General features: G+C 60.7%; 81 protein-coding genes and 3 pseudogenes (1 of these 84 running past the window's edge). 48 read left to right on the top strand and 36 right to left on the bottom strand.

The window, feature by feature from the left end:
• A protein-coding gene (locus tag BFL40_RS28190) for a monovalent cation:proton antiporter-2 (CPA2) family protein (protein ID WP_071487010.1) crosses the window boundary here: on the bottom strand, positions 1-1,704 show its 5' portion. Its footprint begins 105 nt before the window's first position; the window shows 1,704 of its 1,809 coding nt (coding positions 1-1,704); the start codon lies at positions 1,702-1,704; the stop codon falls past the left edge of the window.
• Positions 1,705-2,008: 304 nt separating this feature from the next.
• Here BFL40_RS28190 and BFL40_RS28185 point away from each other — a divergent pair, with 304 nt between their 5' ends.
• Complete coding sequence (locus tag BFL40_RS28185) at positions 2,009-12,520, top strand: autotransporter-associated beta strand repeat-containing protein (protein WP_071487236.1); 10,512 nt, start codon at positions 2,009-2,011, stop codon at positions 12,518-12,520.
• A 294-nt stretch (positions 12,521-12,814) separates the two neighbouring features.
• A complete protein-coding gene (locus BFL40_RS28180) occupies positions 12,815-13,711 on the top strand; it encodes a LysR family transcriptional regulator (protein WP_235864681.1) in 897 nt (298 codons plus the stop codon).
• Here BFL40_RS28180 and BFL40_RS28175 read toward each other — a convergent pair.
• Together BFL40_RS28175 and BFL40_RS28170 are read right to left on the bottom strand one after the other, a co-directional pair.
• A complete protein-coding gene (locus BFL40_RS28175) occupies positions 13,701-14,102 on the bottom strand; it encodes a RidA family protein (RefSeq protein ID WP_071487009.1) in 402 nt (133 codons plus the stop codon). The genes BFL40_RS28180 and BFL40_RS28175 overlap by 11 nt on opposite strands.
• Positions 14,103-14,187: 85 nt before the next feature.
• The gene (locus tag BFL40_RS28170; protein ID WP_071487008.1) at positions 14,188-15,057 is read right to left on the bottom strand and encodes an EamA family transporter; all 870 of its coding nucleotides are present in this window, start codon (positions 15,055-15,057) and stop codon (positions 14,188-14,190) included.
• A gap of 103 nt (positions 15,058-15,160) precedes the next feature.
• Between BFL40_RS28170 and BFL40_RS28165 the strand changes: the two genes are divergently transcribed.
• The 3 genes from BFL40_RS28165 (at position 15,161) to BFL40_RS28155 (ending at position 18,945) form a co-directional block, all read left to right on the top strand.
• Positions 15,161-15,943, top strand: a complete 783-nt coding sequence (locus BFL40_RS28165; RefSeq protein ID WP_071487007.1) for an AraC family transcriptional regulator — start codon at positions 15,161-15,163, stop codon at positions 15,941-15,943.
• 87 nt (positions 15,944-16,030) lie between these two features.
• On the top strand, positions 16,031-17,584 hold the full coding sequence (locus BFL40_RS28160) for a DUF726 domain-containing protein (RefSeq protein ID WP_071487006.1): 1,554 nt from the start codon (positions 16,031-16,033) through the stop codon (positions 17,582-17,584).
• 41 nt (positions 17,585-17,625) lie between these two features.
• Complete coding sequence (locus tag BFL40_RS28155) at positions 17,626-18,945, top strand: Nramp family divalent metal transporter (protein WP_071487005.1); 1,320 nt, start codon at positions 17,626-17,628, stop codon at positions 18,943-18,945.
• 27 nt (positions 18,946-18,972) lie between these two features.
• Here BFL40_RS28155 and BFL40_RS28150 read toward each other — a convergent pair whose 3' ends face one another.
• Both BFL40_RS28150 and BFL40_RS28145 read right to left on the bottom strand, forming a co-directional pair.
• Positions 18,973-19,350: a type II toxin-antitoxin system VapC family toxin gene (locus BFL40_RS28150; protein ID WP_071487004.1), complete on the bottom strand. Its 378-nt coding sequence runs from the start codon at positions 19,348-19,350 to the stop codon at positions 18,973-18,975.
• Positions 19,347-19,706 (bottom strand): type II toxin-antitoxin system Phd/YefM family antitoxin, encoded by a 360-nt coding sequence (locus tag BFL40_RS28145; RefSeq protein ID WP_074851544.1) that lies wholly within the window; start codon positions 19,704-19,706, stop codon positions 19,347-19,349. The genes BFL40_RS28150 and BFL40_RS28145 overlap by 4 nt, the downstream gene beginning before the upstream one ends.
• Before the next feature lie 239 nt (positions 19,707-19,945).
• Here BFL40_RS28145 and BFL40_RS28140 point away from each other — a divergent pair, with 239 nt between their 5' ends.
• The 3 genes from BFL40_RS28140 (at position 19,946) to BFL40_RS28135 (ending at position 21,963) form a co-directional block, all read left to right on the top strand.
• Complete coding sequence (locus tag BFL40_RS28140; protein WP_071487003.1) at positions 19,946-20,710, top strand: AraC family transcriptional regulator; 765 nt, start codon at positions 19,946-19,948, stop codon at positions 20,708-20,710.
• Positions 20,711-20,799: 89 nt separating this feature from the next.
• Positions 20,800-20,973 (top strand): DUF1427 family protein, encoded by a 174-nt coding sequence (locus BFL40_RS33395; protein ID WP_074851542.1) that lies wholly within the window; start codon positions 20,800-20,802, stop codon positions 20,971-20,973.
• Positions 20,974-21,003: 30 nt separating this feature from the next.
• Positions 21,004-21,963, top strand: a complete 960-nt coding sequence (locus BFL40_RS28135) for a quinone oxidoreductase family protein (protein ID WP_071487002.1) — start codon at positions 21,004-21,006, stop codon at positions 21,961-21,963.
• Between the two features lie 26 nt (positions 21,964-21,989).
• Here BFL40_RS28135 and BFL40_RS28130 read toward each other — a convergent pair whose 3' ends face one another.
• Together BFL40_RS28130 and BFL40_RS28125 are read right to left on the bottom strand one after the other, a co-directional pair.
• The gene (locus BFL40_RS28130) at positions 21,990-23,015 is read right to left on the bottom strand and encodes a purine-nucleoside phosphorylase (protein ID WP_071487001.1); all 1,026 of its coding nucleotides are present in this window, start codon (positions 23,013-23,015) and stop codon (positions 21,990-21,992) included.
• A gap of 14 nt (positions 23,016-23,029) precedes the next feature.
• Positions 23,030-23,992, bottom strand: a complete 963-nt coding sequence (locus BFL40_RS28125; protein WP_071487000.1) for a nucleoside-specific channel-forming protein Tsx — start codon at positions 23,990-23,992, stop codon at positions 23,030-23,032.
• 214 nt (positions 23,993-24,206) lie between these two features.
• Between BFL40_RS28125 and BFL40_RS28120 the strand changes: the two genes are divergently transcribed.
• Complete coding sequence (locus BFL40_RS28120; protein WP_071486999.1) at positions 24,207-25,022, top strand: aminoglycoside phosphotransferase family protein; 816 nt, start codon at positions 24,207-24,209, stop codon at positions 25,020-25,022.
• On the opposite strand, the gene BFL40_RS28115 is transcribed toward BFL40_RS28120, so the two are convergent.
• A complete protein-coding gene (locus BFL40_RS28115; RefSeq protein WP_071486998.1) occupies positions 25,004-25,951 on the bottom strand; it encodes an AraC family transcriptional regulator in 948 nt (315 codons plus the stop codon). The genes BFL40_RS28120 and BFL40_RS28115 overlap by 19 nt on opposite strands.
• A gap of 276 nt (positions 25,952-26,227) precedes the next feature.
• On the opposite strand from BFL40_RS28115, the gene BFL40_RS28110 reads away from it, so the two are divergent.
• Together BFL40_RS28110 and BFL40_RS28105 are read left to right on the top strand one after the other, a co-directional pair.
• Positions 26,228-27,493, top strand: coding sequence for an ABC transporter substrate-binding protein (locus tag BFL40_RS28110; RefSeq protein ID WP_408003970.1), 1,266 nt, complete (start codon positions 26,228-26,230; stop codon positions 27,491-27,493).
• A gap of 12 nt (positions 27,494-27,505) precedes the next feature.
• Positions 27,506-28,279 (top strand): L-iditol 2-dehydrogenase, encoded by a 774-nt coding sequence (locus tag BFL40_RS28105; protein WP_071486996.1) that lies wholly within the window; start codon positions 27,506-27,508, stop codon positions 28,277-28,279.
• Positions 28,280-28,353: 74 nt separating this feature from the next.
• Here the strand turns inward: BFL40_RS28105 and BFL40_RS28100 are convergent, their stop codons facing one another.
• A complete protein-coding gene (locus tag BFL40_RS28100) occupies positions 28,354-29,046 on the bottom strand; it encodes an NUDIX hydrolase (RefSeq protein ID WP_071486995.1) in 693 nt (230 codons plus the stop codon).
• Positions 29,047-29,192: 146 nt separating this feature from the next.
• Here BFL40_RS28100 and BFL40_RS28095 point away from each other — a divergent pair, with 146 nt between their 5' ends.
• The 3 genes from BFL40_RS28095 to nadE are packed head-to-tail and all read left to right on the top strand — an operon-like array spanning position 29,193 to position 31,883.
• A complete protein-coding gene (locus BFL40_RS28095) occupies positions 29,193-29,840 on the top strand; it encodes an isochorismatase family protein (protein ID WP_071486994.1) in 648 nt (215 codons plus the stop codon).
• A gap of 11 nt (positions 29,841-29,851) precedes the next feature.
• Positions 29,852-31,069, top strand: a complete 1,218-nt coding sequence (gene pncB / locus BFL40_RS28090; RefSeq protein ID WP_071486993.1) for a nicotinate phosphoribosyltransferase — start codon at positions 29,852-29,854, stop codon at positions 31,067-31,069.
• Between the two features lies 1 nt (position 31,070).
• Positions 31,071-31,883 carry an NAD(+) synthase gene (nadE, locus tag BFL40_RS28085; RefSeq protein ID WP_071486992.1) on the top strand — a complete coding sequence of 271 codons (813 nt, stop codon included), beginning with the start codon at positions 31,071-31,073 and terminating at the stop codon, positions 31,881-31,883.
• Between the two features lie 129 nt (positions 31,884-32,012).
• Here nadE and BFL40_RS28080 read toward each other — a convergent pair whose 3' ends face one another.
• Genes BFL40_RS28080 through BFL40_RS28050 form a run of 7 tightly spaced genes read right to left on the bottom strand, consistent with a single transcriptional unit; the run spans position 32,013 to position 38,452 of the window.
• Entirely contained in the window at positions 32,013-33,044 is a 1,032-nt protein-coding gene (locus BFL40_RS28080; protein ID WP_071486991.1) for an ABC transporter substrate-binding protein, read from the bottom strand.
• Between the two features lie 14 nt (positions 33,045-33,058).
• Positions 33,059-34,156, bottom strand: a complete 1,098-nt coding sequence (locus BFL40_RS28075) for an NAD(P)/FAD-dependent oxidoreductase (RefSeq protein WP_071486990.1) — start codon at positions 34,154-34,156, stop codon at positions 33,059-33,061.
• Positions 34,153-35,496, bottom strand: a complete 1,344-nt coding sequence (locus tag BFL40_RS28070; RefSeq protein ID WP_071486989.1) for an FAD/NAD(P)-dependent oxidoreductase — start codon at positions 35,494-35,496, stop codon at positions 34,153-34,155. Before BFL40_RS28070 ends, BFL40_RS28075 begins: the two co-directional genes overlap by 4 nt.
• Positions 35,493-35,783 carry a (2Fe-2S)-binding protein gene (locus tag BFL40_RS28065; protein WP_071486988.1) on the bottom strand — a complete coding sequence of 97 codons (291 nt, stop codon included), beginning with the start codon at positions 35,781-35,783 and terminating at the stop codon, positions 35,493-35,495. The genes BFL40_RS28070 and BFL40_RS28065 overlap by 4 nt, the downstream gene beginning before the upstream one ends.
• Positions 35,783-36,577 carry an ABC transporter permease gene (locus BFL40_RS28060; RefSeq protein WP_071486987.1) on the bottom strand — a complete coding sequence of 265 codons (795 nt, stop codon included), beginning with the start codon at positions 36,575-36,577 and terminating at the stop codon, positions 35,783-35,785. Before BFL40_RS28060 ends, BFL40_RS28065 begins: the two co-directional genes overlap by 1 nt.
• A 4-nt stretch (positions 36,578-36,581) precedes the next feature.
• Positions 36,582-37,427, bottom strand: coding sequence for an ABC transporter permease (locus BFL40_RS28055; RefSeq protein WP_071486986.1), 846 nt, complete (start codon positions 37,425-37,427; stop codon positions 36,582-36,584).
• Entirely contained in the window at positions 37,424-38,452 is a 1,029-nt protein-coding gene (locus tag BFL40_RS28050; RefSeq protein ID WP_071486985.1) for an ABC transporter ATP-binding protein, read from the bottom strand. The genes BFL40_RS28055 and BFL40_RS28050 overlap by 4 nt, the downstream gene beginning before the upstream one ends.
• A gap of 240 nt (positions 38,453-38,692) precedes the next feature.
• On the opposite strand from BFL40_RS28050, the gene BFL40_RS28045 reads away from it, so the two are divergent.
• Complete coding sequence (locus BFL40_RS28045) at positions 38,693-39,538, top strand: IclR family transcriptional regulator (RefSeq protein ID WP_071486984.1); 846 nt, start codon at positions 38,693-38,695, stop codon at positions 39,536-39,538.
• 152 nt (positions 39,539-39,690) lie between these two features.
• Positions 39,691-40,128, top strand: a complete 438-nt coding sequence (locus tag BFL40_RS28040; RefSeq protein WP_071486983.1) for a carboxymuconolactone decarboxylase family protein — start codon at positions 39,691-39,693, stop codon at positions 40,126-40,128.
• Between the two features lie 3 nt (positions 40,129-40,131).
• Here BFL40_RS28040 and BFL40_RS28035 read toward each other — a convergent pair whose 3' ends face one another.
• From BFL40_RS28035 to xylA, 5 genes are all read right to left on the bottom strand, one after another.
• Positions 40,132-42,282, bottom strand: coding sequence for a TonB-dependent siderophore receptor (locus tag BFL40_RS28035; RefSeq protein WP_071486982.1), 2,151 nt, complete (start codon positions 42,280-42,282; stop codon positions 40,132-40,134).
• Between the two features lie 172 nt (positions 42,283-42,454).
• A complete protein-coding gene (locus BFL40_RS28030; RefSeq protein WP_071486981.1) occupies positions 42,455-43,591 on the bottom strand; it encodes a sugar ABC transporter permease in 1,137 nt (378 codons plus the stop codon).
• A complete protein-coding gene (xylG, locus tag BFL40_RS28025) occupies positions 43,592-45,136 on the bottom strand; it encodes a D-xylose ABC transporter ATP-binding protein (protein ID WP_071487233.1) in 1,545 nt (514 codons plus the stop codon).
• Positions 45,137-45,141: 5 nt separating this feature from the next.
• Positions 45,142-46,143, bottom strand: a complete 1,002-nt coding sequence (xylF, locus tag BFL40_RS28020) for a D-xylose ABC transporter substrate-binding protein (protein ID WP_071486980.1) — start codon at positions 46,141-46,143, stop codon at positions 45,142-45,144.
• A 111-nt stretch (positions 46,144-46,254) separates the two neighbouring features.
• Positions 46,255-47,571, bottom strand: coding sequence for a xylose isomerase (gene xylA, locus BFL40_RS28015; RefSeq protein WP_071486979.1), 1,317 nt, complete (start codon positions 47,569-47,571; stop codon positions 46,255-46,257).
• 139 nt (positions 47,572-47,710) lie between these two features.
• Here xylA and BFL40_RS28010 point away from each other — a divergent pair, with 139 nt between their 5' ends.
• Positions 47,711-48,886, top strand: a complete 1,176-nt coding sequence (locus BFL40_RS28010; protein ID WP_071486978.1) for a XylR family transcriptional regulator — start codon at positions 47,711-47,713, stop codon at positions 48,884-48,886.
• Here BFL40_RS28010 and BFL40_RS28005 read toward each other — a convergent pair.
• Both BFL40_RS28005 and BFL40_RS28000 read right to left on the bottom strand, forming a co-directional pair.
• Positions 48,883-50,148 carry a carbohydrate porin gene (locus BFL40_RS28005; RefSeq protein ID WP_071486977.1) on the bottom strand — a complete coding sequence of 422 codons (1,266 nt, stop codon included), beginning with the start codon at positions 50,146-50,148 and terminating at the stop codon, positions 48,883-48,885. The two genes, BFL40_RS28010 and BFL40_RS28005, sit on opposite strands and share 4 nt — an antisense overlap.
• Before the next feature lie 53 nt (positions 50,149-50,201).
• On the bottom strand, positions 50,202-52,610 hold the full coding sequence (locus BFL40_RS28000; RefSeq protein ID WP_071486976.1) for a glucose/quinate/shikimate family membrane-bound PQQ-dependent dehydrogenase: 2,409 nt from the start codon (positions 52,608-52,610) through the stop codon (positions 50,202-50,204).
• Positions 52,611-52,825: 215 nt separating this feature from the next.
• Here BFL40_RS28000 and ltnD point away from each other — a divergent pair, with 215 nt between their 5' ends.
• From ltnD to otnI, 5 genes are all read left to right on the top strand, one after another.
• Positions 52,826-53,800, top strand: a complete 975-nt coding sequence (gene ltnD / locus BFL40_RS27995) for an L-threonate dehydrogenase (protein WP_256254497.1) — start codon at positions 52,826-52,828, stop codon at positions 53,798-53,800.
• A gap of 10 nt (positions 53,801-53,810) precedes the next feature.
• The gene (gene otnK, locus BFL40_RS27990; protein ID WP_071486974.1) at positions 53,811-55,103 is read left to right on the top strand and encodes a 3-oxo-tetronate kinase; all 1,293 of its coding nucleotides are present in this window, start codon (positions 53,811-53,813) and stop codon (positions 55,101-55,103) included.
• Positions 55,100-55,744, top strand: a complete 645-nt coding sequence (gene otnC / locus BFL40_RS27985) for a 3-oxo-tetronate 4-phosphate decarboxylase (protein ID WP_071486973.1) — start codon at positions 55,100-55,102, stop codon at positions 55,742-55,744. The genes otnK and otnC overlap by 4 nt, the downstream gene beginning before the upstream one ends.
• A gap of 97 nt (positions 55,745-55,841) precedes the next feature.
• Complete coding sequence (locus tag BFL40_RS27980) at positions 55,842-57,302, top strand: GntT/GntP/DsdX family permease (protein WP_071486972.1); 1,461 nt, start codon at positions 55,842-55,844, stop codon at positions 57,300-57,302.
• A gap of 15 nt (positions 57,303-57,317) precedes the next feature.
• The gene (gene otnI, locus BFL40_RS27975; protein WP_071486971.1) at positions 57,318-58,100 is read left to right on the top strand and encodes a 2-oxo-tetronate isomerase; all 783 of its coding nucleotides are present in this window, start codon (positions 57,318-57,320) and stop codon (positions 58,098-58,100) included.
• A 942-nt stretch (positions 58,101-59,042) separates the two neighbouring features.
• Here otnI and BFL40_RS27965 read toward each other — a convergent pair.
• The 3 genes and pseudogenes from BFL40_RS27965 to BFL40_RS34675 all read right to left on the bottom strand — a co-directional run.
• Positions 59,043-59,864 (bottom strand): DeoR/GlpR family DNA-binding transcription regulator, encoded by an 822-nt coding sequence (locus BFL40_RS27965; RefSeq protein ID WP_071486969.1) that lies wholly within the window; start codon positions 59,862-59,864, stop codon positions 59,043-59,045.
• Between the two features lie 105 nt (positions 59,865-59,969).
• Positions 59,970-60,506 (bottom strand): annotated as a pseudogene (locus BFL40_RS34680) (methyl-accepting chemotaxis protein); the annotation flags it as partial.
• A gap of 327 nt (positions 60,507-60,833) precedes the next feature.
• Positions 60,834-61,913: pseudogene (locus BFL40_RS34675) on the bottom strand (HAMP domain-containing protein); the annotation flags it as partial.
• Positions 61,914-62,421: 508 nt separating this feature from the next.
• Here BFL40_RS34675 and BFL40_RS27955 point away from each other — a divergent pair.
• From BFL40_RS27955 to BFL40_RS27940, 4 genes are all read left to right on the top strand, one after another.
• Positions 62,422-63,273, top strand: a complete 852-nt coding sequence (locus tag BFL40_RS27955; protein ID WP_174555569.1) for a hypothetical protein — start codon at positions 62,422-62,424, stop codon at positions 63,271-63,273.
• A gap of 2 nt (positions 63,274-63,275) precedes the next feature.
• On the top strand, positions 63,276-64,316 hold the full coding sequence (locus BFL40_RS27950) for a GGDEF domain-containing protein (RefSeq protein ID WP_071486967.1): 1,041 nt from the start codon (positions 63,276-63,278) through the stop codon (positions 64,314-64,316).
• A gap of 22 nt (positions 64,317-64,338) precedes the next feature.
• Positions 64,339-64,527 carry a hypothetical protein gene (locus BFL40_RS27945; RefSeq protein ID WP_071486966.1) on the top strand — a complete coding sequence of 63 codons (189 nt, stop codon included), beginning with the start codon at positions 64,339-64,341 and terminating at the stop codon, positions 64,525-64,527.
• Positions 64,528-64,683: 156 nt separating this feature from the next.
• Complete coding sequence (locus BFL40_RS27940; protein ID WP_071486965.1) at positions 64,684-66,810, top strand: TonB-dependent siderophore receptor; 2,127 nt, start codon at positions 64,684-64,686, stop codon at positions 66,808-66,810.
• Between the two features lie 307 nt (positions 66,811-67,117).
• Here BFL40_RS27940 and BFL40_RS27935 read toward each other — a convergent pair whose 3' ends face one another.
• Positions 67,118-67,840, bottom strand: a complete 723-nt coding sequence (locus BFL40_RS27935) for a FadR/GntR family transcriptional regulator (RefSeq protein WP_071486964.1) — start codon at positions 67,838-67,840, stop codon at positions 67,118-67,120.
• 47 nt (positions 67,841-67,887) lie between these two features.
• A complete protein-coding gene (locus BFL40_RS27930) occupies positions 67,888-69,624 on the bottom strand; it encodes an IlvD/Edd family dehydratase (RefSeq protein ID WP_071486963.1) in 1,737 nt (578 codons plus the stop codon).
• Between the two features lie 192 nt (positions 69,625-69,816).
• Between BFL40_RS27930 and BFL40_RS27925 the strand changes: the two genes are divergently transcribed.
• From BFL40_RS27925 to araH, 7 genes are read left to right on the top strand one after another with little or no spacing between them, the layout of a single operon-like run.
• Positions 69,817-71,139, top strand: a complete 1,323-nt coding sequence (locus BFL40_RS27925; protein WP_071486962.1) for an MFS transporter — start codon at positions 69,817-69,819, stop codon at positions 71,137-71,139.
• Positions 71,140-71,154: 15 nt separating this feature from the next.
• Positions 71,155-72,144, top strand: a complete 990-nt coding sequence (gene araD1, locus BFL40_RS27920; protein ID WP_071486961.1) for an AraD1 family protein — start codon at positions 71,155-71,157, stop codon at positions 72,142-72,144.
• Between the two features lie 10 nt (positions 72,145-72,154).
• A complete protein-coding gene (locus BFL40_RS27915) occupies positions 72,155-73,735 on the top strand; it encodes an aldehyde dehydrogenase (NADP(+)) (protein ID WP_071486960.1) in 1,581 nt (526 codons plus the stop codon).
• Positions 73,736-73,766: 31 nt separating this feature from the next.
• On the top strand, positions 73,767-74,630 hold the full coding sequence (locus BFL40_RS27910; protein ID WP_071486959.1) for an SMP-30/gluconolactonase/LRE family protein: 864 nt from the start codon (positions 73,767-73,769) through the stop codon (positions 74,628-74,630).
• Positions 74,631-74,669: 39 nt separating this feature from the next.
• On the top strand, positions 74,670-75,674 hold the full coding sequence (locus BFL40_RS27905) for a substrate-binding domain-containing protein (protein ID WP_071486958.1): 1,005 nt from the start codon (positions 74,670-74,672) through the stop codon (positions 75,672-75,674).
• Between the two features lie 57 nt (positions 75,675-75,731).
• Complete coding sequence (gene araG / locus BFL40_RS27900; protein ID WP_071486957.1) at positions 75,732-77,258, top strand: L-arabinose ABC transporter ATP-binding protein AraG; 1,527 nt, start codon at positions 75,732-75,734, stop codon at positions 77,256-77,258.
• Positions 77,259-77,267: 9 nt separating this feature from the next.
• A complete protein-coding gene (gene araH, locus BFL40_RS27895) occupies positions 77,268-78,236 on the top strand; it encodes an L-arabinose ABC transporter permease AraH (RefSeq protein ID WP_071486956.1) in 969 nt (322 codons plus the stop codon).
• Between the two features lie 701 nt (positions 78,237-78,937).
• Here the strand turns inward: araH and BFL40_RS27890 are convergent.
• Positions 78,938-80,086 carry an aldose epimerase family protein gene (locus tag BFL40_RS27890; protein WP_071486955.1) on the bottom strand — a complete coding sequence of 383 codons (1,149 nt, stop codon included), beginning with the start codon at positions 80,084-80,086 and terminating at the stop codon, positions 78,938-78,940.
• Positions 80,087-80,223: 137 nt separating this feature from the next.
• Here BFL40_RS27890 and BFL40_RS27885 point away from each other — a divergent pair, with 137 nt between their 5' ends.
• On the top strand, positions 80,224-80,991 hold the full coding sequence (locus BFL40_RS27885) for an SDR family NAD(P)-dependent oxidoreductase (protein ID WP_071486954.1): 768 nt from the start codon (positions 80,224-80,226) through the stop codon (positions 80,989-80,991).
• Between the two features lie 6 nt (positions 80,992-80,997).
• On the opposite strand, the gene BFL40_RS27880 is transcribed toward BFL40_RS27885, so the two are convergent.
• A complete protein-coding gene (locus tag BFL40_RS27880; protein ID WP_071486953.1) occupies positions 80,998-81,600 on the bottom strand; it encodes a glutathione S-transferase family protein in 603 nt (200 codons plus the stop codon).
• Positions 81,601-81,711: 111 nt separating this feature from the next.
• Between BFL40_RS27880 and BFL40_RS27875 the strand changes: the two genes are divergently transcribed.
• Entirely contained in the window at positions 81,712-82,173 is a 462-nt protein-coding gene (locus tag BFL40_RS27875) for a GNAT family N-acetyltransferase (protein WP_071486952.1), read from the top strand.
• Here the strand turns inward: BFL40_RS27875 and mug are convergent.
• A complete protein-coding gene (gene mug, locus BFL40_RS27870) occupies positions 82,163-82,681 on the bottom strand; it encodes a G/U mismatch-specific DNA glycosylase (protein WP_071486951.1) in 519 nt (172 codons plus the stop codon). The two genes, BFL40_RS27875 and mug, sit on opposite strands and share 11 nt — an antisense overlap.
• Positions 82,678-83,544: a LysR substrate-binding domain-containing protein gene (locus BFL40_RS27865; protein WP_071486950.1), complete on the bottom strand. Its 867-nt coding sequence runs from the start codon at positions 83,542-83,544 to the stop codon at positions 82,678-82,680. The genes mug and BFL40_RS27865 overlap by 4 nt, the downstream gene beginning before the upstream one ends.
• A gap of 134 nt (positions 83,545-83,678) precedes the next feature.
• Between BFL40_RS27865 and BFL40_RS27860 the strand changes: the two genes are divergently transcribed.
• The 4 genes from BFL40_RS27860 to BFL40_RS27845 are packed head-to-tail and all read left to right on the top strand — an operon-like array spanning position 83,679 to position 87,823.
• On the top strand, positions 83,679-84,731 hold the full coding sequence (locus BFL40_RS27860; protein ID WP_071486949.1) for an agmatine deiminase family protein: 1,053 nt from the start codon (positions 83,679-83,681) through the stop codon (positions 84,729-84,731).
• A gap of 4 nt (positions 84,732-84,735) precedes the next feature.
• Complete coding sequence (gene aguB, locus BFL40_RS27855; RefSeq protein WP_071486948.1) at positions 84,736-85,629, top strand: N-carbamoylputrescine amidase; 894 nt, start codon at positions 84,736-84,738, stop codon at positions 85,627-85,629.
• A complete protein-coding gene (locus tag BFL40_RS27850) occupies positions 85,626-86,708 on the top strand; it encodes an extracellular solute-binding protein (protein WP_071486947.1) in 1,083 nt (360 codons plus the stop codon). The genes aguB and BFL40_RS27850 overlap by 4 nt, the downstream gene beginning before the upstream one ends.
• A gap of 14 nt (positions 86,709-86,722) precedes the next feature.
• Positions 86,723-87,823: an agmatine deiminase family protein gene (locus BFL40_RS27845; protein ID WP_071486946.1), complete on the top strand. Its 1,101-nt coding sequence runs from the start codon at positions 86,723-86,725 to the stop codon at positions 87,821-87,823.
• Here BFL40_RS27845 and BFL40_RS27840 read toward each other — a convergent pair.
• A complete protein-coding gene (locus tag BFL40_RS27840; RefSeq protein WP_071486945.1) occupies positions 87,820-88,290 on the bottom strand; it encodes a MarR family winged helix-turn-helix transcriptional regulator in 471 nt (156 codons plus the stop codon). The genes BFL40_RS27845 and BFL40_RS27840 overlap by 4 nt on opposite strands.
• A 276-nt stretch (positions 88,291-88,566) precedes the next feature.
• Here BFL40_RS27840 and BFL40_RS27835 point away from each other — a divergent pair, with 276 nt between their 5' ends.
• The 6 genes from BFL40_RS27835 (at position 88,567) to BFL40_RS27810 (ending at position 97,272) form a co-directional block, all read left to right on the top strand.
• The gene (locus BFL40_RS27835) at positions 88,567-91,746 is read left to right on the top strand and encodes an efflux RND transporter permease subunit (RefSeq protein ID WP_071486944.1); all 3,180 of its coding nucleotides are present in this window, start codon (positions 88,567-88,569) and stop codon (positions 91,744-91,746) included.
• A gap of 1 nt (position 91,747) precedes the next feature.
• Positions 91,748-92,917, top strand: coding sequence for an efflux RND transporter periplasmic adaptor subunit (locus BFL40_RS27830; protein ID WP_071486943.1), 1,170 nt, complete (start codon positions 91,748-91,750; stop codon positions 92,915-92,917).
• Positions 92,910-94,355: an efflux transporter outer membrane subunit gene (locus tag BFL40_RS27825; RefSeq protein WP_071486942.1), complete on the top strand. Its 1,446-nt coding sequence runs from the start codon at positions 92,910-92,912 to the stop codon at positions 94,353-94,355. The genes BFL40_RS27830 and BFL40_RS27825 overlap by 8 nt, the downstream gene beginning before the upstream one ends.
• A 4-nt stretch (positions 94,356-94,359) precedes the next feature.
• A complete protein-coding gene (yghU, locus tag BFL40_RS27820; protein ID WP_071486941.1) occupies positions 94,360-95,193 on the top strand; it encodes a glutathione-dependent disulfide-bond oxidoreductase in 834 nt (277 codons plus the stop codon).
• Positions 95,194-95,318: 125 nt separating this feature from the next.
• The gene (locus BFL40_RS27815; protein WP_071486940.1) at positions 95,319-95,891 is read left to right on the top strand and encodes a DUF2239 family protein; all 573 of its coding nucleotides are present in this window, start codon (positions 95,319-95,321) and stop codon (positions 95,889-95,891) included.
• A gap of 25 nt (positions 95,892-95,916) precedes the next feature.
• On the top strand, positions 95,917-97,272 hold the full coding sequence (locus BFL40_RS27810) for an MATE family efflux transporter (RefSeq protein ID WP_071486939.1): 1,356 nt from the start codon (positions 95,917-95,919) through the stop codon (positions 97,270-97,272).
• Positions 97,273-97,281: 9 nt separating this feature from the next.
• Here BFL40_RS27810 and BFL40_RS27805 read toward each other — a convergent pair whose 3' ends face one another.
• The gene (locus BFL40_RS27805; protein ID WP_071486938.1) at positions 97,282-97,854 is read right to left on the bottom strand and encodes a TetR/AcrR family transcriptional regulator; all 573 of its coding nucleotides are present in this window, start codon (positions 97,852-97,854) and stop codon (positions 97,282-97,284) included.
• Between the two features lie 142 nt (positions 97,855-97,996).
• Here BFL40_RS27805 and BFL40_RS27800 point away from each other — a divergent pair, with 142 nt between their 5' ends.
• The gene (locus tag BFL40_RS27800) at positions 97,997-99,169 is read left to right on the top strand and encodes an MFS transporter (RefSeq protein ID WP_071486937.1); all 1,173 of its coding nucleotides are present in this window, start codon (positions 97,997-97,999) and stop codon (positions 99,167-99,169) included.
• Here the strand turns inward: BFL40_RS27800 and BFL40_RS27795 are convergent, their stop codons facing one another.
• Entirely contained in the window at positions 99,170-99,535 is a 366-nt protein-coding gene (locus BFL40_RS27795) for a type II toxin-antitoxin system HicB family antitoxin (protein ID WP_071486936.1), read from the bottom strand.
• Positions 99,532-99,782, bottom strand: a pseudogene (locus BFL40_RS27790) (type II toxin-antitoxin system HicA family toxin). The gene BFL40_RS27795 and the pseudogene BFL40_RS27790 overlap by 4 nt, the downstream one beginning before the upstream one ends.
• 209 nt (positions 99,783-99,991) lie before the next feature.
• On the opposite strand from BFL40_RS27790, the gene BFL40_RS27785 reads away from it, so the two are divergent.
• Both BFL40_RS27785 and BFL40_RS27780 read left to right on the top strand, forming a co-directional pair.
• On the top strand, positions 99,992-112,324 hold the full coding sequence (locus BFL40_RS27785; RefSeq protein ID WP_071486935.1) for a non-ribosomal peptide synthetase: 12,333 nt from the start codon (positions 99,992-99,994) through the stop codon (positions 112,322-112,324).
• A gap of 2 nt (positions 112,325-112,326) precedes the next feature.
• Positions 112,327-115,343: amino acid adenylation domain-containing protein (locus BFL40_RS27780; protein ID WP_143088343.1), on the top strand; the 3,017-nt coding region annotated here is incomplete at its 3' end.

The raw sequence follows: 115,343 nt of genomic DNA, 5'->3' as shown, positions 1-115,343 counted from the left end.
CACCGCATGTTGGGCGGCGAGCAGTTGCAGGTCGTGGTTTTTGAAGCGGCTGATACGCGCGTCGGCCTGGGCCTGGGTCAAGCCGAGACCGACCAGGGTACGGCGGCTCATTTCCAGGCTGGAGTAGAAGGTCTCGCGCACCGGTGACGCGTCCAGGTCCACCAGGCGGTGCACATGCTGGCGGTTACGCGCGCGGGCGATGATCTTCATGTGCGGATAGAGGTTGCGCACCAGTTCGGCGGTCTTGATGTTGATCTCCGGGTCGTCCATGGCGATCACGAAGAATTCCGCCTGATCAACTTTGGCCGCATGCAGGATTTCCGGGCGTTGGGGGTCGCCGTAGAACACCGGCATGCCGCCGAAACTGCGGGTCAGCTCGATGGTTTCCACCGAGGTGTCGAGGGCGATAAACGAGATGTTTTGCGCGCGCAGGATCCGCGCCACGATCTGGCCCATACGGCCCATGCCGGCGATCACTACGCGTGGCGCATCGCTTTCGATGGCACGGTATTCCTCGGGCACTTCCACGGGTTTGACCTTGGGCTTGAACAGCTTTGGGCACACCAACAACAGCAGTGGCGTCACCGCCATGGAAAGGGTAATGGTCAGCACCAGCACATCGTAAAGGTGCGGTTCGAACAAGCCTTGGTCGCGGCCGATCTTGAACACCACAAACGCAAACTCACCGCCCGCCGCCAACACCACGCCCAGGCGCAAGGCGCTTTCGCGATTGAGGTCGCCTACCAGCCGACCTACTGCGTACAGCAGTGGCAGTTTCAAGCCGATCAACAGCAAGGTTAGCCCGATCACCACCAGCGGCGTGCTGAGCAGCAAACTGAGGTTGGCGCCCATGCCCACGCTGATAAAAAACAGCCCCAGCAGCAGGCCCTTGAACGGCTCGATCTGGGATTCCAGCTCGTGGCGGTATTCCGAATCAGCCAGCAGCAACCCGGCGAGGAACGCACCGAGGGCCATGGACACCCCCACCAACTCCATCAGCCAGGCGGTGCCGATCACCACCAACAGCGCGGTGGCGGTGGACACTTCCCGCAGGCCGGTCTTGGCGACGATACGAAACACGGGGCGCAACAGGTAGCGGCCACCGATGATCACCACGGCGATACTGCCGAGAATCTGCAATACGTGTTGCAGGCCTTGAGCTTCGCTGGTCGGGTGATCACTGCCGGCCAACAACGGCACCATGGCGATCAACGGGATCGCCGCGATGTCCTGGAACAGCAGAATCGCAAAGGCCAGGCGCCCATGGGGCTGGTTGAGTTCTTTGCGCTCGGCCAGGCTTTGCAAGCCGAAAGCAGTGGAGGAGAGCGCCAGGCCCAGGCCCAGCACAATGGCGCTGTTCCACGACTGGCCAAACAGCCACAGCGCTACCACGCCCATTACCAAGCCTGTGAGCAACACTTGGGCCAGGCCGACGCCAAACACCGCCTTGCGCATCACCCATAACCGTTTGGGCGACAGCTCCAGGCCGATGATAAACAGCAGCAACACCACGCCCAGCTCAGAGAACTGCGCCACGCTTTGCGGGTTACCAATCAGGCCCAATACCGACGGGCCGATAATCACACCCGCGAACAGATAGCCCAGCACTGCGCCCAGTTGGAGGCGCTTGGCCAAGGGCACGGTCAGCACGGCGGCGAGCAGGAACACCACGGCTGCTTGTAACAGGTTGCCTTCATGGGGCATTACGAACTCCAGGATCTTTAAAGCAAATCGACAGGGCGCCATTAGAGCGCTTTTTTACATTCTGAAACTTGTATTTTTGTCGCGACAGTCAGTGGCTGTTGGCTGTAATCCCATTCTTACGCTGGATTCGCGAAAGTATTAATACCATTTAATTCAATGACTTTTCCGTGGGTCTACTACCGTTCCGACAAACTGGATCAGTTGTCACCACGGTCAGGTATTTCGAATTCGACGCGTGTGAAATCTATGTAGAAGGGCTTCTACGCGGTCATGGATGAAAGGCTTGGACCACAAGGAGTTGGACGTGGATAGAAGACTTGTTACTGCCGTTACACCTCGGTTTTCTCCTCTTTTTCTTGCGGTTCGCCTCGGCGTTGCCGGGATGCTGATCGGCTTGGTAAACCAGCAGGCGATAGCCGACTGTTTGCCGGGTTCCCCGGTCAATGGGGATACGGTGACATGCACCGGTACCGCCTCGCTCTTTCAGGACAATACCTTTGTCAGTGGCGCCGACGCTTTGAAGGTCAACGTTGCCAGTGGCACCCTCATGAGTGCGGTGTTGGGTGGCACGATGATGAGCCTGACGGGTAACAACATCACCCTGAACAATGCCGGCACCATTGACCCGTCATTTCTCGGGCTGGTCACGTTGTTAAGCAACGGTGTCGTGATTGGCAGCGGCGCTTCGGGCGTTGTCAATGTCACCAACGCCGTGACGGGGGTACTCAAGGGGACTTCGGGCCTGCTCTCGCTCAGCCTCGGCAGCCTCAACGGCATGGCACTGAATATCAATAATGGCAGCACCGGTACCACCAATATTGTCAATAACGGCAGCATTGGCTCCTCAGCGTTGCTGGGCTTGAACCTGTTGACGTCATCCGATGCACTGGTGGTGGCGGTGCAAGGCGGCTCTCAGGTCAACATGACCAACGCGGGGACGATTACCGGGCGTATGGCGTTCCAGGCTTCTGCTGGAGGCAACACGTTCACCAACTCCGGCAGCATTGTGGGTGGCCTGTCGATGGGGGCCGCAAGTGCCAACACGTTTACGGCCATCACCGGCTCCAGCGTGGCCAGTGGCGGGGGGCTCGGTATCAGTCTCGGGGGCTTGCTGGGGGTCAATCTTACTTTCGCACCTACCGGCGAGATTGACGGTGGTGCAGGGGGGAGTAACTCTCTGATCTTACAAAATGCTCTGGGTGTCGGTGGTGGCAGCAGCGGCAGCGGCACGGCATCCAGTGCCAATTACGTCAACTTCAACAACTTGGTGATCAACAGTGGTACCTGGGCGCTGCAAGGGCCACTGGTATCCGGTGCTGCAACGCTCAATGGCGGTGTTGCGCAGTTCGATAACGCTCAACCATTTGGTACCGGCGTGCTGACGTCCAATGGAGGGACCCTTCAGGCGACCACCAACGGAGTGACACTCGGTAACCTGATGACCCTGGGCGTTGGGGGCCTGACGGTGAGTGGGACCGCCACCGGGCTGACCCTTTCCAATGTGCTCTCGGGCGTGGGTGGTTTGAACAAGGCGGACGCCGGTCAATTGATTCTCAGCGGCGCCAATACCTTCTCGGGCGGCACCACACTGGCGGGTGGTTCCGTGCAGTTGGGCAATGATTTGGCGCTGGGGAGCGGCACCGTCAGTGTCACCGCTGCGACGACGTTGCAGGCACCTGGCACGGTCAGCCTCGCTAACGCCTTGACCCTGTCCGACACCTTGACCACCGACATCGCCGGTACCTTGAACGTGGGCGGCGTTGTCTCTGGTGCAGGCGCTATCACCAAAGTCGGCGTGGGTAGCCTGAGCCTCAACGGCATCAACACCGGCTATAGCGGCACCACCAGCTTGGGGGCGGGCACCTTGGTGCTGGGCAATAACAATGCCCTGGGTAGCGGTAGTCTGAATGTCACCGCTGCGGCCAATCTTGACGCCAGTGGTGCCTCGGCCCTGAGCAATAACGTGACCCTTGGCGGTGCGCTCACCTTGACCGGTGGCAACCCGTTGACCCTGAGTGGCGTACTGTCGGGTGGCGGTGCGCTGACCAAAAGTGGCGCGGGTCTGTTGACCCTGACGGGCAACAACACTCGTACGGGCGCTACCTTACTCAACGCCGGAGGGCTCGTACTGGGGTCCAACACGGCATTGGGCACAGGTGCCCTTACTACGACGGCGGGCACCTCGCTGGACGCCAATACCGCCGTCACCCTAGGCAACGCCGTCAACCTGGTCGGCGCACTGACCCTCGGTGGTAGCCAGTCACTCAGTCTGAACGGCGTCATTTCCGGTGCAGGCAGCTTGATCAAGAACGGCACGGCCGCGGTGGCACTCAATGGCAACAATGCCTACTCCGGCAATACCAGTCTGAATGCGGGTTCGCTGACACTCGGGAGCAACAGTGCCTTGGGCGTGGGCGGCATATTGAGTACCGCCGACAACACAACTTTGGATGCCAGCACCGCGGTCACCGTCAACAATGGGTTGAGCCTCGGCGGTAACCTGAACATTGGCGGCACCAGCAACCTGACCTTGAACGGTGTGGTCGGTGGTACGGGCGGGCTGACCAAAAACGGTGCGGCGGCGCTGATTCTCAACGGTGCCAACACTTTCCTGGCCGGCACCACGCTGTCGGGCGGCACCTTGAGCGTCGGCAATAACGCAGCACTCGGCAGTGGTGCATTGAGTGTGACCGGGGCCTCGATCCTGGATAACAGCCCTGGAATCAACCTGGCCAATGCCATCAATCTGGGCGCCAACCTGACCTTGGCCGGCACCAACCCGCTGACCCTGAACGGTGTGATCGGCGGTGCGTCGGGCCTGGTCAAAAATGGCACCTCCAACCTGACCCTCAGTGGTGCCAATACCTTTTCAGGAGGTACCACGCTGAGCAACGGCACCCTGACAGTAGGCAATGCGTTGGGGCTTGGCACCGGTGCGCTCACCGTGACTGGCGCGAGTACACTTTCCAGCACCACCGGGCTGGCCCTCAATAACGCAATCACCCTCAACGCTAACCTGAGTGCGGATGGCGCCAACCCGCTGACCCTGAACGGCATCATCAGTGGTGCGAGCGGGCTGATTAAAAACGGCGCGTCGGGCCTCACTCTCAACGGCGCCAATACCTACTCCGGCCCCACCGCACTGAACGTTGGAGGGCTGACGGTCGGTTCCAGCACGGCGCTGGGCACGGGCGCGTTGAATGCGGCGAATGGCACCACATTGGATGCCGGCACCGCCGTGAGCCTGGGCAATAACGTTAACCTGACGGGCGGTCTGACCGTCCTCGGCAGCAACGCCTTGACCTTGAACGGTGTCGTCAGCGGCTCGGGTAGCCTGATCAAAACGGGCACGGCCGACCTGACCCTCAACGGTAGCAATAACTACGCAGGTGGCACGGCGCTTAACGTCGGCAAAATTGTCGTCGATGGAGCTAGCGCTCTGGGCAGTGGTGCACTGACGGCCTCGGCGGGCACTGGGCTGGACGCCAATGCGGCGGCGTCGCTGACCAACCAGATCAACCTCGGTGGGGCGCTTACGGTGGGCGGCACAGCCGACCTGACACTGGGCGGCGCGGTCAGTGGCGTGACAGGTTCACTGATCAAGAACGGTGCGGCCAACCTGATCCTCAATGGCGGCAACACCTTCCTGGGTGGCACCACGCTTAACAACGGGACTCTCACCGTCGGCGCGAATACAGCTCTCGGCAGTGGCGGCCTCACCGTCGGCGGTGCCGCGACGTTGGACAGTAATGCTGATGTCACTCTGGGCAATTCCATCGCGCTCAACGCAGGCTTGACGGTCGGCGGGACCAACAACCTGACCCTGGGCACCGGTGTGATCAGCGGCACCGGCGCATTGGTCAAGAACGGCCTCGCCAACCTGACCCTCAACGGCAACAACACCTTCAGTGGTGGGACCACGCTCAATAACGGTACGTTGACCCTGGGCGGCGCGCAGGCATTGGGCAGTGGTGCCTTGACCGTCGGCGGCGCGGCGACCCTTGATAACAGCTCAGCCTTCACCTTGGGCAACAACATTGCGCTGAATGCCGACCTGACCCTGGCCGGCAACAACAGCTTGACCTTGGCAGGCGTGGTCAGCGGCACCGGTGGCCTGATCAAAGACGGCCAGGGTGACTTGACCTTGAGCGGCAACAACACCTTCAGCGGTGCCGTGGATATTCTTTCCGGCAGCGTGACCACACTGAGCACCGGTGCCTTGGGCAGCACGTCGGGCGCCAATGTCGGAGCCTTGGCTGCACTCAACCTCGGCGCGGATACGAGCCTCGCAGCACTGTCCGGTAATGGCTCGGTACAACTGAACATAGGGTCCACATTGAGCGTCGGCGGCGTCAACGCGAACAGCACCTTTGGCGGTAGCCTCAGTGGTGGTGGCGGTTTGATCAAGGTTGGCACCGGCGTTTTCAACCTCACCGGGCAAAATGGCCTCACCGGCAATACTGCGATCAATGCAGGTACCTTGAATGTCACCGGCTCCCTGGCCAGCAGCGTGGTCAACGTCAACAGCGGTGGTACGTTGACCGGTACCGGCTCACTGCTGGGGAACGTGATGGTCAACAATGGAGGGCACCTGGCGCTGAGCAGCGGCAATACCTTGTCAGCCGGTTCCCTGACGCTGGGTTCGGGTGCCAACCTGGACGTGGCACTGGGTACGCCGTCCACCACCTCGTTGTTCAACGTTGGCGGTAACTTGACCCTCGACGGCAACCTCAATGTGACGGATGCCGGAGGGTTCGGGGTCGGCGTGTATCGTCTGATCAACTACATCGGTACTTTGACTGACTTGGGGCTGAACGTGGCGGGTGTGCCCGTCGGCTACGCCCTCGGCGATCTGGTGGTACAAACCGCCGTCGGTAACCGAGTCAACATCTTGGTCTCGGCGCCCAGTTCCACGATTCGCTTCTGGGATGGTAATCAGACAATCGCTAACGGCGTGGTGGAGGGCGGTACAGGTTCTTGGACCAGCGGCGGCACGAACTGGACCAACGTCAACGGCACCCTTAATCAACCATGGGCCGCTGATTTTGCAGTGTTCCAGGGTTCGGCAGGCACCGTCACCGTGAACGGGCCACAAACCTTTACCGGCATGCAATTCGTCACCGATGGTTATAGCCTGGTCAACGGCACGGCCGGACAACTGACCGCAGTCAACGGCAGCAGCGGCAATGTGGCGTTGCGCGTTGACCCGGGTTCCACCGCGACCATCGGCGTCAATATCGACGGTGCGGGTACCTTGGCCAAACTGGATGCGGGCACCCTGGTACTCGGCGGCGCCAACAGCTACACCGGCGGCACTTTGCTCAATGGCGGGGAACTGGTGGTGGGCAGCAACACCGCGTTGGGTACCGGTCAATTGACCGCCGCCACCGGCACCACGCTGGACAGCAACACGGCAGTGGCGTTGGGCAATAACGTTACCTTGAGCGGCAATCTGACTGTAGCGGGCAGTAATGCACTGGCCCTCAATGGTGTGATTAACGGCGCAGGCGGGCTGATCAAGAACGGCGCCGCCAACCTGACCCTCGGCGGCGGCAACACCTTCCTAGGCCCTGTGGCCTTGAATGCAGGCGGGCTGATTTTAGCAAGCAACTCGGCACTGGGCAGTGGCGCCTTGAACGCGGCGAACGGCACCACACTGGACGCCAGTGCAGCGGTCAATACCACGAATGTGGTCAACCTGGCTGGCACCCTAAGCATCGGTGGCACTGCCGACCTGACACTGGGCGGCGCTGTGAATGGTGCAGGCAGCCTGACCAAAAATGGCGCGGCCAACCTGATCCTCAATGGTGCCAATGGGTACCTCGGCGGCACTACGTTGAACGCCGGTACCCTGACTTTGGGCAATGCGAATGCACTGGGCCTGGGCAATCTGACGGTAGGCGGCGCGTCGACGTTGGACAACAACACTGCGCTGAGTGTCGGCACCAATGTTGTGTTAAACGCCAACTTGGCGATCGCCGGCAGCAATGATCTGGCTTTGGGTGGTGTAATCAGCGGAACGGGTAGCCTGAGCAAAAACGGCGTGGCAGATCTGACCCTGAACGGCGCCAATACCTACAGCGGTGGCACGACGTTAAATGCCGGTACGCTAACCCTCGGTAACGTCACGGCATTGGGTTCGGGCGCTCTGACCGTCGACGGTGCGTCCACGTTGGACAACAGTGCTGTGCTTGTCCTGGCCAACTCTATCAACCTCGATGCCGATCTGGCCGTGGCCGGTAACAACAATCTGACCCTCGCCGGTGTTCTGGCGGGTAATGCGGCATTGATCAAGAACGGCGCGGCGGACCTACTGCTCAGCGCCAACAACACCTTCACCGGGCCACTGAACGTGGTGGGCGGTAGCCTGACCACGGTGGGCAATGGCGCACTGGGCAACACCTCCGGCGTAACTGTCGGCACGGGTGCCAGCCTGAACCTGGGTGGTAACGCCAGCCTCAATAGCTTGGCGGGTAACGGTGTGGTTCAAGTCTCGGGTGGCAGTACGCTGGCAGTGGGTGGCAGCAATCTGAATAACACCTTCGCAGGAGCACTGAACGGTACGGGTAATCTGGATAAGAACGGCACCGGCGTGCTTAACCTGACCGGCACCAATGGCATTAGCGGCGCCACCAGCGTGAATGGTGGCACCTTGAATGTCAGCGGTTCGCTGGCCAGCGGCGCGGTGGCGGTCAACAACGGTGCAACGCTGAGCGGTACCGGTTCTCTGGCAGGCGCGGTGACGGTGGCCGACGGTGGCCATATCGGTTTGACCTCCGGTAGCACGCTGTCGGTGGGCTCGCTGGTGCTGGGCGGCAATTCCAATTTGGATGTGGGCCTTGGCGCACCGGTGGTCGGCGGTGGCAACGCACTTCTGAGCGTGGGCGGTAATCTGACCCTGGACGGCAACCTGAATGTCACTGATCTCGGTGGCTTCGGCACAGGCGTGTACAACATCATCAGCTACACCGGGGCGCTGACCGATAACGGCCTGACCCTCGGCACGCTGCCGGGCAGCGTGGTGCCGGGCGACCTGCAAGTGCAGACGGCCGTCAGCAACAAGGTCAACCTGCTGGTGACAGCGCCCAATACCACCGTACAGTTCTGGGATGGCGGTAACCTGGTTGGTAATGGTGCCATCGAAGGCGGTAACGGCACCTGGGGCACTGGCATCACCAACTGGACCAACGTCGACGGCACGCTTAACCAAGGCTGGAGTAACAGCTTCGCGGTGTTCCAGGGCACAGCGGGTAACGTGACCGTGAATGGCACGCAAAATATCACTGGCATACAGTTCGTCACGGATGGCTACAACCTGGCGTCCGGCACGGCGGGCGTGCTCAACCTGGTGAATGGCGGTACCGGCAACACCGCGATTCGCGTCGACCCGAATGCCACTGCCACCCTGGGCGTAACGCTCAACGGCAACGGCACACTGGCCAAACTCGACACCGGGACCCTGGTGCTCAACGGCACCAATGGCTATACCGGCGGCACCGCGCTCAATGGCGGCACACTGGTGGTCGGCAACAACAGTGCACTGGGTACTGGTGCGCTGACTGCGGCTGACGGCACCACCCTGGACAGCAACGCTGTCGTCACACTCGGCAACGCGGCGGTACTCAATGGTGCACTCGCCATCGGCGGCAGTAATGAGCTGGCGCTTAACGGCGGGATCAGCGGCAGCGGCAGCCTGCTGAAAAAAGGTGCGGCGACACTGACCCTCAACGGCGCCAACACCTATAGCGGCGGCACCGGCCTGAATGCCGGTCAACTGATCCTTGGCAATAACGCCGCACTGGGCACCGGTGCACTCACCGTTGGTGGCGCCGCACAACTGGACGGCAACACCGACCTGCAACTGGCCAACGCCATCAGCTTGGGCGGGCCACTGAACCTGATCGGTAGTCATGATCTGGCGCTCAACGGCATCGTCAGCGGCAATGGCAGCCTGGTGAAAAACGGCAACGGTGCACTGTTGCTGACCGGTGGGAATACCTACACCGGTGGCACCACGCTAAACGGCGGCACCACCACCGGCACCACCACCAGCTTGCAAGGGGCCATCGCCAACAACGCGACCCTGACCTTCGAGCAGGGCGCCGACGGCACCTACACCGGCAACCTCACCGGGGCAGGGGTGTTGAATAAAACCGGTACCGGCGCCTTGCTGCTGACCGGCAACAACACCTTCACCGGTAACACCAACGTCAACGCCGGCAGCCTGCTGGTCAACGGCACCTTGAATAGCGCGGCAGTGCAAGTTGCCAGCGGCGCGACGCTCGGTGGCAGCGGTACCCTCGGTGGTGCGGTGAGCATGGCCGACGGTTCGATTCTCAAGGCGGGGGCGGCGGCGCCTCTGTCGGTGGGATCGCTGGCATTGTCTTCGGGCACTACTCTGGACTTCGCTCTCGGTGCTCCCGGCGCGTCCACCACGGCGGTGAATGTAGCCGGTAACCTGACCCTGGACGGTACCTTGAACGTCACGGATACCGGCGGTTTTGGCATCGGCGTGTACCAACTGTTCCGCTACGGCGGCACCTTGACCGATAACGGCCTGACCCTCGGTTCACTGCCTGTGGGCTTTGGCAACCTGGCCTTGCAGACGTCGTTGGCCAATCAGCTCAACTTGCTGGTGCAAACCACTCCTGGGCAAATTCAGTTCTGGAATGGCGGCACTACTAGCCCGGATGGCACCATCACCGGCGGCAGCGGAACCTGGGGGCCTGGCACCAATTGGACGGACCCGACAGGCACACAAGGCCTGGCGTCGAACAACCAGTTTGCCGTATTCGGCGGGCAGGGCGGCACTGTCACGGTCGTCGGCAACCAGGGCTTCACCGGCCTGCAAATCCTCGACAGTGGCTACACGCTGACGGCGGGCGCAGGCGGCACACTGACGCCAACCGGCACGGCAACGGTGCGTGTCAATTCGGGGGTTACCACAGACGTTTCGGCACCGATCGTAGGGGCGGGGGCAATCAACAAACTTGATGCGGGTACCTTGGTGCTGACCGGCGCCAACACCTACACCGGTGGCACCACAGTCAGCGGCGGTACGCTGGCGGGTAATACCACCAGCCTCAGAGGTTCGATCCTGAACAACGCGCGTCTGCTGTTTGTCCAGGCCAGTAATGGTCAGTTCAACGGAAACTTGGCCGGTACCGGTGCCATCGTCAAACAAGGCGCAGGCGCGTTGTTGTTGACCGGCAACCAATCGTTCAGCGGCACCGTGGCGGTGGATCAAGGCGTGTTGCAAGTGGGTAACGCGGCCAACCCAGGCGCGGTGCTGGGCGGGCAAGTCACTGTTGCCAGCGGTGCAGGCTTGACCGGTAATGGCAGTGTCGGCTCGCTCGTCAACCATGGTGCGGTCACACCTGACAGCGGCAAGCTGACGGTGGCGGGTAACTTCACCAACGCCAGCGATGGCGCCCTGAACCTGGTCATCACACCTTCGGTGACCAGTTCCCTGGCCGTCGGCGGTACGGCGAACCTGGGCGGTACCTTGAATGTTGTCAACCTGGCGCCTTATGCCGGTCCTACCACCTACACGTTGCTGACGGCTGGCGCGGTAAATGGCACGTTCAGCAACACTAACCTGGAGAACCTGGCGTTCCTCACCACGTCACTCAACTACAGCCCCACTCAAGTGGCATTGGCCGTCAGTCGTAATAACGTCAGCTACGCCAGCGTGGCGGCGACCGGCAACCAGCGTGGCGTTGCGGCGGCGTTGGGCAGTGGTGCAGCGGTGGGCGGAGTGGCGTTGCAGAATGCGCTGCTCAACTCCGATGCGGCCGGGGCACGTGCCGCCTTCGACAGCTTGTCGGGTGAAATCCATGCCAGCACCGCCAGCGCGATGCTTGAGGATTCGCGTTACATCCGTGACGCGGTCAACGAGCGCCTGCGCCAACCCGGTTGCTACCGTGAGGACGACCCACGCAATAGCCTGGCGCCGAGTGAAAATCGCCTGAGCAGCGCTGGTTGTCATGGCGAGATGGTCGGCTGGATGCGGGTACTCGGCACCTGGGGGCACATGGGCGGCGACAGCAACACCGCCAAGCTAGACCGCAACCTTGGCGGCTTCCTGCTCGGTACCGACAAGCAAGTGGATGACGCCTGGCGCGTTGGCGCGGCCGCTGGCTACACCCGCAGCGACCTGAATGCCAAGCGCCGCAGCTCCAGCGCCGACGTCGACAGCTACCACCTGATGGCCTACACCGCTTACCAGCAGGAAGCTTTCGCCGCTCGTATGGGTGTGGCGTACAGCTGGCATGACATCGAAAGTAAACGCGACGTAAGCATCGGCAACGAGGGCCAGCGCCTGAAGGCCGACTACAAGGCGCGTAGCGCGCAAGTCTTCGGCGAAGTGGGCTACACGATTGAAACTGGCGGCATGGCCTTGGAACCGTTCGCGGGCCTGGCCTACGTCAACTACGACAGCGACACTTTCAAGGAAAAGGGTGGTTCCGCAGCCCTGCGCGGCGATGCCGATCAGGATGTGACCTTCTCCACCTTGGGCGTGCGCATCGGCCAGACCATCACCCTGGGTAATGGCTCGAAAATCACCCCACGGGGCAGCATCGGCTGGCGTCACGCCTTCGGCGACACCAAGCCCGACGCCGACCTGAGCTTTATCAACGGTGGCGCTTCGTTCAGTACTCAAGGTGTACCGATCGCCAAGGACAGCGCAGTAGTGGAAGCGGGCCTGGATTACCAGATCAGCCAGAACGGCAAGCTGGGCCTGGGCTACTCGGGCCAACTCTCGCGCAATGATAAGGACCACGCGATGACTATCAGTTTCTCCCTCGGTTTCTGATCAAAGCCGAGCACCTTTGAACCGCCCGTAAGGGCGGTTTTTTTTGGGAAATATTTCTTAAAAATATTCGGCAGTGTGTGAACACGCTAATCGTGTTGTTTTTTACCCACGCTGAAGAATGTACAAACAATTTCTTCTGGAGCCTGCCTGGCAATACAACTTAGCCTGCTGAAGGTGTTTTGATTGTTTTTCAGCAGCCCGGCCAAGCACCGGGTTATGGGTTGCTGGCCTTCTATCAGCATCGTGCAACTTCATGGACAATACCGCCCATTCCAAGCCCAATGGACCACCCACGTGAACCAACTCCTCGCCATGCGTGCCTTCGTCCGTGTTGTCGACACCGGTTCATTCAGTCGTGCGTCCGACCAGTTGGCGCTGCCGCGTTCCACCGTCAGCAAGCTGATCACTGACCTGGAAAAACACCTGGGTATCAAGTTGATGCACCGCACCACCCGTGCCTTGGCGCCGACGTCTGAAGGGCTGGAGTATTACAGCCATGCCCGGCGGCTGGTGGCCGAACTGGATGAGGTGGACAGCGCCGTACGCGGGCAAACCCTCAAGCCCGGTGGGCATCTGCGCGTGGATGCACCGGCATCGTTTGCCAATTGCCTGCTGATCCCGGCGTTGGTGGATTTTCATCGCGAGTATCCCGCTATCAGCATCGCCCTGGGCATCAGCGACCGCGCGGTGAATATCGTCGGGGAGGGCGTGGATTGTGTGATTCGTGCCGGCAAGCTGGAGGATATGGCGATGATCGGGCGCAAGGTTGCCGATCTTGAGTACGTGACCTGCGCCGCACCGAGTTACCTGGGCAGCCGGGGGCTGCCGAACTCGCCTGAAGACTTGGAGTACAACCATCTCAAGGCCGGTTACTTCTTTGCCGGGTCTGGCAAGCCGGAGCCGTTGATTTTCGAAAAGGGCGATCAGCGTGTTGTAATCAGTGACTGCGCCTACTCAACCAATGAGGGCAATGGCCTCAAGGAGATGCTGCTCGCAGGCCTTGGCGTGGGGCAGCACTTCAAACCGATCGTGCAGCACTACATCGACACGGGCCAACTGATCCGTGTGTTGCCGGACTGGTCACGCCCGGCGACACCGCTGCACATTCTTTACCCTCCCAATCGCCATCAGAGCGCGCGGCTCAAAGTGTTTATCGAGTGGGTGATCCGCACGTTTGGTGTCACGGAATAATCGCAGTCACACGAATCTCTATGCGCATGGTCGGCAAACCCAGGGCTTCGACCCCGACTTGCGTCCAGATGGGTGCATGGTCAGGCATGTAGCGGCGGTATTGTTTGACCATCGCCTCGTTGACCTCTGGTGGGAACCCGCCGACATGGTAGGAATTGACGTGAATGACATGTTCCCAGCGCGCACCGGCGGTGGCCAGGGTGCGTTCCAGGTTTTGAAAGGCCTGGGCGATTTCCTCGGCGAGATCGACAGGAATCTGGAATTCATCGTCCCAGCCGCCCTGGCCTGAGGTTTCCACGCGATTACCGACTTTGACCGCTTGGGAGTAGTGCAGGTGTTCGCGCATGTAATCGCCATAGCCAGGGGTGACGAAAAACTCGGGCGTGCTCATGGTGTTTCCTCGATTCAGTACAAGACCTGACGGATGCTACTGGGCTGAATGGCTGAACAAAATCTCGGATTTTTGTCATGACTATCTACCTGTGTGCACAGTTGGGCTTGCGGTAAAGCCCCACTGTTAAGCCGAGGAGGATGATCGCAATGAAGATCAGATTGGGGGTGGAAACGTGTTCGCCAAGTATCAGCATCGAACTGGTAATCCCGAACACCGGAATCAACAGGGACAGCGGCGCCACGGTGGACACGGGGTACGCCTTGAGCAGCGAGTTCCAGCCCCAGTAGGCAAAGTGCGTGGCCAGGTAAACCTGAAACACGATCGACAACATGGCGGTCAGGTCGAGGCTGGCGGGCAAACCTTCGAACGCTGCGCTGCCGTGCAGCCACCAGGCCATGAGGAACAGCGGAATCGGCGGGAACAGGCTGGCCCACACCATGAACGAGAAAATTTCCTTCACCCCCGACGTCTTGATGATGACGTTGCCGACGCTCCACGCCAGGGCACTGAATACGATCAACAGGACGCCCAATACCGCATGCTCGCCGTGCTGGGTGGAAATGATCCCGGCCAGGCCGATCAAGGCGAGAAAAGCGCCGACCCACTGCGCGCCGCGGATTTTTTCCTTGAACAACACACAGCCCCAAGCCAGGGTGAAAAACACGCTGAGCTGAATGATCAACGAGGCAATCCCCGGGCTGACGCCGACCCTGATGCCATAGTTGATCACGCCCCACATGCCGAGCCCGAAGATAACGCCATAAGCGGCTACATAGCGGAACTTGACGGTAGGGCGCCTGATGAAAAACACCAGCGGTAAAGCGGCGAGGGCAAAGCGGATGCCGGTCAGCACAAACGGGTCGATCGAGCGCAGGCCCAGTTTTGTAATGGGGAAGTTCAGGCCCCAGACCAGGGTGACCAGTAGGGCGAGGGTGAGGTGTTTCTTCAGCATGGACGTTCCTTTGAGCAGGCAGGCTTGTTCAAAGATGTGAATGCTAGGGCGCACAACAATGGCCCGCTTGCTATCTCAGGTCATGTTTTGACATTATCGGGCCATGATTCCAAACGTTGATTCCAGCGACCCTGAAGCGGTAGTCACGCTACGTGAATATCCGTCCGGCACCGTATTCGAGCGGCATACACACCCGCGTGGCCAGTTCGCCTATGCCTCCACCGGCGCGCTGAAAATGTTTACCGAAATCGGCAATTGGGTGGTCCCGCCGCAACGGGCGATCTGGGTGCCCGGTGGTGTACCCCATGAAATGCACATGCGCGGTGATGTGGTCATGCTCAATACCTATCTCGACCAGGAGGCCGCCCGACGAGCAGGTTTACAGGACCGCTGCCAGGTGTTTGAGGTGTCGCCCCTGCTCAGGCATTTACTTGAAGCGGCGTTGGCTATCGAGCCGTCGGCGGCGTCGGGTGTCAGGCAGCGCTGTGTACTGACGCTGCTGATTGATGAAATTGGCGCCATGCCTGAGTTGCCGCTCAGTGCGCCGTTGCCTGCCGAGCCTCGCTTGGCGCGCGCTTGCCAGCGCTTCCTTGAGGCGCCCACGCAGAAAATTTCCCTCGACGAGATGGCCGATTGGTCGAATATGAGTCGCCGCACCTTTACCCGTCACTTCCATGAAAGCACCGGCATGACGTTCGTGTCTTGGCGCCAGCAGGTCTGTCTGCTGGAGGCCACCGCCCGGCTCAGCCACGGCGCGACCATCACCGATGTGGCGTTCGAGTTGGGTTTCAGCAGTTCCAGTGCCTTCACCTCGGTGTTTCGACGCAACCTGGGAGAGTCCCCTGCGCGCTACCTGGCCAAATCAAAGGCTGCGTCGTTGTTCTGAACACTTCACACGTCGGTCAGGATTCACCTTGCCTGCGGCCACGCTTTGTTACTATCGCCGTCCATCGTCACCAGGAGTCACCGGCCCATGCAACACCAGTGGGATGAAATGCACCGTACCCGCAAGCCCACATTCGTACTGTGCGGCGAGCCCCAGGGTGATGTGCTCAATCTCTATGTTCACGGTTACTCGGCCTTCTTCAATCGCCAGCAACTGGGTAATTTCAAGGAGCAGTTGGCGAGCATCGAAGGCTCGACCAACCTGATGCTGTTCTGGCCGGCAGGGCATTTTCTGGAAAACCTGTTTGCACCGTTCAAGGATGTGATTACCTCGATGCTCGGCGGTGGTGGCCTGGGCGCGGCGACCGTGGGTGTGGGCAAGGCGATTGCCTATTTTCTCGATCATTACAAAAGTGTCGAGGCGCGCGTCGATGAAGTGGCCAAGACCCTGTTGCCCGAACTGGCCAGCTACCTGCACGCCGAGTCGCTGCAGGTGCGGCGCATCAACCTGATCGGTCATTCCCTCGGTGCACGTATTTTGGTCAAGAGTGTGCTGGCCAGCCCCGAGATTGCCTGTGAACTGCCGTTGCATAACTTGTTGCTGATGGGCGGGGCGATTTGCACGTCGTCCCCTTGGGATGAGGTGTCGGCGCCGCTCAAGGGGCGTGTGATCAACTGCCATTCCAGCAAGGACTGGGCACTGGCCATGAAACCGGACACTGAGCGCTGCATCGGCCGTTATGCGATTCCGGTCACGCCCGCCCTCAAGGCCAAGGTGACCAATGTGCACTTGGCCACCTTCGATCATGCCGCCTACTGGCCACAATTGAAGACGGTGGTGCAATACACCGATCTGTTGCAGGAGCGGCGCGGCGTGATCCGAGCGGATCAACGCAGCAGTGAAGTGCGTTTTGCCGAAGAAGACGTGGAACTGTTCCCGGCGCTGGTGCAGGCGCGGCCGGAGGAGTTGAAATTCCTTGCCGAGTTGATGGCGCAAAAGCGCAGTGCGACGATCGATGCCGGCGTGCGCGAACCACTGAAACTGGCCATCGAGTTGCAGCGCATGGGCGGTGACAGCTTTATGAACATCGCCCGCGGCCATGGCGTGAGCTATCGCCAGATCAGCGAGGATGTGGCGCAGCGGCTGGGGATCAAGTTCGATGAACCGCTTGAAACCGTTGCGCTGGCGGACATCGAGGCGCAGGTCGCGGAAAAACTGATTGAACAGTACAAGGAAAAACTCAGCAGTGCCGACCGACAGGCCTTCGACGCCGAGCTCAAGGCCGCCGCGCAAAAAGAGCAAGGGTTGTTCACTCGCTTCGACGTTGGCCGCTCGGCCACCACTGCCCTGAGTGGCACGGCGTTGGCGGGGCTGACCGGGTTTATCCTGCGGCGCGGCGCAGCCACGGCCATTCCGGTGGTGGGTCAAGCGCTGGCGGCGGCAATGTTGCTGGTCACGGGGGTGCGGGCATTTTCCGGCCCTGCCTATTCGATCACCACCTTGGCGGTATTGGTGGTTGGTGTGATTCGCCAGCGTATGGAGCGCGAGGCGCTGAACCAGGAAATGGACCTGGTGGTGCAAGTGGTTGAAGCGTTTGACCTGCCCCGAGACACGGTGATGCGCACGGTTGCGTCCGACTGATAAGCTGCGTGCCTGTCTTGTGTTTTTGCCTGGGATGCCGCGTGAAATTCAGTTTGCCAAAAACCGCTACCGCCCCGTTCTGCCCGCCGGAAGTGGCCGGTTCCGTAGTCGTCGATCCCAAGGCTTCGTTCTTCAAACGGATGTTGATGTTTGCCGGCCCCGGTTTACTGATCTCGATCGGCTACATGGACCCCGGCAACTGGGCAACGGCCATCGAGGCCGGTTCGCGCTACGGCTACAGCCTTTTGTTTGTAGTCCTGCTGGCCAGCCTGGCGGGGATGGCGGTGCAGTGCCTGTGTTCGCGGCTGGGCATCGCCACCGGCAAGGATTTGGCGCAACTGTGCCGTGAGCGCTACAGCAAGCGCTCCTCGCGAACGCAATGGGTGCTGGCCGAAATCTCCATTGTCGCCACCGATCTTGCCGAAGTACTCGGCTGTGCGCTGGCGTTTCACTTGTTGCTCGGCGTGTCACTGACCACCGGTATCGTCATCACCGCGTTCGACACGTTATTGATCCTGGCCTTGCAAAACCGAGGTTTCCGCCGCCTGGAAGCCATCATGTTGGCGCTGGTCGCAACAATCGGCGTTTGCTTCTTTATCGAGCTGGTGCTGATCAAACCTTACTGGCCGGACGTATTCAGTGGTTTCACCCCGTCACTGTCAGCCATCAGCGATGCTGCGCCGTTATACCTGGCCATCGGTATCCTCGGCGCCACGGTGATGCCCCATAACCTCTACCTGCACACCTCGATCGTGCAGACGCGCCTGATCGGCAAAGACCTGGCCAGCCGCCAGGACGCAGTCAAGTTGGCACGTATCGACACCATCGGCTCCCTGACACTTGCGTTGCTGGTTAACGCTGCGATCCTCGTGTTGGCCGCTGCGGCCTTCTACAAGACGGGTCACACTGAAGTGGTCGAGATCCAGGACGCCTACCACCTGCTGGACCCGCTGGTGGGGGGGGCGTTTGCCAGCATTCTGTTCGGTGTCGCCTTGCTGGCCTCCGGGCAGAGTTCGACCTTTACCGGCACCATCGCCGGGCAGGTGATCATGGAGGGTTACCTCAATCTGCGCATTCCGTGCTGGCAGAGACGCCTGATCACCCGTGGACTGGCACTGATCCCAGCGTTTCTAGGGGTATGGCTGATGGGCGACGACGCCATCGGCAAGCTGCTGATCCTCAGCCAGGTGGTACTCAGCCTGCAGTTGCCGTTCGCGCTGTACCCGCTGATCCGTATGACCGACGATAAGCAACTGATGGGGCCGTTCGTCAACCGGCTGCCCACGCGGTTATTGGCGTGGTTCTTGTTCGCGGTGATCAGTGGGGCGAATGCGTGGTTGATAGGACAGTGGTTGTTTTGATTAAAAGACCCGTTGCCAGGGTGCGATCTACACCAGGATCGCCAAGGATGTGTATTGGGCAATCTGTGGGTCGGCCGTTAATAGTTTCATCGGTTCGCTCATGGCTGTCGCAACGATGAGCCGATCGAAAGGATCTTTGTGATGTTGCTCAAGATCCTTTACCGCAATTGCATGTTCCGAAGTGATGGGCAACTCGACGAAGCCGCTTTCCAGGCAGTACTCACGGATTTCATCCAAATCCACATTGAGCTTTCCCAAGCCGACCTTGATTGCCATTTCCCAGAATGTCGCAGCGCTTATGTAAATCTCTGCTGCATTCTCAATCAGTTTTTGAGCTTTTTTGGATAGTTTGGGGTCATCATTCAGGGCCCAAAGCAGGATATGGGTGTCCAGCAACACTCTCATGAATGGCTGCCCTGAAACGCATCGAGTAAATCGTCTGGCAAGGGCGCATCAAAGTCTTCGGGGATGACGAGCTTCCCTTTCATTGCGCCAATTCGCCGGCCTTTGGATTTCCCCACAGGAACAAGCTGCGCCATTGCACGGCCGTGCTTGGCGATAGTGATGATTTTGCCGGCGGCGGCCTCATCAACCAGTTTTGACAGGTTATTTTTCGCTTCACCCAAGGGTACGGTAATCATGTGGTTTTCCCCATATTTTGGCCAAATATAGCCAAAATTCGGTGGGCTTTCAAAGACGGCCCGACCGCTGGTTGAGGCCGCTCGTTTAGAGCGCGATTGTTTGTAGTACACGACATCCATGGCACGTCTCCAAAAAGATTTCATCGGAGTCTGCACGCCGCATACTGTGCCCTGGAATAGTGGCCCGTAAAATCAGAACTGACCTACTTTTCCTACGAGGAATTTTTCCCTCATGTGCCCCGTTCAGGTTCATCGACAACCACCGGCTGCTTGGCGTCTATAGGGTTAGTAAAAATTGCTCGGTTTGTCGGCTGCTGATCTTTACCATGGTGATCTCCCCTTGATTGATGTGGATCTCCATGGCCCTGGCCGCGCCCCCCGACCTCAGTGATCACGCCGTCCCCGTGCAACCTTTGGCGCGCACCTACCCGCGCGGGTTGTATGTTGAACCCCACAGCCATGATTGGGGACAGTTGCTCTACGCCATGAGCGGGGTGATGTGGGTCGAGACGCCGCGTGAAGCCCTGGTCGTGCCGCCCCAGCGTGCCGTGTGGCTGCCACCGGGCGTGGAGCACGGCATTCGCGTGGTCTCGGACCTGCAGATGCGCAATATCTACCTGCGTCCTGCATTGGCGGCGACGCTGGACAGTCAAGTGCAAGTGATTGAAGTCGGCGGGCTGTTGCGCGAACTCATCGTCACATTGGTCGATCAAGGCGACAACGGCGATCCCGCTTATTACGACGCCGTGGTCGGTCTCGCCTTGCTGGAGCTGCAACGGGCGCGCCGCTCGCAGATCCGGATTGCCATGCCGGTGGAGGCTGATCGCCGCTTGATCAACGCCTGCCAGGCGGTCATGGCTGCGCCGTCCCTGGAGATTCCGTTCGAACAACACGCCGAAGCGGCCGGTGCCAGCGTGCGCACGCTGTCGCGCCTATTCCAGAACAATCTGGGCATGGGCTTTGCCGAATGGCGCCGTCAGGTTCAGCTCGCCACGGCGGTGGCGGAGCTGATTCAAGGCCAGTCAGTCAGCGGTATTGCGCGGTCCTTGGGCTATTCACCGAGTAGCTTCAGCGACATGTTCCGTCGCGAGCTGGGTGTGGCTCCATCGCACTACATCGGTTGAGGAATTGGCCGAAATCCTGAAGCACTTGGCCGATGCTTCAGGAATGGGCTCTCTACACTGAGCCCATCAACCCACAAGGCGCTGCCCCTATGAACTACCTGATCTCCCTCGCCATCGGCCTGTTTGTCGGCGTGATCTACGGTGCCTTGGATTTCCGCTCACCCGCGCCCCCCGCCATTGCTTTGGTGGGCCTGATGGGCATGTTGCTCGGCGAACAGCTTTGGCCCATGGGGCGACAGTTGGTCAGCGGTTGGTTGTCCTGATTCTTCTTTTATCTTCGATGGATATTGGCCATGAAAGCACTGCAATTTTCCGCGACCGGCGACCTCAACGCCCTGAGCTTCGTCGACGTCGCCACCCCAGTCCCTGGCGCTGGTGAAGTACTGGTGCAGATCAAGGCGGCAGGCCTGAATCCCAGCGACGTTAAAAACGTGCTGGGCCGCTTTCCTTACACCACGTTGCCGCGTATTCCTGGGCGTGACTTCGCGGGCGTGGTGGTAGAGGGCCCACAGGAACTGGTCGGTCAGGAAGTCTGGGGCACCGGCCGCGACCTCGGTTTTTTTGCCGACGGTTCCCACGCGCAGTACCTCACGGTGTCGGCCAAGGGCGTGGCGCACAAGCCAACCCACTTGAGTTTTGCCCAGGCTGCCAGCCTTGGCGTGCCGTACACCACCGCCTGGGATGCCTTGGAGCGTAGCGGTGTGGGCAAGGGCACGCGGTTGTTGGTGATTGGCGCGAATGGAGCGGTAGGCAGCGCGGCGTTGGCCTTGGCGAAGATTCGCGGTGCACAGGTGTTGGGAGCCGTGCGCAAGGCTGATCAGGTTGACGTGCTACAGGCGCAAGGTTTCGACGCGATAGCCCTGGGTAAACCGGAAGACTTGGGCGCGCAGGTCAATGGCGTATTTAAGGGCGGGGCCGATGTGATCTTTGACACGACGGGCTTTTGGTTGCCCGCTGCCGTGGCGGGCCTGGCACCCTTCGGGCGCATTGCAATCATCGCCGCTCCGGTCGATGGCCACGTACAGCTGCCGGCCTTGGCCTTGTATCGCAAAGGCGGCTCGGTGGTGGGGATTAACTCTTTGCTCTATAACTGCGAACAGTGCGCCGTGATGCTCGAGCAGTTCGGGCGCTTCTTTGACGAAGGGCTGCTGCCACTGCCCACCGGCCTGCGCGAAGTGCCGCTGGCCGATGGGGTGCAGTGTTTTGAGGAAGTGAACCAAGGCAGTGCGGACAAAATCATCTTCCTGCCTTAACACGCGCCCACATTTTTTGATTTTCACTAGGCTTCGGGAACGCCTTTCTCCCACGCCGACCAGTTCTTCAGAATCGCCTGTACCAGCGGATTCCCCGTGCGGTACAGGTTCTCCAGCGCCGGTACAAAACCACCCTGGTCTGCATACTTCAGCAGGTTGTCCACTTCGCTGTAGCCGGGGTACGGCCGGTCGAAGTCGGAGCCTGCGCGCACCACGGCCAGGCGCTGGATGTCCACCAAGCCTTCGCGGCTGGCGCGCAGCAGGGCTTCATAGGTGGAGTTGTCTTCCTGCTGAGTGGTGCAGTATTCGCCTTTGTTATCCGTCAACAGCTTGGTCCAGACTTCGGCACGCTCGCTCAGGCGTGTGCCGGAGAACCAGGTGTTGCCCGCCAGGGTATCGCAGCGGGTGACTTGTGGCGGTTGGTTGGCGGGGGCGGCCGGGTAGTGTTTGCGCCAGGCGCTGGATTCCTTGCTTTCAGTCAGCTCAACCTTCTGCGACAAGGCAAATGCCTTGGCTTGCAGTTTCGGGTTCAACTCAAACACTTCGGTCTTGTAGTCCAACGGTGGTTTTTCGTTGGGGCCCTTGGTGTTGATGCCGATATAACCGGTCGGCCAATCCTTGGGCGCATCCCGCGAGTCCAGTTCCCACTGGGTACCGAATTCCACCAGGTAATGCGCCCAGGCGGCGGTGCCGATGGTGCCGTGTTTAGGGCTGATACCGGCGATCCCGGCGATCAGGAAATAACTCTGGCGCAGGTCGAACTTGGGCGACAAGGCCAAGGCCAGGGTGGAGGCCGCAGCGTTGGTCTGGCCCATGCCGGTCACCAGCAGGCACACGTCCTGGGTGTTGCAGCGAATCACCGGGTACTCGGCGGACAGGCCGGGCACGCGTACTTCCTGCTTGAGTTGCAGGCGATCGATCCAGGTTTGCGCCTCGGGGGCGAACATGGTGATCAGCATCACTTTGGGTTTGATTGGCGTGGCGTCCGCCAGCACCACGTGGGGCAGCAGGGCAAGGCCCACGGCCACTGAGAGTCGGGTAAATGCGTTCATCTAATGCTCCTTGATCAGAATTGGTAGCCCACGCCGGCGTAGTAACCCCAGCCGTCGGAGCGGGCGCGGAAGTTGCCCTCGCCGAAGTTCAACTCACTGCCATCCTCCCAGTTGCCGCCGTTATGAAAGTAACGACCGACCAGGGTGAAACGCAGGTGGGTGAAGGAATACAGCAGCACGTTGGTGGCCACTGTGGAATTGGCGGTGCGTGCCGGGTTGTCCTTGTGCAGACTTGATCCGAAATCGTAGTTGGTGAAGCCGATGTAGGTCAGCGAGGCACCGTTGTCGAAACTGCTGATCGGTACGATGTATTTCATTTGCGCCCGATAGCCATCCCACGAGTATTCATTGCTCGCACCGTAGTTTTCCCACTGGTAGCGCCCATAGAAGTTGGCCGACAGGTTGACCCGCGAGTGGGTGTCGATATCGGTGCCCAAGCCGCTGTACAAGGTGTTGGCGCGATTCGACTTGTTGCTGCCGTGGTCGTAGATCCAGTCAAACGCTACATACCATTCCTTGAACGGGCCGACGGCCAGGCTGCGACCTGCCAGGTAGTCGATGGAAATGCGCGGTTCATGTTCCATGAACACCGGCGAGCCATGGTCCCATGCGCCTTTGTCATTACTGTTACCGATGCCGAGAATCTTTGGCACATCGATATAGCCGTACAACTCGAAGGGGCCCTTGCGGCCGAAGTACTCGTATTCCAGATACACGTCATCAGCCGGCTTGGGGCCGAAGCTGATGTCTTTGCTGCCGATCAGTGTCAGGTCCTGGTTAAACCACTCCGACATGTACACGCCTTTTTTCGCCGGGCTGGCTTCGGTGCTCTTGGTGTCAGGGCTGAGGGTTTCGCCCTGTGCTGAGTCATCGACAGGTTGTTGCTGCGCCAAAATGGGTGCACTGAGTACTCCCGTAACGGCGGCCAGTAGCAAAGAAACACCAAAGGAAGCAGGACGCCTTGAGGTGGAGTGCATTGAAAATCCCTATTCGTACGCGGTTTAAACCCGATTCTGCGGGTGAAGGTGAACTTGGCTGTCAAGTTCGTTACGCAAACGTTTGCATAGGCTGTACCAACTTTGTTCAATTGATTGAAGTATTTGGAAAAATGTCGAATTAACCGACGATTTGGTCAGAAAATGAGCGTGTCATTTGTGGCATTCTTACCGGCCAATACGAGGAGCGCCTCGAATGTTCGATCGCTATTTGCAAGCCTGGAAGCTGAGTGTCGATGGCGACCCTATCGTTACTCCCGGCAGCCACCTGCTGCCCGTGCGTTGGCAAGGCATTCCGGCGATGTTGAAAATTGCCCACACCTCAGAAGAGCAGCTCGGTGGGCGGCTGATGAGCTGGTGGGAGGGTGACGGTGCTGCGCGGGTTTTTGCCCATGACGACACGGCCGTGTTAATGGAGCGGGCGACCGGCTTGGGTTCCTTGATGCGCATGGCGCTCAATGGCCAGGATGATGAAGCCAGCCTTATTGCCTGCGTGACGGTTGCCCGACTGCATGCGCCACGCCTATCCCCTGCGCCGCAAGGGTTGCTCTGCCTGGAAGACTGGTTCCAGTCTTTATGGACGGCTGCCGGGCGCGAGGGCGGTGTGTTGCTCGACTGCGCAGCGATGGCGCGCACATTGCTGGCCGCACAACAGGACATCGTGGTACTGCACGGCGATGTGCATCACGAGAATATTCTCGACTTCGGCCCTCGCGGTTGGCTGGCCATTGATCCCAAGCGAGTGATGGGCGAGCGGGGTTACGACTACGCCAATCTGATCTGTAATCCGGATTTGCCTACCTGTAATGACCCGGTAAGGTTTAATCGCCAAGTCGGCGTCATCGCCCAAGCTGCCGGGCTCTCACGCCCACGCTTGCTGCAATGGGTGTTGGCTCATGCGGGGTTGTCGGCAGCCTGGTTTCTTGAGGATGGAGAGCGCCAGCGTGCAGATGTCGATCTTGAGGTTGCCCGCTTGGCGCAGCAGGCATTAGCTCAATGGGCCGTGTTATAGGGCGATGGCTGATCGGCGATGCGGTTGAACAGGTGCATCGCCGTTTCCCGCCGGTATTCACTCGGTGTCTGGCCCATCTCGATCCGAAAGTGCCGATTGAAGTTGGACAGGTTGGCGTAGCCCACTTCAAAACAGATATCGGCCACCGACATATCGCTTTGCAGCAACAAGCGGCAGGCGCGCTGCACGCGGAATTTGCGCATCAGGTCGATAAACCCGTGGCCGGTGTTGCGCTTGAAGAAGCGCGAGAAGCCCGGTTCGCTCATCTCCAGTTGCTGGGCGATGACCGATAGGCGCAAATCGCCGGTGAGTTCGCGCATCAGGTAGTCGAAGGCCTTGTTGATGCGCTCGGCGCTGCGTGCGTCCAGGGTGGGCGCGTAGCAGGGGCTGGCTAGTGCTCGGACTTGCGGCGGTGGGGCATTCTTCAAGGTGTTGAGCAACTGCAGGAACAGAATCAGTCGTTGCAGGCCGTGGGCGCTGCCGATGTCCTCCATTAAGCGTGCCGCCTGCACGGCCGTGTCGCCGCTGAATTCGAGGCCGCGCCGGGCGTGTTCGAACAACGCCTGCACGTCGCCGAGCTCCGGCAGGGTCTTGCGCAGTGCGAGGAGGGCGGCGCCGTCGAATTGCAGCACCACATCGCGCCCGGTCAGGTATTCGCCCGGGGCCAGCTCGCCGATCCAATCGTGGGGCAGGTCCGGGCCTATCAATGCGACATGCCCGGCACTGAACGCGCCGATATAGTCGCCCGCCACTAACTTGCCGCTGCCTTGGCGGATCAGGTGTATTTCGAACTCAGGGTGGTGATTCCAGCGCGCCAGGTCGTAGGGATAGTCGTGTTCGAACCAGCGAAAGCAGTGGTCCGGTTCGGGCAGGATCACTTCCAGCTCAGCGGGGCGGTGCTCGAACAGCTTGGCGCGGCTGACAGGCATGGCAAGTCTTCTTAGGGTTCTTGGAATAACCCCAAAATACGCGCCTGCACGGTGTGAGCGCTACTCCCGGTTTTACCCGGCACTGATACTTTTTTGATCCGCCGTCCCGGTTAAAAAAGTATCAGCCGGGCATTCGCCATGCGTTTGTGAGGGCCAGGCAGAGCTGCTGTAATCGGCGCTCAACAACAAAAACAACAGGTGGAAACCGCCATGCTCCAGACCTGCAAAGCCAAGATCCCGCACGCGCTGTTCCTGCTGACCGGCCTGGCATTGGCCATGCCCAGCTACGCTGCCGACACCGTGACCATCGCGACGGTCAACAATAGCGACATGATCCGCATGCAGCGCCTGTCCAAGGTGTTTGAGCAGCAGCACCCGGACATCAAGCTCAACTGGGTGGTACTGGAAGAAAACGTGCTGCGCCAACGCCTCACCACCGATATCGCCACCCAGGGCGGGCAGTTCGACGTGCTGACCATCGGCACCTACGAAACCCCGCTATGGGGCGCCAAGCACTGGCTGGAGCCGCTGACTCAACTGCCGGCAGCCTACGACACCGACGATATATTCCCGGCCGTGCGCCAGGGGCTGTCGGTCAACAACACCCTGTATGCGTTGCCGTTCTACGGTGAAAGCACCGTCACCTACTACCGCACCGACTTGTTCAAGCAGGCCGGCTTGAGCATGCCCGCGCATCCGACCTGGACTCAGCTTGGCGAGTTCGCCGCCAAGCTCACCGCCAAGGACAAAGACCAGTACGGCATGTGCCTGCGTGGCAAGGCCGGTTGGGGCGAGAACGTCGCGCTGCTGAGCACCATGGCCAACGCCTTTGGCGCGCGCTGGTTCGACGAACAGTGGAAGCCTGAATTGACCAGCCCTGAGTGGACAGCGGCTGCCAACTTCTACGTCGACACCCTGAAGAAGTACGGCCCACCGGGCGTCTCCAGCAACGGCTTCAACGAAACCCTGGCCCTGTTCAACAGCGGCAAGTGCGCGATCTGGGTCGACGCCAGCGTCGCCGGCTCCTTCACCACTGACAAAAGCCAGAGCAAGGTTGCCGACAGCGTAGGGTTCGCAGCGGCCCCGACTGAAGTCACCGACAAGGGCTCTTCCTGGCTCTATGCCTGGTCCCTGGCGATTCCGGCCACCTCCAAGCACAAGGACGCCGCCAAGGCGTTTATCACCTGGGCGACTTCCAAGGACTACATCCAACTGGTGGCGGATAAAGAAGGCATCACCAACGTACCGCCGGGCACCCGCCAGTCCACCTACAGCGAGGCTTATTTGAAGGCTGCACCGTTTGCCCAAGTGACTCTGGAGATGATGAAACATGCCGACCCCGCGCACCCTTCGGCCAAACCGGTGCCGTACGTGGGCATCCAGTACGTGACCATCCCGGAGTTCCAGGCCATCGGCACCTCCGTCGGCAAACTGTTCTCGGCGGCGCTCACCGGCGGCATGTCGGTTGACCAGGCCTTGCTCCAAGCTCAGTCCACCACCGAGCGTGAGATGAAGCGCGCCGGTTATCCGAAACAACCTTGACGGGACACCCCCATGAAACGATTGGAAGGTAAAAGCGCGCTGATCACCGGATCGGCGCGTGGGATCGGCCGTGCCTTTGCCCAGGCCTATATTGCCGAAGGCGCCACCGTTGCCATCGCCGATATCAACCTGCAACGGGCCCAGGCAACGGCTACCGAGCTGGGCTCACACGCTTACGCAGTAGAGATGGATGTCACCGACCAAGCCTCTATCGACCGCGCGATTGCCGCCGTGGTGGCCCATGCCGGCAAGCTGGATATCCTGATCAACAACGCCGCGTTGTTCGACCTGGCGCCCGTCGTCGACATCACCCGTGACAGCTATGAGCGGCTGTTCTCGATCAACGTCGCCGGTACGCTGTTCACCCTGCAGGCGGCGGCGCGGCAGATGATCAGCCAAGGCCATGGCGGCAAGATCATCAACATGGCCAGCCAGGCCGGGCGCCGTGGCGAGCCGCTGGTGGCGATCTATTGCGCGACCAAGGCGGCGGTGATCAGCCTCACGCAATCGGCGGGGCTGAACCTCATCAAGCAGGGCATCAACGTCAACGCTATCGCACCGGGTGTGGTGGGCGGCGAGCACTGGGACGGAGTGGACGCGCTGTTCGCCAAGCATGAAGGTCTGGCGCCCGGCGAGAAGAAGAGGCGGGTAGGGGCTGAGGTGCCGTTTGGGCGGATGGGCACGGCGGAGGATTTGACCGGGATGGCGATTTTCCTGGCGTCGAAGGAGGCCGACTATGTGGTGGCGCAAACCTACAACGTCGATGGCGGGAACTGGATGAACTGAAGCTCTACGCGGAGCAAAATGTGGGCGGGCTTGCTCGCTCCCACATTTGATCTTCATTGTTCCTGAGGGCGAGGCTATTCCGCAAAACTGCGATCAAAGAAGTAAATATCTCCAGGTTTTAAACTCTGTACCGTCGCCTGTGGCCGTCCACCCTCGCCATTCTTCTTGCGCCCCGTCTCACGCAAATACCCGGCCTCGGTCAGCTTTAACAAGCGCTGACGAATGCTGCTCTTCAACACCGGCCGCGCCAGCACCAGGGAAAAAATCGTGGTGGCTTGCGGCGCGCTGAATTCATCTCCCAAAAACATCAACGGCAAGCTGCTGTACAGCGACTTGGAAAACAACCGCTCCTGCACGGCCGCCACGATCAGGTTGTGATCGAACGGCAGCTTGATGCTGCCATCCGCCACGGCATTCAACGAAAACCAGCCTTGATGCTCAGCCAGCGTCACTTCATCCGCCACGATCGCCAGGTAGTAAGTGGACGACGACCAACAGCGCGGATCACGAAACGCATCACCCACCGTCCCGACTTGTTCACTCCAGGCCAGGTTCAAACCCACCTTGTCACTCGCGCGCAACCGCTCCACCGCATCCTTGAGGCTCAGATCTTGCACACCGCCGTTCACCACCACGCCCGGTAACGCCCAATGCCCGGCAAAAGGCTCGGCGTCACGTTTATTCAACAGCAGCTTTAATTCCCCGGAGGTGCGGCAGTAGAACAGTGCGCACAGGTCGACGGTGTGCAGGTAGGCGCTAAGTGACATGTGAAATCCTTATAAACAATGGCGGGGCACAGTCTAACGGATCGAACAGATATGTCATGTACTGATACAAGGATAGATAAATAGATATTTGTTGCAATGAAAGTACACGACGTGTACTTTTGTTTCCAGGCCACAGGAGAACCACCATGACCCTCTCGAAAACTGCCATTGCTTCATTCGACGTCGACCCCCAGAAGAGCTTCACGCCGCTGTGTCCCGACGAGTTGCCTGTAGCAGGCGGCGATCAGATCGGCGCCGAGCTCAACTATATGGCCAGCCTCGCCGGCCACCGCGTCGGCAGTAAAGACGCCCACACGCCGCAGGCCCCCTGGGTGGTCACGCAACGCAGCGACATGTACCAACCCACCGGCCTGGCTCACGCCGATATCACCTGGGTCGCCCACTGTGTACCGGGCACCGAGGGCTTCACGCTGTTGGACGAGTTGCCCGCGCCGTATGACTACGACTACTTCATCTGGAAAGGCGTCGAACCCGACCTTCACCCTTACGGCGCGTGCTACCACGACCTGCACGACAAGCTGTCCACCGGCGTCATTGAGTATCTGAAAGCGCAAGGCGTGACGCGTGTGATCGTCGGCGGCCTGGCCCTGGACTACTGCGTCAAAACCACTGCGCTGCAACTGCTCAAGTCCGGCCTGGAAGTGGTCCTGCACCTGCCGGCGTGCAGAGGTATTACGCAGGAGGGCGGCGTAAAAGCCGTCAATGAGTTGCTCAAGGCCGGTGCCGTCATCAGCAGCACCCGCGAAGAACTGGCCGCGATGGCCACGCGTTAAGGAGACACACCATGGAAAGTGCCTACGACTACGAGTCCCCGGTGATCCAGGGTTTGCTCGACACCGACTACTACACCTTCACCATGATGCAGGCTGTATTGCACCAGCACCCCAACGTCGATGTGGAATACAACTTCATCGTACGCGCCAAGGAAAAGCTCGGTCACCTGATCCCGCAACTGCGCGACGAGCTGGAAAAACTCGGCGGCCTGCACATGCGTGAAGGTGAGTTGCGCTTTCTGTTCAACCCACGTTTTCGCGAATACCTGACCCCGGATTACGAGCGCTTCCTCGGCCTGTTTCGCTTCAACCTGCGCTATATCCACGTCAGCGAAATCGACAGGCAACTGAACATCCGCGTGGTTGGCCCGATGCTGCACTGCATCATGTTCGAACAGCCGGTCTTGGCGTTGGTCAGCGAGCTGCGCAACCGCGACAAATACCCCGATGTCACGTTGGAAGACGTCACCCGCAAGCTCTACCAGAAGTTCGACTGGCTGGAGAAAAACCTCAGCCGCGACGAACTGGCCGACCTGCGTGTTTCCGATTTCTCTACCCGTCGGCGTCTGTCGTTCAAGGCTCAGCGCGAAGTCGTCGACATCATGCGTCGCGACTTCCCCGGCCAGTTTGTCGGCACCAGCAACGCGCACCTGGCCTATGAGTTCGACCTGCCGCTGATCGGCACCATGGCCCACCAATGGCTGATGGTGCACCAGCAACTGGGGCGTCTGCGCGAGAGCCAGAACGCCGCGCTGGAGAACTGGGTGCGTGAGTATCGCGGTCGCCTCGGCATTGCCTTGACCGACTGCATCAGCACCGACTTTTTCCTCAAGGACTTCGACCTGTACTTCGCCAAACTCTACGACGGGCTGCGCCAGGACTCCGGTGATCCGATCGCCTGGGCCGACAAGGTCTTGGCCCGCTACAAAGAACTGGGTATCGACCCCATGACCAAGGACCTGATGTTCTCCGACGGTCTGAATTTTGAAAAATGCCTGCCGATCCTGCGTCACGTGCGGGGCAAGGCTAAGTTTGGGTTTGGCATGGGCACCAGCCTGGCCTGTGATGTGGAGGGTGTGGAACCGCTGAGCATCGTGATGAAACTGGTGCGGGTACACGGTGAACCGGTGGTGAAGTTTTCCGATGATCCGATCAAGAATGTCTGCGAAGACGCCTCGTTTTTGCAGTATGCGGCGAAGGTATTTAACGTCGGCAGCGTGGGGGTGTGACATGCAAACTCAAGAACGTATCGCCCAGGAACTGAAGATCAATCGGTCGCTGGTCAGGGGCGGTGAACCGCAGGAGATTCAAAGACGCATCGACTTCATCAAGACCACGCTGCGCAACTCAGGCTGCAAGGCTTTGGTACTGGGCATCAGCGGCGGGGTTGACTCCCTAACCGCCGGCCGCCTGTGCCAGTTGGCGGTTGAGCAGATGCGAGCCGAAGACTACGCCGCGCGCTTTATCGCCATGCGCTTGCCCTATAAAGCCCAGGCAGATGAAGGCGATGCCCAGGCTTCCCTGGATTTCATCACCCCGGACCATATCGATACCCTGAATATTGCCGCCAGCGTCGACGGCTTGATGGCCAACCTGTCGACTGACCAAGCCAGCGCCGAGCAGATCGACTTTATCAAAGGCAACGTCAAAGCCCGTTCACGGATGATCGCGCAATATGCCGTGGCCAACCTGCACAACGGCCTGGTCGTCGGTACCGACCACGGCGCCGAAGCGTTGATGGGTTTTTTCACCAAGTTCGGTGACGGCGCCTGCGACCTGGCACCGCTCTCGGGCCTGACCAAAACCCAGGTTCGCCTGCTGGCCACGGCCCTTGGCGCACCAGCGAACCTGGTGCACAAACAGCCCACCGCCGACCTTGAAGAGTTGGCGCCAGGCAAGGCAGATGAGCAAGCTTACGGCTGCTCTTATGCAGAGATCGACGCCTACCTGATGGGCGAGCCGGTGAGTGAGCGGGTGAGGGCGATTGTTGAGGGTGCGTACAGCAAGACAGCGCACAAACGCGCCTTACCGATCACCCCCTGATCGTTCCCACGCTCTGCGTGGGAATGCCTCCCGTGACGCTCCGCGTCACCTATACGCAAGACTTAAAGGCAGGACGCGGAGCGTCCAGAGCTGCATTCCCACGCGGAGCGTGGGAACGATCTTTAAGGGCTAGCGTTCAATCGAGCGACTCCAGCGCGCATTCCACTCCGGCCGCGCCCGGTTCACTTGGTCCCAATCAATCGAAATTGCCGTCTGCAAGTAACCCTGCATCGCCTCCACCCGCGCACGGGTCTTGTCGGTGGTCGGTGTGGTCGGGTTCGAAGGGATTTGATCACCTTCCTCCAAGGCCGGGGCCTGGGCTTGGGCGGTCAGCAGGAACGCCGCGAGTTTCTGCGCGAGTTCCGGTTGGTCATTACGCGCGATCACGCATTCGGCCACGTTCAGCACCACTGCGCCTTCCTTGGGTTGCGCGTATTCCATGGGGATGCCCAGCAGTTTCTGGGTCGTGACCTGGGTCGGCGTCAGGGGGAAGATCGCGGCTTCGTCGGTTTGCACCATCTCGGAGATTTTTGCCGAGCTGGCGATGTATTCCAGCACATTGGGGCCCACGGTTTTTGGCCAGGCCTTGAAGCCCGGCTCCACGTCTGTCTCTGAGCCGCCCTGGATGCGGTTGAACATCAAAAAGCCGTGCAAGCCGAAAGTCGAAGAGGCCAGGGACTGGAACACCACTTTGTCCTTGAAGCGCGGGTCGGCCAGGTCCATCCACGAGGTGGGCGGCGCCCAGCCTTTCTCCTTGAACATCTTGGCGTTGTAGCCCAGGCCGGTCACGCCCAGGGTCACGGCCACGGCTTGATCCTTGATCTTCGCCTTGGCCGGGATCTGGTCCAGGGTCGGGTTCGGCGTGAGCGTGTCGCACAGGCCCATGGAAATCGCGCGGTACATGATGCCGTCATCCAGGAACATCACGTGCATTTGCGGGTTGTCTTTGTTGGCCTGGACCTTGGCGAGAATGTCCGACGAGGTACCGGGCACGATCACCACCTTGACGTTATTCGCCTTCTCGAACGCGGGCAGCACCTTGTCGGCGTACACCCGTTCCATAGTGCCGCCGTTCATGCCCAGGTACAGCGTCGGCGCCGCATGGGCGGTGGACACGAGCAATGCGAGGGACAAGCAGGACAGCGCGATACGTGTGTTCATGGGTGTTTTTCCTCTCAGGCTTGGAAACGACGGATGGAAAACGCTTCGATGGGGTGGCGGCTGGCGCCCAGGCAGACAATCTCTGCCAAGGCTTCACCGACTGCGGGACCGAGCTGGAACCCGGCGCCGGCAAAGCCGAAACCGTGGAGCAGGCCAGGTGTGGTGCTACTGAGGCCGATCACCGGCTCATGATCGGGGAGGTAACCTTCGGTGCCGCTCCAGGTGCGAATCGCCTGGGCACCCTTGAGGAACGGGTAAAGCTCGCCGGCATTGCGCAGGATTTCCAGCACCGCCGCTTGCCCGGGGCGTGCCTGTTGCGGGCCCAGGGCAAAGCCGCGACCGCCGCCGAGGATGCAATTGCCCCTGGCAACCTGACGCGCATAAATTCCACCGCCTTCGACGCCCGTGCTCACGTTCATCACCACCGGCAACGGCTCGGTGACGAGCATCGCCGGGTGTGCTGGAGTGATCGGCACCGGCTCGCCAAACAGTTTCGCGACGGTGCCGGCCCAGGCGCCAGCGCAATTGAGCAGCCACGGTGCTTGGAGGTGCAGGCCATTGGCGCAGTGAATCTGGAAGCGATGGCCGTCGTGCTCAATTCGAACCACTTCCGCCTGCTCGTAGATTGACGCGCCGTGGCGCTGTGCTGCACGGGCGAAGGCGGGTGACACCAGTCGCGGGTTGGCATGCCCATCTTCCGGGCACAACGAGGCGCCTACCGCGATATCGCCCACCCAAGGGAATCGTGCACGCAGCTCGGTGTAATCCAGCAACTGCAAGTTCATGCCAAAGCCACGGGTGTGTTCGGCATACGCCTGCAACGCAGCGAAATCCGCATGACTGCGCGCCAACTTCAAATGCCCGGAGCGCACGTACTCTCCATCGATGCCGATCAACCCCGGCAAGTCAGACCACAGTTCATGGGCGCGTTGTGACAGCGGCAACTGATGCAATGGCCGACCTTGGCGGCGCACGCCGCCATAGTTGACGCCACTGGAGTGCGAGCCACAAAAATCGCGCTCCACCAGCGCGACGCGCCGGCCTTTCTGCGCAAGCATCAACGCCGCCGAAGCGCCGACAATCCCCCCGCCTAGAACGATGACATCGATCATGGCTGCACCTCCACGCCAAACGGCAGCGGTTTTATGGGGGCCTGGCCACGCAAACGGCCGACGTCTTGAATGCCTCGGCCACTGCGCTCAGCGATAATTTCGGCCGCCGCCAGCCCGCACATACGGCCCTGGCAACGGCCCATGCCGACGCGGCAATGGGCCTTGACCCGATTGATTTCCCAGTGGCCTTCATCGACCACCGCGCGCACGTCGCCGACGCTGACTTCTTCGCAGCGGCATACAATCAGCTCGTCGGGCGCCTGCGCAGCCCACTGCTCAGGGAAGGGAAATGCGGTTTCCAGTCCATGGCGAAAACGCTGGATGCCCGCCAATTGCTGCTCCAGAACGGCGGGGCGGCGATGATCAATCGCGATGCCCGAGTCTTCCAGCACCGCCAGTGCCGCGCGCTCACCGGCCATGTGTGCCGCATCGGCGCCCATGATCCCGGCCCCATCACCGGCCAGGTAAACCCCGTTGATGCTGCTGCGCCCGGCGTTGTCGCGTTGCGGCAACCAGGCGCGGTTCAATCCATTCCAGGAAAATTCACAGCCGAGCAAGTCCGCCAGTTGCGTCTCGCTGCGCAGGGCGTGGGCGAAGGCCACCGCGTCACACTCCAGCGTTTGCTCGCCCCAACGGATACCGCTGACCCGCTGCTCACCGTCGATGTGCTTGAGGGTTGCACCCTGATGCACGGGAACCCCATGGGCCGTCAGCCAGGCGCGGTAATACACACCTTTGGCCAAGGTCGCCGGTTGCCCGAGCAGCGCCGGTAATGCGCGGCATTGGGCACTGAACGGTGCGCTGTCGAGCACCGCCACCACCTTGGCGCCCGCCTTGGCGTATTGATAAGCCACCAGGTACAGCAACGGCCCGCTGCCACACAACGCCACCCGTTCACCGATGGCGCAGCCTTGGTACTTCAACGCAATCTGCGCGGCGCCCAGGCTGTAGACACCGGGCAAGGTCCAGCCCGGCACCGGCAAAATTCGATCGGTCGCGCCGGTGGCGACAATGATCTTCGAGTACTCAAGGCTCTCGGCGCGGCCGTTGTTGAGCATATCCAGGCGCCCGTCCTCGGTGTTCCACACCAGGGTTTCGGGTCGGTAGTCGATCAAGGGCGCCAGTTCATCCAGCGTGCGATGCACGGCCTCGGCCTTGCCCGCTTCAAATCCATACAGTTGCTTGGCCGAGCGCTGAAAGTTCGCGGGTTGGCGCCGATAGATCTGCCCGCCGCCGCGCAGGCTCTCATCCACCAGGCACGGTTTGATGCCATGCTCGAGCAGGGTGCGCGCCGCGCTGATTCCCGCCGGGCCTGCGCCCACAATCACCACCGGCTTCATGGTTGGCGCCCCGGATCACGGCTGATCGCCTGGCCTGCTTCCAACAGGGTTGAACAGGCGCGCACGCGGCGCCCATCCTCAAGCCGTACCCAGCAATCCTGGCAGGCGCCCATCAAGCAGAAACCGGCACGACGCTCGGCACTGAAATCGCTGCCGCGCACGTGGTCGGCGCAGGTCAGTATGGCGGTCAACAGGGTGTCGCCGAGCAAGCCGCTGGCCGGTTGGCCGTCCAGGGTGAACGCCAGGGCAGGGCGCTGGGTTTCGGCCAATCGTTTGAACAAGGCCATCAATGTTTCCCCACCAGCACGCGGTCCAGGCCGTAGACCCGATCGAGCAGAATCATGGTCGCCGCCGTCAGCGCAATCACCAGCGCCGAGACCGCCGCCATCATCGGGTCGATGGATTCGGTGGCGTACACGTACATGCGCACCGGCAAGGTTTGCGTGGCCGGCGAGCTGACAAAGATCGACAGCGTCACTTCATCAAAACTGTTGATAAACGCCAGCAACCAGCCACCGGCCACGCCGGGCAAAATCATCGGCAGGGTGATCTGGCGAAACAGCGTAAAGCGGCCGGCACCCAGGGATTCCGCTGCCTGCTCGGCGCTGCGATCAATACCGATGGCTGCGGCCAGCACCAGGCGCAGCACGTACGGCGTGATGATCACTACGTGCGCCAGCATCAGCCAGGTAAAGCTGCCGTTGACGCCCATCAGCGCAAACAACCGCAGCATCGCCACGCCCAGCACCAGGTGCGGGATGATGATCGGCGACAAAAACAACGCGCTGAAAAAATTGCGCCCGGGAAACTGGTAGCGACTGATCGCCAAGGCCGCCGGCACGGCAATCAGCGTCGCCAGGGTCGCAGCGGTAAACGCCAGGATCAGGCTGTTATAGAACGCATGGATGAAGTCGGCACGCTCGAACACCGCACGAAACCAGCGCAGGGAAAAACCCGACGTCGGCAGGCTCAAGGTGTTCTCCGGAGTGAAAGCCACCAGGCACACCACCACCAGCGGCGCCATCATGAACAGCACCACCAGGCCATGGAAGCCGAGGGCCAAAGGACCGTTTCTAGTCATGCGCTTAAACCCCCAGGGACTTTTTGTAGCGGCCTTCGACCATGCGGTTCCAGCTCAGCATGATCAGCAGATTGACCAACAGCAGCACCACCGCGATGGTTGCACCCATGGGCCAGTTGAGTTCCGAGAGGTACTGGTCGTACACCACGGTGGCGACCATTTTCAGGCGCCGCCCGCCGAGCAAGCCGGGGATCGCAAAGGAGCTGGCGGCGAGACCGAACACGATCAGGGTGCCGGACAACACGCCGGGCATCACCTGCGGCAAAACGATTTTGCGCATCACCGTGGCCTGGCTCGCGCCCAGCGACAACGCCGCCTGTTCGGCCGAAGGGTCGAGTTTTTGCAGGGAGGTCCACACCGGAATGATCATGAACGGCAACATCACATGCACCAGCGCGATGATCACCGCGAACGGCGTGTACAGCAGTTTCACCGGGCGCCCGCCGAGGGCCTGGATCACTTGGTTCACCAGCCCATCGGCACCGAGCAGCAGGCTCCAGCCGAAGGCGCGCACCACCACCGAAATCAGCAGCGGCGTCAGGATCAGGATCAGGAAAATCGAGCGCCATGGCGTGCCCATGCGGCTGAGGATGTAGGCCTCCGGCACACCGATCACCACGCACAGCAAGGTCACCAATGCGCTGATCCAGAAGGTGCGCCAGAAAATCTCGTAGAAGTAGGCGTCGCTGAACAGCGACAGGTAGTGGGCGAAGGTCCACTCATCGGCCTTTACGCCGACTTGGTAGTCGAACACGTTGAACGACAACACCAGAGTCATCACCAGCGGCAGGATCAACAAGCCACTGAACAGCACCAGGGCCGGCAGCGACAACAGATAGCCCCGACTCATGCGTGCACCTCATCCGCTGCCAGCACGCGCAGCAGGCTGGCTTGCCATTCCAGGCCTACCGCTGCGCCGCAGCCCAGCGGTGGGCTGCCGTCATTGCTGCGCACCACGGTGATTTCGCCGAGGCTGGTGTGGATGCGGTACAGCCACTGGCTGCCGAAGAAGTAGCGGTCAAGGACCTTGCCTTGCAGTCGCCCCAGACCTGCGTCCACCAGCTGAATTTTTTCCGGGCGCAGGCTCAGGGTCAGCCCGCCGTCGCCGCCTGTATGGCGCACTTGTGGGGTGCCGAGTTCGTCATAGTCGCCGGGCAACAGATTGGCCTTGCCGACGAAGTCCGAAATGAAGCGCGTGCGCGGATGCTCATACAGTTTGTACGGCGCGTCGATCTGGGTTACGCGCCCTGCCTGCATCACCACCACGCGGTCGCTGATTGACAGCGCTTCGGCCTGGTCGTGGGTGACCATCAAGGTGGTGATGCCCACGGCGCACTGGATACGACGGATTTCAAACTGCATCTCTTCGCGCAGATTGGCGTCGAGGTTGGACAGCGGTTCATCGAGCAGCAACACCGGCGGTTCAATCACCAGCGCGCGAGCCAGGGCCACGCGCTGGCGTTGGCCGCCGGACAATTCGCGCGGGTAGCGCTCGGCGTGTGGAGCAAGGCGCACCAGTTCCAAAACGGTTTTGACTTTATTGGCTATCTCGGCGGCCGGCACTTTGCGCATTTTCAGGCCGAAGGCGACGTTGTCGCGCACGCTCATGTGCGGGAACAGCGCGTAGCTCTGGAACACCACGCCCAAGCCACGGCTGGCGGGCTTGGCGTGGGTGATGTCGCGCCCGTCGAGCAGGATCTGCCCGCCACTCACATCGACGAAGCCGGCGATCATTTGCAAGGTGGTGGTCTTGCCGCAGCCGGAGGGGCCGAGCAGGGAAACGAACTCGCCTTTTTCGACTGAAAGGTCGGTAGCGACCACCGCGTCGACGGCGCCGTAGCGTTTGCTCAAGGCGTTGAGTTGGAGAAAAGCCATGTCTGCGGTCCACCTTTTTTGAGTCGCGTCGAAACGCGCTTTTTTGTTTTGGGCAGATGCGAAAGCGTGTTGCGGGTGCGTTGGCGCTCGATCTGGGTCGGCTGCCGTTAGTTGTTCATTTCGCCCCTGTGGACGCAGATTAGGACGAAGACTAGGATGGGTGGAAGATAGAATTTCACTGAACGGACTACTAATTTCAGTTTTATTCATTCAATAGAATTTATGTCGAGATTGAATGTTATGGATTCCACTGAGCGGAATAATTTTCCAAAGGAAGGGCAACTGAAAGAAGTCGGCGCGGGTGGCGTATCTCGTTTGTTCGCGTTGCTGCGAGTGCTTGGCACGGTTTCAGAAGGCGGCGAGCGCGTCACCCAACTTGCGCAACGAGTGGGCCTGTCCCAACCGACTACGCACCGCCTGCTGCGTAGCCTGATGGACGAAGGCATGGTCGAACAGGACGCGCGCAGCAAGCACTATCGCCTGAGCCTGGAGTTCTTCGCGCTGGCGGCGAATGCGGGCAAGACCGGCAACCTGCGCGACCTGGTGCGGCCGAGCATGTTGCGTTTGAGTGCTTCACTGGGGGACTCGCTGTTTCTGTTGGCGCGCAGCGGGTTCGATGCGATCTGCCTGGACCGCAGCGAAGGGCCGTACCCGATTCGCACCTTTACCGGTGATATTGGTGGGCGCGTGGCATTGGGCGTGGGGCAGGGCAGCCTGGCGATATTGGCGTTTTTGCCGGAGGAAGAGCGTGAGACGGTGATTCGCTACAACCTGCCACGGCTCAAGGACTTTCACCTATATGACGAAGTGCTGTTGCGTTCCGAAGTGGAGAACGTACGCACGCTGGGCTATGCCGCGCGCAACACGGGCGTGCTGGAAGGCATGGCCGGGTTGGCGGTTCCGATTCTGAATCGGGATGGGCATGCGGTAGCGGCGTTGAGTGTGGCGACCATCAGTGACCGGCTGGGGCCTACGCGGTTGCCGATGGTGGTGGAGTTGTTGAAGCGCGAGGCGGCGGCTATAGGGCCAAGGATCAATCCATTCGATCCCACTTTGCGCCGCCCCTCGCAAACCTTCGGCGGATAACTGATCTGCGCCGCCCAATCGCCGGTATTTGTCGGTGCGAGGCGGTTTGTGGTGGGACATTGGTCACCTGTTCTTCCCCCAAATTGGATATTCCTCCAGATCACCTCGGTGACTAACCTAGCCACCAATCCACACCGTTCTGGAGTACTACCATGCAAACCCGTACCGATTTCTACACCGCCTCCCCAGACGCTATGAAAGCCATGCTCGCCCTGGAAACCGCCGTCGGCAAGCTGTCGATAGAACTGCCGTTGCTGGAGCTGATCCGTCTGCGCGTCTCACAAATCAACGGCTGCGCCTTCTGCCTCGACATGCACACTGCCGACGCCCGCAAAGGCGGTGAAACCGAGCGCCGCCTCTACACCGTGTCGGCCTGGCGCGAAACGCCGTTCTTCACCCCGCGTGAGCGCGCCGCCCTGGCCTGGGCCGAAAGCCTGACCCTGATCAGCCAGACCCACGCAGGCGATGAAGACTACAATGCGCTTGCCGCCGAATTCAGCGCGCAAGAACAGATCGACTTGAGCGTGGCCATTGCGACCATCAACAGCTGGAACCGCTTGGCCGTTGGTTTTCGCAAGATGCCCAAGTAAGGCTTAGAAATTGACCGATGCACTCAGGCGCGCCGTCAAGGGTGCGCCCTGGAACAGGTAGTCATCGCCCATGTATTCGCCTGCGTCGCGCCAGTATCGCTTGTCGAACAGGTTGTCGACGCTCAGGCGAAACACCGTCTCATAGCCGTCGATCCTGGTGGTGTAACGGCTGCCGACATTGACCACCGCATAATCTCCCACCTCCACATTACCGGTGCGGTTGGCGTACTTCTTGGCGCTGTATTGCACGCCGCCCAGCACGGCCAGGCCATTCACCCACGGCAACGCATAGTCGGCATACACACTGGCGCGCAGCTTGGGTACGTTGATCGCCTGGTGGCCTTCGTATTCAGGTGTACCGCTGCCGGTCACGCGTGCGCGAATCGCCGCCACGCTGGTCGCGATCTGCAGGCGGTCGGTGGCCCAGCCATTGGCGGACAGTTCCAATCCGGTATTTTTCTGCTCGCCTTGTTGCACGTAGGTGAAGTGGCCGGCGCCGTCAGGTTTTGCGTACTGGTAGGCCTGGCGGGTCTGGAAGATGGCAGCGGCGAAACTGATGCGGCGCCAATCGTATTTCACACCGGTTTCGATTTGCCGTGAGGTGGTCGGGGCCAGGGTCTCGCTTGAGTTGGTTGCAAACCACGGCGCTGTACCGCCCAATGACAGGCCCTTGCTGTAGCTGGTGTATAGCGAAACGTTTTCCACTGGTTTGTAGATCAATGAAGCCTGGGGCAGGAACACGTATTGCTGGGTGTGGCGCGTTTCGGTGCCATTCTTGTCGAAGGCTTTTTCATCGAGGCGCACTTCGCGGCCACCGAGGATGGTTTGCCATTGCTCGTTGAAGCGTATGCGGTCGGTGACGAACAGCCCGTACTGGCGACTGTCGAGGTTGCGATGGCTGTCGTTCAGAGGCTTGTCGGTGGGGGCGAAGGTCGGTGCATCTTCGTTGATATTGCCGCTGCCGATGTATTCGTTCACCGCGTCGCGTTTGTCCACAACTCGGCGAAAGGCGCTGGTGCCAAAGGTCAATTCATGGCCCAGCCCTGCGGTGTCGAACAACCCGGTCATTGCCGCCTGCACTTCATCGTCACGGCGGGTGTCGTCGGGGCTGCGGTAGTCGTAAATGTCGTAGTCGCCTTCAGGGCTAAAGGTGTTGGCGTTGCAAGTACCCACGTAGTAACAGCCCCAGGCAAACGAACTGTAATCGTCAATCACCACCTTGCTGCGCGCCGCACTGACGCTGCCTTTCCACTGATCGCTGAACCGGTATTCAAACTTGCCGTTGAGGTTCAACGAGTCAATGCCAACCTGATGGGACCCACTCTGGTACCCCAGCAGCTTTTTCGGCGACGCGTTATGCGGCACTTCGGTACCGCCCAGCAACTGATAGCCAGGCACCGAGCGCTGTTGCTTGTTCTGGTATTCCGCATCCAACTGCAACAGCGCATCCGGGCTGATGTTCCAGTCAAAGGCCAGGGATACAAAATCCCGTTGGCCATTTGCATGCTCGACATAGGAATGCAGATCTTCATGGGCCACGTTGGCGCGCAGGCCGAATTGCTGTTCGCTGCCAAACCAACCGCCGACATCCGTGGCGATATAACCGCTGCCACGATCATCGGTGGACACCGTCACCGAGCGCACATCTTCCGGGCGCTTGGTCACGTAGTTGATCACGCCGCTGGGCTCGGAAATCCCGCTCTGCAAACCGGCCAGGCCCTTGAGCACTTCTACCTGCTGTTTGTTTTCCAGCGCGACGTTCTGCTCACCGGTGATGGTGCGCCCGTTGATCTTGTAGCTGCTGGCCGCGTTCAGCGAGAAGCCGCGCACCACGAAGTTCTCGTAGTAGCCGATTGGCGCATAGCTGTCGCCCACTGAGGCATCGTTGCGCAGTACTTCACTGAGCAGGCGTGCTTGCTGGTCCTTGATCAGTTCAGCGTTGATCACCGTGATCGAGGCCGGGGTGTCCAGTAGCGGTGCTTCATTGAAACCGCCGACCGAGGCGGTTTCATTGCGATAACCGGACTCATCCTGGCCCTGGACCTTCACCGCCGGCAGTTCTATCTCAGCCGCTAGGCTGCTACCGATACCGCCGCTGAGCAGCAGGCCAAGGGCGAAACGTGAAGTGACAACGGGACGGAAACGCAAAACCATGGGGCAGGGCCTTAAAGCGCGGGGCGGGGGGCGCATAAACTAGGCATAAGTGCGTGGTTTTACAAGTTCCCGAGAACGGTTCGCTTTGAGACAACCCGTCTCAGGGGCAGACCAATCCGTTCCGCCTTCGGCAGCACTGTCTCCAATGGCTGTAAAAATGCAGTTCAGCGTTTCAGCGTCGCCCGGCCCGCGTACTCACGTCCACCCACACCGCCAGCACCAGAATGCTGCCCTTGACGATCATCTGCCAATAACTGTCCACATCCAGCATCGACATCCCGTTATCCAAACTGGTGATCACCAACGCTCCGAGCAACGCGCCGTACACCGTGCCCGAACCACCACGCATGGACGTACCGCCGATAAAACACGCCGCGATGGCGTCGAGTTCGCCCATGTTGCCCGCTGAGGGTGAGCCGGCGGCGAGGCGGGCAGTGTTGACCATGCCCGCAAGAGCGCACATCACGCCCATGATGCCGAATATCCACAATTTCACCGCCTGCACGTTGATACCCGACAGGCGCGTGGCTTCCATGTTGCTGCCCACGGCGTAGACGCGGCGGCCGAATACGGTTTGGCTGGTGACGTAGCTGAATACGCCGAGCAGCACCAGCAGCAGCAATACCGGCACGGGGATGCCGTCGTAGCTGTTGAGGGTGGTGACGAACCCGGCCAGCACCGCGCCGATCAACGCCACACGCAGTAGGTCACGCACCAGGGCGTGCGCGGCCAGGCCATGGAGGGCGCGGTTGCGTCGCTGTTTCCAGGTCAAAAAAAGCGTCAAGGCGAATAACAATACGCCGAGTCCGACGCCGACTGAGTGGGGTAAATATCCCTGACCCACGTACACCAGCGACGGCGAGACCGGCGCAATGGTCGTGCCGCCAGTGATCCCCAGCAAAATCCCGCGAAACGCCAACATGCCACCCAGGCCGACAATGAACGACGGGATACGCAGGTAAGCCGTCATATAGCCGTTGGCGAGGCCGATCATCAAACCGCACAGCGCCACCAGGCTCAGGTTGGCCAGCAATGGCATGTGATAAACCACATCCAGAATCGCTGCCAGTCCGCCGAGTAATCCCAGCAACGACCCGACCGACAAATCAATCTCGCCGCTGATGATCACCAGCACCATGCCGCATGCCAGGATCCCGGTGATCGACATCTGCCGCAGCAGGTTGGACAGGTTGCGCGGCGTCACGAATCCGCCCTCGGTCTGCCAACTGAAAAACAGCCAGATGAACGCCACGGCGATCACCAAGGCGAGCATTTTGTAGCGGGTAAAAAGATGTTTGACCTGATTCATCTACGCGGTCTTCCGATCGTTATTGTTATGGCTAAGCGCGGCGGCAAGCACCTGTTCCTGGGTCAGGCCCTGGTTGACGAAATCCCCACGCAGTTGGCCTTCGCCGATCACCAGCACGCGGTCGGACACCCCCAGTACTTCGGCCAACTCCGAGGACACCATGATGATCGACACACCTTCGGCCGCCAGGGCGTTCATCAACTTGTAGATCTCATACTTGGCGCCCACATCCACCCCGCGCGTGGGTTCATCGAGGATCAGTACACGCGGTTTGGCCATGAGCATTTTCGCCAGCACGGCCTTTTGCTGATTTCCGCCGGACAGGCTGGTGATCGGCAGAAACGGGCTGGCGGTTTTGAGGTGCATGCGCGCGATTTGTTGGTCGATGCTGCCCAGCTCGGCTTCGGCGTCGATGCGGGTCAGGTGGGCGTAGGTGTCGAGTACGGCCAGGGTGATGTTCTGGCCCACGCCCAGGTCAGGGATGATGCCTTGGCGCTTGCGGTCTTCGGGCACCATGCACAGCCCGGCGCGAATCGATTTGAGCGGCGTGCGTGTATCGATCACCTGGCCTTCCAACCAGACTTCACAGCTGTAGCGGCCTGGGTAGGCGCCGAACAACGCCGACACCAGCTCCGTACGCCCGGCGCCCACCAGCCCTGCGATGCCGAGGATTTCACCGCGCTTGAGCACGAACGAAATATCGTCCACGCGTTTGCGCTTGGGGTTGTCGACGTCGTAGCAGGTGACGTTGCGCGCCTCGAAAATAACCTCGCCGATCTCATGGGGCTCAGTAGGGTAGAGGTTGCTCATTTCCCGGCCGACCATTTGGGTGATGATCTGCGGGATATCCATATCGGCCATGGCAGTGGTCGCGATGTGTTTGCCATCGCGAATCACCGAAATGGTGTCGCACACCGCCGCCACTTCATCGAGTTTGTGGGAGATGTACACGCAGGCCACGCCCTTGGCCTTGAGGCCCTGGATAATGTCGAGCAGTACCTCGATTTCCGAGCGGGTCAGGGCCGAGGAGGGCTCGTCGAGAATCAGCAGGCGCGCCTGTTTGTTGAGGGCCTTGGCGATTTCCACCAATTGCTGGTAGCCACCGCCGTACTGTGACACCGGCAGCGCGACGTTCATGTCCGGCACTTTGAGTTCGCGCATCAGTGCTTCGGCCCGATGGATCATCGCCGGGTAGTTCATGCGCCCGCCTGGTAGCGTCAGCTCATGGCCCATGAAGATGTTCTCGGCCACCGACAGGTCGGGCACCAGGGTCAGTTCCTGGTGAATGATGACGATGCCGGCGGCCTCGGTTTCGCTGATCGATTGGGCTTTGAGCGGCTGCCCGTCCCAGAGGATTTCACCCTCCCAGGTGCCGTGCGGATACACCGCTGACAGCACCTTCATCAAGGTCGATTTACCGGCACCGTTCTCACCGCACAGGCCGACACATTCCCCCGGCCGCACGTTGATATCGATGCCATTCAGAGCGTTGACACCGCCAAAGGATTTGACGATGCCGTTCATTTGCAACAGGTAGTCGGCCATGACGATCACTGCCCGGCAATCTGCTCTTTGGTATAGAACCCGTCTTTCTCCAACAGGTCGATATTGGCCTTGGTCAGTGGGGTCGGCGTGAGCAGGATGGTGTCGACTTTTTTGCTGCCATTGTCGTATTGCGAGCTGAAGATGGGTTTCTCGTTACGTGCCAGTTGCACCGAGAGCTTGGCGGCTTCCGAGGCGATCAGCTTCAGCGGTTTGTACACGGTCATGGTCTGGGTGCCATCGATCACGCGCTTGACGGCCGCGAGGTCGGCATCCTGGCCGGAGATCGGCACCTTGCCCGCGAGCTTTTGTGCGGCCAGGGCCTGGATTGCACCGCCGGCGGTGGCGTCGTTGGAGGCGACGATGGCGTCGATTTTGTTGTTGTTCCGGGTCAGCGCGTTTTCGACAATGCTCAGGGCTTCGGTAGGGTTCCATTCCTTGACCCACTGCTGGCCGACAATCTTGATGTCGCCCTTGTCGATGGCCGGTTGCAGCACTTTCATCTGGCCTTCGCGCAGTACTTTGGCGTTGTTGTCGGTGGGGGCGCCGCCGAGCAGGAAGTAATTGCCCTTGGGCGCTGCTTGCAGCACGCCGTTGGCCTGCATCTCGCCGACTTTTTCGTTATCGAAGGAGATATAGGCGTCGATATCGGCGTTGAGAATCAGGCGGTCATAAGACACCACTTTGATCCCGGCCTTCTTGGCTTCGGCGACCGCATTGGTCAGTACCGTCGCGTTGAATGGCACGATAACGATCACGTCCACGCCACGGGAGATCAGGTTTTCGATCTGGGAAATCTGCTTCTGCTCGTTGGCATCGGCGGATTGTACGAAGACTTTGGCGTCGAGCTTTTCTGCCGCCGCAACGAAATAGTCGCGGTCGCGTGACCAGCGTTCCAGGCGCAGATCGTCGATGGAAAAGCCGATCTTCGGGTGGGCGGGGTCGGCCATGACCGGGAGTGCGAGCAGGGCCAGGGCAGTGGCGAGCAGGGTACGTTTGAATGACTTCATGGTGGTGCGTCCTTTTATTGTTGTTGGAAAGACACAGCGTGATGCCGGTAGAACTGTAGAGCGTCCTTCGACGCTCTGTGCACAGATTTGTCGCGCAAATGTCACAGCGCTTCAGCCATAGATATAGCGGTTGACCACACCCTCAAGCATCTCCTGGCGACCACTCACGGCCTGTGGGTTCAGCGCGTTGGCGAAGGCGTGCTCGGCCAATGATTCAAGGCTGAACTCTCCCGCCAGCACCGCCTGGCCCAATGGCTTGTTCCAGCCTGCATAGCGCTGGTCCTTGAACTGCTGCAAGCGGTCGTTTTGCACCATCGCGGCGGCGCGTTCCAGGGAGAGGGCGAGCACGTCCATGGCGGCCACATGGCCGTGGAACAGGTCGACATCGTCCAGGCTTTGGCGCCTGACCTTGGAGTCGAAGTTGTACCCGCCATTCTTGAAACCACCGGCCTTGAGGATTTCGTAGGTGGCGAGGGTCATCTCCTCGACGCTGTTGGGGAATTGGTCGGTGTCCCAGCCGTTCTGCGGGTCGCCACGGTTGGCGTCGATGCTACCGAAGATCCCCAGCGACACGGCGGTGGCGATTTCGTGATGAAAACTGTGCCCGGCCAGGGTCGCGTGGTTGGCCTCGATGTTCACCTTGATCTCGTGTTCCAGGCCGAACTCATGCAGGAAGCCGAACACCGTGGCGCTGTCGTAATCGTATTGGTGTTTGGTCGGCTCCTGAGGTTTGGGCTCGATCAGCAGGTCGCCCTTGAAGCCGATTTTGTGCTTGTGCTCCACCACCATGCGCATAAAGCGCCCGAGCTGCTTGCGCTCGCGTTTGAGGTCGGTATTGAGCAGGGTTTCATAACCTTCACGACCGCCCCACAACACATAGTTGGAGCCCTTGAGTCGCAAGGTTGCGTTCATTGCACTGAACACCTGGGCGGCGGCGTAGGCGAACACTTCCGGGTCCGGGTTGCTGGCGGCGCCGGCGGCAAAACGTGGGTTGCTGAAGCAGTTGGCGGTGCCCCACAGCAACTGGATGCCGGTTTGCTCCTGGTGGCGTTCCAAGTGGTCGACCATCTGCGCGAAGTGGTTGCGGTACTCCTTGAGCGAACTGCCTTCGGGGGCGACGTCCGTGTCGTGAAAGCTGTAGTAGTCGATGCCCAATTTAGAGAAAAACTCAAAGGCGGCTTCGGCCTTGCCGATCGCCAGCTCCATCGGATCACCGCTGCGCAGCCAGGGGCGCTTGAAGGTGCCCATGCCGAACATGTCCGCCCCCGGCCAGACAAAGGTGTGCCAATAGCAGGCCGCCATGCGCAGGTGCTCTCGCATGGGTTTGCCGAGGATGAGTTTGTTGGCGTCGTAGTGGTGAAAGGCGAGAGGGGAGTCGCTGCTGGGGCCTTCGAAGCGAATCTTCTCGACACCGGGGAAGTACGGCATGGCGATTTCCTTATTGTTCTTGGCGGTGTCTCGATACTAGCAACGGCACCTGGCCTGCCGATTATGAAAATCACCAAGGCGTAGTGCGATTTTGAGTGACGAGGTTTAGTCTGTGGCGACCGGCCTCAGGATAAAAACAATGAAAACCCTACCGCCCGTCCACCGCATTGCCCTGTTGTTCAACGGCAGCAAAATCTACGACCGCGGCATCATCACCGGCATCGGCAATTACCTGAGCAGCACCCGCGCGTCCTGGGATTTATTTCTCGAAGAGGATTTTCTGTGCCGCCTCAGAGGCATTGAGCGCTGGCAGGGCGACGGCATCATTGCCGACTTCGACGACCCACTGATTGGCGAGGCGTTGGCTGGGATCAAGCTGCCGGTGGTGGCGGTGGGTGGTTCCTACGAGGATGCGCGCGCCTATCCCAAAGGCATTCCGTATGTGGCCACGGATAATTACGCGTTGATCAAATTGGCTTATGAACACCTGATCGAAGCCGGCCTGACCCGCTTTGCCTGTTTCAGCCTGCCGCCAGCCGAGGCCAATCGCTGGGCTCAGGAGCGCGAGAAAGCCTTTCGCCGCCTGATGCAGCGTGATGGTTTGCACGTCGAGGTCTATCGCGGCCTGGGCACCAGCGCACCGTTGTGGGACAGCGCGGTAGAGCAGCAGATCGCCTGGCTGCAAAGCCTGCCCAAACCCATAGGCATTATTGCAGTCACCGATGCCCGCGCCCGGCAATTGCTGCAAGCCTGCCTCACCGCCGGCATCTCCGTGCCGGAAGAAGTGGCGTTAATCGGCATCGACAATGACCCGCTGACCCGCACCCTCACGCGGGTGCCGCTGAGCTCGGTGGTCCAGGGCACCGAGACCATGGGCCGCACGGCGGCAGCGCTCCTGCATCAGATGTTGCATGGCAAACCCGGCACGGGCACGCAGATCCTCGTGCCGCCGGATGCGATTAACGTGCAGGCGTCCAGCTTGCATCAGCCGTTGGGCAACCCTTATGTGATGCAGGCGCTGCTGTTTATCCGGCAGTACGCTTGCCAGGGCATCAAGACCGCCCAAGTGGCGGCCTATGTCGGCGTGTCGCGCTCATCCCTGGAATCACACTTTCGCAAGGTACGCGGTTGCAGCGTGCACGATGAAATCCTGCGCTTCAAACTCGCCGCCGCCGCCAAGGGCCTGGAAAACCAGGCCCTTGCGATTGCCGACATTGCTACGAGTTGCGGCTTCAAATCGGCGCAGTACCTGCACACGGTGTTTCGCCGCGAGTTCGGGTGTACGCCGCGCGAATATCAGCAGGGCACGGCTTAGAACGTGGCCTTGACCTGCAAACCCAGCACCAACGCATTGTCGATGTTCTTCCCGGAAAACGCCCCCGGCTCGATGATGTATTGCACATCCGGGCGCAAGGTCAGCCAAGGCGTGGCCTGGTAGCCGTAACTGAGCTCGATCAACTGCTCGGCATTGTTCAGGTTTGGATAGTCCGTTCCTGCGTTAAACGCCGCCAGTTCCTGCACATCACGGCTACGCGGGTTCGGCACTGCACGGCCATAACCCAGGGCGACGGTATCGCGTGGTCGACCTTCGAACGGCTTGTACAGCACCACGCCTGCGCCATACCACTGGGTGAACGGCGAGGCGGCTTCGCTGGCGGCCGAGTATTGGCCGAAGGCATGCAGAACCCGGCCCTGGGATGATTGTGAGGCCCACACTGCCTGGTCGATCAGCAGGTAGTGACCGCCACGCCCGCTGACCTCCTTGTTGCTGTCGACACGTTTGACGTTGGAGCTGTCGTAGTAATACCCGAGCTTGTATTCACCCGGCAGCGTGCCCGCGTGTTTGTAGACCAATTCGATGGGCACCACGGTGCCGGTGGTGTGTTTTGGCTCCAGGGTCCAGGCGCGGCTGGAGTTGCCATTGCTCTCGGGGTCGACATTAAACGCCGCCACGCGCAGTTGCCACGACGGCGAGAAGTCGTATTTCACCCGCGCACCCAGGCGCGCGTTCGGGTAGTTGGTCCAACCGCTGCCGCCAGACATGTTCAGCGGGTGCCCGCAGAAACTGGCGTTCATGAAATTGCACAGGATGCCGCTGTCCAGGCCGCCGAGGTCATTACCCATGGCCATGTAGCCGAGCTTCACGTTCAGCGCCGGGGTAAACAGCGTGCGCTCGTAGCTCAACTCGGTGAGGCGGGTGTAGAGGCCACCGTAGTTTTCCTGGATCGGCAGGCGGTTGCCTACCAGGTCCTCGGAGGCGCTTTGGCCGCGACGGTCGTTGATGGTGATCTGGATGCGATCGCCGTTGGTCAGACCGTATAGCTTGCCGAGGTCGAATTGCACACCCAGCTTGATGTTTTGCGAGTAACGCGCCGCGCGGTGCAGGCCACCGTCGGCGTTGTAGGCGGTCTCGCCGCTGTAATCGCCGGTGAAGCGTACGCCTTGCTCGTCGAGCTCACGGCGCAGGCCGCCCCAGTCGCCGGTCAGGGTGGTGTCATCGGCTTGTACGGGCAGGGCGGCACCCAAGGCCAGGCCCAGCAACAGGCGCCCAAGGGATGTATGAGAGGTGGGGGTCATGCGGGGTCTTCCAAGCAGAAAGCGCGGTGCGGGGCACCGCGCGTAAAAGGGGTTTATGGCAGGGCGTAGGCGATCACGTAGTCGCCACGGTCGGTCGACTGGCGCGCACCGCTGGCGGTGATGACGACGTATTGCTTGCCGGTTTTGGGCGAGACGTAGGTCATCGGGCCGCCTTGGCTGCCGACGGGCAGGCGGGCTTTCCAGATTTCATCACCGTTGCCGCTGTTGAAGGCGCGCAGGTAGAAGTCCTGGGTGCCGGCGATAAAGATCAGGCCGCCCTGGGTCGACAGGGTGCCACCGAGGGTCGGCAGGCCGATTTTGATCGGCAGGTGCATGCGGATGCCCAATGGGCCGGTGTCTTCCACGGTGCCGACCGGCACTTGCCAGGCGATTTTCTGGGTCTTCATGTCAATGGCGGTCAGGGTGCCGAACGGCGGCGCCTGGCACGGGATGCCTGCCACGGACAGGAAGCGGTTTTTGTTCACCGCGTAAGGCGTGCCTTTGAGCGGCACGGCGCCCATGCCGGTGTTCAGCGCTTCACCGCCGGACGAGGACTGGGCCTTGTTCTGCGACGGTATCATTTGAATCCACAGGCCCAGGCGCATGTCATTGACGAAAATAAAGCCGTGTACCGGGTCGGTGGAAATGCTGCCCCAGTTCATGCCACCCAGGGAACCCGGGAAGCTCAGCGATTTATCGGTGCCCGGCGCGGTGTACAGGCCTTCGTAGCGCATGCCTTTGAAGTCGATGCGGCACAGCAACTGGTCGTACGGTGTGGCACCCCACATGTCCGATTCGGTCAAGGTTTGCGCGCCGATCTGCGGCATGCCGACCGATTTAGGCTGGGTCAGCGAGTAAGGTTCGTTGGGGATGTTCGCGGCCTTGACCGGTACTTCCTTGACGTCGGTCAGCGGCTTGCCGGTGGCGCGGTCGAGTACATAAATCTGCCCGGCCTTGGTGCCGATCACCACCGCCGGTACTGCCTTGTCGCTGCCCGGCGGGGTGAAGTCGATCAGGCTTGGCTGCATCGGCAGGTCGAAGTCCCACAGGTCATTGTGGACGGTCTGGTACACCCATTTTTCGGTGCCGGTGGAGGCGTCCAGCGCCAGCACGGAAGCGCCGTATTTGTGGTTTAGCTGGGTGCGTTCCACACCGTAAATGTCGGTCGACGAGCTGCCCATCGGCAGGAATACCGTGTTCATCAGCGGGTCATACGACATTGGCGCCCAGCTGTTAGGCGTACTGCGCACATAGGTGCTGCCGGTTGCGGGAGCGTGTTTATCTTCAGGGTTGCCCGGGTCGAAGGCCCAGCGCATTTGGCCGCTGATCACATCAAAACCACGGATCACGCCGCCCGGCATATCGGTCTGCACGTTATCCGCCACGCGACCACCGACCACCACGGTGGTGCCGGCGATCAAGGGGGCCGAGGACAATTGGTAGTAGCTGTCCGGGACATCGCCCAGGCCGGCTTTCAAGTCCACTTGGCCGTGAGTGCCGAAGTCTTCGCAGAACTTACCGGTGTCGGCATCCACCGCGATCAGGCGCGCATCGATGGTATTGGTCAGCAGGCGACGCTGGCATTGCGCACCGGCCGCAACGTTGGCGGCAATGATCGGCGAGCTGTTCGGCTGGGTAGGCTGGGCGATCGGCGCGGTGGCGTCGAAATACGCCATGCCCCGGCAGCGCTGCCACACCGCCGACTTGGCGTTGACCTCATTCTTCCACAGCTCTTTGCCGGTGTCGGCGTCCAGTGCGATCAGGTTGTTGTGCGGCGTGCAGATGAACACCTTGTTGCCGATTTGCAGGGGCGTCAGTTGGTCTTCGGCACCGTTGCCGTCGCTGATGGCCACGTCACCGGTGTGGTAGGTCCAGGCGACCTTGAGCTTGTTGACGGTGTCGCGGTTGATCTGGTCCAGCGCGGCAAAGCGGCTGCCGCCTTCGGTATTGCCGTAATGGGTCCAGTCTTTCTGCGCGTCGGCCGGGGCCACCGGCGTGAGGCCAGGGCCGTTACCGGTCGGTGCGACGCTCGGGTGTGCGACGAACATATTGCCCGCCGCCACCGCCACGCCTACCGCCAATACGGCGGCAACGCCATAAGCGCCGCGTGCAGGCTTACCGGCCAGCAGCGGATACACCAGCGCCACCACCATGCCGATTGCCGCAAACATGAACAGCCGCGAGAACAGTGGCCAGAACACCATACCCACATCCGCCACCGCCCAAACGACCGTGCCGACCAGGAACGCCGCAAACAACCAGGCACCGGCCGGTTTGCACCGGGCAATCAACAGACCGGAAACGGCCATCGCCACGCCGCCGATCAGGAAGTACCAGGACCCTCCCAGGCCGACCAGTTTGGCGCCACCGACGGCCAGGGCCACGCCGAGCAGGGCGATGACGACGCCCAGGCCCAGCAGGAGAATTCTTGAGGCGCCAGCGGCGCGCGATGCTCTATTCATGTCGACAGGACTCGAAGGTGAGTGGCAAAGCCGGGATTTTAGCAAGATAAGTAACTGGTTAGTACATAGTTGCGATGCTACCTAAGTATTAGGTGGATGGGCAGTGGTGAGTTAAGCAGAGGGTGAAGTTTTTTCCGGGACGCGTTGGGTCAGACGATGCAATGTTAAAAAATGTTAGATTGAAAAAATACTTCACATAATACGATCATTGGTGGATGATCAGTCTCAATTCCAACGCGGCTCGCCGGTGTGGTGCCAGCCGCCGTTTTCCCCTGGAGTACCCCATGAATAATAAGAATGTCGGTGTAGTTGGTCTGGGCGCGATGGGGCTGGGCATTGCCCGCTCGCTGTTGCGTGCAGGCTTTAATGTGCATGCCTGTGACGTGCGTGACGCCGTCACCCAGCAGTTTGCGGGTGAGGGCGGAGTGGCGTGTACGACGCCGGCGCAGATGGCGGACGCCTGCGATGTGATCATCACTGTGGTGGTCAACGCCGAGCAGACTGAAACCGTATTGTTCGGCGAAGGGGGCGCCGCCGCCGCGTTGCGTCCCGCCAGCCTGGTGATCGGTTGCGCCACTGTGGCGCCGACTTACGCCGTGGAGCTGGGCCAGCGCCTGGCTGACCAAGGCCTGCTGTATCTGGATGCGCCGATTTCCGGCGGCGCGGCCAAGGCTGCAGCCGGTGAGATGACCATGATGACCTCCGGCCCGCAAGCCGCCTATGCCAAGGCCGAAGCCGTACTGGCCGGCATGGCGGGCAAGGTTTATCGGTTGGGCGATGTGCATGGCCTGGGCTCGAAAGTCAAAATCATCAACCAGTTGCTCGCCGGGGTGCATATCGCGGCATCCGCCGAAGCCATGGCCCTGGGCCTGCGCGAAGGGGTGGACGCCGACGCCTTGTACGAGGTCATCACCCACAGTGCCGGCAACTCCTGGATGTTCGAGAACCGCGTGCCGCACATTCTCAAGGCCGATTACACGCCGCTGTCGGCGGTGGACATTTTCGTCAAGGACCTGGGCCTGGTACTCGATACCGCCCGTGCGAGCAAATTCCCGCTGCCGCTGTCGGCCACTGCGCACCAGATGTTCATGCAGGCTTCCAGCGCCGGTTTTGGTCGCGAAGACGACTCGGCGGTGATCAAGATTTTCCCGGGCATCAACCTGCCGACTGCCAAGCCCGAGCCTGTTTGAGGAACGCTGCATGACTAACCCTACCGCACGCCCATTGCTGGGCTGCATCGCCGACGATTTCACCGGCGCCACCGACCTTGCCAACATGCTCGTACGCGGCGGCATGCGCACCGTACAAAGTATCGGCATCCCCAGTCGCGAAGTGGCGGCCGGGCTGGATGCGGATGCGATTGTCATCGCCCTGAAGTCACGCACTACGCCGGTCGCGCAGGCGGTCGAGGAGTCCCTGGCCGCGTTGGAATGGCTGCGCGAGCAGGGCTGCGAGCAGATCTTCTTCAAGTATTGCTCGACCTTCGATTCCACCACAGCCGGCAACATCGGCCAGGTCAGCGAGGCCTTGCTCAAGGCGCTGGGCAGCGATTTCACCCTGGCGTGCCCGGCGTTCCCGGAAAACGGCCGGACGATTTTCCGTGGGCACCTGTTCGTCCAGGACCAGTTGCTCAACGAGTCAGGCATGCAGCACCACCCGTTGACGCCCATGGGCGACGCCAATCTCGTGCGTGTGCTGCAAAGCCAGACCTCATTACCGGTCGGGTTGCTGCGTTACGACGTTATTGCCGGTGGCGTTGAGGCAACCCGCAAAAAGATTGCCGAACTGCGCGAACAAGGGGTTGGCATCGCCATCGCCGACGCGCTGTCGGATCAGGACCTCTACACCCTGGGCAGCGCCTGCGCCGACTTGCCGCTGCTCACCGGTGGCTCGGGCCTGGCCTTGGGGCTGCCGGGCAATTTCCGTCGCGCCGGTAAACTGCGTGATTTCGATGCGGCGGCACTGCCGACGGTCAGCGGTGGCGAAGTCGTGTTGGCCGGCAGCGCGTCGGTGGCGACCCTCGGCCAGGTCGCGGCCTGGTGCGAGGCGGGGCGCCCAGCGTTGCGCATTGATCCTTTGGCGTTGGCCGCCGGTGAACCGGTGGTGGCACAGGCCCTGGCGTTTGCCCGTGACAGTGCGCAAACCGTATTGATCTATGCCACCAGCACCCCGGCCGAGGTCAAGGCAGTGCAGCAACAGCTCGGCGTCGAGCGTGCCGGAGCCTTGGTGGAGAACGCCTTGGGCGAGATCGCACATGGCTTGCGCCAGCAGGGTGTGCGGCGCTTTGTGATCGCCGGCGGGGAAACCTCAGGCGCGGTGGTCAAGGCCCTCAGTGTCAACCTGTTGCAGATTGGCGCGCAGATTGATCCAGGCGTGCCGGCCACGGTGAGCAGTTCCGCCGAACCCCTGGCGCTGGCCTTGAAATCGGGCAACTTCGGTGGTCGCGATTTCTTCGCCAAAGCCCTCAAACAACTGGCTGGAGGTGCCCAATGAGTGGCGCCAATGAGCAGGCCCAGCGCGAAGAAATTTGTGACGTCGGCCGCAGCCTGTACCAGCGCGGCTACACCGTTGGTAGCGCCGGCAACATCAGCGCACGCCTCGATGATGGCTGGCTGATTACCCCCACTGATGTCTGCCTTGGGCGTCTTGAGCCTGCGTGTATTGCCAAGGTCAACCTGAAAGGCGAGTGGGTGTCCGGCGACAAACCGTCAAAGACCTTGGCCTTGCACCGCCAGGTGTATGACCGCAACCCAACGGTCGGCGGCGTGGTGCACACCCATTCCACCCACTTGGTGGCGCTGACTCTGGCCGGGGTATGGCGCGCGGACGATATCTTGCCGCCGCTCACGCCCTATCAGGTGATGAAGGTCGGGCACATTCCGCTGATCGGCTACCAACGTCCCGGTTCGCCCAAGGTCGCCGAGCAAGTCGCGCAACTGGCCAACCGTGTGCGTGGGGTAATGCTTGAGCGCCTGGGGCCGGTGGTTTGGGAAAGCTCGGTGGCCAAAGCCAGCTACGCGCTGGAGGAGTTGGAAGAAACCGCACGGCTCTGGTTGATGAGCAACCCCAGACCCGAACCGCTGAATCAGGCTGCATTGGATGAACTGCGCGAGACGTTCGGCGCGCACTGGTAACCCGTAAACCGACACTGCAAGCACTGCTGCGAGAGCTTGGTACGGCTCTCGACGGGACCGGCTTGCATAAAAAACAATAACAACAGGACATTTTCGAATGAGCCCACTGATTCTGATGTTGACCGCCGGCGCGGGTATCGCGCTGCTGCTGTTCCTGGTCCTCAAGTATAAATTCCAGCCATTTGTCGCGCTGATGCTGGTCAGCATCGTGGTGGCGCTGGTGGCCGGGGTGAAACCGGCTGATCTGGTGGCGACCATTGAAGGCGGCATGGGCAAGACCCTTGGCCATATCGCGATCATCATTGCCCTGGGCGCGATGATCGGGCGGATCATTGAGCTGTCCGGTGGCGCCGAGGCCTTGGCCAAATCGCTGATCGAGCGTTTCGGCAACAGCCGTACGCCGCTGGCGTTGACCATCGCCGGGTTCATCATCGGCGTGCCGGTGTTCTTTGAAGTCGGGGTGATCATCCTGATGCCGCTGGCCTACGGCGTGGCGCGCCGGGCACGCAAGCCGTTGCTGGTGTTTGCCTTGCCGATGTGTGCCGCATTGCTCACGGTGCATGCGTTCCTGCCGCCGCATCCGGGGGCCGTGGCCGCTGCCAGCCAATTGGGCGCGGACCTGGGTCGGGTGTTGATGTTCGGCCTGCCGATTACCGCTCTGCTGTGTTACATCGGCTACCGCGTGGCGGGGCGCATGACTCGGCGCTTCTACCCGATGACCGACGATATCCGCGCCGAAGTCTATGGCCCGCACGTGACCAACGAAGACTTGAAAGCCTGGACCAACGGCAACCATCAGGCAGCGCAACAGGCTGCTGTGGCCGAGTCCCATATGGGCCTGGAAGAGTCCACCAGCGCGATTGCCGCCAAACTGCCGCCAGCCCCCGCGCCAGGTTTCGGCCTGATCGTCAGCCTGATTCTGCTGCCGATTGTGTTGATCCTGCTGGGGACGCTGGCCACCTCGCTGCTACCCCTCGAATCAACCTTGCGTGGCGTAATGACGGTGCTCGGCGCGCCGTTGGTGGCGCTGCTGATCGATACGTTGTTGTGCGCCTGGTTGCTCGGTTCGCGACGTGGCTGGAGCCGTAGCCAGGTCTCGGACGTGATTGGCTCGGCTTTACCGGGTGTGGCCATGGTGATCCTGATCGCCGGCGCCGGTGGGGTGTTCGGCAAGGTGCTGGTGGACACCGGGATCGGCGCGGTAGTCTCTGACATGCTGCGTACAACCGGTTTGCCGGTGCTGGCCCTGGGCTTTTTGCTGACCATGTTGCTGCGTGCGGTACAGGGTTCCACCACCGTGGCGCTGGTGACCACGGCCGGGATCATCAGCCCGCTGATCGTCACCCTCAACCTGACGCCCAACCACCTGGCGCTGTTGTGCCTGGCCATGGGCGGTGGCGGGCTGGCGATGTCGCATATCAACGACGCCGGTTACTGGATTTTCACCAAGCTTGCTGGGCTCAACGTTGCGGACGGCCTGCGTACGTGGACCGTCATTACCACCTTGCTCGGCACCTTGGGTTTCGTTATCACCCTGCTGATCTGGCCTTTTGTCTAACTCTTGGGAGCCTATATGCCTCGTTTTGCTGCCAACCTGAGCATGCTTTACCCGCAACATGAATTCCTGGATCGCTTCGCCGCCGCGAAAGCCGATGGTTTTGATGCGGTGGAATATTTGTTCCCTTATGACTACAGCGCTGAGCTACTCAAGCAGCGCCTGAGTGATAACGGCCTGGTCCAGGCGCTGTTCAACGCACCGCCGGGCGATTGGGCTGCGGGGGAGCGCGGCATCGCCACGTTGCCGGGGCGTGAGGCCGAGTTTCGCATCGGCTTCGACCGCGCCCTGGAATACGCAGCGGTGCTCGGCAACGACCGCGTACATGTGATGGCGGGCCTGTTGCCCTCGGAAGCCCTGCGCCAGCGCCACCACGCCGTGTACCTGGAAAACCTCGCCTACGCCAGCGCCGCTGCGGCCAGGGTCGGTGTCACGGTCTTGCTGGAGCCGATCAACACCCGTGACATGCCGGGCTTCTTTCTGAATCGTCAGGACCAGGCCCACGCCATCCGCCGCGAAGTCGGCGCGAGCAACCTCAAGGTGCAGTTCGATTGCTACCACTGCCAGATCGTCGAAGGCGACTTGGCCACCAAGCTGCGCCGCGACTTTGACGGCATTGGTCATATCCAGATTGCCGGTGTACCGGATCGGCACGAGCCGGACTTGGGCGAGTTGAACTACGCGTACCTGTTCGAGCTGATGGACCAACTGGGCTACGACGGTTGGGTCGGCTGTGAGTACCGGCCAAAGGGTGATACCTCGGCTGGGTTGCAATGGTTGCGGGACTGGAAGGTGCGCTGAGCTACGTCGGACCAAACAGCGATAAAAATGTGGGAGTTGGCTTGCCTGCGATAGCCATAGGTATCTACACAGCTCTTGGCGCTTGGCCATTTTCTTTAGGTAGATTTTTGAGTACATATCCGTTGTTTTGGTCACGGCCGCTATTGGTTCCGCTCTTACAGCGGGTCACTTTTGAAAGGAGCCCAAAAGTAACCAAAAGGCTCTTGCCCCACCACTCGGCACCTCGCTGTGGCTCGGTGTGCCCGCACGCAGGCTTGAATCCGTGGGCCGCCGCGATGGGCCATCCTTGGCCCAGCGCGGCTAACCCGGCGTCCTGCCGGGTTACCCACGGATTCAAGCCTGCGTGCGGCCAGCGTGGTTAATGGGGCGCCTGAGATCAAGATCAACAGCAGATCAAAAGCAGAGCACGGCGGCCTGAAAGCCGACCTGAGTGGTGTGGAGCAAAGGCCAGATCAGAAGCAGGGCAGATTGCAGTTTCCCTGATGTATGGAGATCCAAATGTGGAAGCGGGCTTGCCCGCTCCCACATGTTTTACCGCTTTTGATCTACACCACTCAGGTCGGCTTTCAGGCCGCCGTGCTGTTGATTTTGATCTTGATCTTAGGCGCCCCGTTAAACCACGCTGGCCGCAAGGATGCCGGTTTAGCCGCGCGGGGCCAGGGATGGCCCATCGCGGCGACCCGCGCAGCCGTGCCGGAGTGCGGGCACACCGAGCATTAGCGAGGTGCCGAGTGGTGGGGCAAGAGCCCTTTGCTTACTTTGGGCTGGGCCGGCATTCCGGCTTTTCCAAAGTGAGTCGCCGTAAGGGCGAAACCATAAGCCGCCGTTACCCAAACAACGGATATGTACTCAGCGGCCCCGCGACAACCACAAAGCCCAAGCCATAAAAAAGATGTGTAGATACCTATGCTGCGATAGCGCAAGGTCAGCTTGCAACTGGGATCAAGCCAGCGGCGGATCGCTTGGCAGCATCAATTCGATGCCGCGCTTACGGATGCCATCTGCCGCCGCCGGGGCCAGGTCGTCGTCGCTGATGATCACGTCGAACGGCTCCAGCCCGGCGATGCGGTACATGCTGAACGTGCCGTACTTGGAACTGCTCGCCACCAGCACCACTTGAGCGGCTGACTGCATCGCCACTTGCTTGACCTCGACCTTCAGCGCCGAGGGTGTGGTGATGCCGCGGTGCAGGTCCCAGGAACTGGTCGACACAAAGGCGATGTCCGTCACCACCTGGCGCAAGGTCGCCACGGCCAGCCCGCCGACGGAAGAATGGTTGTCATGATCCAGTTGGCCGCCGGTGTGAATCACCGTCACGTGCGGCGTGTCCATCAGTGCCTGCACGATTCCGAAATCGTTGGTCACCACCGTCATCCCCGACAGCGCCTTGATGTACGGCACGATCTCCAGCGTGCTGGTGCCGGCGTCGAGATACACCGTCATGTCCGCGTGCAGCAGTCGCGCCGCCAGGCGTGCCATGGCCTGCTTTTGCGGCAGTTCCACCACGGCCTTGGATTGATGGCTGGGCTCGCTGTGCAACTGGCTGGCGATCCTTACCCCACCGGTGACGGAGTACGCCCGGCCTTCCTGCTCCAGCAGTGCGATATCACGGCGCACGGTCATGTGCGAGCAGTCGAACATCTCCATCAACTGGTGCACGCTCATCACCTGATGCTTGCGCAACTGTCGCAGGATTTGTTCGCGACGCTGCTCGGGAATCATCGGTGCGCTGCTGTCGTGGGCAGTGTCCTTGGCGTTGGGCATTAAGGCTCCGGATCGGCTTGGCTATGGGCGGGAAACTGTTGCACATAGTAGCGAATACACGGGGCCTTCGCCTGCTTCCCGCAGGCGAGCCGAGGTGGATGTTGCCTAGAACTTGAACCGGCCTACCAAACCCTTGAGCTGACCCGAAATATCCGTCAACCGGCCCGACCCGGTCTGCGCCGAGTGGGCAAAGCCTTCGACCAACTGCGCATCGGCATGGATCTGCGCGATGTGCCGGTTGATCTCTTCGGCCACTTGGTGCTGTTCTTCGGCGGCGGTGGCGATCTGAGTGTTCTGGTCGCGGATCGAGTCCACCGAGCCGCGGATTTTGTCGAAACTGTCGCGGGCTTGCTGGATGCGTTCCACGCTGGTGTGCGACACCAACAGGCTGCCTTGCATCTGCTGGGTGACTTCCTGGGTACGGCGGGCGAGGTTGCCCAGCAGGCTGTCGATTTCACCGGTGGAGTCGGCCGTACGCCGGGCCAGGGCGCGGACCTCATCGGCGACCACGGCAAAGCCACGGCCCTGATCACCGGCGCGTGCGGCCTCGATAGCCGCGTTGAGCGCCAGCAGGTTGGTCTGTTCGGCAATCGAGCGAATGGTGTCCAGGATGGTGTTGATGTTCTTGCTGTCCTGCTCGAGCAACTGCATGGTCTGGGTCGAACGCTGCAAGTCTTCGCTCAGTTTGAGCACGCTGCCGGTGGCTTCGCCGATGTGCTGCTGGCCGTCGTGCACATCGCGGTAGCCTTCGTCGGCACTCGACGCAGCTGCGCTGCAGGAGCGAGCGACTTCGTTGGCGGTGGCAACCATTTCGTTGAAGGCGGTGCTCACCAGCTCTACCGCTTCACGCTGGCGCCCGGCGGCCTGGTTCATGTTGTGAGCGACTTCGCTGGTATCGGCGGCGGCAGTTTGCAGGTCGGAGGAGGCGCTGCCGATGCGCTGCACCAACTGGGCGATCATGCTCAGGAACTGGTTGAACCAGCCCGCCAAGCTGGCGGTTTCGTCTTTGCCCTCTACCTTGAGTTGGCGGGTGAGGTCACCTTCACCTTCGGCAATCTCTTGCAGGCCATCGGCGACACCGCGAATCGGGCGAACGATCACCCGCGCGAAGCTTGCGCCGACAATCGCAAAGATGACGGCCAATACCGCCGCGATGGCGGCGATCAGCCAAGTGAGGCTCGAGGCTTGAGCCATCACTTCATCGCGTTTGATCAAACCGATAAAGCGCCAGCCCAGATCTTTTGAACTGACCACGTTGGCCATGTAGGTCACGCCATTGATGTCGATCTGGCTCACGCCATCACCGCGCTTGGCCAACTCGGCGTAATTGGCGCCGAGGTCGGCCAGGGGCTTGAAGTTGTGCTTGGCATCGCTGGGGTCCACCAGCACATTGTCGTTGGCTTCGACCAGCATCAGGTAGCCGCTGTCGCCAAGCTTGATGTTCCTCACCAACTCGGTGAGTTGCTTGAGCGATACGTCCAGGCCGACCACGCCCAGCACATTGCCGGTGGCATCGGTGACGGTGTGCACGGTGCCGATCAGCGACACATCGTCCGGTGCCCAGTAGTAGGCGCCGGTGCGAACGGTCTTGCCTGGTGCTGCGATGGCGGCCTTGTACCAAGGGCGCACGCGTGGGTCGTAGTTGTTCAGTTTGGTGTCGTCAGGCCAACTGGCGTAGCCGCCGTCGCTCAAGCCCAGCGACAGGTAGGCGGTGCTGGGGTGGCTTTTGGCGAACTGGTCGAAAATCTCCAGCAACTGCTGGTTTGTTTCCGTGAGGGGGATTTGCGCGGCGTCGGCACCGGCATAACTCTTCAGACCTTTGGCCGCGACAACGCGCGGGTCCTTGGCCACGTATTCGACGTTCTGGCTGATGCCGTCGAAGAACTGCTTCATGCCATTGTCGATCTGGCGGATCTCGCGGCCACTGCTGTCGAGGAAATTGGCCAGGGCCCCCTCGCGCAGGTTCAGCACGACGAGTACGGCCACCAGGATCACCGGCACGCACGCGATGGCGGCAAATGCCCAGGTCAGCTTCTGCTTGATATTCATGACTTCTCCCGCGGGTATTTATAATTTTGGCAAGGGGAAAAACGGTAGCGGTGAGCGTCGCATGTGTTGTTATGAGGGAAGCGGCCCATGCGTACTCCCGGTGTATCGACTGGAGGGGTAAGCACTTGAGGCCGAAAGAGTCATTAGAACGCGGTTCAACCGATTCTGCCGTCCGCGCTGCATCGACGAGGGGTTCGCTCATCCGTTTTCTGATGCGGCGGTATTTTTGAATAAACCTGATTGTTCGGTTAGTTATTTCAGTACAGGCGGTGCTGAACTGTAAAAAAATGCGTCGTGAAGTGTATTTGAAATATTCAGGGCATAAGTGATGAAGTGCCTGGAACAACTTTGGTAGCGATGGTGTGCCGTGCAACAATCACTGTACATTGCGCCCAGCGGCAAAGCGCCATCACTGGCCGTGTTTACGACGTGATTTGTTTGGGGACCTGGCCACAGAAACGGTGTGGTCGAGATCAGTGGGATAAAGTTGGTTGATCGGGGCTCTTTCATGCACGTCAGTTCGTTGAAGTTGGCTATTGGTAATGCGGCGGATGCACTCGAGCGCAATGTGGAGTTTGAAAGTTGTATTCGAACGCATTACAGCGTTCTTCTGAACACTTATTCAAAAAGGCCGTTTTTCTACAAGAGTGCCCTCAAGTACAGCCGTTTGATGGTGTCCTTTACACTATTAAGTGATTACTTCTCCAAGTCGATACCGTTGCTTTGCGATGTGAAAGCGTTTTGTGTGGCGCGCAGGTATTGCTCGAGAAACAGCCTGGAGTCGGTCTTTCTACTGTTCAGGGCGTTGGGTTTCATGGCGGTAGGCACCCATACGGAGGACAGTCGCTTCAGAGTGTACGCGCCCTCCGATGAAGCCTGCCGGGAAGTCCGGCTGATGCTGACCTCCATTACCGACGCACTGGCGCTGATGTGCCCTGAGAAGGCCCATTTTCGAAACATGCGTGAGTTGGATGATCGAGAATTCCTGGCCCTTTACTTCAAGGGCTTCTCGCACATTCTGACCGCTGATCTGACCGTTGATGTGTTGTTGCCGGAGTGTTATTGGCTGGTGAAGCGAGACGCAGGGCACATGTTGATGCTGGCTATCTATAACGACGCCTTTGTGCCAGGAAATGATCGAGCAACGTTCAGGTCATCTTCCTATCTTGCCTTGGCCCAGCAACTGTCAGTGTCGAAAACTCACGTTATTCGAATGGTTCAGGAAGGCGTCGAGAAGGGCTACTTTAAAGTGCATTCCAAAACTCAATTGGAAGTGCTGCCTCCTTTCGCCTGTCTGGTAAGACGCTTTATGGCATTTTCATTTGCAGTCGGCCTGCAAGCTATTGAAGGGGAAGGGTAGGGATGCCTACGAACTTGAAGTTGAGGCCCAGGATGCGCCGGTTACTGTCACCGGCGGTCACGCAAGCCGAATGGATAGGGGTCATTGCCTGGGTGGGGGTGTTGTTGATTCACCCGGCAATGGAATTTGATATTTACATAACGGTTATCACGCTTAGCTTGTTGGTTGTTTGCCGCCTTCACCACCTCACTGCGAATTTTTTCGTGTGGCGGGTTTTGGGTGTCGTCTATGTGGTCCTGTTGTCCGCAGGTTTTGCCTATGTCATCCGCCTTCACGGGGAGTTGCGTATTTTCGGCTTGCCGCTCGCGGTCACCCTGGTGGTCAGCAGCGCCATCCTCTTTATCAGTGTTCAGGATTATCTATTTTCCGCCACATTGGTCTGGCTGATCTTGTGGCCACATATGCAGGCGGATATTTACGGCGAGGCGCAGATCTACCTGTTCATTTTTTGCGTTTCTTCGGTGTCCATCGGTTTTATTTTGAATTTTTCCTACTTGAAGAGCCTGCGCTCCGTGCTGCTGGTGGAGAGTGAGTTTCGAGTGTTGGCGGAGACTGATTACTTGACCTCCATCTTGAATCGGCGTGCCTTCATGCAAAGTTTCGAAAAGCTGATCACCAGCGACCAAAACGGTTACTTCATGATGTTGGATATCGACAGTTTCAAACTAAAAAACGACCTGTATGGCCACGATGTGGGCGACAAGATTCTATGTGCCATGGCCGCATGCCTGAAAACCACCCAGGGCAGCCACAGCTTTGGAAGGATCGGCGGGGAAGAGTTCGGCGTGTTGCTGCTGGGCGATGATCCGGCGTTCGCCTGCGATTTCGCACTGAGACTGTTGCAGGCGATTCGGCGCAGTGTTGCGGTGCCGCACAACTACACCTGCAGTGCGGGAATAGCGCAATTTTCGGCGGGGGCCGATATGTCCGCGGTGCTCAAGAGCGCGGACAGGAGCCTGTATGGCGCCAAGCATCACGGCAAGGATTGCGCGTATCTGGAAGGTGAACTTGTCGACCCGCGGGTGCGCGCGGCGACTCAATGAACGCAACTATTCAGGGGATACTATGAAAATCGAACTCGAGAACGTCGATTCACCTCAAGGCTGCCTGTTACGGCTGGGCAATTTGAGTTTGATGTTCAGTACCCGGACTGAAGCAGAGCAGTTTGTCGAGCGGCTTCAAGGACGGATTGAAGCGGTTCAGTTTGGTGTGCCGCCCGTTACCGAGGCTGCTCTGGAGTCCGATGCAGAGTGATCAATCTGTGTAGATACTGAAATCTGCACATAGGGATAAATTCCGAAACCTTAAATGAGAACGCATATCAATTGGTTGTGAGTTGGTATACCCTGCGCCGCACAATAATTGGCAGATATGCCGCTCCATCTGGCTCATTTACAAGGTTTCTCACCCATGCGTCGTACCCTGGTTTCCCTTTGTGTGCTTCAGGCGTTTTCCCCCTTCAGTTGGGCAGAAGTCGAGTCGGTTGAAAAAGCCAGTCTCGAGTTGCAAGCGACCAGTATTACGGGCACTGCGGACTATGAAACGGCACAGGGGCCGGTGCAGGGCTACCACGCCACTCGCTCGGCCAGTGCGACGCGAACCGACACCTCGATTCATGAAACCCCACAATCCATCAGCGTGGTGTCCAAGGCGGTGGTCGAAGACATCGGTGCCACCCGCCTGCAGGACGCGTTGGACTACGCCGGTGGTGTTGGTCGCGCGAACAACTTCGGCGGACAAGGGCTGACTACCTTTACCGTGCGCGGCTTCACAACCGGCGAGTTTTACCGCAACGGTTTTCCGATCAACCGGGGTTACCCGAACATGCCGGATGCCAACACCATCGAACGTCTGGAGGTGCTGCGCGGACCCGCGACCATGCTCTACGGTCGAGGCGATCCCGGCGGTACCTTCAACGTGGTGTCCAAGCAACCCCAGGCTGAGCGCAGCGTGACCTTGGGTAGCCAGTTGGATAACCAGGGTATGCGCCGTGGCACGCTTGACGCCTCCGGCCCACTGGACGAAGAAGGCCGCCTGGCCTATCGCCTGAACGTGGTGGGTGAGGGCGGCGACACCTTCCGAGATCATGTTGAAACCGAACGCTACGGCGTGACGCCGGTGTTGAGCTGGCAAGCGAGCGATGACACCAAGGTGATTTTCGAAGGCGACTTCATGCGCAACAATCACCCGTTGGACCGTGGCCTGACGCGCTATACCCATCAACAGGGTACCGCGTCGCGCGATACCTTCTGGGGTGAAAAAGACGCCGGAAAACTGCACAACGACAACAACATGGCCCAACTGCGTTTCGAGCATTTGCTCAACGACAACTGGACCCTGGGCGGCGGTTTCCAATGGCTGGAGGGCTCCTTGCAAGGTAACGCCGTTGAAGCCAACAGTTTGGCCGCCGACGGTCGAACCCTGAGCCGTAACTTCAACTACCGCAAGCTGGAGTGGACCGACAAAGACACGCAGCTCAATCTCACTGGCCATTTCTCCACCGGTAGTTTCGATCACACCTTGCTGACGGGTGTCGAGTTTGAAGACTACGACTACAAGTCGATCATCCAGCGCTCCAGCGGCGCGGCGGGCACCTATGCCATTGATATTTTCAACCCGGTCTACGGCCAGCCACGCCCGGTGCTTACGCGCACGCCGACTCACGACAAGGAAAACCTCAAGACCTACGCCGCGTTTGTCCAGGATCAGGTGGCCCTGACCGAGCGCTTGAAAGTGCTGGCGGGGGCGCGATTCGAGCGGTTCGAGCACGACTATCACACCTACGTGCCTGGCGGGAAAAGCTGGGACGCCAGCGACAACGCCGTCACCCCGCGTGTAGGCGTGATCTACGATCTCACCGAGACCGTCGCGGTGTACGCCGACGCCGCGCGCTCGTTCAAGCCCAATACCGGTGCCAGTCGCCAGGGTGGTGGTTTTGAGCCGGAGAAGGGCAAGTCGTACGAGATGGGCATCAAGTGGGAAGCCCTTGATCGACAGTTGAGCGTCGATGCGGCGATCTATCAGATCGAGAAGAAAAACGTGCTTACCACCGATCCGGTGGATTCGGCCTTCAGCGTCGCAGCCGGCCAGGTCCGCAGCCGAGGCTTGGATCTCAACGTTGCTGGCAACATCACGCCTGAATGGCGCGTGATCGGCGGGTATGCCTATGTGGATGCCGAGGTCACCAAGGACAACAGCATCCGCGTCGGTTCGCGTTTAGCCAACATCCCACGCAATAGCTTCAGCCTGCTCAATGTCTATGAGTTCCAGGACGGCACGCTTAAGGGTTTGGGTGTGGGCGCAGGTGGCAAGTACGTCGCCGAACGGGTTGGTCAAACTTCCAACACTCCGTTCTCGATGGATGCCTACACGGTGGTGGACTTGCTCAGCTACTACAAGGTCAACGAACAGGTGCGGCTGAACCTCGATGTGAAGAACTTGTTCAACCGTGACTATGAAGAGGGCGCGTTCGGTAACGTGTATGCGTATCCGGGTGAGCCGCGCACGGTGCAGGTAGGGATTTCCTACACCCTGTAACCTGGTTAAGCCGGTCGCAGGATGTGCCTATCCCCTTTGGGTTGGCCGTTTTTTCGGTAGATTGGGTGCATATCCGTTGCTTGGGTAACGGCTGCTATTGGTTTCGCTCTTACAGCGACTTACTTTGGGGCTTTTCCAAAAGTGACCCGCTGTAAGAGCGGAACCATACGCGGCCGTTACCCAAAAAACGGATATGTACCCAGCGGCCTAGCGACAACCACAGAGCCCAAGCCATAAAAAAGAGATATAGACACCTATGCCGCAATGAGGGACGTGTCAGTCGCCGCATAGTCTGACTGCCCCAGCGTCAAAGCGGCGTCAGCACATTCATCACCGTATCCAGCGCAACCCGCGTGTCATCCAACTGCACCAGCGATGCATGCCGGGCGCCGAGGGCGTCGCGGTTCTGGATCGCGGTGAGGATCGCTTTGTGCCGAGGCAGGCTGAGACCCTGGATATCCGGGCGGCGGTTGGTGATATTGATCGACTCGCGCAGCGGCAGCGACAGCATATTGCACATGTAGGCGAGCAGGTCGTTGCGAGTGGCCTCGGCAATGGCACGGTGGAAGTCCAGGTCGGCCTGCAACAGGGCGTCGTGGGTCTTCGCGGTTTCCATGCCCTGGTAGGCTTTCTCGATGGTCGCGATGTCTTCATCGGTGGCGGTGGTTGCGGCCATCGCGGCGATTTCCGGCTCAAGGATGCGGCGCACCCCGGCCAGGGTGTTGAAGAACTCACTGTGGGGCGTGGACTGCATCAACCAGGACAGCACGTCCGGGTCGAGCAAATGCCATTTCAAGCGAGGTCGCACCACCGCACCGACCCGTGGCTTGGAATACACCAGGCCCTTGGCGCTGAGCACTCGCGTGGCCTCCCGCAACACCGAGCGGCTGACCTTGTATTCCTCGCAGAGCGTGGCCTCCAGGGGCAGTTTTTCTTCAGGCTTGAAGCGACCGGAAACGATGTGCATGCCCAAGTCCTGAACGATCTGGGCATGCATGCTCTTGCGTGGCTTGGGCGGCTGGTGATCCATAACGAAAGGGATGCTCTGGCTAAATAGGCGGCATCATAGCATCCCAATTAGTGGGAATGACGCGGGACTTCAGCTCCACGGCAGCCCACCAGGAAGTCAAAGTCGCAACCTTGATCAGCCTGCAGCACATGGTCGATGTACAGCTGGCGGTAGCCTCCGACGATCAACTTCTGCGGTGGTGCGAGGTCGGCCATGCGCGCCGCCAGCTCTGCGTCGGGGATGTCCAGGTGCAAGCGACCATTGGCACAGTCGAGTTCGATCCAGTCACCTTCCTGCACCGTGGCCAACGGTCCACCGGCAGCGGCTTCCGGCGCTACGTGCAACACCACCGTGCCGTAGGCGGTGCCACTCATGCGCGCGTCGGAGATTCGCACCATATCGGTCACACCCTGGGCCAGCAGTTTGGCCGGCAGCCCCATGTTGCCGACTTCCGCCATGCCTGGGTAACCTTTGGGCCCGCAGTTTTTCATGACCAGGATCGAGTTGGCATCCACGTCCAATTCCGGGTCGTTGATACGTGCCTTGTACATGTCGAAATTCTCGAACACCACCGCACGGCCACGGTGCTGCATCAGCTCAGGGCTGGCCGCTGACGGTTTGAGCACGGCGCCCAGCGGGGCCAGGTTGCCACGCAGCACGCAGATACCGCCGTCGGCGCGGATCGGGTTGTCGAGGGTGCGGATCACTTCGTCCTGACCATAGATTGGCGAGTCCTTGGTGTTTTCGCCGAGGGACTTACCGTTCACGGTCAAGGCATTCGGATGCGGAATCAGGTTGGCTTCGCCCAGGCGACGCAGCACAGCGGGCAAGCCACCGGCATAGTAAAACTCTTCCATCAGGAAACGCCCCGACGGTTGCAGGTCGACGATGGTCGGCACGCCTCGCCCCATACGGGTCCAGTCATCCAGGTCGAGTTCGACGCCGATACGCCCGGCGATGGCTTTCAAGTGAATCACCGCGTTGGTCGAACCGCCGATGGCTGCGTTCACGCGGATCGCATTTTCAAACGCCTCTTTGGTGAGAATTTTCGACAGCTTCAAGTCTTCGCGCACCATCTCCACCGCGCGCATGCCGGACATGTGCGCCAGCACATAACGTCGCGCATCCACCGCCGGAATCGCCGCGTTGTGGGGCAGGGAAGTACCGAGTGCCTCGGCCATGCAGGCCATGGTCGACGCGGTGCCCATGGTGTTGCAGGTGCCCGCCGAACGCGACATGCCGCCCTCGGCCGCAAGGAAATCATCCAGGGTAATGGTGCCCGCCTTGACCTGTTCGCTGAGCTGCCACACCACCGTGCCGGAGCCGATGTCCTGGCCCTTGTGCTTGCCATTGAGCATCGGCCCACCGGTGACCACGATGGCCGGCACGTCGCAACTGGCGGCGCCCATCAGCAGGGCGGGGGTGGTCTTGTCGCAGCCGGTCAGCAGCACCACGCCGTCAATCGGATTGCCGCGAATGGCTTCCTCCACATCCATGCTCGCCAGGTTGCGGGTGAGCATGGCCGTCGGTCGAAGGTTGGATTCGCCGTTAGAGAACACCGGGAACTCCACGGGGAAGCCACCGGCTTCAATCACGCCGCGTTTGACGTGTTCGGCGATCTGCCGGAAGTGCGCGTTGCACGGCGTCAGCTCCGACCAGGTATTGCAGATACCGATGATCGGCTTGCCATGAAACTGATGGTCGGCAATGCCCTGGTTCTTCATCCAGCTGCGGTACATGAAGCCGTTCTTGTCGGCAGTACCAAACCACTGGGCGGAGCGTAGGCCGGGCTTTTTATCAGGCATGATCGATTCTCTTATTGTATGACTATATGTTCTATGCGTGCTTAAACATAAGCGCAAAATCGATGCTTTGGAAGAGTTGTTTTGCAAATAGTCATACTATATAGTCGGCTTCAACTGAGGTATTGCCCTGGCGGATTTTCGCGAGAGGCGTCCCCCGAGCTTCTATAAAAACAACAATCGGAGATCGACCCCATGAGCCAGGAACTGCGGCTTATTCGGCGCATCACGCTGAAACTGATTCCCTTCCTGATCCTGCTGTACCTGGTCGCCTATGTGGACCGCTCTGCCGTGGGCTTTGCCAAATTGCACATGGGCGCCGATGTCGGCATCGGTGACGCGGCGTATGGCCTGGGGGCAGGGCTGTTCTTTATTGGCTATTTTCTTTTCGAGATCCCCAGCAACCTGATGCTCGACCGTTTCGGTGCGCGGCGCTGGTTTGCGCGGATCATGCTCACCTGGGGCGCCATCACCATCGGCATGGCTTTCGTCCAGGGGCCTCACAGCTTCTATGTGATGCGCTTTCTGCTCGGTGCGGCGGAGGCCGGGTTCTTTCCGGGCGTTCTCTACTACATCACCCAATGGTTCCCGGTACGCCATCGCGGCAAGATCCTCGGGCTGTTCATCCTGTCCCAACCCATCGCGATGATGATCACCGGCCCCGTCTCCGGCGGCCTGCTGGGCATGGACGGGATCTTCGGCCTGCATGGCTGGCAGTGGCTGTTTATTGTGATCGGCACCCCGGCGCTTCTGCTGACCTGGCCGGTACTGCGCTATCTGCCGGATGGGCCGAAACAGGTCAACTGGATGAGCGAAGATGAAAAAATCTGGCTCACCGGCGAGCTGAATAAAGACCTGCAAGCCTACGGCCAGACCCGCCATGGCAATCCGTTGCATGCGCTTAAAGACAAGCGCGTGTTGCTGCTGGCGCTGTTCTACCTGCCGGTGACCTTGAGCATTTACGGCCTGGGCCTATGGTTGCCGACCTTGATCAAGCAGTTCGGCGGCAGTGACCTGGTCACCGGCTTTGTGTCCGCCGTGCCGTATATCTTCGGAATCGTCGGGCTGTTGATCATCCCGCGCAGCTCCGACCGCTTGAACGATCGCTACGGCCATCTCGCGGTGCTGTATGTGCTCGGCGCCATCGGCCTGTTTCTCAGCGCCTGGCTGAGTGTGCCGGTGCTGCAACTGGCGGCGCTGTGCCTGGTGGCGTTCGCGCTGTTTTCCTGCACGGCGGTGTTCTGGACCTTGCCGGGACGGTTTTTCGCCGGTGCCAGCGCGGCCGCGGGCATTGCCTTGATCAACTCGGTGGGCAACCTCGGCGGCTATATCGGTCCGTTCGTGATTGGCGCGCTCAAGGAGTACACCGGCAACCTGGCCTCAGGCTTGTACTTCCTGTCTGGGGTGATGGTGTTCGGCTTGCTGCTCACCGGTGTGGTTTACCGCCTGCTGGAGCGCAAGCACGTGCTGCCCGCTGACCAATTCGCCGCCAGCGCCCGTGGCGCTACACGGACTTAATCTGGGAGAAGTTTCATGCGTTTAGTTCAGTTCGAATTACGTAACGGTGAGCGCCGCGTCGGCGTGGTAGAAGGCAGCACACTGCGTGAAGTTCAGACCGCCCGCAGCGTGCGCGAGTTGGCGTTGGCTGCCATCGAGGCCGGTGTGGGCCTGGCGCAACAGGTGCAGAGCCTTGGCCTGGGCGAAAGTCATGACTACGCTGCGCTGCTGGCCGATCTGAAAATCCTGCCGCCACTCGACCATCCGGACCCGGCACATATGCTGATCAGCGGCACCGGCCTGACCCACCTCGGCAGCGCCTCGGCGCGGGACAAGATGCACCAGGGCGGTGACGACAGCGCATTGACCGACACCATGCGCATCTTCAAATGGGGCGTGGAGGGCGGCAAGCCTGCCTCCGGCCAAGCAGGCGTCCAACCGGAGTGGTTCTACAAGGGCGACGGCAGCATTGTGGTGCGTCCTGGCCAAGCCTTTCCTGTACCGCCGTTTGCCGATGACGCGGGTGAAGAGCCGGAGATCGGCGGCCTGTACGTGATCGGCCATGACCGTAAGCCCTATCGCCTGGGTTTTGCGGTGGGTAACGAGTTCTCCGACCACGTGATGGAACGCAAGAATTACCTGTACCTGGCCCATTCCAAGCTGCGCAGTTGCAGCTATGGCCCAGAGCTGCGCGTGGGTGAGTTGCCCCAGCACCTGGCCGGCACCAGCCGTCTCCTGCGCGACGGTAAAGTCATTTGGGAAAACGAATTCCTCAGTGGCGAAGCCAATATGTGCCACAGCCTGGAAAACCTCGAGTACCACCACTTCAAATACAACCAGTTCCTGACGCCCGGCGATGTGCATATTCACTTCTTCGGCACCGCCACCCTGTCATTCGCCGACGGTATACGTACCCAACCGGGCGATGTGTTCGAGATCAGCCAGGCCGAGTTCGGCGCGCCGTTGATTAACGCGGTCGGCAGTGCTGACGCGGTGTTCGAACCCGGCAACGTCGTCACCCTTTAAGGAGCCCTCCATGACCCAGTTTCTCGGCCACAACTACATCGGCGGCCAGCGCAGCGCCAACGGCAGCGTCACGCTCAAGAGCGTCGACGCCAGCACCGGCGAAGCCTTGCCTCAGGTTTTTTACCAGGCAACTCCCGAAGAGGTCGACGCTGGCGCTAAAGCTGCGGCGGCGGCTTACCCGGCGTACCGCGCGTTAAGTGCTTCGCGCCGCGCGCAGTTCCTGGAGGCGGTGGCCGATGAGCTGGATGCGCTGGGCGATGAGTTTGTTGAGCTGGTTTGCCGCGAAACAGCGTTGCCCGCCGCGCGCATCAAAGGTGAACGCGGGCGTACCAGTGGCCAGATGCGTCTGTTCGCAACCGTGTTGCGTCGTGGCGATTTCTACGGCGCGCGTATCGACAAGGCCTTGCCCGAGCGCCAGCCACTGCCGCGTCCTGACCTGCGTCAGTACCGCATTGGCCTCGGCCCGGTGGCGGTGTTTGGTGCGAGCAACTTCCCCCTGGCATTTTCCACCGCCGGTGGCGACACCGCCGCAGCGCTGGCGGCGGGCTGCCCGGTGGTCTTCAAGGCCCACAGCGGGCATATGGCGACGGCTGAATGCGTCGCCGATGCAATCATTCGAGCGGCCGAGGCCACCGAGATGCCGGCGGGCGTGTTCAATATGATCTTCGGTGGCGGTGTCGGTGAAGCGCTGGTCAAGCACCCGTCGATCCAGGCCGTCGGTTTTACCGGCTCGCTCAAGGGCGGCCGCGCGTTGTGTGATATGGCAGCGGCACGCCCGCAGCCGATCCCGGTATTTGCCGAGATGTCGAGCATCAACCCGGTGATCGTGTTGCCCAAGGCGCTGGACACGCGTGCGCCAACCATCGCCCGCGACCTGACCGCCTCGGTGGTGCAGGGCTGTGGTCAGTTCTGCACCAACCCCGGCCTGGTGATCGGCATCGCATCGCCCGCCTTTACTGCGTTCACTCAACAGGTGGCGCAATTGATCGGTGATCAACCGGCGCAAACCATGCTCAACGCAGGGACCTTGAGCAGTTATGGCAGCGGTCTGGAAAAGCTCTTGGCGCACCCAGGCATTCAACATTTAGCCGGCAGTGCCCAAGCGGGCAATCAAGCACAGCCGCAACTGTTCAAGGCCGATGCCAGTCTGCTGATCGACGGCGATGAAGTGCTGCAAGAAGAAGTGTTTGGCCCTACCACGGTATTTGTTGAAGTCGCCGATCAGGCCCAACTCAGCGCCGCCTTGCAAGGCCTGCACGGTCAACTGACGGCGACCATGATTGGCGAACCGGCGGATTTCGAGCAGTTCGCCGAGCTCACGCCGCTGCTGGAACAGAAAGTCGGACGCATCTTGCTCAACGGCTACCCGACCGGCGTAGAAGTATGCGATTCGATGGTGCATGGCGGGCCGTACCCTGCGACCTCCGACGCCCGTGGCACCTCGGTCGGTACCCTGGCTATCGACCGCTTCCTGCGCCCGGTGTGCTTCCAGAATTACCCTGATAGCCTGCTGCCCGACGCGTTGAAAAACGCTAACCCGTTGCGTATTCAGCGGCTGGTGGATGGCACGCCATCTCGCGACCCGCTGTAACACGCACCTGAACAACACTCCAGGAGGCTTCATGTCGTGTACCGCCGTCACCCCGCACCGTGCGCAACTGGGCGAAGGTCCGTTTTGGGACGCGCCGACTCAGGCGCTGTATTGGGTCAATATCGCCGGCAAACAGGCGCTGCGCTTGATGGGCGGGCAATTGCAGGTTTGGCAGTTGCCCGAGCACGTTTCGGCGTTTATCCCGTGTGAAAGCGGCGATGCGTTGGTGACCTTGAGCAGCGGTGTCTATCGGCTGGACCTGACAACCGAAGCCTTGACCCTGCTTTGTGTGGCCGACCCGCAACCCGGCAACCGCGGCAATGAAGCGCGCTGCGATGCGCAGGGCCGACTGTGGCTGGGCACCATGCAGAACAACATCGGTGAGCAGGGCGAAGACCTGCCGATCACCCGACGCTCCGGTGGCCTGTTTCGCATCGATGCCGATGCAACGGTCACGCCGCTGCTGCACGGTCTGGGCATTCCCAATACCTTGCTCTGGAGCGATGACGGCAGTCACGTGCATTTCGGCGACAGCATGGACGGCACGCTGTACCGGCATTCGATCCAACCCGATGGCCAACTCGACCCCGCGCAGGTGTGGTTCGGCCCGCATCCGCGCGGCGGGCCGGATGGCTCGGCGATGGACGCTGAAGGCTATCTCTGGAACGCCCGTTGGGACGGCAGTTGCTTGCTGCGCCTGACGCCCGAAGGTCAAGTCGACCGCGTCATCGAGTTGCCCGTCAGCCGCCCCACCAGTTGCGTATTCGGCGGCCCGAACCTCACCACCCTCTATATCACCAGCGCCGCCAGCCCATTGGATCACCCTCTGGATGGTGCGGTATTGGCCATTGAGGTCGACGTGCCAGGCAAACCCTGTCACCGCTTTGCCGGTTAAACAACCAAGACTTAAAAACAACAACAAGGAGTCACCCGTATGAATCGTCGTCGTGGTATCCGTTCCCTGTGCTGCGCCGCTGTAGCGGTCTCGGCCCTGAGCTTGAGCGGCCTGTTGCTGGCCGCTGAAGAAGTGAAGATTGGTTTTCTGGTCAAGCAGGCCGAAGAACCGTGGTTCCAGACTGAATGGGCCTTTGCCGAAAAAGCCGGCAAGGAGCATGGGTTCACGGTGATCAAGATCGCGGTGCCGGATGGCGAGAAAACCCTGTCGGCCATCGACAGCCTGGCCGCCAACGGCGCCAAGGGCTTTGTGATCTGCCCGCCGGACGTGTCCCTTGGCCCGGCCATCGTCGCCAAGGCCAAGGCCAACGGTTTGAAAGTGATTGCGGTGGATGATCGCTTTGTCGATGCCAAGGGCAACTTCATGGAAGACGTGCCGTACCTGGGCATGGCCGCTTTCGAAGTCGGCCAGAAGCAGGGTGCCGCGATGGCCGCTGAAGCGAAAAAACGTGGCTGGGACTGGAAGGACACCTATGCGGTGATCAACACCTTCAACGAACTCGACACCGGTAAAAAACGCACCGACGGTTCGGTCAAATCCCTGGAAGACGCAGGCTTCCCCAAAGACCATATCCTGTTCACCGCCGCCAAGACCCTTGATGTACCGGGCAGCATGGACGCGACCAACTCGGCCTTGGTCAAGCTGCCCGGTAGTGCGAAAAACCTGATCATCGGCGGCATGAACGACAACACTGTGCTGGGCGGCGTGCGCGCCACCGAAAGCGCCGGTTTTGCGGCGGCCAACGTAATCGGGATCGGCATCAATGGCACCGACGCCATTGGCGAATTGAAGAAACCCAACAGCGGCTTCTTCGGTTCGATGCTGCCAAGCCCGCACATCGAGGGCTACAACACCGCGAAGATGATGTTTGACTGGGTCACCACCGGCAAGGAGCCGCCGAAGTACACCGCCATGGACGAAGTCACGCTGATCACCCGCGAGAACTTCAAGCAGGAGCTGGAAAAAATCGGTTTGTGGAACTGATTTTTTTCCTCGGCGGCCGCCGCAACGGGGCCGCCTGATCCGTGTGACGAGGTGGTTATGCACGCGCAATTACAGACACACAACGCCGGTGCCCGTTTGTGCTTCACCGGCATCGGCAAAACCTTCCCTGGGGTCAAGGCGCTGGATGGCATCAGCTTCACCGCCTTGCCTGGGCAGGTGCACGCCTTGATGGGTGAGAACGGCGCGGGCAAGTCGACGCTGCTGAAAATCCTCGGCGGCGCCTATATTCCCAGCAGCGGCACGCTGCAGATCGGTGAGCAGACCATGGCCTTCAAAAGCGCCGCCGACAGCATTGCCAGCGGCGTCGCGGTGATCCACCAGGAGCTGCACCTGGTGCCGGAAATGACCGTCGCCGAGAACCTGTTTCTGGGGCATTTGCCGTCTCGGTTTGGTGTGGTCAATCGTGGCTTGTTGCGCAAGCAGGCGCTGGCCTGCCTCAAGGGCTTGGCCGACGAAATCGATCCTGGCGAGAAGCTGGGCCGCTTGTCCCTGGGCCAGCGCCAACTGGTGGAAATCGCCAAGGCATTGTCCCGTGGCGCGCATGTGATTGCGTTCGATGAGCCCACCAGTAGCTTATCCGCGCGGGAAATCGACCGGCTGATGGCGATCATCTCGCGCCTGCGCGATGAGGGCAAAGTGGTGTTGTACGTGTCCCACCGCATGGAAGAAGTGTTCCGCATCTGCAATGCCGTCACGGTGTTCAAGGACGGCCGCTACGTGCGCACGTTTGAAGGCATGAGCGCGCTGACCCATGACCAGTTGGTCACTTGCATGGTCGGCCGCGATATTCAGGATATCTACGACTACCGCCCGCGTGAGCACGGCGAGGTCGCGCTCAAGGTTGAGGGTTTGCTTGGCCCAGGCTTGCGTGAGCCGGTCAGCTTCGAGGTGCGCAAGGGCGAGATTCTCGGCCTGTTCGGGCTGGTGGGCGCAGGGCGCACCGAGTTGTTTCGCCTGCTCAGTGGATTGCAGCGCGCCAGCGCCGGGCACTTGGAACTCTGCGGCAAACCACTGCACCTGCATTCGCCACGCGATGCCATCGCGGCCGGCGTGCTGCTGTGCCCGGAAGACCGTAAGAAGGAGGGCATCATTCCGTTGTCCAGCGTGGCTGAGAACATCAACATCAGTGCGCGCGGCGCGCATTCCGCGTTCGGCTGGCTGTTGCGCGATGGCTGGGAAAAAGGCAATGCCGACCAGCAAATCAACGCCATGAAGGTCAAAACCCCGAACGCGACGCAGAAAATCATGTACCTGTCCGGCGGCAATCAGCAGAAGGCGATTTTGGGTCGCTGGCTGTCGATGCCGATGAAAGTACTGCTGCTCGACGAGCCGACCCGTGGCATCGATATCGGCGCCAAAGCCGAGATCTACCAGATCATTCATAACCTCGCAGCGCAGGGCATTGCGGTGATCGTGGTGTCCAGCGACCTGATGGAAGTGATGGGCATTTCCGACCGCATCCTGGTGCTATGCGAAGGCGCCCTGCGCGGTGAACAGCGCCGCGAACACGCCACTGAATCCAACTTGCTGCAGCTGGCCTTGCCGCGCAGCCTGGCGAACTGAGAGATGACTATGACGACTCAAAATAACGCGTTGCCGGTGGTACGCAAACCTATCGACCTGCGCGCGTTGCTCGATAACTGGGCGATGTTGATGGCCGCGCTGGGGATCTTTCTGTTGTGCGCGTTGCTGATCGACAACTTCCTCTCGCCCCTGAATATGCGCGGCCTGGGCCTGGCGATTTCCACGGTGGGTATCGCGGCGTGCACCATGTTGTTTTGCCTGGCGTCGGGGCACTTCGATTTGTCGGTGGGTTCGGTGATTGCCTGCGCCGGGGTGGTGGCGGCGATTGTGATGCGCGATACCGACAGCGTGATGCTGGGGATTGGCGCGGCGCTGTTGATGGGCCTGATCGTTGGGCTGATCAACGGTATTGTGATCGCCAAGTTGCGGGTCAATGCGTTGATTACCACCTTGGCGACCATGCAGATCGTGCGGGGCCTGGCCTATATTTTTGCCAATGGCAAGGCGGTCGGGGTGTCCCAGGATCAGTTCTTTATCTTCGGTAACGGGCAATTGCTGGGTGTGCCGGTGCCGATCCTGATCACCATTGTCTGCTTTCTGTTTTTCGGCTGGCTGCTCAATTACACCACCTATGGGCGCAACACCATGGCCATCGGCGGTAACCCGGAGGCGGCGTTGCTGGCGGGGGTGAATGTTGACCGCACCAAGATTCTGATCTTTGCCGTACATGGTGTGATTGGTGCTCTGGCCGGGGTGATCCTGGCTTCGCGCATGACCTCCGGGCAGCCGATGATTGGCCAGGGTTTTGAGCTGACGGTGATTTCTGCCTGCGTGTTGGGTGGGGTGTCGTTGAGCGGCGGGGTGGGCATGATTCGCCACGTGATTGCTGGGGTGTTGATCCTGGCGATCATTGAGAATGCGATGAACCTGAAGAATATCGATACCTTTTACCAGTACGTGATTCGGGGGTCGATCTTGTTGCTGGCGGTGGTTATTGATCGCATGAAACAACGCTGATTGAGTGCATATCCGTTGCTGCGGTAACGGCCTCTATTGGTTCCGCTCTTACAGCGGGTCACTTTTGGAAAAGAGCCCCAAAAGTAACCAAAAGGGCTCTTGGGTATGACTCACCCACATAGGTAACAAATCAGTTCAAGCACATAGGTAACAGTTTTTAACTGGGAGTGGTGTGGAGCAAAAGCCAGATCAGAAGCAGGGCAGATTGCAGTTTCCCTGATGTATGGAGCACCCACATTACTCGACCGCTTTTGATCTACACCACTCAGGTCGGCTTTCAGGCCGCCGTGCTGTTGATTTTGACTTTGATCTTAGGCGCCCCGTTAAACCACGATGGCCGCAAGTAGGCACGGTGGAGCGGGTAAACCGGCAAGGATGCCGGTTTAGCCGCGCTGGGCCAGGGATGGCCCATCGCGGCGACCCGCGCAGCCGTGCCGGAGTGCGGGCACACCGAGCCACAGCGAGGTGCCGAGTGGTGGGGCAAGAGCCCTTTGCTTACTTTGGGCTGGGCCGGCATTCCGGCTTTTCCAAAGTGAGTCGCCGTAAGGGCGAAACCATAAGCGGCCGTTACCCAAAAAACGGATATGTACCCAACGGACCAGCAAGAACCACAAAGCCCAATCCATACAAAGGATGTGTAGGTACCTATGCCGCGATACAGGCACCTCGGTCTAACTGAAAGACCGAGGCGCCTGTAACAGTTAATCGGCAGAGAACTTCAGCACGGTGTTCTGGGTATACGTCTGCCCAGGGTTCAAACGCGTAGACGCAAATTTCGGCTGATTAGGCGCATCCGGAAAATGCTGGGTCTCCAACGTGAAACCGCTCCAGTGCTGGTAGGTCTTGCCAGCCTTACCCTTCACCGTACCGTCGAGGAAGTTGCTGGTATAGAACTGCACGCCCGGCTCAGTGGTGTAGAGCTGCAAACGCCGACCAGACGCTGGATCATGCACCTCGGCAGCGAGCTGTTTGATGTCGCCTTTGGTATCCAGCGCCCAGTTGAAGTCAAACCCGCCTTGTTTCGGCTCGGCGAATTTAAGCTGCGGATGATCGTCCTTGATGTGCTGGCCAATGGCGGTGGGCTTGAGAAAATCCATCGGCGTGCCCTGGACCGGCGCCAGTTCTCCGGTAGGAATCAACGTGGCATTCACCGGCGTGTAGTGGCTGGCATGCAAGGTCGCGACTTGCTTGAGAATGTCGCCGTTACCCGCACCGGCGAGGTTGAAGTAGCTGTGGTTGGTGAGGTTGAGCACCGTGGGCTTGTCGGTGGTGGCCTTGTAGTCGATGTGCAGTTCGTTTTTATCGTTGAGGCTATAGGTGACCTCGGTTTTCAGGTTGCCGGGGAAGCCCATCTCGCCGTCCTTGGACAGGTAGGTGAGGGTGACGCCGACCGAGTCCTTGCCCTTGACCTGCTTGGCTTGCCACACGTGCTTGTCGAAACCCTGGGCGCCGCCATGCAGCGAGTTGGGGCCATCGTTGAGCGGCACCTGGTAGCGCTTGCCGTCGAGTTCAAAGGCACCGCCGGCCAGGCGATTGCCAAAACGCCCGATGGTCGCGCCGAAAAACGCCGTGCCGGCCTGGTAGCCCTGCACGTCATCGAAGCCCAGCACCACGTCCTCGGACTTGCCGTGTTTGTCCGGCACTTTCAGCGACTGCAGCACGCCGCCGTAGGTGATCACAGTGGCTTGCATGCCATGGCTGTTGCGCAACACGTACTGTTCGACGGCGGTACCGTCATTGGTTTTGCCGAAAGGTTTGTGCTCGCTGGTGAGTCCTGCCGCCTGGGCGCCGCCGCTGGCGATCAGCATGGACAAGGCGAGGCCGGAAAGCAGGTGTCGAGGGTGCTTCATGGTCGAACTTCCTTTTGTTGTTTTGAGTGGAATAGTTCTACTAATGTGCGATATTTTGTCGGTATGACAGCGAATTTATAGCCTTAAACGTAATATTTGCAAAATAAAATAAGACTAATTAGGTGGGGCACCGTTATATGACTACTCAGCAGGCCGTTTATCCCGACCTCAAAGGCAAGACCGTGCTGATTTCCGGAGGCGCTTCGGGCATCGGCGAATTCATGGTGCGGGCCTTCGCTGCGCAAGGCGCCAAAGTGGGTTTTGTGGACCGTGCACAAAGCCAGGGCGAACGCCTGGCGGCGTTGTTGAACTCTCAGGGGCATACCGTTGAGTTCGAGTATTGCGATATCACTGATGAAATCGCCTACAAGGCGGCGATAGAGCGTTTTGAACACTCGCTGGGGCCAATTACGGTGCTGGTCAATAATGCGGCCAATGACCTGCGCCACACACTGGAGGAGGTCGATTCGGAAACCTTCGACAAGCTGATTTCCGTCAACCTGAAACACGCCTTCTTTGCTGCCAAGGCCGTGGTGCCGATGATGAAACGCGCGGGCGGCGGGGCGATCATCAACCTGGGCTCGGTCGGCTGGATGATGGCTTCCGCCGGCTACCCGGTGTATGCCGCCAGCAAAGCCGCCGCCCATGGCATGACCCGCGCGTTGGCGCGGGAACTGGGGCCCAGCCGCATTCGCGTCAACACCTTGGTACCCGGTTGGGTCATGACGGAAAAACAACTGGCAATGTGGGTCGACGACGCGGCCAAGGAACTGATCAGCCGCAGCCAGTGCTTGCCGGGCAGCGTACTGCCCGAACACATCGCCAATATGGCGTTGTTCCTCGCTTCCGATGTGTCGGCGATGTGTTCGGCACAGAACTTTATCGTCGACGGTGGCTGGGTGTAGACCGGGTTATTCGATCGGGTATTTTTTGAAGGCCGGATGCTGTTCCAACCGTTCGGCGTGGCGTTGCAGGCTGGGGAAGGCATCGGCCTTGACCACCGATGCCACGGTGAACTGGCTGAAGGACCAGGCGACCGCCGCTGTCAGCGACGCCTGGCTCAGGGCTTCGCTGCCGGTCTGGGCGAGGTGTTTATCCAACAGCGAATAGGCGGCCAGCAACTGGCCGGTGACACGGTCGAGCCACGGTGCATGCAGCTTCTCGGCCGGGCGCAGGTTGTGCTCATAGACGATCTGTACGCTTTTCTCACAGGCGGCCAGGGCCAACCCAAGTACCTGCAGGTCATGGGCGCGTGCGGTGGGTTGCTGGGGCAGCAGCTTTCTGTCGGCTGGGGCCAGGGCTTCCAGGTAATCCAGGATCAGGCTGGAGTCCATCAGCACGGTCCCGTCATCCAGCACCAGGGTGGGCGCCTTGACCACCGGGTTGATCTGGGCGAATTGCGCGTAGGTGCGAAACACCGACAGTGGCTCATGCACAAAGTCCACCCCGTACAGCTCCAGGGAAATTGCCACGCGACGTACATAAGGTGAGTCCAGCATGCCGACCAGTTTCATGAAGCCTCCAGGGAGTTGAGTAGCTGTCAGGATAGGTAAAGTCAGGTAACTTTATAGCGGGCTTTGGCCGTGTAATATCAACAATTTTTACCGATATTTGGAGTGTGTGTAATGCCTGCCTCATCGGATCAAGCCCCCGCTATCGTTTTATCCCCCGCGACCCATAACGACTTGGAAGCTTTGGTGGCTATCCGGATTGAGGCCATGCGCGAAAGCCTTGAGCGACTTGGGCGATTTGACCCCGATCGTGCGCGTGAACGATTTCTGAATGGGTTCGACGCAGGCAACACGCGCCGCATAGAAGTAGCAGGTGAACTGGTTGGTTTTGTCGTTGTAAAAGACCTTCGAAGCGAGCTTCTGCTTGACCACTTGTACGTGGTCCCCTGTGTTCAAGGTGCAGGCATAGGCGCAAAAGTACTCACTCAGGTGTTCAGGGAGGCGGATGAACTGCGGCTGCCTATCAAGGTGGGCGCTCTTAAGGAAAGTGCTTCAAATCGCTTTTACCTTCGCCATGGCTTTGTGTTCGTCGAAAGTGGTGAATTCGATAATTATTATGTCCGCTCTAATGCTTAGGCCGTTCACAGGCAACGCGCAGTTCGCGATACGCGTTCACCAGTTGATCAAGGCTGAAGGCAAGGTTGCGGCCGCTGGGGTTGGGCAGTACCCAAACTGAAGCGCCGCCCAGTGAATGTGGCTGCAACCCCCAGGCAATCTCGCGCTGGCCAGACAATGCGCTGTAGCCTGCCTTGCCGAGAAACGCCACGCAGCGCGGCGCATGCCGGCGGATTTTCTGCTCGAACGCCGCCGCCGCATCTTTGAATTCATGCCGCGCCAACTCGCTCGCACTCGCCGTCGGGCGTTCCACCACCGTGGTCAAGCCGCAGTGGTAGTGCAGCAGCGTGCGACCGCCTTCCGGGCTGATTTCATGGGGTGTGAACCCGGCCAGGTGCAGGGTGCGCCAGAAGCGGTTGCTGCGGTTCGCAAAGTGCTGGCCAATGGCGGCGGAACCCTTGCCGGGGTTGATGCCGCAGAACACCACGTTCAAGTGGTCGGCGAGGATGTCTTCGAGTCTGTCACTCATGTCGGGTCTACCTGCAAATGGGACAGCAGCCATTCGGTGAAGCTGCGGGCCATGGGGGTGTTTTCACTGTCACGGTGGGTCAGCAACGCCCAATTCGGCCCGCGAATAGTGGCTTCCACCAGCGGTGTCAGCAAGCCATCGGTCTGGGCTTGACGACTCAGCAGTTGGCTAACCAATCCAACTCCCAACCCGGTGCACACCGCATCCAGCAGCAAGCCAGGATCGGAAAAGTTCAGCCCCTGATCCTGCTGGCCCACATCGATTCCGGCCTCCACGGCCCAATGACTCCAGTCCATTTCCCGCTCGCCGTGCAGGGTGGTGCGTTGCGCCTTGGGCTCTTTCAATACCCGTGGATGGCACGCCGGAAACAGCCGGTCGGCATGCAGTACCTTGAAGCTGCATTCGGCCTGGGAGCTGATGTCGTCGCGCACCGCGAGATCGATGGTCTGGCTGGCCATGTCCGGCACTTCATCGGTGCTGAAAATCCACAGGTCCACCTCCGGGTGCTGGCGACGAAAGTCGGCCAGGCGCGGCAATAACCAGTGACGGGCAAACGTCGGGGTGGTGTTGAGCACCAGTTGATTGGGCTTGCGGTACTGCCCCAGCCGTCGCACGCCTACCGCCAATTGCTGCAACAGCGCCTGGGTGGTGCTGAGAAAATCGTACCCGGCGTCGGTCAGGCTGACACTGCGCCCGCTGCGGAAAAACAGTGGCTGTTCAAGGTAAGCCTCCAGGCTGCGAATCTGCTGGCTGATTGCCGATTGGGTCAGGTGCAGTTCTTCGGCGGCCTTGTGGAAACTGCCCAGCCGGGCGGCGGCTTCAAAGCCGCGAAGGGTGCCGAGGGGCGGCCAGTGGTTGAGCATATTGATAAGCTCCTCTAATCAGTTTTCTACAAAATCCATCGTTTGTTCGGCCTTAATCGCCAACGTAGCATGCATGCCAAGACTCCGTGGGCAGTTTTCACTGAACACAATGACTTAACTCAAAGGTACTTGTCATGCAGCAGAATACAATTCGAAGCGATGGTTGGTGGATGCCCGCGGAGTGGTCCCGACATGCAGCGACCTGGATGGTCTGGCCGCATAACCAGGCACTGTGGGAATCCACCTGGGGCGTGACCTTGGCACAGGTGCAGCAGGATTTCGCGCGAGTGGCCAACGCGGTTGCTCGGTTCGAACCGGTGAAGATGATCGTCGATCCGTCGGCGGTCGCCATTGCCAAAGCCTTGTGCGGCCCAGGCATCGCGCTGATCGAGCAGGCAGTCAATGACAGCTGGTGCCGCGACTCTGGCCCGACGTTTATCTGCCATCCGCAACACGGTGCGGCCGGGGTGAGCTGGCGCTTTAACGCCTGGGGCGGCAAGTCGGCGCATGACCTGGATGAGAGCTTGGCGCGTCGGGTGCTCAACCACCTGGGCCTGGAGTGCTTCGGCACGCCGCTGAGCAATGAAGGCGGTGCGATCCACGTGGACGGCGAGGGCACGTTGATCACCACCGAATCGGTGCTGCTCAATCCCAATCGCAATCCCGGCATGAGCAAGGCCGAGATGGAGGAGATCTTCGCGCGTCTGCTGGGCATCAAGAAGACCATCTGGCTGCCTGGCGACCCGGATTACGTCACCGGCGACATGACCGACGGCCATGTCGATGGTGTGTGCGCCTTCGCTCGCCCCGGGGTGTTGTTGGTCGATGCCACCCACGATCAGCAATCGGTCTACGCCCAAGTGGTGCGCGAGAACCGTCGCGCCCTCGAATTGGCCACTGACGCCCAAGGCCGTCGCTTCGAAATGATCGAGCTGTACGAAGCCACCGACGCCGTCGACACCGAGGCTGAAGTGTTCTGTGCCTCCTATACCAACTTCTACATCGCCAACGGCGCAATCATCATGCCGGCCTATGGCATTGCTGCCGACCAGATCGCGGCCGACGTCTTGGCCCAGGCGTTCCCCGGTCGCGTAATCGTCCCGGTGCAGATCAACCACCTGGCACACGGCGGTGGCGGGGTGCATTGCATCACCCAGCAACAACCTGCCTGGCCACTGAAGGGGTAATGCCATGACCGTATTAACGATTGCTACCACCCAGATGCCCTGCACCTGGGATTTGCCGGGCAACCTCGACCGTGCCGAGCAACTGGTGCGGGAGGCGGCGGCGAAGGGCGCCCAGGTGATTCTGCTGCAAGAGCTGTTCGCCACGCCGTATTTCTGCATCGAACAGCACCACAAGCATTTGGCGCTGGCCGAGGAATATCAGCACAGTCACGTGCTCCAGCGCTTCGCCGCGTTGGCAAAGGAATTGGGCGTGGTACTGCCGTTGAGTTGGTTTGAGAAAGCCGGTAATGCGTTCTTCAATTCCCTGAGCGTGGCCGATGCCGACGGGCAATTGCTGGGCGTGTATCGCAAGACCCATATTCCCAATGCTATCGGCTACCAGGAGAAGGAATATTTCAGCCCCGGCGACACCGGTTTTCGGGTCTGGGACACCGCGTTCGGGCGCCTCGGCATCGGCATCTGCTGGGACCAGTGGTTCCCCGAAACCGCGCGCTGCCTGGCCTTGCAAGGCGCTGAAGTATTACTGTTTCCCACGGCCATCGGCTCGGAACCCGGCTGTGCCAACCTGGACTCCCGCGACCATTGGCAAATGACCATGCGTGGCCACGCGGCGGCGAACATCCTGCCGGTGGTGGCGGCCAACCGCGTCGGATGTGAAGTGGCGACCACCGATTCGAGCCTGCAAATGAACTTCTACGGTTCCTCGTTTATCTGTAACCACAAAGGCAAGCTGCTGGCCGAGGCTGATCGCGACAGTACCGGCGTGCTCGTGCACAGCCTGGACCTGTCCGCCATGCGCGAAGAGCGCCTGACGTGGGGCATCTTCCGCGACCGCCGCCCGGAAATGTACGGCGGCCTCTTGACCCTGGACGGGCGTCAATCGAGGACCTTGGCATGAAACGACTTCTTTGCTGTGCATGGGTCCTCACCAGCGTCTGCGCGTCGGCCGATGACAAAACCTTGAAACTGTACAACTGGGCCGATTATTTCGCCGCCGACACCTTGTCCAAATTCACCGCCGAAACCGGCATCAAAGTGATCTATGACGTGATGGACGGCAGTGAAACCCTGGAAGCCAAGTTGATGGCCGGCGGCAGCGGCTACGACCTGATCTTCCCCGGCGACACCGTGGCCGAGCGCTTGATGCGGGCAGGCAGCCTGCAACCGCTGGACCCTGCAAAGCTCACCGCGCTGGGCGATATCGAGCCGGGCTTGCAGAAGCTGCGCACCCACTATGTCAATTCGAACAAGGCCACGGTGCCCTACACCTGGGGCACTATCGGCTTGACCTACAACACCCAGCAGATTGAACAGCGTCTGCCGAACGCGCCGGTCAACAGTCTTGACCTGCTGTTCAAGCCGGAGCTGGCAGCCAAGTTCGCCGACTGCGGTATTTCGCTGATCGATTCACCGGATGAAGTGCTGGCGGTGGTGCTCAACTACCTGGGCCGCGACCCGCGCAGCGCCAAGCGCGAAGACCTGGCGGCGGCCAGCGATTTGCTGCTCAAGCTGCGCCCGTACATCCGCAAGTTCCAGTCGCAACCGGTGACCGACCTGGTCAACGGTAACCTGTGCCTGTCCCTCGGCTACAGTGGCGACATGACCCAAGCCCAGCGCGCCGCCGATGCTGCCGGCAAACCGGTGACCTTCGGTTATCACATTCCCCGTGAAGGCACGACGGTGTGGATGGACACCATGGCGATACCGGTCGACGCCCAGCACCCGGAATACGCCTACGCCTTTATCAACTTTGTGATGCGCCCGCAGAACATGGCCGCCATCACCAACTTCACCGGTTACCCCACGGCAAATGCCAAGGCCCGACCGGACGTGGAGGCGAGCATGCGCGACAACCCCGACATCTACCTGGATGCGGCTACCTTTGATCGGCTGATTGCCGGCAAAGATATTTCCCAGGCCGATATGCGTGCACGTATGCGCGTGTGGACTAAATTCAAGACAGCAACCGTCAAGTAAGTGCAGAGGATTTCATGCCAACCCGTCGAACCTTCATCAAACAAGCCAGCGTGGTCTGCGCCATGACCTTGATCACCACCCACGTACGAGCGGCCGTCAGCGGTCGCTTCTACATGCCCGACGAGGGCGAAAAACATCGCCAGGCCTTTATCGCCTTTGGCGCCCAGGACGCCATCTGGGAAGACTTCACCGCCGACGTACAAGCCGCCCTCGGCCGTATCGCCCGGGCGATTGCCGAGCATGAACCGGTTACCGTGTTCTGCCGTGAAGACGAGCGCTCGCTGGCTGAGCAGCATTGCGGCACACGCAATATCACCTTTGTAGAAACCGAGCTGGACGACATCTGGATGCGCGACACCGGTGCCAACTTCGTCATCGACGGCACGGGCGGTCTGGGCGCGGTGGACTTCAACTTCAATGGCTGGGGCAACAAGCAGCAGCACGAAGAGGATGCCCTGCTGGCGGGCCAGATTGCCGAAGAAACCGGCGCAAAGCATATCCGCAGCGAACTGGTAGGCGAGGGCGGTGGGATCGAGGTGGATGGCCTGGGCACCGGCATCATGACCGAGAGCAGCTGGATCAACCGCAACCGTAACCCCGACTGGAGCAAGGCCGATGTCGAGGCCGAACTCAAGGAGCGCCTGGGTTTGCGCAAGATCATCTGGCTGCCGGGTATCAAGGGCAAGGACATCACCGATGCCCATGTCGACTTTTATGCGCGCTTCGTGTCGCCCGGCGTGGTGCTGGCTAACCTAGACACCGACCCCGAGTCCTACGACCACAAGGTCACCCTGGCGCACCTTGAGATCCTCAAGAACGCCACCGACGCCGACGGCCGCCGGTTGCAGGTGCACACCGTGTCGCCACCGCTGAGCCCGCGCAAAAGCAAGTTCCGCAAAGGCAATGACGACTTCGCTGCTGGGTATATCAATTACTTCGTGATCAACGGCGCGGTGATTGCACCGGAGTTCGGCGACCCAGTGGCGGACCGCAAGGCGTTCGACCTGTTGTCGCAGCTCTATCCGAACCGCAAGGTGGTGCAGCTCAATATCGACGCGATCGCGGCGGGTGGCGGTGGCATTCACTGCGTGACCAATCACCAACCGATGGCTTAGTCATCCTTGGCCAAGAGTGTGCGGGCAAATTCGTCTGAGGCGATAAAGTCCAGGGTCTGGCGCAGCTGTGCCGCCGCTTCACGGCCGAATGCTTGATCAAAGCGCTCGGCCATCTGCACCGAAATACCCCTGGCCGTCGCATGGGTCTGCACGCCGACTTCGGTCAGCAGCACGCGGCGGGTTCGGCGGTCGAGTTCGTCCACCCGCAGTTCCACCAAGCCATCGCGCACCAGCGGCTTGAGCGTGTGGCCGAGGGCGGACAGATCCATCACCAGGGTTTGCGCCAGTTCGCCCATCTTCGGTGTGCCGGCCTTGGAAATCTGGTTGAGCACTGCGTATTGGGTGGCTTTCAGGCCGCAGGGCGCGAATGCCTCGTCATAGATCTGGGCCAGACGGCGGGAGGTGCGGCGTACGGCACCGTTTACGCAGGCGCTGGGGCTCTCGGAGCAAGGCGGGGCAGATTTCAAGGGTAGATACTCTCTGATACAAAACTCGGCGCGGGCGATTATGCCTGCGAGCCCCTTCAGGACAAGGCCTTTCAGACCGAAAATGACCTTCTAGATGAAGACTGAGACAGCTTGAAACAAATTAGTTGCGTACGCCACTAAATTCGATATCGTGGCGTATGCCTCTTTGTGACCCGGATGTCGTTGCAAAATCCCCAGGAAGTGCATGGGGCGAGGCGGGAAAACGGCACGGCTCTGCCTGCTTGAACGTCCAACCCCCTGTCCGGATCAACGCTTATGCTGAGCCTCGTGCGCATCGCATTGCGCCGCCCCTATACCTTTCTGGTATTGGCCATCTTCATTCTGATTATCGGCCCGCTGGCGGCCTGGCGAACGCCGACGGACATTTTCCCGGAAATCCGTATCCCGGTGATTGCGGTGATCTGGCAGTACACCGGTTTGCCACCGGACCAGATGGCTGGCCGTATCACCTCGCCGTTCGAGCGGGTGCTGACCACCACCGTGAACGACATCCGGCATATCGAAGCGCAGTCGATGAATGGCTACGGGATTGTGAAGATCTTCTTCCAGCCTGGGGTCAACATCAGTACGGCCAACGCCCAGGTGACCTCGGTGTCCCAGGCGATCCTGCGCCAACTGCCGCCCGGCACGGTGCCGCCGCTGGTCCTCAACTACAGCGCCTCCACCGTGCCCATCGTGCAATTGGCCTTGTCGGGCCCTGGCCTGAGCGAGCAGCAGCTTGGCGATATCGGCATCAACTCCGTGCGCCTGATGCTCACCACCGTGCCCGGCGCGGCCCTGCCATACCCGTTTGGCGGCAAGAGCCGCCAGGTGCAGATCGACCTCGATTCGGCGCGCATGCAGGCCCGTGGCTTGTCGGCGCAGGACGTCGCCAACGCCCTGGCCACCCAGAACCTGATCACCCCAGTGGGCACGCAGAAGATCGGCAGCTACGAGTTCAACCTACAGTTGAACAACTCCCCGTCGGATTTCCATGACCTGGAAAACCTGCCGATCAAGACCGCCGACGGCACCACGGTGCTGATCCGCGATGTGGCCACGGTACGCGACGGCAACCCGCCGCAAACCAACATCGTGCACGTAAACGGCAACCGCTCGGTGCTGCTGACGGTGCTCAAGACCGGTTCGGCGTCCACCCTCGGCGTGATCGCCGGGGTCAAGGAAAAGCTGGCGGACAACAAAGCCGCGCTGCCGCCCAACCTGAATATCGACCTGATCGGCGACCAGTCGCTGTTCGTGCGCTCGGCCATCAGCGGCGTGGCCCGTGAAGGCCTGATCGCGGCGGTGCTGACCAGCCTGATGATCCTGTTGTTCCTGGGCAGTTGGCGTTCGACGGTGATCATCGCTACGTCGATTCCGCTGGCGATCCTGGCGTCGATTGCCACGCTGTCGGCCCTCGGTGAAACCCTTAATATCATGACCCTCGGCGGCCTGGCGCTGGCGGTGGGGATCCTGGTGGATGACGCCACGGTGACCATCGAAAACATCAACTGGCACCTGGAGCAGGGCAAGCCGGTGGAGACGGCGATCCTCGACGGCGCCGCGCAAATCGTCACCCCGGCGTTCGTGTCGCTGCTGTGTATCTGTATCGTGTTTGTGCCGATGTTCTTCCTCGACGGCGTGGCGCGCTTTCTGTTCGTGCCGATGGCCGAAGCGGTGATTTTTGCAATGATCGCCTCGTTCATTCTGTCGCGGACGTTGGTACCGACCCTCGCCAATTACTTGCTCAAGCCCCATGTGCAGGGCGAGGACGGGCATGCGCCGTCACGTAATCCACTGGTGAATTTCCAGCGCGGTTTCGAACGGCGTTTTGAGGCCTTCCGCGAGCGTTACCACGCGGTCTTGGAGAGCGCCTTGCATCATCGCCGCACGGTGGTGATCGGCCTGCTGGCGTTCGTCGCGGTGTCGTTTGCCTTGGTGCCCTTCCTTGGGAGCAACTTCTTCCCCGAGGTCGACTCCGGGTTGATCCTGCTGCACGTGCGCGCCCCGGTGGGCACACGGGTGGAAAGCAACGCACACCTGATTGCCGACATCGAAAACGCGATCCGCCGCAAAATCCCGGCCCAGGAACTCAAGGCATTGGTCGACAACATCGGCCTGTCCATCAGCGGTATCAACGTGGTGTACAACAACACCGGCACCGTGGGTTCCCAAGACAGCGACATCCAGATCAGCCTGAATGAGGGCCACCGCCCGACGGCGGAGTACATGCGCGAATTGCGCGAAACGCTGCCACGGGAATTCCCTAGCGCGGTGTTCTCGTTCCCAGCCTCGGACATTGTCGGGCAGATCCTCAACTTCGGCTCTTCAGCGCCGATTGACCTGCAAATCACCGGTAATAACCTGGCGGGTAATTACACCTACGCCAGCGCGTTGCTGCGTGATATTCGTCGGGTGCCGGGCGTGGTGGATGCGCGTATCCAGCAATCGCGGCAATTGCCGACGTTCAATATTGACGTGGACCGTACCCGTGCGCAGTTGGTGGGCCTGACCGAGCGCGATGTCACCAACAGCCTGGTGGTCAACCTCGCCGGCTCCAGCCAGGTGGCGCCGACCTTCTGGTTGAACCCGGCTAACGGCATCTCCTACCCGATCGTCATGCAAACCCCGCAGTACAGCCTCGAAAGCCTGGCGGCACTGCACAGCCTGCCCTTGAGCGGCAGCAACGGCGCGGCCACCGACCAGACCCTGGGCGGCCTGGCGAATATCCAGCGCAGCCACAGCAACTCGGTGATTACCCAATCGGATATTCAACCGGTGGTCGAAGTGCTGACCGCGATCCAGGACCGTGACCTCGGAGGCGTTGCCGCCGATATCAAGAAGATCATCGCGGCCCACGCCGGTGAAGTGCCGACCGGTTCCAAAGTGATATTGCAGGGGCAGGTGCAAACCATGAACGCAGCGTTCAGCGGTTTGCTGTTCGGCTTGCTCGGAGCCGTGGTGCTGATCTACCTGTTGATCGTGGTCAACTTCCAATCCTGGAGCGACCCGTTCGTGATCATCACCGCGTTGCCGGCGGCATTGGCGGGCATTGTGTGGATGCTGTTTGTCACCCACACGCCGCTGTCGGTCCCGGCGCTGACGGGGGCGATCATGTGCATGGGTGTGGCCACCGCCAACGCGATCCTGGTAGTGAGTTTCTGTCGTGAACGCCTGGCGGTGCATGGCGATGCGATACAGGCTGCGCTTGAGGCCGGCTTCACGCGATTGCGGCCGGTGTTGATGACCGCCATCTCGATGATCATCGGCATGGCGCCCATGGCCTTGGGCCTGGGGGAGGGTGGTGAGCAGAACGCGCCGCTCGGCCGTGCGGTGATCGGCGGCCTGGCCTTTGCCACCATCGCTACGTTGATTTTGGTTCCGTTGATTTTCAGTCTTGTCCACGGGCGTCGCCAGCACGCCACGCGTGCGACCACCGTTTCCCAAGGGGTTTGACATGTCCGATTCTATTGCTAAACCGAAGTCTTCCCGTGGTCTGCTGTGGTTGATTGTGGGCGGGGTGGTTGTGGTGGTTATCGTCGGTGTCGGCATCGGTGTGCGCGCCAGCGAATCCCGTGACCTCAAGACCTGGACCGATGCCCAGGCGCTGCCCAGCGTCAAGCTGATCAAGCCGGTGGTGCAAGCCCAAGGCCCGGTGCTCAACTTGCCGGGGCGTATGGAGGCCTATTCCCGTGCGTCGATCTTTGCCCGGGTTAATGGCTACCTGAAATCCTGGAATGTCGACATCGGTACTCGCGTCAAAGCCGGGCAAGTGCTGGCGGAAATCGATACCCCGGAACTCGACCAGCAATTGCTGCAAGCCCGTGCCACCCTGGCCTCGGCCCAGGCCGATGCGCATCTGGCTGAAACCACCGCCAAGCGCTGGCAGGCGATGCTGGCGAACGACTCGGTGTCACGCCAGGACGTGGATGAACGCACCGGCGACCTGACCGCCAAGCAGGCCAAAGTCGCGGCGGCCAAAGCCAATGTCGAGCAACTGGTGGCGACCAAGGGCTTCCAGCATCTGGTCGCGCCGTTTGCCGGTGTGGTCACCGCACGCAGCACCGACGTGGGCGCGCTGATCAGCGCCGGTGGCACGGCCGGCAAAGAACTGTTTGCGGTGGCCGACGTCAGCCGCCTGCGCGTGTATGTGCAGGTGCCGCAGACTTTCTCGCCGCAGATCCGCGAAGGCACCACCGCACGCCTCAGCGTGCCGGAATATCGCGGCGAAACCTTCACCGGCAAGGTGATCGCCACCGCCGACGCGGTCAACGCCGCCTCCGGCAGCACCTTGGTGCAACTGCTGGTTGACAACCCGGGCGGCCGCCTGCTGCCGGGCGGCTACACCAGTGTGCAGTTCGACCTGCCGGTACAGGCTGATGTACTGCGAGTGCCGTCCAGCGCGCTGGTGTTCGATGATCACGGCATGCGCGTCGCCACCCTCGACAGCAACGACCATGTGCGCTTCAAGACCATCAGCATTGCTCGCGACTTTGGCGACAGCGTGGAAATCGCCAGCGGCCTGCAAGCCAGTGACCGCGTGATCGATACGCCGCCGGATGGCCTGGTCGATGATGACTCCGTGCAATTGGCTGCCGCTTCAGCCGAGGTCAAACCCCATGGCTAAGCGCACCCTACTGGGGCTGATCGCCACCTTGAGCCTGGGCGCGTGCTCCCTCGCGCCGCCGCTCAAGGTGCCTGAAACACCGACAGCGGCGCAGTTCCATACCCAAGGCCCGTGGACCGTCGGCGCGCCAGACGACCAAGCCAGTCGTGACGGTTGGTGGCGTATCTACAACGACCCGCAACTGGACGCGATGCAACAACAGTTGCTGAAAAACAACCCTGATCTGAGCGCGGCACTCGCGCATTATCAGCAGTCCCAAGGTTATGTGGCCCAGGCCCGCTCGGGGTTGTTCCCCACGGTCTCGGCCATCGGCAACGGTCAGCGCATTCGTCAGTCGGACACCAAGCCGTTGCGTTCGGCCACCTCACCGGATGTCTACAACTCCGCGACGTTGGGCTTGGAGGTCGATTATGAAGTTGACCTGTGGGGGCGCGTGCGTGACACCGTTGCCGCCGGTACCAGCGATTCCGAGGCGGCCAAGGCTGACCTGGCGTCGGTGCGCCTGAGCCTGCAAGCGCAGTTGGCCGACAGCTATATCCGCCTGCGTGGTATCGACTGGCAGAACCAACTGCTGGAACAGACCCGCGACGCTTATGCCAAGGCCCTGGGCCTGACCGAAGGCTTGCACGGCGGCGGTATCGTCTCCGGCCTCGATGTGGCGCGGGCGCGCACGCAATTGTCGACGGTCAAGTCGCAGTTGAGCCAAAGCCAGGTGCAACGGGCGGTGCTGGAGCATTCAATCGCGGCGATGCTGGGTGAGTCGGCGTCGACCTATACCGTCGCCGTGAATGTGGCGCCGATTGCCTTGCCGACGGTGCCGACGGGTGTGCCTTCAACCCTGTTGCAGCGCCGACCGGACATCGCCGCCGCCGAACGCCGTATCGCCGCCGCCAATGCACGTATCGGCGTGGCGAAAGCCGCGTGGTTCCCGCAGATCACCTTGAGTGCCCAGGGCGGCTATCAGAGTGATGAATTCGCCCGCTTGCTGAGCGCACCGAACCTGTTCTGGGCCATCGGCCCTTCGTTGGTGGGCACCCTGTTTGACGGCGGTGCGCGCCAGGCCCGGGTGGATATCGCCAAGGCTGCCACTGACGAGGCGGCCGCTAAATACCGTGGCGTGGTGTTGGGTGCGTTTGAGCAGGTGGAAGACAATCTCTCGCAGATAGTAGGCCTGGGCAGCGCCCTGGATGATCAGCGTGACGCAGCGGCTGCCGCGCAATACGCCGAGGACCTGTCAACGTCGCGTTATCGCCAGGGCGCCGTGGCTTATCTCGACGTAGTGACCGCCCAAGTGGCGGCGCTGGAAGCCAAGCGTGCGGTATTGCAACTGCAAACCCAGCAATTGAGCGCTAATGTGGGCTTGATCAAGGCGCTGGGCGGCGGATGGAGCGTGGCCCAATTGTCCGCGTCGAACAGTATTGAAACCAAGGAGCAGTAAATTTATGACCGACTACGTACCCCCGAAGGTGTGGACCTGGGACACCGAAAATGGCGGCACCTTTGCCAGCATCAACCGGCCCATCGCCGGTGCGACCCATGACAAGGAACTGCCGGTCGGCAAGCACCCACTGCAGCTGTATTCCCTGGCCACGCCGAATGGGCAGAAGGTCACCATCCTGCTGGAAGAGCTGCTGGCCTTGGGGTACAGCGGCGCGGAGTACGACGCCTGGCTGATCAAGATCGGCGACGGCGACCAGTTCGGCAGCGGCTTTGTCTCGGTCAATCCGAATTCGAAAATCCCCGCGCTGCTTGATCGCAGCGGCGCCACGCCGATTCGGGTGTTTGAGTCGGGCGCGATCCTGCAATACCTGGCGGAGAAGTTCGGTGCGTTCTTCCCCACTGAACCTGCCGCGCGCGCAGAGTGCTTGTCGTGGTTGTTCTGGCAAATGGGCAGCGCGCCTTACCTGGGCGGGGGCTTTGGGCATTTCTATGCGTATGCGCCGAGCAAGATGGAATACGCGATCAACCGCTTTGCCATGGAAACCAAGCGCCAGCTGGATGTACTCGACCAGCGATTGGCGGTGAGTCAATACATTGCTGGCGATGCGTACACCATCGCCGATATTGCGATTTGGCCTTGGTATGGTGGTTTGGTCAAAGGTCGGTTGTATGGGGCAGCGGAGTTTCTTTCGGTGCATGAATACAAGCATGTGCTGCGCTGGGCTGATGCGATTGAGGCACGGCCGGCGGTGCAGCGCGGTCGACGGGTGAATCGTGTGTCGGGTGAGCCTGCGGAGCAGTTGCCTGAGCGGCATGACGCGAGTGATTTGGACTGACTGAGCAGGGGGGGGCGGGGCGGTGTGCAGTGAGCCGTTGGAAGTTTCACGACAATAGCCTTGCATACTGGAGAATTCTGGCTAATATTGCCCGGGTATAACTAATAACACCCGGGTAATAAATCATGCCTACGCAAAACGTCCCTCTGTGCACTGCCTTTGTTCGCCACCAGCGCGTGGCGGCCGGTTCCTATCCCGATGTAGCCGTTGCCCTGGCGAGCCTTGAGCTGCCGATGGGCAGTTTTCTGGTCTTCGATGACGTTACCGGCACCCAGGTCGACTATCCCTGGCCCGCGGGTTATGCACCTGAGCAACCGGCACACGCCGAGACCGATGACGAGCCCCCCTCAGCCCCCTCGGTCGGTCGACCAAAGCTGGGTGTAGTCGCACGGGAAGTCACCCTGTTGCCGCGTCACTGGGAATGGCTCGGCCGGCAACGTGGCGGCGCCTCGGCCGCCTTGCGTCGATTGGTGGATGAAGCTCGCACAGTGCACGCTTCCTGTGATCAGATGCGCCAGGCCAAGGAAGCCAGCTATCGTTTCATGAGCGCCATCGGCGGCGACCTGCCCGGTTTTGAAGACGCCTCACGGGCGTTGTTTGCTCAAGCGTCGGCGGACTTTTCCAACAAGATCGCGCACTGGCCGGTGGACGTGCAGACGTACCTGGCGTGGCTGTCGCGCAATGCTTTCCCTGGCTAACAATAATTCCGGGACTCGAACCACCATGCAAGTCACCCAACAACGGCCGCTGTGGCAGATCTACCTGATCTTTTTGGCACCGATGGTGCTGTCCAACTTCCTGCAAAGTTTTTCCGGCACCCTCAACGGTATCTATGTCGGGCAAATGCTCGGTACCCAAGCGTTGGCGGCGGTGTCGGGGATGTTCCCCATCGTGTTTTTCTTTATCGCCCTGGTGATCGGCCTGGGCGCGGGCGCGTCGGTGTTGATAGGGCAGGCCTGGGGCGCCCAGGAAACGGGGCTGGTCAAAGTGATCACCGGCGCCACCCTGACCCTGGGGGCGCTGGTGGGTTTGATCGCGGCCGTGCTCGGCAGCCTGTTTGCTCGACCGGCATTACAGGCGTTGGGCACACCGGTTGATGTGCTCGACGATGCTGTGGGGTATGCCCAGATGATGATGCTGATCATGCCGCTGCTGCTGGTCTTCATCCTCTATACCCAGTTGTTGCGTGGCGTCAGCGACACGGTCTCGCCATTGCTGGCGCTGATGGTCTCGACCCTGGTCGGGCTGCTGCTGACCCCTGCGTTGATTCGCGGCTGGATCGGCTTGCCGCCCATGGGCATTCAAAGCGCGGTATACGCGGGGCTGGTGGGTAACGCGTTGGCGATGCTGTTTCTGATACTGCGTCTGCGCCATAAAAACCATGTGATGGCGCCGGATCGCGAACTGCTCGCGGCCTTGCGCCTGGATCGGGTGATTCTCGGCAAGGTCCTGCGCATCGGCCTGCCCACCGGTTTACAGATGGTGGTGCTGTCGCTCTCGGAACTGGTCATCCTCGCGCTGGTCAACGGCCACGGCTCTCAGGCCACAGCGGCCTATGGCGCGGTGACGCAGATCGTCAATTATGTGCAGTTTCCGGCGCTGTCGATTGCGATCACGGCCTCGATCCTCGGCGCTCAGGCGATTGGTGCCGGGCGTCTGGAACGTATCAGCCCAATTCTGCGCACCGGGTTGTTGATCAACACCTGTCTCACGGGGGGCCTGATCGTGCTCGGCTACCTGATGTCGCACTGGTTGTTGGGCCTGTTCATCACCGACGATGCGGCGCGGATCAAGGCCGAGCATCTGCTGCACATCATGTTGTGGAGCATCCTGGTTTTCGGTTTCCAGGCGGTGGTCGGCGGAATCATGCGGGCCAGCGGTGTGGTGCTGATGCCAGTCGCCATCACGATTTTCTGCGTGCTGTGCGTTGAGCTGCCGATGGCGTACGTGTTCAATGCCCACTTCGGTCTGGAAGGGGTGTGGATGGCGTTTCCAGTAACCTACCTGGCAATGTTGGGGTTGCAGACCGCGTATTACCGCTTGGTGTGGCGGCATAAGCAGATCACGCGGTTGGTGTGAGCGAGGCTCTTATTTCAAGCCCTGCAACAGCAGTTCCAGGCCCTGCAAGCCTTCCTCCAGTCGCTCGCTCGGGTGTTCATCTCGGGCGATCCACAAGGCGGTGTTGACCAGGCTGCCATTGATCAACTGAGCCAATGCGACGCTGGGGCCCTGGCGAATCACATCAGCCTGCATCAAGGCCTCAAGCAGTTGACGCAATGACTCTACGCAGTGCTGTTGGGGCCCTGTGTCTCCCAGCACGGCTGGCGCATCCTGCAACACAATGCGCTGGATTTCGCCATCCTGGGCCATGCGCAAGTAGGCTTGGCAGCGTTCACAAAAACCGGCCCAGGGCTCTTGGGCCTGGTCGGTGATGTTCTGCAAACGCGCGTCCATCTCGCTGTCGAGTTGGGCCACCACGGCCGCCAACAGGCCTTTCTTGTCACCAAAGTGGTGGTACAGCGCACCCCGTGTTAAACCGGCACGGGCGGTAAAGTCGTCCATCGAGGTGTTTGCGTAGCCCTGCGTGGCGAAGGCCTGGCGGGCGCTGGCAATCAGTCGGGCACGGGTGTCTTCGATCATTTCGGCACGGGCTCGGCTCATGGGTAAGGCTCGCAATGGGCAAGTGAATGATTGACATACGTTGCGTATGTTACGCATGATTTGTCACATACGCACCGTATGTATTTTGCCTTGATGACTTCAGATAGCAAGTTCCAGGGCATTCAGGAAGAGGTTAAGCAGGATGGCAAACCCCTACGCCGAGTTGTTCCAGGTCCCTGGCGCTCGAGCTTTTGTACTAGCGGGCATGCTTGCGCGCATGCCGGTGTCCATGACCGGTATCGGCCTGATCACCATGCTTTCGCAGGTGCATGGCGGTTATGGCTTGGCGGGTTCGGTGGCGGCGGTGTTTGCCCTGGCCACGGCGTTTTGTGCACCGCAGGTTTCACGTCTGGTCGATCGTTATAGCCAGGGCAGGGTGCTGCCGATAGCCGCGCTGATCGGCGGCGGGGCCTTGTTGATGTTGTTGCTGTGTACCCGTTTGCAGGCGCCGAACTGGACGCTGTTCCTGTTTGCCGCCCTGGCCGGTTGCATGCCCAATATGTCGGCGATGGTGCGGGCGCGCTGGTCCGAGTTGTACCGGGGGCAGCCCAAGCTGCAAACCGCGTTTGCCCTGGAGTCGGTGTTGGATGAGGTGTGTTTCATCATTGGTCCGCCGATTTCCGTAGGTCTGAGTGTGGTGCTGTTTCCGGAAGCCGGGCCTTTGGTTGCGGCCGTGCTGCTGGCGGTGGGTGTCACGACCTTCGTGCTGCAACGCGAGACTGAACCGCCGGTGCACGAGCACCATGACCATCACGGCCGTTGGCTGATCGCCTCACCTTCAGTACTGATCTTGATGATCCTGTTGCTGGCCATGGGCGTGATTGTCGGCGTGGTGGATGTGGTCAGCGTCGCCTTTGCCCAGCAGCAGGGCCAACCGGCGGCGGCGAGCATCGTGCTGTCAGTGTATGCCATCGGTTCATGCCTGGCGGGGTTGGCCTTTGGCACCCTCAAACTCAAGGCGCCGTTACCTCGGCAGTTTCTGTTCTGCGGCGTGGCCACGGCGTTGACCACCTTGCCGTTGTTGCTGGTGACGAACATTCCCGGTCTGGCTGTGGCGATCTTTATCTCCGGCCTGTTCTTCGCCCCGACCTTGATCGTGTCCATGGCCCTGGTGGAGCGGATTGTCCCACCAAGTCGCCTGACCGAAGGCATGACCTGGCTGATCACCGGCCTGAGTATCGGCGTGGCCATCGGTGCCGCCAGCTCCGGTTGGATGATCGACCACTTCGGCGCAACCAGTGGGTTCTGGGTGGCATTGGTGGCGGGGGCGGTGGTATTGGGAGCAGCAGTGTTGGGCTATCGACGGTTGGGATAGTCAACCAATCGCCGGGCAAGGGTCCGCACTGTGGTGTTGCAGAAATTCATTCAGCGCCTGACGTGTCAGATCATTGAGCGTGACTTTTTTTCGTGTCGCTGCCAGGGCCGCAGCCAAATGCAGGTCATGGCCGACCCTCACGTTGAATGAGCCTTTGCAAGGCTTCTCCGGTGTTTGTCCCAGGGTGTGGCATGTAGCGAGATAGTCGTCTACGGCCTCACGAAAAGCCGCGTCCAACTCAGCGACGGTTTTCCCTTCATAGCTGACCAGCGCCTTGATGAACAGGACCTTGCCGAACAGGCAGTTGTCTTCGAGGCTGGCTTCGATAGAGCCGATGTAACCTTGGTGTTTCAGTTGGTTGTTCACTGAATCAGTTCTCCTGATTTCAATTGTTCGATGATCTGGCGCCGAATGTAGTGTTTCAGTTCGTTGCCGGGGTGAGGCTTGTGCAAGGTGATCATTGCACTCGGGTCGCCGATGTCGAATTTGACGCGGCTTCCAGCCCCTCAATCTGTGTGTAGCCCAGCCGACGCAGCAGCGTTACGAGCTCGGGCCAGGTAAATGCCATGTGCTCATTGAGCAGTTTGGCGAGCAGCTTTTCATTTTTGGACACGGCGTTCCTTTCGTGTAACTAAATTTAGTTGCAAAAAGTGGTGTTCGTCAATGCTAGCTCGGGTCCGTCTGTCTTTCCTGAGATTGATGTAACCCTTGATGACACCTCGCTCCGCGCCTCCCATCCCCCGCTAATTTTTCCCTGCCCGGTTCGTTTTATAGGGACGACGTGCCTTTGTGCTTCCTGCCTATTGCTCCGGACTCCAACAAATGAATGCTGAAGACTCCTTGAAACTTGCTCGCCGGTTTATCGGGTTGCCCCTGGAAAAACGCCAAGTGTTCCTGCAGGCCTTGCAGAAAGAAGGCGTGGACTTTTCCCGGTTTCCGATTCCGGCGGGGGTGGAGGTCGAGGATCGCCAGGCGCTGTCCTACGCGCAGCAGCGCATGTGGTTTCTCTGGCAATTGGACCCGGCCAGCGGCGCCTATAACCTGCCCGGCGCCGTGCGGCTCAAAGGTGCGCTGAATTTAAGCGCGATGGAACAAGCGTTTGCCAGCCTGGTGGCGCGGCATGAAACCTTGCGCACGGTGTTTCAGCGCCAGCCCGATGAGCGCCTGTTGCAGGTCGCAGTCGTGCCGTCACTGGCAGTCGAACAGCTGGACTTCAGCGCATTGGCATCCGCTGAGCGCGAACAGGCCGTCAACGAGGCGGCGACGCGTCAATCGCTGCTTCCGTTCGACTTGGAGCACGGCCCGCTGCTGCGTGTGCAATTGCTCAAACTCGACGAGCAGGAGCATGTACTGCTGCTGACCCTGCACCACATCGTCTCCGACGGTTGGTCGATGAACGTATTGATCGACGAGTTCATCCGTTGCTACGACGCCCATGAACGCAAAGAGGCGCCGCAACTGCCGGCGCTGCCGATCCAGTACAGCGACTACGCTCTGTGGCAGCGTCGTTGGCTGGAAGCGGGGGAGCAGGCGCGTCAGTTGGAATACTGGCAGGCGCGCCTGGGCGATGAGCATCCGGTGCTGGAGTTGCCGACTGATCGCCCGCGCCCGGCCATGCCCAGCTATCAGGGCACCCGCCATAATTTCGCGATTGATCCGGCGTTGGCCGCGCAGCTGCGCAGTTGCGCGCAAAAGCACAACGTCACCCTGTTCATGTTGCTGCTCGGTGCGTTCAACGTGTTGCTGCATCGCTACACCGGGCAGGGCGATATCCGCATCGGCGTGCCCATCGCCAATCGCAACCGCAGTGAAGTCGAGGGGCTGATCGGTTTCTTCGTCAACACCCAGGTGTTGCGCACCGAGCTCACTGGGCAGACCCGCATCGCCGAGTTGCTGCACGGTATCAAGGAGCATGCCCTCGGCGCTCAGGCTCATCAGGAACTGCCGTTCGAACGTTTGGTTGAAGCCCTGAAAGTCGAGCGCAGCCTGAGCCATACGCCGCTGTTCCAAGTGATGTACAACCACCAGCCGGTGGTGGCGGATATCGCGTCGGTCAGCACTGCTTCCGGCCTGGAACTGGCCTTGGTGGAGTGGCAAGGCCGCACCACCCAGTTCGACCTGACCCTCGATACGTTCGAGAAGTCCGGCACCCTGCATGCTGCGTTGACTTACGCGAATGACCTGTTTGATGCGCCTTCCATCGAACGCATGGCCCAACACTGGATCAGCTTGTTGCAGGCCATGGTTGTTGATGGCGAGCAGCGTGTCGGTGAGTTGCCGATGCTGGACGCAGGCGAGCAGCATGTGCTGATCCACGCATGGAACCAGACCGCCGAGTCGTACCCGACCGAGCGCGGCATTCATCACCTGATCGAAGCGCAAGTGCAGCGCACACCGGATGCACCGGCGCTGGTATTTGGTTCAACCACCTTGAGCTACGCCCAACTCGATGCCCGCGCCAACCCGTTGGCCCATGCCTTGCGCGAACGAGGCGTTGGCCCGGATGTGCTGGTGGGCATTTGCGTGGAGCGCTCCATCGAAATGGTGGTGGGCCTGCTGGCGATCCTCAAAGCCGGCGGGGCCTACGTCCCGCTGGACCCCGAATACCCCCAGGACCGCCTGGCCTACATGATCGAAGACAGCGGCATTACGTTGCTGCTCAGCCAACAAAGCTTGTTGTCGCTGCTGCCCACCGAGGGCATCCAGGTTATTACCCTGGATACCCCCACGCAGTGGCTGGACGGCTACAGCAACCAATCGCCCGTCGATGATACCCAGGCGCTCAACCTGGCTTACGTGATCTACACCTCCGGCTCCACCGGCAAACCCAAGGGCGCCGGCAACAGCCATCGCGCGCTGGTCAACCGTTTGTGCTGGATGCAACAGGCATACGGCCTGGACGCCAGCGACGCGGTCTTGCAAAAAACACCGTTCAGCTTCGACGTATCGGTGTGGGAGTTCTTCTGGCCGCTGATGACCGGCGCTCGTCTGGTGGTCGCGGCCCCTGGCGAGCATCGCGAACCGGCGCGCCTGATCGAAACCATTGGCCGGCATGCGATCACCACCTTGCATTTCGTGCCGTCGATGCTCCAGGCGTTTATCCATGAGCCAGGCGTGCAGGCCTGCGCCAGTCTCAAGCGCATCGTGTGCAGCGGTGAAGCCTTGCCGTTGGATGCGCAACTGCAAGTGTTCGCCAAACTGCCGAAGGCCGGTTTGTACAACCTCTACGGCCCGACTGAAGCCGCCATCGACGTGACCCACTGGACCTGCGTTGACGAAGGCGCCGACAGCGTGCCCATTGGCCGCCCGATTGCCAACCTCGGCACCTACGTGCTCGACGCCCAGCTCAATCCGGTGCCGAGCGGCGTATCCGGCGAGCTCTACTTGGGCGGCGTTGGCCTGGCGCGCAGCTACCATCGTCGCCCGGCGCTGACCGCCGAGCGTTTTGTGCCAAGCCCGTTCGTTGATGGCGAGCGCTTGTACCGTACCGGCGACCGCGTACGCCAACGTGCTGACGGCGTGATCGAATACCTCGGCCGCCTCGACCATCAGGTCAAGCTGCGCGGCTTGCGTATCGAGTTGGGCGAAATCGAGACGCGCCTGATGCAGCACCCAACGGTGCGTGAGGCCGTGGTGTTGGTGCAGGGCGGCAAACAACTGGTCGCTTATCTGGTGCTGGAGAACGAAGAACCGGTCGACCTCAAGGCCTGGCTGCTTAGCAGTCTGCCGGAGTACATGGTGCCGACTCACTTCATATCGCTGGCCAAGCTGCCGGTGACAGCCAACGGCAAACTCGACCGCAAGGCCTTGCCATTGCCGGATGCTGCGCCGCAACAGGCTTTTGTCGCCCCGCAAAACCCACTGCAAAAAGCCCTGGCCGCGGTCTGGAGCGATGTACTCGGCGTCGAACAGGTCGGTCTGGATGACAACTTCTTTGAGCTGGGCGGCGATTCGATCATCTCTATCCAGGTGGTCAGTCGCGCGCGTCAGGCGGGGATTCGCCTCAGCCCACGGGACCTGTTCCAGTACCAGAGTGTGCGCAGCCTGGCACTGGTCGCAACCGTTGAGCAGGCGAGCGTTATCGACCAAGGCCCGGTCAGCGGTGAGGTGATCCTCACGCCGGTACAAGCGAGCTTTTTTGAAGCGGCGATCCCGGCGCGTCACCACTGGAACCAATCGTTGTTGCTGAGCCCGCGTGAGCCTTTGGAGCCTGTACGGCTGGAGGCCGCGCTGACGCAATTGATCAACCATCACGACGCCCTGCGCTTGCGGTTTGTGCAGCAGGCTGACGGTTGGCAGCAAGCCCACGCGGTGCCGGTCACCGAGCCATCGTTGTGGCAATCCCATGCGAGCGACGACACTCAATTGGCCGCACTGTGCGATGAAGCCCAGCGCAGCCTCGACCTCGCGCAAGGCCCGCTGTTGCGCGCCGCCCTGGTCACCATGGCCGATGGCACCCAGCGCTTGCTGCTGGTGGTGCATCATTTGGTGGTGGATGGCGTGTCGTGGCGCATCCTGCTGGAAGATCTGCAACAGGCTTACCGCCAAGCGCCACTGCCGTCCAAGACCAGCGCCTACCAGCACTGGGCGCAGCAGCTGCAAGCCCACGCGCAAACCCTCAACGCACAACTGCCTTACTGGCAGGCGCAGTCAGTCGACGCGGAGCTGCAGTGTGATCACTCTGAGGGCAGCCTGCAAAATCGCTTCGGGAAAAAGCTCGAAGTGCGGCTTGGCGCCGAGCAGACCCGTCGACTGCTGCAAGCAGCCCCCGCGGCCTACCGCACCCAGGTCAATGACTTGCTCCTCACCGCGTTGGCCCGCGTGGTCTGCCGCTGGAGCGGCCAGCCTTCGGCGCTGATCCAGTTGGAAGGGCATGGCCGCGAAGACCTGTTCGATGCCCTGGACCTTACGCGCACCGTGGGCTGGTTCACCAGCCTGTTCCCGGTGCGTTTGCAGGGTGACGGGGCGTTGTCCGAATCGATCAAGACCGTCAAGGAGCAGTTGCGGGCGGTGCCCGAAAAGGGCATGGGTTACGGCCTGTTGCGTTACCTTGGCGAGCCGTCGGCGCGCGCAGCCTTGGCAGGCTTGCCGGTGCCGCGAATCACCTTCAACTACCTGGGCCAATTCGACCGTCAATTCGATGAGTCGGCGCTGTTTACACCTGCCAGCCAGGGCAGTGGTCAGGCTCAGGATCTCGAGGCACCGCTGGCCAACTGGCTGACCGTGGAAGGCCAGGTGTATGGCGGCGAGTTGGCGCTGAGCTGGGGCTTCAGCAGTGCGATGTTCGACACCTCCACCGTGCAGTCCCTGGCGGATCAGTTCGCCACCGAACTCAACGCAGTGATCGAACATTGTTGTGCCCAGGTTGCGCCGCACGCCACGCCATCGGACTTCCCGCTGGCACAGGTGACGCAGGCACAACTCGATGCGTTGCCGGTGCCGTGCGGTCAGCTCGATGACCTGTACCCGCTGTCGCCGATGCAACAGGGCCTGTTGTTCCACACGCTTTATGAGCAGGCGGCGGGTGAGTACATCAACCAGTTGCGCGTCGACGTACAGGGGCTCGACCCGGAGCGTTTCCGTGCAGCGTGGCAGGCCAGCGTCGATGCCCAGGACATCCTGCGTAGTGGTTTCATCTGGCAGGGCGAGTTGGCGCAACCGTTGCAAATCGTACACAAACAGGCGCAATTGCCCTTCACCGTGTTCGATTATCGCGACCGCAACGAACAGCGCCAGGCACTCACCGCATTGGCCGACGCGGAGCGTGAGCAAGGTTTCGATCTGATGCAGGCACCGTTGCTGCGTCTGGTGCTGGTGCGCATGGGTGCTGATCAATGGCATTTGATTTATACCCATCACCACATCCTGATGGACGGCTGGAGCAACTCGCAGTTACTCGGCGAGGTGCTGCAGCGTTACAGCGGCGGGACGCCTGCGCGTGCCGGTGGCCGTTATCGCGATTACATCGCCTGGCTGCAACGCCAGGACGGCCAACTGAGCCAGGATTTCTGGAGGGCTCAACTGGCACCTCTGCAAGCGCCTACACGACTGGCGCGTGTCGCGTCGGGGCATGACGGTGAGCGGGGTCACGGCGACCACTTCCAGACCCTCGATGCAAACGCCACGCACACACTGGAAACCTTCGCCCGCCAGCAAAAAGTCACCGTCAACACCCTGGTGCAAGCCGCCTGGCTGCTGTTGCTGCAACGCTACACCGGCCAGGAGACGGTGGCGTTTGGCGCAACAGTGGCAGGGCGCCCAGCTGACTTGCCGGGTATCGAGCAACAGGTAGGCCTGTTCATCAACACCTTGCCGGTGATCGGTACGCCACGCCCTGACCAAAGCGTCAGCAGTTGGCTGCAAGCCGTGCAGGCGCAAAACCTGAGCCTGCGCGATTTCGAGCACACGCCCATGGCGGACATCCAGCGCTGGGCCGGGCAGGGGGGTGAAGCCTTGTTCGACAACATCCTGGTATTTGAAAACTATCCGGTTGCCCAGGCCTTGCAGCAGCCAGGGCTGGAGTTGATGTTCGGTGAAGTCGGCAACCTGGAGCAGACCCACTATGCGTTGAGCGTGGCGGTGACCCTGGGCCAGCAACTGACGCTGCATTACAGTTTCGACCGGACGCAGTTCGCCAGTGACACCGTGGCTGATATCAGTGCACACCTGCTGCACGTGCTGGAGCAATTTGCACAGTCGGCCGAACGTAACCTGGGTGAAATCGCCCTGGCCAATGCCCATGAACAGGCGCGCCAGCAAGCACTCAACCAGCCGCAACCCTACCCGGTGGACGTCGCTGTGCACCAGCGTATTGCAGCGCTGGCGCTGGCGCGACCGCAGCGTACTGCGGTGATTTTCAATGACCAGGCCTTCAGCTATGGCGAGATCGATCAGCGGGCGAACCAATTAGCCCATGCGCTGATTGCCCGTGGTGTCGGCGCCGAAACGCGGGTGGGCGTGGCCTTGCCGCGCAGTGAGGCGGTGATTGTGGCGTTGCTGGCGGTACTTAAGGCCGGTGGTGCCTATGTACCGCTGGACACCCGCTACCCCCGCGAGCGTCTGGCGTACCTGATCGAGGATTCCGGCCTGGCGCTGTTGCTCAGCGATTCCTCGGTCTCGGCGCAACTGCCGGTGGGGGATGCGGTGCCGGTGCTGGAACTCGATCGCCTCGACCTGAATGAGCAACCCCGAGTCGCCCCGCACATTCTGCTCGACCCGCACAACCTCGCCTATGTGATTTACACCTCCGGCTCCACCGGCAACCCCAAAGGCGTGAGTGTCGCCCATGGCCCGCTGGCGATGCATTGCCAGGCCATCGGTGAACGCTACGAAATGCGCGACAGCGACTGCGAGTTCCATTTCATGTCGTTTGCCTTCGACGGTGCTCACGAACGCTGGCTCACCAGCCTGACCCACGGCGCGTCATTGTTGATTCGCGATGACAGCCTGTGGACGCCGGAACAGACCTACAACGCGATGCGCAAGCATGGTGTGACGGTGGTGGCGTTTCCGCCGGTGTACCTGCAACAACTGGCCGAGCATGCCGAGCGTGAGGGTCACCCGCCGAAAGTGCGGATCTACTGCTTTGGTGGCGACGCAGTGCCCAATGCCAGTTTTGAGCGGGTCAAGCGCGCACTGGATCCGGATTACATTATTAACGGCTACGGCCCGACCGAAACAGTGGTCACGCCGCTGATCTGGAAAGCCGGGCGCGACGTGCCGTGTGGCGCCGCCTACGCACCCATCGGTAGCCGCATCGGTGATCGCAGTGCGTACGTACTCGACGCCGACCTGAACCTGTTGCCCCAAGGGATGGCCGGGGAGTTGTACTTGGGTGGCAGCGGGCTTGCGCGTGGTTACCTGGCTCGCCCTGGGCTGACCGCCGAGCGTTTCGTTGCCGACCCTTTGGGCGGCAGTGGTGGCTTGCTCTATCGTACCGGCGACCTGGTGCGCCAGCGTGCCGACGGCACATTCGACTACCTTGATCGCATCGACAACCAAGTAAAAATCCGCGGTTTCCGCATTGAACTGGGTGAAGTCGAAGCGGCGCTGCAAGCCCTGGACGGTGTGCGCGAGGCAGTGGTCGTGGCGCAGGAAGGCAGCGCCGGCAGCGGCAAGCGTCTGGTGGCCTACGTGGTTGGCGATGTGCCGGACGCCGGGTTTACCGAGTATCTGCGCGAGCAACTCAAAGCGAGCCTGCCGGCCCACATGGTGCCGGCCTATGTCCTGCGTCTGGAGCGTATGCCGCTGACGCCCAACGGCAAACTCGACCGCAAAAGCCTGCCCAAACCCGATGTCAGTCAATTGCAACAGGCCTATGTAGCCCCTCGGACCGAGCTGGAACAGCAACTGGCGAGCATCTGGCAGGACGTGCTCAAGCTGGAGAAAGTGGGTGTCAGCGATAACTTCTTCGAGTTGGGAGGGGATTCGATCATCTCGATCCAGGTGGTCAGCCGTGCCCGCCAGGCCGGGATTCGGTTGACCCCCAAAGACCTGTTCCAGCATCAATCTATCCAGGCGTTGGCTGGTGTGGTGCGCACCGATGCGCCGGTGCAGTTGATCGATCAGCAGCCGGTGGTGGGGAACATGGCGTTGCTGGCGATTCATCAAGCGTTTTTTGCCCAGGACATTCCCGACCGTCATCACTGGAACCAATCGGTGATGCTCAAGCCGAACGGGGTCCTGGACGCACAACTGCTGGAGCAGGCACTGCAAGCGCTGCTTGTTCATCACGACAGCTTGCGCCTGGGGTTTTCCGAACAAGCCGGTGGCTGGTCCGCGCAGTATGGTGATCTCGCCGCGCCAGGCGCTCCCGCGTTGGTGTGGCAGGCCGATATTGCCGATGCGGCCGCACTGCAGGCGCTGGGCAACAGGGCTCAGCGCAGCTTGCAACTGAGCGAGGGTCCGCTGGTGCGTGGGGTGCTGGCGAACCTGGCTGATGGCAGTCAGCGCCTGCTGTTGATCGTGCATCATCTGGTGGTCGATGGTGTGTCCTGGCGAATTCTGTTCGACGATTTGCAGGCCGCTTACCGTCAGCTCCTGGCGGGCCAAGCAATCGAGTTGCCGGCCAAAACCAGTGCCGTCAAAGCGTGGGCCGAAGCGTTACAAGGCTACGCGACCCGCTCGCCGTTGCAGGCCGAAGTGGGTTTTTGGCAGCAGCAATTGCAGGGCGCTTCGCCGGTGTTGCCGTGTGATCGTCCCGAAGGCGAGCAGCGTTATTGCCAGGCGCGCTCCATCCGCAGCCAATTGGACAAAACCTTGACCCGCGCTTTGTTGCAGGAGGCACCGGCGGCCTATCGCACCCAAGTCAATGACCTGTTGCTGACCGCGTTGGCGCGGGTGATGGTGCGCTGGACCGGTGATGACAGCCTGCTGGTCCAACTGGAAGGCCACGGCCGCGAGGACCTGTTCGACAATATCGACCTGACCCGCAGCGTCGGCTGGTTCACCAGCCTGTACCCGGTGCAGTTGACGCCTCAGGCCGAGTTGGGTGCGTGCATCAAGCACATCAAAGAGCAACTGCGGGCCATTCCGAACAAAGGCATCGGTTTCGGCGCCCTGGCGCAGTTTGGGGACGAGCAAGTGCGCCAGGCGTTACAGGCGCTGCCGGTTCCGCGATTGACGTTCAACTATTTGGGCCAGTTCGATGGCAGTTTTGCTGCGCACGATGATGCATTGTTTGCCCCGGCGAGCGAGTCCGGCGGCGAAGAGGTCAACCTGCAAGGCCCGCTGGGCAGCCAATTGGCCTTGGACAGCAAAGTGTTTGGCGGCGAGCTGGACCTGAATTGGACGTTCAGCGCCGAAGTGTTCGATGAGGCGACCATCCAGCGCCTGGCCGATGATTATCTGCGCGAACTGACCGCGTTGATCACCCATTGCGGCGACCCTGTCCACCGAGGCGTTACGCCGTCGGACTTCCCGCTGGCACGATTGAGCCAGGCGCAACTGGACGCGCTGGTCCCGCAGACGCATGCCCTGGAAGACGTCTACCCCTTATCGCCGATGCAGCAAGGCATGTTGTTCCACACGCTGCTGGCCGAGGGCGGCGGCGATTACATCAACCAGATGCGCGTGGACGTCGAAGGCCTCGAGCCACAACGCTTCCGTGCCGCCTGGCAAGCGGTGGTGGATGCCCACGACATCCTGCGTAGCGGGTTCTTCTGGCAGGGTAATCTTGAGCAACCGGTGCAGGTAGTGCAGCGCCAGGTCGAAGTGCCTTTCCGCGTGCTCGACTGGCGCGCCGAGGCTGACCTGGAAGCCGCATTGCATGCCCTGGCTGACGAAGAACGTGCCCAGGGCCTGGACCTGACGCGTGCGCCGTTGATGCGATTGCTGTTGGTACGCACCGGGGCCGATCGTTATCACCTGATCTACACCAACCACCACATCTTGATGGATGGCTGGAGCAGCGCGCAGCTATTGGGCGAGGTGTTGCAGCACTACCGGGGTGACACCGTGGCCCGCCCAGTTGGTCGCTATCGCGACTATATCGCGTGGCTGCAAGGTCAGGACGCGGCGCTTGGCGAAGCTTTCTGGCGCGGTCAGTTGCGAGAACTGGACGAGCCCGTGCGTCTGGCCCATGCGTTCGCCCGACCGGCTCAGGTTCCTGCCGCGAATCTTTACGCCCACCATCACTTGCACCTCGACGGCGAGCAAACCCAGCGCCTGGCGGATTTTGCCCGCGAGTCGAAGGTGACCGTCAACACGCTGGTGCAAGCCGCCTGGCTGTTGCTGCTGCAGCGTTACACCGGCAAGTCCTGCGTCGCGTTTGGTGCCACGGTAGCCGGTCGCCCGGCGGAACTTGCGGGGATCGAGCAGCAGATCGGGCTGTTCATCAACACCTTGCCGGTCATTGCCAGCCCGCGCTCCGAACTCAGCCTGGAGCAATGGTTACACAGCGTCCAGGCGCAGAACCTGGCGCTGCGGGAGTTCGAGCACACGGCACTGTTCGATATCCAGCGGTGGGCCGGGCAGGGCGCCGATGCGCTGTTCGACAACATTCTGGTGTTTGAAAACTATCCGATTTCCGAGGCGCTGGAAAAAGGCTCGCCTCAAGGGCTGCGCTTTGGTGCCGTGGGTAATCTGGAGCAGACCAACTATCCACTGACCCTGCTGGTCGGCCTCGGTGCAGAGCTGACGGTGCAGTTCAGCTATCAATGCGCGAGCTTCAGCCAACAGGCGGTCGAACAGATTGCTACGCACCTCAAGCGCCTGTTGCTGCAAATGAGCAGCGATGCCACGCAGTCGTTGGGCGCGCTGACATTGCTTTCGGCAAGCGAAACCCAGCAGCAGTTGCTGGGATGGAACGACACCGGCCTGCCGTACCCGGCCGAGTCCGGCATTCATGCGCTGTTCGAGGCTCAGGCCCGGTTGACACCTGACGCCATGGCGCTGGTGTTCGCTGAGCAATCCTTGACCTATGCGCAACTCAACGCCCAGGCCAACCGCTTGGCCCACCGCCTGATTGCACAAGGCGTGCAGCCTGATCAGCGGGTGGGCATAGCCCTGGATCGCGGGGTCGAGATGATCGTCGGGCTGTTGGCGATCCTCAAGGCGGGCGGTGCCTACGTGCCGCTCGACCCGCATTACCCGGTGGACCGTCTGGCCCACATGATCGAAGACAGTGGCCTGCAATTGCTGCTGACCCAGGCGTCACTCTTGGGCCAACTGCCGCTGCCTGCCGGGGTTCGGACCCTGTTGCCGACGGCGCTGCACGAACCGATCAGCGCTGAGCAATCGGCCAACCCCCAAGTGTCGGTCGATGGCGATACTCTCTGTTATGCCATCTACACCTCGGGTTCCACCGGCAAACCCAAAGGCGTGATGGTGCCCCATGGCGCACTGGTGAACTTTGTGGCGAGCATGGCCCATGAGCCGGGGATCGAGGCCCGTGATCGTGTGCTGTCGCTGACCACGTTCTCGTTCGATATTTTCGGCCTGGAGCTGTATGGCGCATTGTTCAGCGGTGCGGCGGTGGTGCTGGTGGACACACAGAGTGCCCACGATCCGCAGGCGCTGCTGGAGATCATCGAACAACAACAGGTCAGTGTGGTCCAGGCCACTCCGTCGACCTGGCGCATGCTGCTTGATCACCCATTGGCAGGCCATCTCGCCGGGCGTAAATGCCTGTGTGGCGGTGAGGCGCTGGCCGAAGAACTGGCTGCGCGCTTGCTCAGCGTGGCGGGCGAGGTCTGGAACCTCTACGGTCCGACCGAAACCACTATCTGGTCTGCCGCCTATCAACTGAGCGCAGACAAGCGTTTGCCCTACCTCGGTCGACCGATCGCCAATACCGCGCTCTATATCGTTGGCGAGCACTTTGCACCGAACCCGGTCGGCCTGATCGGTGAGTTGCTGATTGGCGGCGATGGCCTGGCACGTGGTTACCACGAGCGCGCGGCGCTGACGGCCGAACGTTTCTTGCCGGACCCGTTCGGCAACGGCGCACGTCTGTACCGCACCGGCGATCTTGCGCGGTATCGCGCCGACGGTGTCATTGAGTACATCGGCCGGGTTGATCACCAAGTGAAGATCCGTGGATTCCGCATTGAACTGGGCGAAATCGAAGCCTGCTTGCTCGCACAGGACAGTGTCCGCGAAGCCGTGGTGGTCCCTCAACAAGGCCCGGGCGGCATGCAACTGGTGGCTTATCTGATTGCGGCCAATGGTGAGGCTGTGCTGTTGCAAGCAGCAGGTACGCTGCGCGATGAGCTGAAGACGCGCCTTGCCTCGTTGCTGCCCGACTACATGATGCCTGTGCATTGGGTGCTGCTCGACCGCTTCCCGCTCACGCCCAACGGCAAACTTGACCGCAAGGCATTGCCGCTGCCGGACGCCAATCAACTGCTGCGTGCCTATGTGGCGCCGCAGGGCGCGCTGGAACACAGCGTTGCGCTGATCTGGCAGGACGTACTCAAGCTTGCGCGGGTAGGGCGTGAAGACAACTTCTTTGAGCTGGGCGGGCATTCGCTCCTGGCGACGCAAGCCACCGCACGCCTGCAGATGGAGCAAGGCGCCGCCGTGCCCCTCGACCTTTTATTCAGAACGGCATCGTTGGCCGAATACGCCGAGCAACTGGCGGTTCACCTGACACCTCACTCCAGCGACGACCTGAGTGAGATGCATGATTTCCTGGCAGACCTGGAGACCCTTTGAAAATGACTCAGCTTGATAACCTGTCTCTGGTTCAGCGATTCATCCGTTTACCGCTCGCCCAACGGCAAGCGTTTTTGCAAAAACTGCACAGCAAGCACATGAGCTTCGCGGCGCTGCCGATCCCGGCGATGCGCGATGAGTTTGAGACCATCGGCCTGTCCTACGCCCAGGAGCGCCAGTGGTTTCTCTGGCAACTGGACCCCCACAGTGCCGCCTACCATGTGCCCACGGCACTGCGCTTGCGCGGGGCGCTGGACCTTGCGGCCTTGCAAGCGAGCTTTGATGCCTTGCTCGCACGCCACGAAATACTGCGCACGGTCTTCATCGAGGGGCCGGACGGTGCTTGCCAGGTGGCCCATGCGCAGTTGAGCCTGCCGATCACCCCGACGGTGCTGCAAACGCAGCCGGACGCCCAGGCGCTCAAGGCGCTGATCGACGCCGAAATCGTCACCCTGTTCGACTTGCAGCAAGGGCCGTTGCTGCGGGTCAAATTGTTGCAACTGGCGCCGGACGATCATGTGCTGGTGTTGACCCAGCATCACATCATTTGTGACGGTGCCTCCGCGCAAATCATGGTGCACGACCTGGTCCAGCTCTACGCGGCCCACAGCACGGGCCAACAGGCCCACCTGCCGACGCTGCCGATCCAATACGCGGATTATGCAATCTGGCAACGCAAGTGGATGGAAGCCGGAGAGCTTGAGCGCCAACTTGCCTATTGGACCGAACGCCTGGGTGACGCTGGCGAAGTGATTTCGTTGCCCATGGACCGTGCGCGCCCGGCGGCGCAAAGTTATCGCGGTGCACGCCTGGACCTGAGCGTCGATAGCGCGTTGACCCGCCAGCTCAAGCAACTGGCCCAACGCGAAGGCTGCACGCTGTTCATGGTGTTGCTGGCCTCGTTTCAGGCCCTGCTGCACCGCTACAGCGGCCAGGCGGATATCCGTGTCGGCGTCCCGGTGGCCAACCGCAACCGCCTGGAAACCGAGGGTTTGATTGGCTTCTTCGTCAACACCCAGGTACTGGATGCGCAGATTCAAGGCGCCATGCGGTTCGATCAGTTGCTGACACAGGTCAAGCAAGCCTCGGTCGACGCCCAGGCCCATCAGGACTTGCCGTTCGAGCAACTGGTGCAAGCCCTGGCGCCGGAGCGGCACATGAGCCATAGCCCGCTGTTCCAGGTGATGTTCAATCATCAAAGCAGCGTCGCCGACCACGCCTTGGAACTGCCGGGCCTGCACGTGGAAAGCCTGGACTGGAGCTCCCACACGGCTCAGTTCGACCTGACCCTGGGCACCCAGGATATCCAGGGTGAGTTGATTGCCACACTGACCTACGCCACCGACTTGTTCGATGCAGGCACCGCGCAGCGCATCGCCACTCACTGGCTGAACTTGCTGCAAGGCATTGCCCTCGACCCGATGCAACGCATCGGTGATTTGCCGCTGCTGGATGTCGCCGAGCAACAACACAGCATCAATCAATGGAACCCCAACCCGCAGGATTTCCCCAGCGAGCGTTGCGCCCATGAGTTGATCGCCGAGCAGGCGCGCCGACGCCCTGACGCCATCGCCTTGCGCTGCAATGGCCAGACGCTTACCTACGGCGAACTCAACGCCCAGGCCAACCGTCGCGCCCATCAATTGATCGCCCACGGCGTTGGTCCCGATGTGTTGGTAGGCCTTGCGGCCGAGCGCAGTATCGAGATGATTGTCGGCCTGTTGGCGATCCTCAAGTCCGGCGGCGCGTATGTGCCACTGGACCCGAGTTATCCCGAAGACCGACTGGCCTACATGATCCAGGACAGCGGTATTCAACTGCTGTTGAGCCAGGCCTCATTGGCCGGAAAATTGCCGGTGCCGCCGGGCGTGCAAACCCTGCTGCTGGACGCGGATATGAGTGCGTTTGCCGACAGCGACCCGCAAGTGTCGATGCAGCCGTCGAACCTGGCCTACGTGATTTACACCTCCGGTTCCACCGGCAAACCCAAGGGCACATTGCTGCCCCACAGCAATATCCTGCGCCTGTTCGCCGCCACCGACGCCTGGTTCGGTTTTGGCGAGCGGGACGTCTGGAGCCTGTTCCATTCCTACGCGTTCGACTTCTCGGTCTGGGAAGTTTTCGGCGCGCTGCTGCACGGCGGTGAACTGCTGATCGTGCCGTACGACGTCAGCCGCTCGCCCCAGGACTTCCTGGAATTACTGTGCGACAGCGGGGTCACGGTGCTCAACCAGACCCCGTCGGCGTTCAAGCAATTGATGCACGTCGCGTGTACCGATAGCCGCAGCAACGCCTTGCGCCATGTGGTGTTCGGCGGCGAAGCGCTGGACGTGAAGAGCCTGCGCCCGTGGTTCGAACGCTTTGGCGACAGTGCGCCGCAACTGATCAACATGTACGGCATCACCGAGACCACGGTGCACGTGACCTACCGTCCGTTGTCGATTGCGGACCTGGAACAGGACGCCAACAGCCCCATCGGCGAACCGATTCCCGACTTGTCCTGGTATGTGCTCGACGGCGAACTGAACCCGGTCGCCAAAGGCTGCATCGGCGAGTTGTACGTCGGTCGTGCGGGTCTGGCGCGGGGCTATTTGAATCGTGGCGACCTGACTGCGCTGCGCTTTATTCCCGATCCGTTCGGCGAAAGCGGCGCACGCCTGTACCGCACCGGTGACCTGGCGCAGTACCGCAGCGACGGGGTGATCGAGTATGTCGGCCGTATTGACCATCAGGTGAAAATCCGTGGTTTCCGAATTGAACTGGGTGAAATCGAAGCGCGCCTGAATGCCCTGGCTGTCGTGCGCGAAGCTTTGGTATTAGCTCAGGATGGCCCAAGTGGCCAGCAATTGGTCGGCTATGTCATCGCGGCTCCAGGTCACGAAGACGACTTGAGAGAACACATCAAGGCGCAACTCAAGGCCGACTTGCCGGACTACATGGTGCCGACGCACCTGTTGTTCCTCACCGAATGGCCGTTGACCGCCAACGGCAAACTCGACCGCAAGGCGTTGCCGCAGCC

This window comes from Pseudomonas costantinii (assembly GCF_001870435.1).
Classification (GTDB): Bacteria; Pseudomonadota; Gammaproteobacteria; order Pseudomonadales; family Pseudomonadaceae; genus Aquipseudomonas; species Aquipseudomonas costantinii.
Note: the sequence above shows the minus strand (reverse complement) of the source record. Positions and strands in the feature narration are given on the sequence as shown.

Coding starts and splice junctions, on each gene's coding strand:
- BFL40_RS28175 (WP_071487009.1), bottom strand. CDS start 14,102: ATGAGCACGCCCGAGTTTTTCGTCACCCCTGGCTATGGCGATTACATG.
- BFL40_RS28170 (WP_071487008.1), bottom strand. CDS start 15,057: ATGCTGAAGAAACACCTCACCCTCGCCCTACTGGTCACCCTGGTCTGG.
- BFL40_RS28165 (WP_071487007.1), top strand. CDS start 15,161: ATGATTCCAAACGTTGATTCCAGCGACCCTGAAGCGGTAGTCACGCTA.
- BFL40_RS28160 (WP_071487006.1), top strand. CDS start 16,031: ATGCAACACCAGTGGGATGAAATGCACCGTACCCGCAAGCCCACATTC.
- BFL40_RS28150 (WP_071487004.1), bottom strand. CDS start 19,350: ATGAGAGTGTTGCTGGACACCCATATCCTGCTTTGGGCCCTGAATGAT.
- BFL40_RS28145 (WP_074851544.1), bottom strand. CDS start 19,706: ATGGATGTCGTGTACTACAAACAATCGCGCTCTAAACGAGCGGCCTCA.
- BFL40_RS28140 (WP_071487003.1), top strand. CDS start 19,946: ATGGCCCTGGCCGCGCCCCCCGACCTCAGTGATCACGCCGTCCCCGTG.
- BFL40_RS33395 (WP_074851542.1), top strand. CDS start 20,800: ATGAACTACCTGATCTCCCTCGCCATCGGCCTGTTTGTCGGCGTGATC.
- BFL40_RS28135 (WP_071487002.1), top strand. CDS start 21,004: ATGAAAGCACTGCAATTTTCCGCGACCGGCGACCTCAACGCCCTGAGC.
- BFL40_RS28130 (WP_071487001.1), bottom strand. CDS start 23,015: ATGAACGCATTTACCCGACTCTCAGTGGCCGTGGGCCTTGCCCTGCTG.
- BFL40_RS28125 (WP_071487000.1), bottom strand. CDS start 23,992: ATGCACTCCACCTCAAGGCGTCCTGCTTCCTTTGGTGTTTCTTTGCTA.
- BFL40_RS28120 (WP_071486999.1), top strand. CDS start 24,207: ATGTTCGATCGCTATTTGCAAGCCTGGAAGCTGAGTGTCGATGGCGAC.
- BFL40_RS28115 (WP_071486998.1), bottom strand. CDS start 25,951: ATGCCTGTCAGCCGCGCCAAGCTGTTCGAGCACCGCCCCGCTGAGCTG.
- BFL40_RS28110 (WP_408003970.1), top strand. CDS start 26,228: ATGCCCAGCTACGCTGCCGACACCGTGACCATCGCGACGGTCAACAAT.
- BFL40_RS28105 (WP_071486996.1), top strand. CDS start 27,506: ATGAAACGATTGGAAGGTAAAAGCGCGCTGATCACCGGATCGGCGCGT.
- BFL40_RS28100 (WP_071486995.1), bottom strand. CDS start 29,046: ATGTCACTTAGCGCCTACCTGCACACCGTCGACCTGTGCGCACTGTTC.
- BFL40_RS28095 (WP_071486994.1), top strand. CDS start 29,193: ATGACCCTCTCGAAAACTGCCATTGCTTCATTCGACGTCGACCCCCAG.
- pncB (WP_071486993.1), top strand. CDS start 29,852: ATGGAAAGTGCCTACGACTACGAGTCCCCGGTGATCCAGGGTTTGCTC.
- nadE (WP_071486992.1), top strand. CDS start 31,071: ATGCAAACTCAAGAACGTATCGCCCAGGAACTGAAGATCAATCGGTCG.
- BFL40_RS28080 (WP_071486991.1), bottom strand. CDS start 33,044: ATGAACACACGTATCGCGCTGTCCTGCTTGTCCCTCGCATTGCTCGTG.
- BFL40_RS28075 (WP_071486990.1), bottom strand. CDS start 34,156: ATGATCGATGTCATCGTTCTAGGCGGGGGGATTGTCGGCGCTTCGGCG.
- BFL40_RS28070 (WP_071486989.1), bottom strand. CDS start 35,496: ATGAAGCCGGTGGTGATTGTGGGCGCAGGCCCGGCGGGAATCAGCGCG.
- BFL40_RS28065 (WP_071486988.1), bottom strand. CDS start 35,783: ATGGCCTTGTTCAAACGATTGGCCGAAACCCAGCGCCCTGCCCTGGCG.
- BFL40_RS28060 (WP_071486987.1), bottom strand. CDS start 36,577: ATGACTAGAAACGGTCCTTTGGCCCTCGGCTTCCATGGCCTGGTGGTG.
- BFL40_RS28055 (WP_071486986.1), bottom strand. CDS start 37,427: ATGAGTCGGGGCTATCTGTTGTCGCTGCCGGCCCTGGTGCTGTTCAGT.
- BFL40_RS28050 (WP_071486985.1), bottom strand. CDS start 38,452: ATGGCTTTTCTCCAACTCAACGCCTTGAGCAAACGCTACGGCGCCGTC.
- BFL40_RS28045 (WP_071486984.1), top strand. CDS start 38,693: ATGGATTCCACTGAGCGGAATAATTTTCCAAAGGAAGGGCAACTGAAA.
- BFL40_RS28040 (WP_071486983.1), top strand. CDS start 39,691: ATGCAAACCCGTACCGATTTCTACACCGCCTCCCCAGACGCTATGAAA.
- BFL40_RS28035 (WP_071486982.1), bottom strand. CDS start 42,282: ATGGTTTTGCGTTTCCGTCCCGTTGTCACTTCACGTTTCGCCCTTGGC.
- BFL40_RS28030 (WP_071486981.1), bottom strand. CDS start 43,591: ATGAATCAGGTCAAACATCTTTTTACCCGCTACAAAATGCTCGCCTTG.
- xylG (WP_071487233.1), bottom strand. CDS start 45,136: ATGGCCGACTACCTGTTGCAAATGAACGGCATCGTCAAATCCTTTGGC.
- xylF (WP_071486980.1), bottom strand. CDS start 46,143: ATGAAGTCATTCAAACGTACCCTGCTCGCCACTGCCCTGGCCCTGCTC.
- xylA (WP_071486979.1), bottom strand. CDS start 47,571: ATGCCGTACTTCCCCGGTGTCGAGAAGATTCGCTTCGAAGGCCCCAGC.
- BFL40_RS28010 (WP_071486978.1), top strand. CDS start 47,711: ATGAAAACCCTACCGCCCGTCCACCGCATTGCCCTGTTGTTCAACGGC.
- BFL40_RS28005 (WP_071486977.1), bottom strand. CDS start 50,148: ATGACCCCCACCTCTCATACATCCCTTGGGCGCCTGTTGCTGGGCCTG.
- BFL40_RS28000 (WP_071486976.1), bottom strand. CDS start 52,610: ATGAATAGAGCATCGCGCGCCGCTGGCGCCTCAAGAATTCTCCTGCTG.
- ltnD (WP_256254497.1), top strand. CDS start 52,826: ATGATCAGTCTCAATTCCAACGCGGCTCGCCGGTGTGGTGCCAGCCGC.
- otnK (WP_071486974.1), top strand. CDS start 53,811: ATGACTAACCCTACCGCACGCCCATTGCTGGGCTGCATCGCCGACGAT.
- otnC (WP_071486973.1), top strand. CDS start 55,100: ATGAGTGGCGCCAATGAGCAGGCCCAGCGCGAAGAAATTTGTGACGTC.
- BFL40_RS27980 (WP_071486972.1), top strand. CDS start 55,842: ATGAGCCCACTGATTCTGATGTTGACCGCCGGCGCGGGTATCGCGCTG.
- otnI (WP_071486971.1), top strand. CDS start 57,318: ATGCCTCGTTTTGCTGCCAACCTGAGCATGCTTTACCCGCAACATGAA.
- BFL40_RS27965 (WP_071486969.1), bottom strand. CDS start 59,864: ATGCCCAACGCCAAGGACACTGCCCACGACAGCAGCGCACCGATGATT.
- BFL40_RS27955 (WP_174555569.1), top strand. CDS start 62,422: ATGCACGTCAGTTCGTTGAAGTTGGCTATTGGTAATGCGGCGGATGCA.
- BFL40_RS27950 (WP_071486967.1), top strand. CDS start 63,276: ATGCCTACGAACTTGAAGTTGAGGCCCAGGATGCGCCGGTTACTGTCA.
- BFL40_RS27945 (WP_071486966.1), top strand. CDS start 64,339: ATGAAAATCGAACTCGAGAACGTCGATTCACCTCAAGGCTGCCTGTTA.
- BFL40_RS27940 (WP_071486965.1), top strand. CDS start 64,684: ATGCGTCGTACCCTGGTTTCCCTTTGTGTGCTTCAGGCGTTTTCCCCC.
- BFL40_RS27935 (WP_071486964.1), bottom strand. CDS start 67,840: ATGGATCACCAGCCGCCCAAGCCACGCAAGAGCATGCATGCCCAGATC.
- BFL40_RS27930 (WP_071486963.1), bottom strand. CDS start 69,624: ATGCCTGATAAAAAGCCCGGCCTACGCTCCGCCCAGTGGTTTGGTACT.
- BFL40_RS27925 (WP_071486962.1), top strand. CDS start 69,817: ATGAGCCAGGAACTGCGGCTTATTCGGCGCATCACGCTGAAACTGATT.
- araD1 (WP_071486961.1), top strand. CDS start 71,155: ATGCGTTTAGTTCAGTTCGAATTACGTAACGGTGAGCGCCGCGTCGGC.
- BFL40_RS27915 (WP_071486960.1), top strand. CDS start 72,155: ATGACCCAGTTTCTCGGCCACAACTACATCGGCGGCCAGCGCAGCGCC.
- BFL40_RS27910 (WP_071486959.1), top strand. CDS start 73,767: ATGTCGTGTACCGCCGTCACCCCGCACCGTGCGCAACTGGGCGAAGGT.
- BFL40_RS27905 (WP_071486958.1), top strand. CDS start 74,670: ATGAATCGTCGTCGTGGTATCCGTTCCCTGTGCTGCGCCGCTGTAGCG.
- araG (WP_071486957.1), top strand. CDS start 75,732: ATGCACGCGCAATTACAGACACACAACGCCGGTGCCCGTTTGTGCTTC.
- araH (WP_071486956.1), top strand. CDS start 77,268: ATGACGACTCAAAATAACGCGTTGCCGGTGGTACGCAAACCTATCGAC.
- BFL40_RS27890 (WP_071486955.1), bottom strand. CDS start 80,086: ATGAAGCACCCTCGACACCTGCTTTCCGGCCTCGCCTTGTCCATGCTG.
- BFL40_RS27885 (WP_071486954.1), top strand. CDS start 80,224: ATGACTACTCAGCAGGCCGTTTATCCCGACCTCAAAGGCAAGACCGTG.
- BFL40_RS27880 (WP_071486953.1), bottom strand. CDS start 81,600: ATGAAACTGGTCGGCATGCTGGACTCACCTTATGTACGTCGCGTGGCA.
- BFL40_RS27875 (WP_071486952.1), top strand. CDS start 81,712: ATGCCTGCCTCATCGGATCAAGCCCCCGCTATCGTTTTATCCCCCGCG.
- mug (WP_071486951.1), bottom strand. CDS start 82,681: ATGAGTGACAGACTCGAAGACATCCTCGCCGACCACTTGAACGTGGTG.
- BFL40_RS27865 (WP_071486950.1), bottom strand. CDS start 83,544: ATGCTCAACCACTGGCCGCCCCTCGGCACCCTTCGCGGCTTTGAAGCC.
- BFL40_RS27860 (WP_071486949.1), top strand. CDS start 83,679: ATGCAGCAGAATACAATTCGAAGCGATGGTTGGTGGATGCCCGCGGAG.
- aguB (WP_071486948.1), top strand. CDS start 84,736: ATGACCGTATTAACGATTGCTACCACCCAGATGCCCTGCACCTGGGAT.
- BFL40_RS27850 (WP_071486947.1), top strand. CDS start 85,626: ATGAAACGACTTCTTTGCTGTGCATGGGTCCTCACCAGCGTCTGCGCG.
- BFL40_RS27845 (WP_071486946.1), top strand. CDS start 86,723: ATGCCAACCCGTCGAACCTTCATCAAACAAGCCAGCGTGGTCTGCGCC.
- BFL40_RS27835 (WP_071486944.1), top strand. CDS start 88,567: ATGCTGAGCCTCGTGCGCATCGCATTGCGCCGCCCCTATACCTTTCTG.
- BFL40_RS27830 (WP_071486943.1), top strand. CDS start 91,748: ATGTCCGATTCTATTGCTAAACCGAAGTCTTCCCGTGGTCTGCTGTGG.
- BFL40_RS27825 (WP_071486942.1), top strand. CDS start 92,910: ATGGCTAAGCGCACCCTACTGGGGCTGATCGCCACCTTGAGCCTGGGC.
- yghU (WP_071486941.1), top strand. CDS start 94,360: ATGACCGACTACGTACCCCCGAAGGTGTGGACCTGGGACACCGAAAAT.
- BFL40_RS27815 (WP_071486940.1), top strand. CDS start 95,319: ATGCCTACGCAAAACGTCCCTCTGTGCACTGCCTTTGTTCGCCACCAG.
- BFL40_RS27810 (WP_071486939.1), top strand. CDS start 95,917: ATGCAAGTCACCCAACAACGGCCGCTGTGGCAGATCTACCTGATCTTT.
- BFL40_RS27805 (WP_071486938.1), bottom strand. CDS start 97,854: ATGAGCCGAGCCCGTGCCGAAATGATCGAAGACACCCGTGCCCGACTG.
- BFL40_RS27800 (WP_071486937.1), top strand. CDS start 97,997: ATGGCAAACCCCTACGCCGAGTTGTTCCAGGTCCCTGGCGCTCGAGCT.
- BFL40_RS27785 (WP_071486935.1), top strand. CDS start 99,992: ATGAATGCTGAAGACTCCTTGAAACTTGCTCGCCGGTTTATCGGGTTG.